Source organism: Desulfobotulus alkaliphilus, from assembly GCF_007830435.1.
Taxonomy (GTDB): Bacteria; Desulfobacterota; Desulfobacteria; order Desulfobacterales; family ASO4-4; genus Desulfobotulus; species Desulfobotulus alkaliphilus.
Genome location: NZ_VLLC01000009.1, coordinates 46,437 through 138,201, shown reverse-complemented (window position 1 = coordinate 138,201; position 91,765 = coordinate 46,437). Strand labels below are relative to the sequence as shown.

The following is a 91,765-nucleotide window of genomic DNA, read 5'->3' as shown; positions in this document are numbered from 1 at the left end:
AGGGGCTCGCCAATGGCACCGGGTTCCTTGGTGCGGTCAAGGACGGTGATGCGCTCCACCGTGGAGGGCAGGGCAGCAAGGAAGGCCTCGTTCACAAAGGGACGGTAGAGACGGACCTTGATGAGACCCACGCGCTCGCCCTTTTCCACAAGGTATTCAATGGTTTCTTCAATGGTTTCACAGGCAGAACCCATGGCGACAATGACACGGTCTGCTTCGGGATGTCCCACGTAATCAAAGAGATTGTACTGTCTTCCCGTCAGTGCGGACACCTTTTTCATGTAGTCCGTCACGATATGGGGCAGCTCTTCATAGAAGAGGTTGCAGGCTTCACGGCCCTGGAAATAGATATCCGGATTCTGGGCGGTGCCGCGGATTTCGGGGTGCTCTGGATTCATGGCATTGTGTTTGAATTCTGCCACGGCCTCCCTGTTTACGAGCTTTGCCATGTCTTCATAGTTGATGGCTTCTATTTTCTGAACCTCATGGGAGGTGCGGAAGCCGTCAAAGAAGTGGAGGAAGGGGATGCGTCCTTCAATGGCTGCCAGGTGGGCAACCAGCGCCATGTCCATGGCTTCCTGCACGGAGTTGGAGCAGAGCAGGGCAAAGCCGGTCTGGCGGCAGGCCATGACATCCTGATGGTCCCCGAAGATGGAAAGGGCATGGGCGGCCACGGCACGGGCTGTTACATGGAAGACGGTGGGCAGGAGTTCGCCTGCCATTTTGTACATGTTGGGGATCATGAGCAGAAGCCCCTGGGATGCCGTGAAGGTGGAAGTGTATGTTCCTGCGGCAAGGGCTCCGTGTACGGCACCGGCAGCACCGGCTTCGGACTGCATCTGACGTACGGTAACAGCCTGACCAAAGATGTTTTTACGTCCGTCCGCCGCCCAGGCATCGGCAATTTCTCCGATGGGGGAAGAGGGGGTAATGGGATAAATAGCGGCCATGTCACTGAAGGCATAGGCCACATGGGCCGCTGCGGTGTTGCCGTCGATGGTCATCATTTTTTTAGACATTAAAATTCTTCCCTTTGTTTAATGTTTCCCGTTCTGGTTTTTTTGTGTTCCACAGCGTCAGGAAGGGGCCGGAATAACAGGAAAACAAGAATGCCTGTACGAAACTGAAGGCGGGTCTGCGCCCCTGGAATCCGGTCTGGCGGAGGATTGCTCCTTGGCGTCATATGGACCGGATTTTTTGTACAGCACTTATTTTCTTTGTTTTTCCGACTTTGCCTTCCTTCGGATACGCCTGCTGACCGGGGGGCCACCCGGACATGCAGCAGGCGGTACTGTCCATGCTGAAGAGGAGAGGATGAAACAAGCTGAAAACCATTGTGAGAAAATCTTATAATATTACCGTATTTCCCGGTTAAAATTTCTGAAAATTCTTTATGTCATGTTCGTAATCAGGAAACATAGTATGAAGGGGCCGAACTTGTAAAGAATAATTTTATAAAGGCATTTTTTTTAGCATGAGATCTGTAATTATTGGAGTAAACAGGGTTTTTTTTGTGTGTCCGGATGGGGACAGGCGGGGTGCCGACCCCATCAGCCTGTGTTCATGGGCAGGAGTCCTGTATTCTGGGCAATCAGGTAGCGGAAGTCTTCGGGCAGAAGGGGCTTTGAGAACAGATATCCCTGAATCATGTCACAGTTTTTGCACCGCAGGAAGGCAAGCTGTTCTTCGGTTTCCACGCCCTCGGCCACAACCTTGAGTCCGAGGTTGTGGGCCAGAGAAAGGATGGAAAGAACGATGGAGGCATCATCCTGATTGGCGGGGATTTCCTGTATGAAGGATTTATCAATTTTAAGCACCTGTATGGGGAAGCGTTTCAGGTAGCTTAGGGAAGAATATCCCGTACCGAAGTCATCAATGGCAAAACGGATACCCATGCGGTTGAATCTGGAAAGGGTAGCAATGGCGGCTTCGGCATCCTGCATGATGATACTTTCCGTGAGTTCCAGTTCCAGCTGTTCTGGCCGCAGGCCTGTTTTTTTCAGCAGGGCATCAATTTCAGCGGTCAGGCCCTGCTGCTGAAACTGAGATGGGGATATATTGATGGCAATGGAAAGATCATGGAAGCCCCTTTCTTTCCATATCACGGCTTCCTGCATGGCTTTTTCCAGCACCCATGAGCCGATGGGAAGAATGAGGCCGGTTTCTTCGGCAATGGGGATGAAGGTCATGGGAGAAACCGGAGGGCCACTGGCGGGCTGCCAGCGCAGGAGGGCCTCAGCACCGATGATTTTTCCGGAATAAAGATCCACCTTGGGCTGGTACACCAGATGAAATTCATTGTTTTCAAGGGCTTTTCTGAGCTGGCTTTCCATATCCATCCGGTAGATGGCAAAGGCGTTCATTTCCGGAGAAAAGAGGGTAAAGGTGTTTTTTCCTGTCTGCTTGGCCCGGTACATGGCAGTTTCTGCATTTTTAATGAGGATTTCTTCGTTTTTTCCGTCATCGGGAAAAATGGCAATGCCCATGCTGAGGGAGGCATAATACTCCCGTTCTTCCAGATCAAAGGGTTTTTCAAGGGTTTCACGTATTCTGCGGGCAATGGTAATGGCGGCCTGGGAATTCTGAATACGGGGACTTGCAAGGATAAATTTGTCGCCTGCAAAGCGGGCCAGAATTTCATCTTCCTGCAGGATGAAGGTGAGGCGTCTGGCCACCTCTTTGAGGATGCGGTCTCCTGTCAGATGGCCAAGGGAATCGTTCACATTTTTAAAATTATCAATATCCAGAAAGAAAACAGCCAGCTTTTCTTTATGATATTTTGCATGGGAAAGGCTTCTTTCCAGCTGTTCCGTGAGCAGGCGGCGGTTGGCAAGGCCGGTCAGGGCATCATAGAAGGTCTGAAAGTGAAGGGCTTCTTTGCTGGTTTTCAGCTCGCTGATGTCATGGAAAACCGCCATGTAACGGATGATTTTACCTTTTTCATCGGGAATGCCTGTGATGGCCAGCCACTGGGGATAGGTCTCACCGTTTTTTCTGCGGTTCCATATTTCTCCGCTCCACTCTCCCCTTTCCAGAAGGGAGGTCCAGACATTCTTATAAAAACCGGGAGGATGGACATCGGATTTAAGAATTCTCGGGTTCTGCCCCATGACCTCTTCGGGACCATATCCTGTGATGGCTGTGAAGGCGGGATTGATCCTTTCGATTTTCATGTCCGCATCCGTGATGCAGATGCCCTCTATGGTATTTTCAAACACCGTATCCGAAAGGAGCAGCAGGCGTTCATAGGCTTTTTTTTCTGTGATTTCATGGCCGTAAAGATACCATGCATTGCCATCGGAAAGGGGGCTTGCGGTAAAAAGAAAAATCCGGTCTGCCACTTCCGCCTCAACGGAGCCGCATTCCCTTGTCCGCATACATGTCGAGACAATGTTCTGCCAGGGCGCAGGAATGATTTTTCCTATGGAAAGATTTTCTCCCCTGAGCTGTTCCATGGCGGCCCTGTTCATGTAATCCAGGGTAAAATTTTTTCTGATGCGCATGACAGGGTTGGGGTTTTCATCGGGGAACCTTGCAAGGGCCCTGGCCTTTTCTTCGGATTCCCTGCGCTGGGCAATTTCCCTTTGCAGGGTATTTGTTCCCCTTTGAATATAGTCCATGAAGTGATTGAAACAGCGGGCCAGTTCACCGGATTCTTCACCTGCAAGGATGGGAGCACGTATGGAAAAATCGCCTTTTTCTGCTTCCTGCATGGTCCGCACAAGGCTTTCAATGGGCTTAGTGATGGATCTGCCCAGCCACACCGTCAGGGGAATCAGGGCAAGGATACAGATAAAAATGCCTGCGGCAAGGGTCTGGCCAAGGTTTTTCAGGGGCCTGTTGAATTCTTCCATATAGCCTGTGGCAGCCACCACAAGGTCCAGCTCCGGTATATGGGCGGAAAGGACGACCTTTTCCCGTGGAGCTGGTTCACCGGGGTGCTGCCAGGAGTAGTAATGGGTGGTCTGGCGGGTGTTGAGAATTTTCCGGATAATGGGTATTCCTTCACTGTCCAGCCATTCTTCGATATTCTGGGGCTCATAGATGGGGTGGATCAGCAGCTCTCCCTCTGTGTCCAGCAGCATGGCATAGCCGGTTTCTCCGAACTTTAAATCTTCAATGGTTTTTCTGAAATCTTCCACCCGCAAAAGATCCCGGAATTCTTCCCTGTAGGACGACGCAGAAACAATCCAGTCCCAGGGTTCAAAATACCCCATGTGCAGGGCTTTGGGCCTTGTCTCGTTTTCTCCGGGATTTTTCCAGTCGTATTCAATATATCCGTCCTTATTTTTTTTCTGAAACCCAACAAATTCAAAGTGGGACATGTCTTCTCCCACAAGGCTTTCATCCATGTGGTGCTGAAGAATTCCCTCACTGTTCAGTACATAGACATAGCCCGTATGTCCGATGGGCTGATTGTGGAAAAAGGATCTGGCCTGTTTTTTTGCATCTTCAGAAGAAAGTTTTCCCTCCATGACTTCTGTATGCAGGGTATGGAGAAAGTGGGTATTGGTTTCCACCACCGTGCGCAGGTGGTTTCTGATGGAAACATCCGCAGCGGTGCGAACCAGATTGTGGATGGTTCCCGTGGTACTCTGAAAGGTATCCCGTATGTGGTTTTCTATGGTGATGCGCAGAAGGATGTGGGCACCGAGCCCCGCCAGACTGAGGGCAAGGATGAAGAGGGTCAGGTAGCTGACCAGCATACGGTTGCGGATGGGAAGATTCTGAAAGTGGCGGATAAAGGACATGGGCAAGCCTGTCTGGTAAGGGGGTAAAACAGATGGCCGATCACATGGGAAAGACTTGTTTCTCTCATTCATTTTCGGTTTCAAAGAATGGAAGGAATCATAAATTGATGCTTGTGATTTGTCAATTTGGAAGATGATCGTTGTTTATTTTTTAAAAAAAAGAAGCAATTAAAAAAATTATGTTTGTCCGCAGGAACCTGCCCCACCCTTGCACGGAACAGGGGTTTGGTGATAGTCATGGAACTGGTATGTTGTTTCTTCAGACTGCTTCTGTGTCTATGCCGGATAACTCCGCACCCTAAAACAACCTGCCCTTATATTTTTTGCTTCTTTTTTTCTGCTTGAAGACTTTCCAAAGACCCTTATTTTAACTATCAGCATATTACGGCAGGGACAGTAAAACTCAGGGAAATTTATTCCCTTTTTATCGCATGTTCCATAAGGAGGTTGTATCCCGATGCATACAAATGATTCCTGGGTACTCGGTGTGGATGTGGGTTCTGTGACCATCGGCATGGCCCTTGTGGCTAAGGATGGCAGGGTTGGACGCACGGCCTGCCGTTTTCACCACGGCGAAATTGTTGCAGGCCTTGAGGCCCTTTTCAAAGAATTCGGAGAAGATCGGCCCCTTGCCGTTGTGACAACGGGACGGGCGCAGGGGTATTTTGATGCTCAGGGACATTTTGATGAAAGGGTGGCACTCATCGCCGCAGTTCGTCAGCGGCACCCGGAAGCCAGAACGGTTCTGGTGGTGGGCGGTGAGACCTTTGGCCGGGTTCTTTTTGACGGAGAGGGCGAGTATCAGAGTTACAGGGGAAATACCTCCTGTGCTGCGGGTACGGGTAGTTTTCTGGATCAGCAGGCGGGGCGTCTGGGTTTTAGTGGTGCGGCGCAGCTTGCGGAAATGGCCGACTCCCATAAAGGTGAAACGCCTAAAATTGCTTCCAGATGTGCGGTGTTTGCAAAAACGGACCTGATCCATGCCCAGCAGGAGGGCTATTCCCAGGCGGGTATCTGTGATGGCCTTTGTGAAGGGCTTGCCCGCAATGTGGTGGATACGGTGCTTTCAGACGGTGCATGGAAAGGGCCCGTGGTCATGGCTGGGGGCGTTGCGGCCAATGCTGCGGTGAGGCGGCACATGGAGACCCTTGCGGGTGAAAAATTTATCCTTGATCCCATGGCCCATCTTCTGGGAGCCATTGGTGCGGCCCTGCATTATCACAGCATCAGGCCCTCCGATGCCCTGCCAGCAGGGGCATGGCCGCCTGCCCTGCATGCCCGCAGGGAAAAGAAAGGGGCCGTCACCCACTATGATCCCCTCACCCTTGAGTTTTCTCCGTGGCCGGAATTCGGCGGGCTGCGTTCCTATATTTTTCATCCGGTACAAAGCAAAGGACCGGACGTGGAAGTGGAACTTTACGAGCTTCCTGAGTCCTTTGGGGAAAAGGCCCATATCATGGGCGTGGATATCGGGTCCACAAGTACCAAGGCTGTGCTGATCACAGGGGAAGGGGAGGTTTCCGCCGGTTTTTATACCAGAACACAAGGCAGACCTGTGGCGGCCATATGTGCCATTCTGGAAGCCCTCGACGGTCTTCGCAGCGAATCCGGTGTTTCCCTTCCTGTTACGGCCTGTGCCACCACGGGGTCGGGAAGAAAATTTGTGGGGGGGATTCTTGGGGCCGATCTGATTCTTGATGAGATCACAGCCCATGCAAAGGCCGCATGCAGCCTGAATCCTTCGGTGGATACCATCATTGAAATCGGTGGTCAGGATGCCAAGTTCACCACCCTGAAGGATGGTCGGGTCACCAGTTCCATCATGAACAATGTCTGTGCCGCAGGAACCGGGAGTTTCATTGAGGAGCAGGCCCAGAAACTGGGGGTTTCCATCCGGGATTACGCCCGTCTGACAGAGGGTGTGGCAGCGCCCCTTTCCAGTGACCGGTGCACGGTATTCATGGAAAGGGATCTCAACCACTATCTGGCGGAAGGTTTTTCCGTGGAAGAGGTGCTGGCCAGTGCCCTGCATTCGGTGAGGGAAAATTATCTCCTCAAGGTGGCTACGGAAAGCCGTATTGGTGAGGTGGTTTTTTTTCAGGGAGCCACAGCCAGAAACCGTTCTCTGGTTGCAGCCTTTGAGCAGCGTCTGAAAAAGCCCATTTTTGTGTCCCCCTACTGTCATCTTACGGGAGCCCTTGGTGCGGCCCTTTCCCTGGGTGAGGCGCTGCCTGAGGTCTCGGCCTTCAGGGGGGTGGAAATTTATAAAAATCCCATTCCCATAGAAACGGAAGTCTGCACCCTGTGCACCAACCATTGCAAGCTCACCGTTGCACAGGTGGCCGGAGCGAAGGTTGCCTATGGTTTTCTCTGTGGCAGGGATTATGAAACAGAAAACTATGTAAACAGCAACCGCACTGGTTTTTCCCTTAAAAAGGTCCGGCAGAAAGTGCTTCGCTTTACGCCTTCCGTCACGGCAGAAGATGAGGTGTCCATAGGCCTTCCTGCGGCCCTGCATCTTTATGAAGATCAGGGATTCTGGAAGGTCTTTTTTGATCGTCTCGGTTTTCCCGTCAAAAGCAGCGAGGACTATACAGAGGGGGTTCGCAGCGGCAAGGTGCTGGCCGGTGCGGAATTCTGTGCCCCCATGAGTGCCATGCATGGTCATGTGGCATGGCTGCTGGAAAAAACGGACTATGTCTTTCTTCCCTTTTATTTTGAGGAACGCAGGTCCGATAAGGCCATGCGCCGCCAGTACTGTTACTATACCCAGTTTGCACCTTCGCTGGCTTCCCTCATGGACCCTGAGCGGGTGCTGCGTCCCACGGTGCGTTATCTGTATCCGGATTTCCATACCAAGATGGAGCTTTACCGCATGCTGCGCCGTATCAGCCGGAGGGACATCGGTTTTCTTGAGGTATCAAGGGCCTGGGATGCGGCCACCCGCCATAAGGAGGAATGCAGAAAAGGTCTCCATGAAATCGGAGAAAAAGCAAGGGAGGGGGAGGATATCCGGGTCATGCTTCTGGGCCGGCCCTACAATGTGCTGCCTGCATGGTCCAATAAAGGCATTCCTGAAATTTTTGAATCTCTGGGTGTCCGGCCCTTTTTTCAGGACATGCTGGGGCACAGGGAGAAAAAGGACACGGCCATCCAGTCGCTGCTGGAAACCGTGCACTGGCGTTATGCGGCCCGCATTCTTGCCGCTGTGGAAGAAACAGCCCGGACACCGGGCCTGTATCCTGTCTTTGTGACGGCATTCAAGTGCGCTCCGGACAGTTTTATTCTCGATTATGCCAAAGCCATTCTGGAAGCATGGGACAAGCCTTATCTGGTGCTGGAACTGGATGAACATGATTCCAGTGTGGGCTATGAAACCCGCATTGAAGCCGCCATCCGTGCCTTCCGCAATCACCATGAAGGCCACAGACCTCCTGCTGCCCTTCCTGTGCTGAAAGGCGTGAATCCGGATATTGCCACAGATATTGAGGGAAAAACGCTGGTGTTGCCCAACTGGGATCCCGTCACCTGCCGTCTTCTGGCAGCCAACCTGAGACGGGAAGGCCTGCGTGTGGTGGTACTGGAAGAGAGTGATGCCGCCATCCGGCGCAGCTTACGTTTCAATACGGGCCAGTGCATCCCCGTGAATGCCATTGCCGAAGAATATGTGGAAGCCATTGACAGGTATGATCTGAATCCGGAAGATACCGTACTCTGGATGATGAACTCGGACATTGCCTGCAATATCAAGCTTTATCCCCATCATATAAAAACCCTGCTGGCCCGTTATGGTGAGAAATACGGCAGGGCAGGGGTGTTTGTGGGGGAGCTTTCCTTTCTGGAGGTTTCCATGCGCACGGCCTTCAATACCTATTTTGCCTGTCTCTTCGGAGGGCTTTTACGTAAACTGGCCTGCAAAATCCGTCCAAGGGAAAAGCTGAAGGGAATGACCGATGCCGTACTTGAAAAGGCACTTACGGTCATGGAATCCGCATTTATGGGAGAAAAGGACAAGGAGGATGCGGCAAGGGAAGTGGCTGCCATGTTTTCATCCATTCCCCAGGAAGAGGGAGAACGGGTGAAGGTGGCGGTGTTCGGGGATCTTTATGTTCGGGATAATGATGTCATGAACCAGAATCTGGTGCGTTTCATTGAATCCCACGGCGGTGAAGTACTGCCCACAGCCTACAGTGACTATGCCCGTATGACTGCGGAGGTTTATTTCAGGAAATGGTTCAATGAAGGTAAGTACCGTAACCTTATTTCCTACAAGCCCTTGCTGGCAACCCTTTCCCGTCTGGAATGGCGGTATTACCGCCATTTTGAGTCTCTCATCGGTGAACCCCGGCCGGAATATGATATGCCGCCGGAGGAAATTCTCAAGGAGTACGGCGTGTCCATTGAGAATACCGGGGAATCCCTGGACAACCTGCTCAAGGTCTTTTATCTTCACAGGCACCATCCGGATCTGGGTCTTTTTGTGCAGGCGAGTCCGGCTTTCTGCTGCGCTTCCCTTGTGACCGAGGCCATGGCCGGAAAGATAGAAGAAAAAACCGGTGTTCCTGTGGTATCCATTACCTATGATGGTACAGGCGGTTTCAGGAATCAGGATCTGGTTCCCTATCTGACCTTTCCCAGAAAAGCGGTGATGGGTAAAAAAATATTGAAAAAGGCCCTGTAGCCGGGGCTTTAAGGTGGTCCCTGAGGCACCATGGCTGTTTGCAAGTGACGTTGCAATCGTTTCGGATCAGAGCTTCGCAGGCCTGTGCGTAAAGAATCGGCAACTGTCTGAAGTCGGCACAAAAGGCAGCAAACCAAACTCCCTATGGTAATATAAAAAGTTTAACCTGCCTGTGCCGACAAGTTTTGCCGATTCAGCACAGGGCAAGAAGCTCCCGAATAAGATTGCGTCACGGGCAAACAGACTTGCTGCCTCTGTACTCGCCTGCCATATCAAGATCTTCAGTCTGATCATTGTCTGATAACAACCGGGCCAGCAAACAGTGGTCTGAGCTAAGGGAGAATCAGAGAATATTTTGTGGGTGCTGCCCCGGAAAACCCGCATACAATCCCCAGACTGGCCGGGGTCAGCGCAGGAGGCGCATTTCACCGTGGAGGAAAGGGTTGAGATTTCAGGGGATATCGCCGCCTACCTTGAGGCGCTGAAACGCTATGGCCCCATCAAAGACAGGGTGGTGACGCACAGAAAGATTCCCGGCACAAAGGCATCCTTCACTCCCCTGTATCCCCCCCTTGCCCCCCCTCTCCGTCGTATGCTGGATAAAATGGGAATCAGGGACCTCTACTCCCATCAGGCGGAAGCCATCACCCGGATTCGTCAGAAAAAACATACGGTGGTGGCAACGCCTACGGCCAGTGGTAAAAGCCTTACCTATAATATTCCAGTACTTGAACGCTTCCTTGCCAACCCTAATGCAAAGGCCCTTTATCTTTTTCCCTTAAAAGCCCTGGCAAGGGATCAGAAAGAATCTTTAGAGGCCATGGCCCTGAACATGGGGGTGCTTTCTCCACCCGCAGTGGCCGTTTACGACGGGGATACTTCCTCCTACGAACGCAGTAAAATCCGCAGAAATCCACCCGCCGTTGTGATTACTAATCCGGAAATGCTGCATCTGGCCCTTCTGCCCTTCCATGAAAAATGGGCTGCTTTTTTTTCAGGCCTTGAAACCGTTGTCATTGATGAGGTGCATACCCTGCGGGGGGTGATGGGCTCCCACATGGCCTGGGTTTTCCGGAGACTTCTGCGCATCTGCCGTCATTACGGGGCCAGCCCCACCTTTATTTTCTGTTCTGCCACCATAGACAGCCCGGAAGACCTGGCCGCAAGGCTGACGGGGCTGTCCGTGGGGGCCGTTCTGGGGTCCGGTGCTGCTGCACCCGACAAGCATTTTCTTATGCTGGACGGCATGGATGCGGGCAGCCGTATGGTTCTGGATCTCATCCATGCGGCTCTGCACAGGGGGTTTCGTACCCTGGTTTACTGCCAGAGCCGGAAAATGACGGAGCTGGTGGCACTCTGGGCCAACGGGCTTTCAGGAACATTCAGGGGAAAAATTGCCGCCTACCGGGCAGGCTTTCTTCCGGAAGACAGACGGGATATTGAAAAAAAGATGGGCTCCGGAGAGCTTTTGGCCGTTGTGTCCACATCCGCCCTTGAAATGGGTATTGATATCGGAGATCTGGATCTCTGCATCCTTGTGGGCTATCCCGGTACGGTCATGGCCACATGGCAGCGGGCGGGAAGGGTGGGCCGCAGGGACAGGGAAGCGGCGATTCTGCTCATTGGCGGTGAAGATGCCTTAGACCGTTTCATGCTGGGTCATCCGGATATCTTTTTTTCCATGCCGCCGGAAAAGGCCATTGTGCATCCGGCCAATCCGGTGATTGCCGGACGCCACCTTTCCTGTGCTGCCGCAGAACTGCCCCTGAACCGGGACGATCCTCTGCTGCTTGAGTTTGCAGGCCTCATGGACCGTATCCTGAGGGAGGGCTTTGTTCTGGAAGAAGCCTGCGGGAGACGTCTGCTTTCTCCCTTAAAATATCCCCACAGGGGGGTGAATCTGCGGGGCGGGGGCCAGCCTTTAGACATTGTGGATCTGGCAGGTGGCCACACCATTGGTGGCAGCGATGCTTTCCGGGCCATGCGGGAAGCCCATCCCGGTGCCGTCTATATTCACAATGGAGAACATTACCTTGTGGAGACACTGGATCTGGACAGGGCAAGGGTGGGGGTGCGCAGGGAAAGGGTGCATTATTTTACCCGTTCCAGAGGATTCAAGGAAACCCGGATACTGGAAATCTTTGAGACAAGAAGGGTGCTGGGAACAAGGGTGGGACTGTGCCGCCTTGAGGTGACGGATCAGATCACAGGCTTTGAAAAACGCCATATCAAGGGTCAGCGTTTTTTAGGGGTGACGCCTCTGGATCTGCCGCCCCAGCTTTTTGAAACCGAAGGCATCTGGATTGAAATACCCGAAAGGGTGGAGCAGGAGCTTATCGAAAGGCAGATGCATTTCATGGGCGGTATCCATGCCTTGGAACATGCGGCCATCGGTATGCTGCCTCTTGTGGTTATGTGTGACCGCAATGATCTTGGCGGCATTTCCCAGCCTTTCCATCCCCAGGTTCAGAGGGGCTGTGTCTTTATCTATGACGGGGTGGCAGGGGGTATCGGGCTTTGCAGGGAGGCCTTTTTAAAGGCGGAAAATCTCCTTGAACGCACACGGACTCTGGTGAAAAACTGTTTATGTGAAAGCGGATGCCCAGCCTGTGTCCATTCTCCCAAATGCGGTTCCGGCAACCGGCCCATTGATAAGGCTGCGGCGGCTTTGCTTCTGGAGCTTCTGCTCTCACCTTCAAAGGAAGCTTTGCCCGATCTGCCGGAGCTGACCCTGATGCCGGAGGTCCGGGAGCCTTCCGCAGCCTTTGGCAGGCGTTATCTGGTGCTGGACCTTGAAACCCGCAGATCCGCCGCAGAAGTGGGCGGCTGGCACAGGGCAGATCGTATGGAGGTCAGTTGTGTGGTGGTCTATGATTCTTTTGTGGATGACTGCATCACCTTTCTGGCCGAGGACATGGATGAGCTGATTCTTCTTCTGAAGGAGGCCGACCTTGTGGTGGGCTTTAATATCCTGCGCTTTGATTACAGGGTGTTGGCCGGATACACGGATTTTGATTTTTCTTCCCTGCCCACCCTCGACCTTCTGGTGAAGGTCCATGAACGCCTTGGCTACAGGCTTTCTCTGGATCATCTGTGCAGGGAAACTCTGGGGGCAGAGAAAAGTGCCGACGGCCTTCTGGCCCTTCAGTGGTGGAAGGAGGGGAGGCTAAAGGAAATTATTGATTATTGCCGTCAGGATGTGCTTTTGACCAGAGACCTTTATCTTTATGGCCTGACAAAGGGGTTTCTGCTCTTCCGTAACAAGGCAGGCCAGGGGGTGCGCCTGCCTGTGGATTTTATGGGCACATAGGATGGGCAGCTCCTCTATAGATTTTTTGCTTTTTTGTTTTTTACCCTTTTTTTTGTATCAAAGGCTTCCTGGGCCGCAATGAGTTCTTCAAGGGACTGCTCCTGGGAAAACATCAGGGTTTCGGCATAGCTTGCCTTGTCCATGAAAAGCTGGGGAACGGGTTTTCCGATGAGTTTTTCAATGGATGCCAGCATTTCCTTTTCTTCTTCACTGCAAAAGGAAATGGCCAGCCCCTTGTTTACCCCTCTGCCCGTACGGCCCACCCGGTGCACGTAGTTTTCCGCCACATCCGGAAGATCGTAATTGATGACCACCTGTACATCCGGAATATCAATACCCCTTGCGGAGACATCCGTTGCGATGAGCATGCGGCAGCGGCCTGTTCTGAAGGACTGCATGGCATCCAGACGTTCCCTCTGGTCTTTATCTCCATGGATAAAAAGGGCGGGGATATCCACCCTGTCCATGGCCTTTGCCACCCTTTCTGCCCGGACCTTTGTGCGGACAAATACGATGATTTTTTCTTCGGGGTGTTCTTTGACATAGCGTTCCAGAAAAAAGCGCTTGTCGTCCATTTCAACAAACATCACATGGTGGGAGACATTTTTGGAAACGGGATCGTCCGGGGAAATCTGTATGCGGATGGCAGAGCTTTTTACCTGTGAAAAGGCAAGTTTCTTGATTTCCGGACTGATGGTGGCAGAAAAGAAAAGGGTCTGGTGCTTATGGGTAAGTTTTTTCTTGATGGCTTCAATGTCGCCGATGAAACCCAGATCCAGCATCCGATCCGCCTCGTCCAGTACCAGGGTACGGATACGTTCCAGATGCAGAAAACCCTGCTTGATCAGGTCAAACATCCGGCCCGGAGTGGCCACCAGAATGTCGATGCCGTCTGTAAGTTTTTTTATCTGAAGATCCTGTTCCACACCACCGTAAAGGGCAAAGGTTTTTACTTTGGTGTGGCTGGAAAGTTTTGCAAAAACATCACCGATCTGGGCGGCCAGCTCCCTTGTGGGAACCAGAACAAGGCAGCTGATGCCATAGCTGCGTTTGCTGGATTTTTTTCTGTGGATGGCGTCAATGAGGGGGATGGCAAAGGCTGCGGTTTTACCGGTTCCGGTCTGGGCAATGGCCAGCACATCCTCACCCTTCTGTATGGAGGGAATGGCCTTGTACTGGATGTCCGTGGGGCGTTTGAATCCAAGGGACTCCAGGTTGGCTTTGATTTCATCGGAGATATAATACTGTTCAAATTTCATGCTTTTTCCTTGGGATGTATAGCAAAATGCCCTTAAGGGGCCGGATACAGAGATGGAAGGGATGCCATTTTCAGGCCATGATGACAAGGTTTTTATGCATATCCAGTGCTGTGCCCTTTAAACGGGAGCATGTGCGGAATAATTACATCTGGTAACTGTTCAGCACGGTTTTCTAAGTATCATACCTGCAAGACAGATGCACAGGCCCCAGGCTATTTACCCGTGACGCAATCTTATTCGGAAGCTTCTTGCCCTGTGCGGAAGCGGCAAAAACTCCCCGCCACAGGCAGGATACGCTTTTTGATTACCATGGCAGGCTTTAAGCACGCTGCCTTTGTGGCGGCTCAGACAGTTTGCCGCTTCTTTCGCACAGGCCTGCAAAGCTTTGATCCGAAACGATTGCAATGTCACTTGCAAATAGCCACGGAGCCTTGCAATAGTACGATGCTGCTGTAATTACAGCATTGGCAGTTTGGAATAAGCTGTGCTGAATAATTACTACATCTGCTTTTTTAAAAGTTTTTCAAAGGCTTCTGCGGCCACTGGGCGGGAAAAAAGATAGCCCTGACCTTCGGTACATCCCATCTCAAGGAGGGCTTTGCGCTGGCTTTCTTCTTCTATTCCTTCCCCTATGGTCTGGAGGGAGAGTTTTTCCGCCAGTTGAAGAACCGTTGCCGCAATGCCCTGACTGTCCAGACGGCATCCGGGACCGCTGACAAAGGCCCGGTCTATTTTCAGGCGGTTGATGTGGAGCTGGTGCAGAACACTTAAGGAGGAATAGCCGGTACCGAAATCATCCATGGCGATGGAAACACCGGCCTGACACACGGCCCCGAGGGTGGGCTTGATGCGCTCTAAGCTGTCTATGGCAACGGATTCCGTGAGCTCAATTTCCACACGGCTAGGCTCAACCCCGCAGTCTTCCATGGCCTGAAAAAGTTTCGGGGCAAAATCCGGTTCCCTGAACTGGGTCTGGGAAACATTGATGGCAATTCTGAAGTCCTGGGATGCAATGGCTGAAAGGCTTTTCAGGAAACGGAAGGCGGTACGCATGACCCATTCTCCTATGGCAACCATGAGGCCCGATTGCTCCGCAAGGGGAATGAAGCGGTCCGGCGGGATGAAGTCTCCGTTGTCGTTGCGCCAGCGGAGCAGGGCTTCTGCTGCGGTAATTCTGCCGGTTTTCAGGTTCACAATGGGCTGGTACATGAGAAAAAGCCTCTCCGATGTGAAGGCCTGACGCAGCTGACTGAGCATCTGCATGCGGTCCCTTGCCGCAGTCACATGCTTAGGGTCATAAAAAACCACCTTTCCCCGGTTGAACCTTTTGGCCTGCTTCAGGGAAACCCCTGCATTTTTAAGGATGGTGGCCGCAGAAAGGCTGTTGTCCGGCAGGGGAATCAGGCTGGATGTTGCCGAAAGCCTCAGGGATTCTTCTCCGATGAGAAAGGGAGGAAGAAAGACCTCCCGGATGCGGTCTGAGTGGACTTCTTTTTCCGGTCCCAGAAGACCAAAAACATCGCTGCTGATGCGGGCAATGAATACTTTTTCTGAAAAATTTTTCTTCAGCCTCTGGCTGACCGCCTGAAGCACCGTATCCCCGAAGTTCTGATCCAGTATGCTGTTGATGTCCGCAAAACCGTCAATGTCCAGCAATGCCAGCATTCCTGATTCCGTATGGCCTTTATCGATTTCCATAAGAAAACGGGCGCGGTTGGGTATACCCAGCAGGGGATCTTCAAAGGCTGTCTGGCGGATTTTCTGGTACAGGCGGGCTTTTTCAAATCCCGTCAGAATGTGCTGGCAGAGAATGTCAATGAGTTGCAGCTGGAGTTTTTCCGTGGGCAGGGTTTTGTCCACAAATACGGCCATGGCCCTTGTCTGTGGATCATGGAGATAGAGACAGAGTCCGTTGGTGAGCTGATGCTGGCGGAGACGTAAGGTTTCTTCTATGCTGTCACGGATGCGCCTGTCATCAATGTGGCTGAGTTTTTTTCCGGTAAAGGCTGCATGGGGTCCTGCTCCTGCCAGAATGACGGGCGTTTCCCCTTCCATGGTACAGACCAGTCCGCTGACGGGTATGGAGAGCATGGCACAGATTTCTGTGATGACATCCTGAGCAAAATGGGTAAGGCCCTGGGCTGGTTCCCACCTTGTGGTGGCATCCAGAATCATGCCCAGACAATGGCGGCTGATTTCCAGCTGCTGAATCTGGTGAAAGGCCCGGATGGCTGAGGTCATGGATGTGAAAAGCCGGGTCCGGGTCAGTTCTGCCTTGGTTTTGTAGTCATTGATGTCATAGCGGAGGATGGTGTCAATTTCAGGGGCGTATCCCGGCTGGCCGGTCCGCAGAATGATTCTCAGGCAGGTGTTTTTCAGCTCTTTTCGTATGGCATGGACAAGGCGCAGGCCCGCATCTTCCGTTTCCATCACCACGTCCAGCAGGATGACGGCAATATCTTTCTCCTGCATAAGGAGGGTTCTGGCCTCTTCCCCGGAATAGGCATGGAAAAATTTCAGGCGGCGGCCTTCTACTTCCATATCCTTTAATGCCAGCAGGGTTACCTGATGAACATCGGGCTCATCGTCTGCAATGAGAACAGACCAGTATGAGAGGGAAGCCTGCTTTTCAGGATCTGATTCATCGAGAAATGTGAGGGGGTCATGATCCGATGGAGAGGCATCTGACATGGCATATCCTTATGATTGCATGGGTTCCGTAGAAGGAGAAGATTGTTGAACGGGTGCCGTAAGGGGAAGGCGGATGACAAAAGCACTTCCCCTTTGCCGGTGTGCATCAAGAAAAATATGACCACCGAGCAGTTCCTGAACCAGATTGAAAACAATGTGCAGCCCAAGGCCAGAGCCGCCCTGTCCCAGCCGCGTGGTAAAGAAGGGATCGAAAATTCTGGCCCTGTTTTCTTCGGGAATACCGGAGCCGTTATCCTCTATAGATACAAGAACTTCTTTTTCCCCATCCCTTTGTGCATGGATGACAATCTCTCCGCAAATGCCTTCACCGAAAGCGTGGGTCAGGGCATTGGTGATGAGGTTCATCAGTATCTGGCCCAGAGGACCGGGATAGCTGTCCATGGTAATTCCTTCTGCCACAGAAACTTTCAGCCTGTGGGAGGTTTTCCTGATGGCCGGTCCCATGGTTAGGATGATTTCATCAATGACTTCATTAAGTTCAAAGGTGCGTCTCTGATAACTGGACTGGTCCACAGCCACCTGTTTGAAGCTGCTCACAAGATCTGCGGCCCTTTCAAGGTTGCGGTCCAGAAGTGTACTGGCCTCTTCCACGGTTTCGAGAAAGTCTTTCAGATCGGAGCGGGTGAGGCCGCTCTCAAGTTTTTGTGTAAAGCGCCGCTGTGCATCCATGAGGGTGCTGGATACGGTGATGGCATTGCCTAAGGGGGTGTTGAGTTCATGGGATACCCCTGCCACAAGGGCACCCAGAGCAGACATTTTTTCTGATCTGAGAAGCTCTTCCTGGGTTTTCTGAAGATTTTCCAGTGCTGCATGGAGGTCTCGGGTTCTTTCTGCCACACGGGTTTCCAGAGAAAGGTTGAGCTGGGCAAGGCGGCTGCGTTCTTCCGCAAGGGCCATTTCCGTTCTTTTTCTGTCGCTGATGTCCACACCAGAGACCAGAACCTGTCGTTTTCCACGGATCTGTATGGGGCTCGCATTGACCAGTACGGTGAGGGTCTGTCCCCTTACTGTCTGCTGTTTGGCTTCAAAACGGTCTTCTATGCCGGAAGTGGCAAGGTTCATGGCCAGCATGAGGCGATTCCGGTCTTCGGATCGTTTCCACCATGGGGTGTCCACCAATGGGGTCCCTTCCACATCGGAGGCCGTCATACCCATGGCATCCAGTGCCCGCTGATTGACAATTTCCACAATACCTTCGGAGGTGACCAGACCTGCCTGAAAATAACCATGGTCAAAGATGATGCGGAAGCGGGCCTCGCTTCTCCTCATTTCCAAAAGCAGCGCATTAAAGGAGGCAACCAGACTTTCCAGTTCACTATAACCCTGTCCTTCGGGGATTTCAAGGAGTCCTTCCTTCCGGTCAGGGAGATTTCCTGCCTGAGCAGAAAGGGCCTTCAGCGGAGCTGCCACCTGACGGAGAAGCAGCACAAGGAGCAGAATCAGGGCAAAGGCTGTGCTTCCTGCAAAGGTGGCGAGGATACGGGGGGTATCCCTGTCCACCATGTCATGGGAGGCGATGGCAAGGATCAGGGATATTTCTGCCCTGCTGTCCGCAAGGGGGCGCATGGCATAATAGAGCCTGCCCTCCCTTTTTTCCTCTCTGGAAGGAAGGGCCATGGAAGGCCATGGCAGTTTATCCTCCCGGTTCGAAAGCAGTATTCTGTTCTGCCATACCAGTGCAAGCCCCTGCAGTCCGGCTTCCTTCCGCCACTGCTGTATCAGTACGGGGTTTTCCGTAATACGGATGCCTCCCCGGAGCATGGCCATGACCCTGCCTGTAACGGGATCTGTGAGATGGACGCTGTAAATCAGGTAATGGATGCCGGAATTGTCACCCGTTAAAAGGAGTCGCCATTCTCTGTGGGAGAGATTGTCTTTATGGGACAGGGCAATATCTGCGGCCTCACCGAAAAGATCAAGGCTGACATCGGCCCAGTGGGCCCTGCCGGGCTTTGATATGAAAAGGATTTCCAGTAACCCCGTGGTATCCAGCCGCCTTGATGCCAGAAGGGTGGACTCTGCCTTTTCCTTTTCCGAATCTCTGACGGCCCGGAGAAGGCCGGGATTGAGGCTGAGTTCTGCAATTCTGTCTTCCAGTATGCGGCGCTGCAGGGTCATCAGGTGGTTGACCATCTGGGCACTCTGGTCAAAGGTACGCTCCCTTTCCCTTCTCTGGCCTTTTTTCCCTGCCTCCATGGCAAGGTAAATGTTGAGGGCACCGGTGATGATAAAGATGAGACCCAGCAGAAAAATGATTTTAAAGGAGATGCCGGAAAAAAATGCAGACCATGGGGAAGGGTTTGGGGCGTTCATGGCAGTTCTCCCGGCAGACCGGAATAGCGGAATGCCTGACGGCTTATTTCGTTAAGGGTTTCCTGGGCCATGGCCGTGTCCACAAGCTGCATCCTTCCGGAATAAATTAGGGGGACATAATGACCCTGTCCCTGTATGTCCATGGCAATGGCTTCTGCCATGGCTACACCACTGTCATCATTGATCCGCATGACCGTTACATCCAGAAGGCCTTTTTTCAGGGCATCCAGCTCGGCCTGGCCGCCGCCCCAGCCATTGAGAAGAATCTGGTCTTTAATGCCCTTTTCCCCGAGGGCATCCGCAGCACCCAGAGCAATGTCCGTTGTGGTGGCATAGATTTTTTTCAGATCCGGGTGGCGGTTGATGGCTTCGAGGCTTGCAAGGCGTGCTTTTTTTCTGCTGATACCCGTAAAAAAAATTTCCACCGGTTCCAGGCCGTGACGGAGATGGAAGTGGATGTAGGTATCTCCCCGGAGTGCACTCAGGTATCCTTCATCGGGATTCAGCACCACATAGGAGCCGTGGGTGTGTCGGCCATATTCTGCAAGCATGCGGGTGCCTTCCACATGGTCAAACCCCACATACAAAAAAGGGCGGGAGGTGTCCCAGCGATGCAGGGGCGTTGTGATGTTTTGCAGAATGATTTTTGGTTTGCTGCGGGCAAGGAGACGATCCAGAATTTTCTGGTGCTCGGGTGAGGACAGGGTGAGGATGAGATAATCCGGCTCGGTCTGCAACATGTCCCGGATCAGATGCATGTCTTCCTGGGAGACAAAGGCCCTGTTGCCGTATCGGAGGCGTACATGCACGATGTAGGGAACCTTCAGTTCCTGCAGGCGCAGGGTAAAGGCCCTGATGTTCCTTTTCCAGTAGTCGGAGGCTTCAAAACCGGGATAGATGATACCGATGCGTACCGGTTCAGGGATGTGGAAGGATTGTGGCAGCGGGATGGCCGTACTTTCTACCCGTTTGGAAAAAAAGATATTTTTATCCTTTTGTTCCGGATGTTTTTCCATGAAGGCTTCCATGGTCCAGTATCCGGATACATGGTCCGCAGAGGCAGGCAGGGCCAGGAGAAGAAGGGGGAGGAGCATGGACAGAATCCAGACCGCAGAAAGGAGAGGACGGAAACAGCAGTCTTTGTCCCTATGGTATCCGGCCATTTCTTTTCCTTTCAGGTCTGTGTGGGTATCCGTCGGGAACGGAAAGATCAGGTATTATTTTGCAGGGGAAAGTAAAGGGTAAAGGTGCTGCCCTGTCCGGGTGTGCTTTCCATACGGATGAAACCCCTGTGGGCCCGGACCATGCCCAGTACGGCAGAAAGCCCTATGCCCCTTCCCATCGTATGGGTTGAAAAGAAGGGGTCAAAAATATTTTCAAGGTTTTTTTCTGAAATGCCCTTGCCCGTGTCACGGATTTCCATACGGGCATAATCCTTTTTTTCCGGTATATAATCAAGGGGGAAACGGTTTTTTTCGGGAATATCCGGCCCGGAGTTCATGGCTGTGGAGATAGATAAAGTACCCTTGTTATCCATGGCTTCACAGGCGTTGATGAAAAGTTCGTTGAGTATCTGCTGAATCCCGTTGCAGTCGCCGGCTATGGTAAGGGGGTGTGGGAGAAGGCTGGTTTCCATGCGGATATTTTCTGCCATGGTGCTTTTGAATTCTGTGATAAAACGTCTGCAGCATTTATTCAGCTCCATTTTCAGGTGATTGTTCTGGGTTTTTCCCGTGTAGGTCAGAATCATCCGGCTGAAGTGGGAGGCTTTTTCCACGGAAGTCATGGCCGACTCAATGGTGTGCAGTGCCTTGGGATTGCCTTTGGAATAAACCGCTGCCAGCTCAAGGTTACCCAGAACCGAATGGAGATGGTTGTTGAACTTATGGGCTATGGCTCCGGCCATGCGTACCAGCCCTTCGGCTTTAAAAAGCTGGCGGTTCAGGGCTTCATTTTTTTTGAGTTTTTTTCTGGCACGGGCCAGACTCAGGTGGGTATGGATACGGGCCAGTACCTCTGCCTCATGAAAGGGCTTTGTAATGTAATCCACAGCCCCGGCACCAAAGGCTTTAAGCTTGTCTTCCAGAGCATCCAGTGCGGTGATGAAAATCAGGGGGATCTCCTGATTGGCAGGATCGGAACGGATACGTCTGCAGGCCTCAAAACCATCCATTTCCGGCATCATGATATCCATAAGAATCAGGCAGGGGGGTCTGGCTGCAATGGCCTTGAGGGCCATGGGACCGCTGCTTACGGGTCTGGCCTCATAGCCCTTTGTTTTCAGAATGGCCGTGAGCACGCGGAGGTTGTCCGTATTGTCATCCACAATGAGAATGTCGCCGGGTTGTGTCATTGAATCCTCTCATGAAGGCATTCTGGATTTCAGAAGAAAAAGCATGGGTTCATAATCAAAGTTTTCTGCCATTTTATCAAGCTCTGCGGCAAGATTTCTGTCATGTTGCTCCAGATGAAAGATCAGGTGCTGAATATGGTCAAATTCTGCCTTTTCTATGGCACTGGCAAGGGTGTGAAGAAGCCCTTCCGGTATGGTGGTGGTCTGTGCATCATTTCCCAGTATATCCCCTGCGGTCAGCGGGGGCAGGGGGGGGCGGGAAGGGGATGCTGTCCTGTGGCCTGTTCCATGGCAGGTGACCAGCGGCAGGTGGAAGCAGAAGGTACTGCCTTTTCCAATGGTGCTGCGTGCCTCAAGCCGCCCATCCATCATCAGGATGAGGTTATGGCAGATGGAAAGGCCAAGGCCTGCTCCGCCTGCACTCCTGCCCTTGTTTTTCAGACGGTTGAAGGGTTTAAATAGGGAAGGAATTTCTTCTGCCGGAATGCCGCAGCCTGTATCTTCAACGCAAAAGAGAATGTGGCGGGGGGCCTCCTCCTTACCCGGCTTGATGGATAGGGAGACATGTCCGTTTTTTGTGCACTTGATGGCATTGTCTAAAAGGTTGATCAGCACCTGACGGAGCCGCAGACCGTCCATGGTGATATGGCGGGGGAGGGCAGGACTGCGGCAGACTTCCAGTTTCACTCCCTTTTCCCGGGCCTTTGGGAGAAACATGACTTCCATATCTGCGATGAGGAAATCAAGGTCCGTTTGACCTTTACTGAGCTCTACCCGGCCTGTTTCAAGGCCTACGGTGGTGAGCACCTGATTGATGAGGTTCAGCAGGTGTTCTCCGTTTCGCAGAATGGATGCGAGCTGCTGGTGTTCATGGATGGAACGGCTTTGTCTGAGGGCAAGGCGGGAAAAACCTATGATGGCATTTAAGGGTGTTCTGAACTCATGGCTCATATTGGCAAGGAAAAGCCCCTTGGCCCTGCTGGCGCTTTCTGCTTCTTCCTTGGCTGTGGAAAGCTCTTCGACCTTTTGTTTAAGGGCTTCATGCATGGATTTAAGATTGCACGAAGTCCGGTTGATGGCGGCGCTGATCTCATTGAGTTCATCTTTTCCTGTAAGGGGGATTTCTGCGGGAAAATGGCCTCGGCCAACATCAAACATGGCATTCTTCCAGATGTTGAGGTAGCGGCTTAACTGGTTGAGGAAAAGGGTGAGGATGATACATGCGATCAGGGAGATGGAAAAACTGAGCAGTACAATATTCTGCATGGTGCTGCGGGTCTGGTTTCGGATTTCCACCTCAACCATGGAAATGAGGTCGGCGAGTTTGGTTTCAAATTCCGCTGCCAGATACAATGCCGCAGCATCCACACTTTTTTTGGCTGCGAGAACAGCAAAATCTTTGGATTCCAGAACCTGATAGATGAGGCCGTCTCTGGAATAATCTCTTCTTGCCAGAAGTTCTCCAAGATCCTCATCTGCCCGGTCCAGCCACTGACGGGTACTCTGCCAGAAGACCATGAGGGTTTCCGGTGTGGCCTGAAGATTTTCGGTTTTAAGGAGGCTGCGCAGATGGGATGACTGATGAAGATCCCTGAGTTTTCTTTCCAGTTTTTGTCCTGCTCCCTGCCACGCGGTAAAGCTGATGTCCAGGGTTTCTGTAACCAGCAGCTCTGTGGTGAGCCGCCTGAAATCCATGAGTGCTTCCATGGTTTCCCTGCATACGATTTCTGCTTTTCTGAGGTGCTGGGTTTTGAAAAGAAAATAGGATGAAAGTCCGGAAATTCCCATGAATCCGGATATGACAATACCAAGGATAAGAAAAAGGCGGGTTTTAAGTTTCATGGTACAGCCTTACTCCCTGACGGGACCTTCCTGTAAAAGGCGAAGCTCTTCTAGGGTTTCTTCCAGAAGATCCGGGTTCATCATGAAACGGGAGAGAATATCCGTAAGGGGTTGCAGGAGCTCACCGGAAGCGGCCTCCCAGAAGCGTGGAAGAATCATGGGTTCCTGATGGTAAAGTTTCTGGATAAGCACCTGTCTGAAATCATCCAGATGGCTTGTATCCACCTGAGTGTTTGCGGAAAAGGTGTTCAGGGAGCGTGAAAAGGCAAGGCTGCCCTCGGGCCCCATCCACCAGTCCGCAAGGATGGTGGCTTTTTGTCTCTGCGGACTGTGGGCGGCAACAAACAGGGCACCGGATTCCATCATGAGGGAGGCTCTGGCATCCGGGTTGTGGGGCGGCAGAATAAATACGCCGATATCTTTTTCAGGAACGCCCTGATCCATGAGGATGGCAGAAGGATACCAGGAACCGCAGAGTACCATGGCAAAGGCTTCTTCCTTCCAGAGGTGACCACCATTGGTGAACATCCGGGTGGAAGTAGGGGTGAAATATTCTTTTTTGATCATGTCCTGCCAGAGGCTCAAGACGTTTATAACCCTTTGATCCCTGAAACAGTTTCTGCAGAATGCCAGATAGGCATCCGGATCTTCGCCCATGAGAAGCTGGGAAAACCAGATGGTGGCGTACCAGGAGTGCTGGAGGGAGGAAAGGATGGGAGGGATACCGTTTTTTTTCAGAGTTTCACAGATTTTGATAAAGTCTTCCCATGTTTCGGGTATGTCAAGTTCAAGCCGTTCAAAAATTTTTTTATTGTACCATATGGGCCAGTACTCAATGCTGTAGGGAAAGCCATAAACCCGGTTTTCCCGGGTATAGCTTTGGCGTATGGACGGCGGATAATACGCTGCATGGCGGTCCCATAATTCCGTGAGGTCAGCCACCAGATTTTTTTCCACAAGATCCCTGACCCTGTCTCCCTGCCACCATGTAAAAAGGGCTGGTGCTTCCTTTGTGGGCAGATTGGCTTCCATGCGGCTGATGAAAAGATCTGTGGTATGGGAGGATACGGGTTTAAATCGGATTCCCGTTTTTTTTTCTGCCGCTGCCGCCTGAGTCTCAAAGGCCGAGTGAAATCTTGGCAGTGTACCCTTGTCGTGGGTCAGCACAAGGGGTGGGGAATCTTCCTGTTCAGGAGATTTCAGAAGAAGAGCAAAGGAGAAGACGAGGAAGACAAGGGTGATAAATGTGCTGATCCGTATGATTTTATACACCATAAGCTCCTTAGGCGATTGAATGATTCTTTATGTTTAGGGCAGTTTGCCCTTGTCTTGCAAGTTTTTTGTCTTTTCTGAAGGACAGATGGTGTTAAAAATGTTTTACTGTTTTCTCCTGTACGGAAGCTTTGACCCGGCTATACCTGTACGTTAAACTGTTTTTTAAATATTCTGCCTTGCTGTGTGCCTGAAGGGGCCAAAGGTTTTTGCAGTGTATATTTAAGGTGGTGGAGAAGCCATGGAAGACCCGATGGAAGATCTGTGCAGTGAACCCTGCTCCTACGGAAAAGATATCCGGTATATAGCCTCACAGATGCTTCCGGACGAAACACGGATGCGCATGGCGGAACTGTTCAAGGCCATGGGAGACCCGGGTCGGGTGCGCATTCTCGAAGCACTGCGCCTGTCCGAATTCTGCGTGATGCACCTTGCGGAGCTTCTGGATATGAGTTCCTCCGCAGTTTCCCATCAGTTGAGGGTGCTGCGTACAGCCCGCATCGTCAAGTTCCGTAAAGAAGGTAAAAATGTGGTTTACAGCCTTGATGATGCCCACATTGCTGCTCTGCTGGATCAGGCGGAAAAACATGTGAAAGAGGTATTGTAAATTTTGCCCGTTTGCAGTTGTTCGGTGTCCTCTTCTCTGAAATTTTATGATTTAATAAGAAATATGGTGAATAATTACAATTGTTAAAACCTTCCCACAGAATAAGGAGTAAGGGCCTTGAAAGCATCTGAAAGCCTGCGTCAGGAAACTGAAAACAGTGGCCCTGAGTCTTCCTCTCTGTTTCGGCTGCAGCCTCTGGATCATCACCTTGCGGCACTTTTTCAGCGCATGGATCCTGAAATGCCAGCAGTCCTGCATCTTGCCGTAAGAATTTTATCCGCACGAACCCGTGAAGGCCATGTCTGTCTGGATCTTGCGGGGCGGGATGGTTTCTGGCCAAGGGTGAGCCGCATGGTGGATCTGGAAGGAGGGCTTGACGCCTGGCGTAGGGACATTGTGGCTTCATCCCTTGTGGGAGAAAGGCCGGAGGATCTCCGGCCCCTTATGCTCATGGGAAACCGCCTCTATCTGCGGCGCTATTTCCGGGCAGAGGCAAAGGTGGCCGAAGGGCTCCTGAAAAGGGCAGGGGAAACGTTTTGTATTCAGGATACGGCTGCTTTAAAGAAAGTGCTGGATTTTTATTTTCCTGAGCAGGAAGACGGTAATATAAACATGCAGAAGGCGGCTGCCTTTGCTGCAGCGGGAAAACCCCTCTCCGTGATTGTGGGCGGGCCGGGAACGGGTAAAACCACCACCGTCTGTCGTCTGCTGGCAAGCCTCTGTACACTGGCAGAGACCTTGCCACAGGTTGTGCTGGCAGCCCCCACGGGCAAGGCCGCAGGCCGTCTGGGGGAATCCATGATGGCTGGAAAAGCGGCTCTGGGTGCCACGGAAAGCAGGGTTTTTGATGCCATCCCCGAATTCGCATCCACCCTGCACAGGCTTTTAGGTCTTGCCCATGGCAGAAAGCCCCGGCACCATAAAGACAATCCCCTGCCTGCGGATATTGTGGTGGTGGATGAGGTCTCCATGGTGGATCTCTTTCTCATGTCAAAACTGATGGATGCCTTAAAACCCGGCGCCCGGCTGATTCTCCTTGGAGACCGCTTTCAGCTTGCCAGCGTCATGCCCGGTTCCGTGCTGGGAGAAATCTGTAAAGGGGCTTCGTCTGAAAAGTCCGAAGATTTTATTCGTTATTTTGAAGAAATATTTGGAAAACAGAAGGTTTTTTCTGCCCGCAGCGGGCTTTCTCCCATGGCGGACTGTGTGGTGGCACTTTCCCGAAGCTGGCGTTTTGACAGTGCCGGGGGCATTGGCAGGCTTGCCCGGAGTCTGAATGAAGGACAGGGGGCAGATGTGGCAGCCATGCTGGAGCAGGGAGAAGAAAATCATGTTCTCTGGTCTCCTGTCATGGCGGCACCGGATCTGGCCCACAAACTGCGGGATTTTATACTTGGGGGCTTTTCGAAGCTGATGGAAGCCCTGACCCCGGAAGATGCCTTTGCAGTTCTTGATTGTTTCCGCATTCTCTGTGTACTGAAGGAAGGGCCATTTGGCGTTGGGGGCATCAACGGCCTTGTGGAAAGTATCCTTGAAAAAGAGGGATTGCTTCGGCTTTCAGGACCGTGGTACAGAGGCAGGCCCGTGATTGTTCTGCGCAATGACCCGGCAAGTGGCCTTTACAATGGCGATGTGGGCGTGACACTGGAAGATGGGCAAAGCGGGGAGATGGCCGTATACTTTCCCTCGGAAGACGGCGGCTACAGATCCTTTCATCCCCTGAGACTGCCTGAAGTGGAAACGGTTTTTGCCATGACCGTGCATAAAAGTCAGGGCTCGGAATCCGACAGGGTGCTCCTTGTGCTGCCGGATCGGGATGTGCAGGTAATGACCCGGGAAATTCTGTATACTGCCGTTACAAGGGCAAGGAAGGAAGTGATCCTTGCGGGCAGAATGGAAATTCTCATGCAGGGAACGGAACGCCGGGTGCGCCGGTCTTCGGGCCTTGGGGATGTTCTGTGGAAATGATCTGAAATGACAGGAGCCTGTTTGAATCTTTTACTCCGGGATGCGGACCGACTCGCCCGCGAAATTTCCCACCTTCTTATCCTTCATAAAAAGACCCTTGCCCTCGGAGAGAGCTGCACGGGTGGGCTGATGGCTTTTCTTTTCACCTCCCTTGCCGGAAGTTCTATTTTTTTTAAACTCTCTGCCGTCACCTATGCCAACGAAGCCAAGGTGAGTCTTCTGTCTGTCCGGCCAGAAACCCTTGAAAAGCATGGTGCCGTGAGCGAGGCCGTGGCCGGTGAAATGGCTGTGGGCGCAAGGCTTGCGGGAATGGCGGATTACGGGCTTTCCACAACGGGTATTGCAGGGCCTTCCGGCGGCAGTGATGAAAAACCCGTGGGTACGGTCTGCGTGGGCCTTGCATCGGCATCGGGTACAGATACCTGGATTTTCAGAGAGGATACGGGAGACAGGCATGCCAATCAGCGTCTTTTTGCAGCCTTTGCACTTTACCGGCTCCACTGTCTGATGCTGGAGGAAAACCCATGACTACTCCCGTGCTTGAGGTGCGCAGTCTGGTCAAGAATTTTGGTGCTGTGGAGGCTGTCCGGGGTATTGATTTTACCATTCCTGCGGGGATCTGTTTTGGTCTGCTGGGCCCGAACGGTGCCGGAAAAACCACCACCATAGAAATGATAGAGGGCATTTTAACCCCCACATCCGGAGAAATTCTCTATAAGGGCAGGCCCAGGGGCAGGGCTTTCCGGGAAGAGGTGGGGATTCAGCTCCAGAGTACGGAGCTGCTTTTGCTCCAGACGGTTCTGGAAACCCTTGAAGTTTTCAGAAACCTTTATCACCGCAGAGCCCCGCTGGATGCGTTGATCCGGATCTGCCAGCTTCAGGATATTCTGGATAAGGATAATGCTAAAATTTCCGGGGGGCAGAAACAAAGGCTGCTTCTGGCCATGGCCCTTGCCAATGATCCGGATCTGATCTTTCTCGATGAACCCACCACAGGGCTGGATCCCCAGGCCAGACGGCACCTGTGGGATATCGTGGGGGGTATCAAGCGGTCTGGAAAAACCCTTGTTCTTACCACCCATTATATGGAAGAGGCGGAAATTCTATGTGATATCATTGCCATTGTGGATGCCGGTCGTATCATTGCCATGGGAACCCCGCAGGAGCTGCTTGAAATATATGGGGAAGGTACGGTGATTACACTGGCCGCAGATGCCCTGAAAGACCGCATTCCCGATGATTTTCCATGGACCTTTCGCAGGAGCGAGGCCGGAATTGCCATCCGCACGAGATATCCCGGAGAAACCCTGAAGGCACTGGTTGCCATGGGTGCGGATATGAACAGACTGCTGGTCCGTGCCTATAATCTGGAAGATCTTTTTATAGAACTGACGGGCAGGGAGCTGCGGCCCTAAGGAAAGACGATGATCCGACGTATTTTTATCATAGCAAGGGCGAGAATCCGTGAATTTTACAGGGATAAAACCGGGCTTGGCTGGAATTTTCTTTTTCCCCTTCTGATTATTCTGGGCTTCAGTTTTCTTTTTTCAGAAGACGGGAAGAATTTTGCCAAGGTAGGAATGGTTGAAAGTCCTGCCCTGCTTGAAATTCAAGGCAGCCTTGACAGGTTCAGGGAAAGCCGTCATCTGGATCTGATTTATTTTGAAACACTGGAGGAGGGCCTTTCTTCTCTGGAAAGACAGAGGATTGATCTTCTGGTGCATCCCGGTGATGGCCGATACTGGGTTGCGGAAGGCTCTCCCGGCGGCTATGCGGCGGAACGCTTTCTCATAGCAGCGGACCACCTCCATGCACAGGGTTTTTCAAGGAGCACGGTTACGGGGGAAAGCCTTGCCTATGTGGAATGGCTGTTTCCCGGAATTTTAGGCATGAATGTCATGTTTGGTTCCCTTTTTGGGGTCGGCTATGTTATTGTGAGATATCGAAAAACGGGTGTTCTAAAGCGCATGAGTGTCACGCCTCTGCGGCCCTGGGAATTTCTTACGGCCCAGGTGATTTCAAGGCTTTTTCTGATCCTTGTCAATGCGGCCATTGTCCTTGGTATATGTCATTTACTTTACGGTTTTCAGATCCGGGGCTCCCTTCCGGCCCTTTTTCTGATTTTTGCCTTAGGCGGCTTTGCCATGGTCAGCCTTGCGGTGATTGTGGCCTCCCGCACGGAAAGCGAAGAGTTTGCAGAAGGGGTCCTGAACCTCATGGCCTGGCCCATGATGTTCCTTTCCGAGGTCTGGTTTTCCCTTGAAGGTGCCGAAGGCTGGGTCAAACAGCTTTCTGAATTTCTGCCCATGACCCATCTGATCACCGGAGCCCGTAAAATCATGAATGAAGGTGCCGGTTTTCCGGAAGTGTATCCCCATATGCTGGCCCTGCTGCTGATGTCTTTTATTCTAATGATGACCGGTTCTGCCTTGTTCCGCTGGCACAGGGGTAACTGATCTTCCCCGTGGTTGCATAATAAAGGAGCTTTGCCATGAGTGAGAATACTTCCGGAGATAAAATGGACTTTTTTCAACCGGAATGCCCGGATCATGGGTCAGATTCTGAAAAAAGAAGGCAGCAGCCCCCATGGAAAATACTGGTTGCAGATGATGACCCTGAGGTACACCGGCTGACACGGATGGTATTGGGGGGGCAGGTCTATGGGGGAAGGCGTCTGCAGATTCTTGAGGCTTCTTCTTCGGGGCAGGCCCTGGAACTCCTCGACAGCCATGGAGATGTGGCGGTTCTGGTGCTGGATGTGGTCATGGAGAGCGAAACCGCCGGGCTGGATCTGGTATCTGTCATTCGTAATCAGAGGAAAAATACCTGCCTGCAAATCCTTCTGAGGACCGGGCAGCCGGGAATGGCTCCTGAGTCTGTGGTGGTTTCCGATTATGGTATCAATGATTATCAGTCCAAAAGCGAGCTGACTTCCCAGCGTTTTATAAGTTCTGTGGTAATGGCCCTAAGGGCTTACAGGGATTGCCATGCCCTGCAGGAACTGAACCGGAAACTGCAGGCGGCCCTGCAGGAAAACATGGAGATTCACCGCAGGCTGGAAAAAAGCAACGAGGAGCTGGAAGCCAGGGTTGCCAGCCGGACAAAGGAGCTGGAAAAAATTAACGCAGAGCTGAAGGAAACCATGGAAGCCACCCGGGAGCTGGCCTGCCGTGCGGAAGAGGCCAGCCGGGCAAAAAGTGTTTTTCTGGCCAACATGAGCCATGAAATCCGTACACCCATGAATGGCATCCTTGGCATGACCGAGCTGCTTAAGGATACCGGCCTTGGCCGGGAGCAGAAAGAAATGCTGGAAATTATCCGTAACAGCGGAGACCACCTTCTGGGGATGATTGATGACCTTCTGGATTACACCATTCTTGAATCCGGCGGGGTCCGCATGGATGCCCGTCCCTTTGATCCGGAAGGTCTTTGTGTATCCGTACTGAATGATTTTATTCCCACTGCCCGTAAAAAAAATATACATCTGAAGTTTTTTCCGGTAAGGCATCTCCCTGCCCGCCTGCTGGGAGATGGCGACCGTATCTGTCAGGTTCTTAAAATCCTTTTAGGCAATGCCGTTAAATTTACGGAAGCTGGAGAGGTTCGTGTCCGGGCCGATGGTTTTCAGTCTTCCCCGGATATTTTTACCCTGAAGGTGACAATAGAAGACAGGGGACAGGGCATACCGGATTGCCAGAAGCAAATGATTTTTAAGCCTTTTTTTCAGGCTGACAGTGCCAGTACCAGAAAACACGGTGGCACGGGGCTTGGGCTTGCCATCTGTGGAAAACTGGTCATGCAGATGAAAGGCCGCATCCATGTGGAGGACCGTCCCGGTGGCGGCAGTTCTTTTACCATTGAAATCCCTTTTCCTGTGGCGGCACTGGCGGAAGATTTTCTTTCGGACGAGAAGGCAGTGCTGGATGGAAAAGGAATTGGTATCTCTCTGAATGACCCGGAAGAGGCGGCCCTTGTGGCAGACTGGGTGACCCTTGCAGGTGGAAGGGTTGTGTCTGATTCCAGGGATCTGAGTCTGCCTGTGGCATTCTGGATTGCGGATTCTCCCCAGAAAACATTATGTGGTGTTCCCTGCATCCATGTTGACGGAGGCGGAGAAGGGCCATGGGTATGGCAGCGTCCTCTGCTGCGGGCCGCGTTTATGGAAATGTCTAAGAATATATTGTCAGAGTTTGCTTCCGGAAGTCAGGATGCTTTCAGAGAATCAGGAAAGCCCCGCATTCTTGTGGTTGAAGATCAGGCCGTCAATCGCATTGTTGTAATGAAAATCCTTGAGCGCAAAGGCTTTATTGTGGATCTTGCGGAAGATGGCCGCCAGGGGCTGGAGCAGCTTCGGGAAAAGGCCTATGATGCGGTATTGATGGATATGCGCATGCCCGTTATGGATGGATTGGAGGCAACCCGTGCTTTGCGTTCCGGGGAGGCGGGTATTCTTAACATGCATGTGCCTGTGATTGCCCTTACCGCCAATGCTGCGGTGGAAGACCGGAAAAATTGTCTGGAATCTGGAATGGATGATTATCTGGCCAAGCCGGTTATGCCCGATATTCTGGTGGCGGCGCTGGAAAAGTGGATCAGCCCTTCATGCACAGCAGCGTTTTCCGGACAGTAAAAGGCATATGGACTTTAAGGCTGGTTTTTCACATGCAGATACCTTTTGTCCCCTTCTCCCTCTGCTTGCTGGCTGAGGCTCTTGAAGCGGGGATCGGGTGAGGCTTGCATTGCCGGGGGGATTCATTCCCGTAAGGCATCAAAAATATGATTTTGAGATTTTGCGTTTGACTGGGGCCAATTCTCTGTTAAGTATCGTGGAGAGGCTTACAAACTCTGGAAGAAAAAGTTTTTTTATAAAAACGAACATGGTTTTGTAAAAACACTGGAAAGAAAATTTTCATTCCTGTATATTCATAAAGCTTGGAGGTTTCGGGGTGGAAGAAGATAAGAATTTCTGGCAGTCACATTCTGAGCAATACCTTGAAATGGCATTTAACAATGAAAGGCAGGAGCGAATTTCCCATCCCGATGGATACGGGAAAAAAACAGGGGATTGCGGAGATACCATAGAATTCTTTCTTACTCTGGAAGAAGACCGTCTTCAGTTTGTTTCCTATCAGATCGATGGCTGCATCAATACCAATGCCTGTGCAGCAACAATTTCCAGAATGACGGAAGGGAAATCTCTGGATACGGCATGGCAGATTCTTCCTGAAACCGTTGTCACTTACCTTGGTACACTTCCAGAGCATGAACTGCATTGCGCAGAGCTTGCTGTGGGTGCTTTTTATATGGCTCTTGCGGATATTCAGAAGAAACATCCGGAAAAAGAAAAAGAAGACTGAACATCCTGTTTTAAAAAGGATGGGGTCTGCTTTAATTGCATCAGACACGCTGCTGTAAGCGAAGCATAAAAAGTTCCATGCAGCAGAACGCAGATTATGAGGAGGTTAGAGGGAATGTCGGATCGATCCACATTCATGAAGCTGAGGGAAGATGAGCGTGAAGTTCGCAAAAGCCTGATTATCAATGCTGCGATGAAGCTCTTTGAGGAAAAATCCTTTCATGATATCGGAATGAGGGATATTGCTGCGGAAGCAGGTGTTTCTGCGGCCTCCATATATCGTTATTTTCCAAGCCGGGATGACCTTTTTGTAGAGGCTCTCATACAGGATATCAATTCCATTGAAGGGCTTTTGGAACAGCGACTGACCAATGGCGGCACCATTGAAGATCTGGCCGTGGCCGTTGTGGATTACCTCATCGACAATGAAGCAACCTTTCAGATGATGTGCCACTTTATGATCCGGGGTGAGGTGAACACGCGTGCTTTGAAAAAATTCAATGCTGTACAGCGTTATTTCCTCAAGATGTTCGATGAAATGGTCAAGAGGGCCGGGGGAGCTGAAAACATTCGCTTTTTCTCCCATGCTTTTTTTGCATCCCTTGCCGGTGTTGTCATGACCTTCAGAAATTATCCCGGAAGAAATTTTGATGAGAGACGCCGATATATGCATAAACTGGCTCTTCTTATTATGCGGGAGGGCAACAGTCTGGATGAGGATATTTTTGAAAAGGATCTTGCTGAAATCAGAAGTAAAAAAGCCGAATAAGGTTTACTTTTTGTTAGAATAAAATTTTTGATCTGCAAAAGGGTGCCAGCGGCACCCTTTTGCTGTTTGGAGAAAACAGGAATCAGATTTTGAATTTACCCACAAGACTTTGAAGATCAGATGCCAGCCCTGCAAGATTTTCTGAACCTTCCCTGACCTTGGTGCTGTTTTTATGGCAGGGCTGCTGTCCGAAGAACATCCTTGAGATCTGCCTGATCTCCGGCCATGCCGTTGATATGCTCAAACAGAAGCCTGTCTCCGGGACCGATGACAAAAATACCTCCCTGTTGCCAGAGATCTCCGGCACTGCGACCCTGCCGGAATCCCTGTTTCATGGCCCTGAATCCGCGTGCCAGAGGAGAAGGCCCCAGTGTCCTCCAGAAGCCCCGTTTCAGATCAAAGGCCCTGTATGCATCCAGTTCCTGATTCAGATACATTTCTCCTTCATATGAAAATTTTTCAATGAAGTAGCGGGCATCCTCGGGAGTTCCGCTGCCGATGCCGACCAGTGCCACTTCCATTGCATCCAGCTCTTTTTTTATATCCATCAGGGCAGCCACCTGCTGCCGGGCAAAGAGTCAGCCATAGTGGCGGAGGAATACCAGAACGATCCTCCGGTCTTCCCATAAAGAATTCAGTGCTACAGAATGGCTGTCCAGATCAAGGACAGAAATTTCTGAAACATCAGGGACTGCATTTTTTTGCATGTCTTTCTCCTTCATTTGGCTGTGGTTCTGACTGCTGCATCCTGTCAGTACCATAAGCACGATACCTGAAATCCATAAAATTTTGTTTACCATTGCGTCTTTTCCTTTGTTTCCTTTTTCAGGGGGTAATAAGAATTCATCTTCTGCTTTCCTTTTGCCTGATACATCCGGGAAAAGGGTCTGTGACAAAAAAAATGATTTGCGTCACACAAGGGGAGTTTATGCTGTATCAGAAGTCAGAAGATCTGTTTGGCTTTATCATGAAAAGAGGAGAATCTTGAAAATAATGAAAAATCCGTTCAAAGAGGAAAAGGGGGGCGGGGCACCGGATCTGCTGCTGGTTCAGGCCTGTCTGGAAGGGAATGCAGATGCCCTTGAAAAACTTGTCCTTCGCCATCAGGCATGGATTTACAATATTGCTTTTAAAATGGTGATGGATCATGAGGATGCAAAGGATATCACCCAAGAGATCCTTATCCGGATGCTTACCCACCTTGGCGGATACGACCCGTCAAAGGCAGCCTTCCGTACCTGGCTTTACCGCATTGTGGTAAACCATGTGCTGAACATGAAAAAAAAGAAATTTGAAGTGCGCATCCATGATTTTGATACCTATGTGGCACTCATTGAAAAAATGCCCGATGACAGAACCCATTCCCATCCGGAAACGGCCCTGCTGGCGGAGGAAGTAAAAACCGGATGCATGATGGGGATGATACTCTGTCTCAGGCGACCGGAAAGGATGGCCTTTCTCCTTGGTGGTGTCTTCGGGGTGAGGGACAGGCTGGGTGCTGAGCTGATGGACATTTCCCCCGAGGCTTTCCGTAAAAAACTATCCAGGGCCCGGCAGAGGGTGGGCCATTACATGCAGGGTATCTGTGGCCATGTGGATGCCTCCAATCCCTGTCGCTGTACCCACAAGGTGAGGCCTTTTGCGGATATGGGGATGCTGGATGCGAATCATCTGCGCTTTCACAGGCCGGAGGCTGTACGGGTGAGGGCGGTCATGGGGGAGCGCATCATGCGTTTTGAAAAAAGCTACTATGATCCGTTTCTCGCCCGGTTCAGGGAGCAGCCCTTTTATGATTCACCGGACATGGCGGAGTGGCTGAATGGTATTTTAAAAAAAGATGACTTTAAAAATCTGTTCCATCTGAATTGATCAGATATGAAGTTGGAAGATTTGATTTTATTCTGCCTTGTGATGCTTATTGAAATGAGCTAAGAATCTTCATTTTAAGCAGGGAGTATTTGCAAGGCTTCTGTCCTTGATATCAATAATAAAATTAAGTCTTTATGCTGTGTTTTTAAGGAAGGATGTGTGATGGAAGATGGTTACAGATCCATAAGATTTCAGGACGAGCCTGCCAGAATTCAGTCCGTAAGCATAGAAGGTTTTCGGTGCCTTCGCCGTATTCATCATCTTGAATTGCCAATGCTGACAGTGCTGATCGGTGCCAATGGCGCCGGAAAATCTACCCTGATTCGTTTTTTTGAGATGCTGAGCTGGATGCTGCGCTCACAAAATCTGCAGGAGTTTGTGCTGCGTCATGGTGGTGGAGACGATCAGTTTTTCATGGGCTCCCGCATAACCCCTCGTCTCCATGCTGAGATACGAATGCTTACAGCAAAAGGAATCAACGAGTATAGATTTGATCTGGCCCATCTGTCGGCGGGTGATACGGTGATGATCAAGAATGAAGCTTTCCGTTTCATACCGGAATTTCTTGATAACTCTGCCGTATGGACAGAGCTGGATGCTGTGGGAAAAGAATCGGCCCTGGCCTTTCAGTCGGGTAAAACTGCGAAAACAATCTGCGGTCTCCTGCGCCAGTGCGCCACCTATCAGTTCCATGACACCTCTGCCAGTTCTGCTATCCGCCTTCGCTGGGATGTGAGTGATGCATTTCGTCTGCGTTCCGATGGTGGTAATCTTGCGGCCGTTCTGCTGGATCTTTTTAGCCATGATCCCAAGCGTTACAGGCTGATTGTCCGTCAGGTTCAGCGTGTCCTGCCTACTTTCAGGGATTTTGTGCTGGAGCCCGTGGCTGGCAAGGTGGAACTACGCTGGCAGGGGCTTTACAGTGACAAAATTTTCGGTGCACATCTTACATCAGACGGTTCTCTACGCCTCTTTTGTCTTCTGACTCTGCTTAATCTCCCTCCGGAGCGTCTGCCGGATGTGATGTTTTTCGATGAGCCGGAACTGGGCTTGCATCCCCATGCCATTACTCTGGTGTCTGATATGCTTAAGCGCCTGTCCAAAATTCGTCAGATTTTTGTGGCGACCCAGTCTCCCTATATGGTCGATTGCTTTGAACTGGAAAACATTATTGTTGCTGAAAGCAGGCAGGGGGAAACATCCCTGCGCAATCTGCCCCGTGAGCAGTACCAGAAGTGGCTGGATGATGAGTATCAGATTTCGGATATATGGCTGAAAACCCCGGCAGGGGGTGAGATATGAAATCCGTCGGCAGTGTCCCGGTTTCAATGAATGGGTCAGCGCAATGGAATCCTGGGGGTATAGGATTGGCGAGTCTGATTGAGGTCAATAATCTTGAAAATCAACCCATACTCGCATTTTTGAGCTCTTGATCAGGATGGTGAGTATCTGGTTTCAGACCCATGACTGAAAAAACAGATTGGCTCTTCCACCCTGTTTCAAGAATGCCGTTTTTCAAACCTTAAACCGGATATTAAGGATATCCCCGTCTTCCACCCTGTAATCCTTGCCGTTGACAGAGAGTTTTCCTGCTTTTTTGACTTCTGCCTCACTGCCCAGTGCCATGAGTTCATCGTATTTGATGACTTCCGCACGGATAAAACCCCGCTCCAGATCGGAATGGATAACACCGGCGGCCTTGGGTGCAGGGGCATCCCTGCGGACCAGCCACTGCCTTACCTCATCCTTTCCTACGGTGAAAAAACTGATGCGCCCAAGGGCCTCAAGGGCCGTGCGGGTCAAAAGACCAAGGGCTGGCTCTGCAATACCCAGATCCTCAAGAAAAGCTGTTTTTTCTTCGGCATCTTCAAGAAGGGCAATTTCCGCTTCCATGCCGGCGCATATCTGAAGCACAGCCATATGATCCCTCTGGCTTCGCTCCCCTATGGGGGCAGGGATTTTTCCATCTCCTATGGCATCTTCACCGGTATTGAGAACCACCAGCATCTGCTTGCGGGTAATCAGGGGATAGCTGCGGATCAGGGCTTCTTCCTCATCACTGATGTCAAAGAGACGTAAGGGCTTTTCTTCTTCAAGGTGGGCCTGCATGCGCTGGAGCAGGGCAAATTCTTTTTTCTGATCCTCATCCTTTATTTTTTTGAGACTGAGCTCCAGACGTTCGAGACGCTTTTCCACAAAGATCTGATCGTGAATGAGAAGCTCCGAGCAGATCATTTCCGTATCGCGAACGGCATCCACATGGCCATCCACATGGAAAATGGATTCGTCCTCAAAGGCCCTTACCACAAGGCAGATGGCATCCATATCCGCTATGTCCTGAAAAATACTGCCTTTGGAAATGGTTTCCTTTTCCATTTTAGGCAGAAGAACAAAATCAATGCGTGCAGGCTGCTCTTTTTTGGGTTCATACATGGCAACGAGCTTATCAAAGCGGGGGTCGAGAATATCCGCTGTTCCGGGTATGGGCTTGCCGAGCTGGGTGCCTTCTGTAATCTGTGTTCCCGTAAGAATGGTGAATAAGGTTTTTTTGCCGCTCTGGGGCAGACCGATAATGCCGACCTTCATGTGATTATATCCTCTTTATTTTTATATTTACTGCCGGAAATCCCTCTCATTGGGCATGGTGCAGGAGTGGGTGCTTCTGAAGGGATTGATGTCAATGCCGCCCCTTCGGGTGAATCTGGCTGAAACCATGAGGTTTTCTGGCCTGCATCTCTCAAGGATGCAGCAGAAGATGGTTTCCGCACAGGATTCATGGAAGCCCGTATGCTCCCTTAAACTGACAATATAGCGCAAAAGGCTTTCATGGCAGATGGGCTGGCCCCTGTAGGCGATATGCACCGTTGCCCAGTCCGGCTGACCCGTTACTGGGCAGTGGCTTCGCAGAAGTCTTGAAAAAAGTTTTTCTGAGATGATCCCCTTGCTGTCCCCGGTTTCGGGAAAGGCCGGTTTCTCTGCATTAAAGGGCAGGGTGTCGATGCACAGCCCTTCGGGTTCTCCGGGCCTGAGGTGAAAAAAATCTTCCGGCATATGGAGCGTGAGGTCAATTTTTGCCTGCACGATGGCAGTGATATCACGGATGAGGGTTGATTTCAGTTCCTCGGTGCCGGATATGCGGGTCATGTTGAAGCTGTTGAGGTAGAGCTTTAAGGATTTGGATTCCACCAGAAAAGGACTGTCTGCCGGGATACGGATTTCCGCCACAGCCAGCAGGGGTTTTCCGTTTTCATCCAGCCATGAAAGCTCCCAGCAGTTCCATATGTCTTCCCCATAAAAGGGCAGGCCCTTTTCAGCAGAAATACCCAGCGCCTGACGGGCAAGGCTGCGGGGTACGGGGCAAAGCTGGGAAGGATCGTAAAGGGGGCTGAACGCCACGGTGCGGCCCAGGGGCAGGGCAGAGAGGTATTTATCTTCCATTTTTTTCATCCGGATTTTCGTAGCTGGTGGGATCCATTCCTTCTCCATGCCTCAGGGCATGGCTGCGTTCGATGCAGGCGCTGCAACGGCCGCAGTGAAGGGCTCCTCCTTTGTAGCAGGTCCAGGTTCTGCTGAAATCCACACCCAGCGAACGGCCAAGATCCGCAATCTGTCTTTTGTCCAGATCCGCATAGGGAAAGGAGAGCCTTACCTTGTCATCGGTACCCAGACGGACGGCCTGATTAAAGGCAGCATTGAATTCTCTGCGACAGTCCGGGTAGAGGGCATGGTCTCCGCTGTGGGATGCCAGCAGCACTTCCGCAGCACCAATGGATTCGGCATATCCAACGGCAATGCTCATCATGATGGGATTGCGGAAGGGGACAATGGTCTGGGACATGTTTTCGCTTTTATAGGGGCCTTCGGGAACAGGCGGACCCGTATGGAAGAGGGCCGATGAAAAAAGCTCTGCCATGAAGTCAAGGGATACGATTTTATGGGAAATTCCCAGCTTCCGGCATGTGGATGCAGCCAGAGGCAGTTCTTTATGATTGTGGCGGGAACCGTAATCAAAGCTTAAAGCGGCGGTTTTTTTCCCCCTTGAAATCAGATCATAAAGAAGGACGGTGGAATCCATACCACCGGAAAGAACAAGAACACAGTCTGTGCAGCCGGACATGAAAACTCCTTTTTGTATTCAGACACCTTTTTTCCTGTCATGGACAAGAATATGCAGCCGGGGGCAGAAGTGATACCCATACTTCCTGCAGATTTCCCAAAGGGCAGGCATGTGCTGGAGCTGCTCTTCCCGGCTGGCTCCCAGCGCCATCAGCCATACTTTTTCCGGTGGAAAGCCGGTTGCCTGAATGGCCTTCAGCACCGGTTCCGGATTTTTTTCCATGAGAGGTTTCAGGGCAAAGGCCCTCTTGAGAATTTCTGGAGGTGGCCATTGTCCCGGTTTGGGTGAAAGAACAATTTTTCCCAGAACATTTTCAGGAATACCGGCCCTGCCGCTGCTTTCATACTGGACTTCAAGGCCTTCATCCATCAGGCGGGACTCAAGGGCCTGCAGGCCTGTTTCCCACTGAAGGAAGGGTTCTCCTCCGGTGATGACCACAAGGGCGGTTTTGTATGAAAGGATTTCTTCCAGAATTTTTTCTTCGGAAACTTCTTTTCCCTTTTCCAGGGCTTCCTTCGTGTCACAGAAGCTGCAGTAGGGCGTGACACAGCCCGAAAGTCTCAGAAAAACCGCAGGTCTTCCGGAAAAGGGGCCTTCTCCCTGTATGGAATGAAAAAGCTCATGAACAAAGAGCATGGTCTGCCTCCCAGCTGGCCCAGGCATTCTCTGTTTCATGGACACAGATACGCAGCAGACGGTAGTTGGGGCCCTGCAGGTGGGGCTCTAAACGGCGGAAAATGGTTTTTGCCATATTTTCTGCCGTTGGAATGTCGTTTCTGTAGTCATGCAGCTCATTCAGGCAGGCATGGTCGTATTCCGAAAGGACATGCTGGTAAACGATTTTTTTCAGCTCAGAAAAATTTAAAATCCAGCCGAAGGCATTTGTTGTGCCAGAAAGCGTCACCCGCAACCGGTAACTGTGACCATGGATGCGGGCGCAGGGGCCAAAAATTTCTGTGTTTTCTTCATCCGTCAGGTGGGCAAGGGCCAGACGGTGCGCCGCTTCAAAGCGGAACTCTCGGGTAATGGAAAGCATGGGCCACCTCTTTATTCAACAGTCAGGGGAGGGAGAATTTGTATAGCGGGCTGCCACTCGTCCGCAAAACCGAAAATATATATACCAGAATGCAGGCTATGACAAGTCTGGTTTCATGATGAAAAGACAACTCAGCCCGGATGGATTCCCGCATAACGCAGGCAGAGCATGGTAATGTCATCGGAGGGTTCTGCCCTGCCCACATGGGCGGCCACATCCTTTTCAATGAGTTCAATAATCTCTCTGGGGCTTTTCCCATGGGTTCCGCTAAGGGTTCTGACGAGGCGGGGGTCGGAGTAGAGTGCCTGCTCCGTATCCATGGCTTCCGTGACTCCGTCGGTATAAACAAAAAGGGTGTCATCGGGTTCAAGCTGAATTTCAAGGGTCTGATAGGGCATATCCTCCATGGCACCCACCAGGGGGCCGCTGCGGCCTGTCATGAACTCAGGGAGTTTGCCGGAAGATATTTTTACCGGCGGATTATGGCCGCCATTGGCATAGACAAGAAGGCCCGTATCCAGATCCAGAACACCGATAAAAAGGGTGACAAACATGGAGTTGGGATTGCTGGAGGCAAGATCGTTGTTCATGGTGCTCATGATTCTGGCAGGGTCTTTCTCCCTTGCTGCCGCAGACCTGAGCAGCGTTCTGCTGATGGCCATGAACAGGGAGGCCGGAACACCCTTGCCGGAAACATCCCCCACGGCAAAGCAGAAATGCTTTTCATCCATGAAAAAGAAATCATAGAGATCTCCCCCCACTTCCCTTGCCGGTTCCAGACTGGCATAAAGATCAAATTCCGAATGATTGGGAAATGGTGGAAAGGTTTTAGGGAGAAGGCCCAGCTGAATTTCCCTTGCCACACTGAGCTCGCCCTCCATCCGTTCATTGGCAGCCGTTGTTTCCATCAGGCAGCGGATATTGTCACGCAGGGAGGCTTCCATGAAAAGCAGGGCCTTTGCAAGGCGACCCACCTCATCCTGATGGCGGCCCGGCAGGTGTTCAATGGCTCCGCACAGGGCCTTATCTGAAGTGAAATCCGAATCCGGCAGGGCCTTGGCAAAGGCGGCAAGGGTATTGAGGGGGCGGGTCATGCGGTTGGATATTGAAAAACCCAGTGCCATGCTTACCAGAAAAAGACCTGCAATGATCAGGCTTAAGCGCTGTACAAGGGCCTGTGCCGGTGCACGGATTTCATCGGTGTAGGCAATGGCTGCCACATACCACCCAAGGGTTCTGAAGTAGGTGCAGAAAATGACACGCTCCCTCATTTCTCCTTGAAGATCCGGGAGAATCACAGGGATGGCTTCCCGGCTTCCGGTAGCAGCCAGCAGCTGAAGTTCTTCAAAAAGCGGTTTTTCCGTTTCCGGGTACAGGGTGGAGAGCAGATCCGGATCTTCATTCTTTGAAGGAATGAGTATTTCGCCACTTCTGTCAAAAAGAATCAGGGAGCCGGACCTTGCAATGCGGATTGTTTCAAAGTTGGCCTTGAGGTTGTCCAGCATTTCCTTTTTTTTGCGCTCTCCCTCATGCTCCAGTGCTTCAATGTCTGCCACGGCTCCCAGCACCCAGTCCGTGGCAGGATAATGAACAAACCAGCCAAATTTTTTTCTGGCCTTTCCATCACTTCCAAAGGTCCAGAAAAAGGTGGTGCTGGCTGTGCCCAGTCGTCTGGCTTCATCATTGACGGCATCTGCCAGTGGAAATCCTTTGATATCTTCCATCTGGTTCAGGTTGCTGTTGCGGATGCCCGCATCCGGATGGGCGATGAGAATGCCTTCTTTATTGAGAACAAGAAATTCTGTGCCATCCACGGAAGCAAGGCCGCTGATCCAGTCAAGGGCAAGGCCCTCTTTTTTTTTCAGCTCCGCAGGGGAGGCCGTGGAAGAAAAAATCAGATCAAAACCTTTACGGGCCACGGCAACCATGGATTCAAGGTTCTGCCTGTGGGCCCTGACAGCATCCACCCGGCTGTAGAGAAGACTGCGGTATCCGCTGCGTATGTTCAGCTCTGCCAGCTCCAGAACGTTTTGCACACTGCGCTGCTCTGCTTCGGACATGGCCTGTACGCCGTCTTTATGGGTAAAATACAGAACAGGAACAGCCACAAGGGTAAGCACCAGAGCAATAAGGATGCATATTCTGGTTTTCAGGGAATGGAGCATGAACGCACCCCTTTTACGGATTGATTGAATACCGGGCCTCGTGAATGAAGAAGACATTCAGCAAAAAAAGCTGGCCGTGGAGCTGGATCAGTGGATACCAAAATGCATGGTTAAGATATTTCTGTTATTTTCTCTGCCGTATGCCACCTTGTCTGTGAACTGACGGATAAAGTGGATACCAAGACCGCCGATCTCCCTTTCTTCGATACCAAGGGAAGTATCGGGGTCCGGCAGGGAAAGCACATTGAAGGCCTCGCCTTCATCATGGATTTCTACCACAAAACACCTGTCTTCAGTGCCACAGAAAATTTCTGCAAAGCCGGAGCCTTCAGGGTAGGCATAGGAACAGATATTGACAAAGGCTTCTTCCAGAACAAGGGCGAGTTTTATGCATTTTCCGGGGTCAAGGCCTGCAGCTTCGGCCTCTTCTCCAGTGAAAGCCAGCACCCTTTCCAGCGCATCGAGTACAGCCTCAACCCGGAGTTTTTTCATGGTAACCGCCTATTCCATACCCGCAAGGGCAGCCTCAATGGAATCATACATGGTAAAAATAGCTCCAAAACCGGAGATATCAAAAACCTCTCTCACCGTACCGGTAACATTGGCCATGACCATTTTGCCGGACTTGGCCTTCAGGCTTTTGGCCGTTGCAAGAATTACCCGCAGACCGGCACTGCTGATGTACTCCAGTTTTTCAAAATCAAGAATAAAAAGCGTTTCTTTTTCAAGCAGCTCTTTCATACCGCTTTCATAGGCCGGGGCAGTGACGGCATCGATTCTTCCCTGAACGGATACAATCATGGTATTGTTTTCTTTTCTGCTGGTAATTTCCATATTTTTTTCCTTTTATGTTGTTAAAAAGATGACAGGGCTTGATTTCTTTACGGACTATGCCATGACCTCCACAGGCTTACCAGTGTTTTTTAATTATGAAAGCCAGATGTTTTCATGGGGACGGGCATATTTTTGGAGAACAGGATGCAGAGGATCAGATGAAAATACTCTACCTGCTGAGTCAGAAACCGGGTTTTACAGGCAGCGGATATTATGTCCGTTCCCTTATCAGAGAGGCTGCGGCTGCAAATCATGGGGTTTTTCTTTTATCTGCCATGGAAAAGGGGGAGTCTGTCCCCATACCCCATTTGTCGCCTGAGAACAGCCGGGCGATCCGCTTTTCTTCGGAAGAACTGCCTTTTCTCATACCGGGCATGAGTGATGTCATGCCATACCCCAGTGTCTGTTTTAAAAATCTGACACCGGATCAGCTGGATACCTATGAGCTTGTTTTTAAAAACAGGATCAGAGGGGCGGTGGAAAAATTCTGCCCCGATATTATCCACAGCAACCATCTCTGGCTGATGTCTGCCTTTGCAGCAGAGCTGTTCCCGGAGATTCCCCTTGTGATCAGTTGCCATGGAACGGATATCAGGCAGCTGGATCTCTGCTCCCATCTGGGACAAAGGGTTGTGGAAGGCTGCAGGAGGGCCCATGGCATCCTTGCTCTCAGCCGGGTTCAGAAAGAAGAAATTTCCCTCCTTTACGGCATTCCCCATTCAAAAATCATGGTTGCAGGCACAGGATTCAATGAAAAGCTTTTTTTTCCTGCCCAAAAACCAGCGCCTCCTCCTGTCAATATTCTTTATGCGGGCAAACTTTCCTTTTCCAAGGGCGTTTTCTGGCTTCTTAAGGCCGTTGAAGCCATGGCGGTTTCTCCGTCTTCCTTTCACCTTTTCCTTGCAGGATCGGGTTCCGGTACGGAATATGAGACCTGCCTCCGTCTGGCAAAATCCATGGAAGACCGGGTAAGTCTTACGGGTATGCTGAGTCAGGAAGAACTTGCAGAAAGGATGAAAGAGGCCCATATTTTCATCCTTCCGTCTTTTTACGAGGGCCTGCCCCTTGTACTTTTTGAAGCCCTTGCTTCGGGCTGCCGGGTGATGGCCACGGATCTTCCGGGGACTGTGGAAATTACCGGCCATGGAGATTCTGACAGTATTCGTCTGCTCAGACTGCCTCCCCTTGAAACCATCGACAGGCCCTTTGAAAAGGATATGCCGGATATGATTGTAAGGCTTTCCCGTATTCTGGCAGAGGAGATCGGCCGCCTGTCTGAGAATCTCTGTATGGATACTGGAGAAGCCGGAAAGAGGATGCAGGCCTTCACATGGAAAGAAGTTTTCAGAAGGATAGAGACATTTTATGCTGAACTTTCATCCTTCTGATTTTCATGGAGTGTCTGTTTTCAGACCCTGGAGCTGGATACAGGTTTTTTTTTAGTATCCGATCAGCCTTAAGCCTCGCTGCAGTCCCATGACGTGGCAAGATCCGCAGCTAAAACATCAAAACTTTTTTCAAACAGGAAAGAAAGGATGCGGGTGTTCACAAATTCGGCACCACCTATGCACATTGTGTAGTGCTGTAGAAATGAAAATCAAGCGGGAATCGAGGTTATTATGAACGAGATTAAAAAGACGGACAAACCCATGGCCATTACATTTCGTCAGTACCTGATCTTTCGTATGATTTCCAGGCATCCAAAAAAAACAGGCACCACTACCTTACGAGGCGAGATAAACCAGGGAAGGATAAAATACAGCATATTTATGCTGATTATCTGCCTTGCGCTGTCCGCCATGATCCCAGGAGGCCTTTACGCAAAAACAAGCGCCCCCACCATAGGCCTTGCCCTTGGCTCCGGCGGCGCTACGGGACTTTCCCACATTGCCATGCTGGAAGTGCTGGATGAAGCAGGCCTGAGGCCGGAAAAAATCGCAGGAAGCAGTATTGGAGCAATTATCGGAAGCCTCTACGCCTCAGGACTCTCCGGCAAGGAAATCAGAAGCCTTTTTCAGACATTTTCCGGCAGCAACACAAAGATTTTCCTGAACCTCATTCAGGGAAAATCCGGGCTGTCCCTTAGCGATCTCATGCAGCTGGATCTGGAAAACGGCGGACTGTTCAGCAGTGAGGGGTTGATCCATTTTCTGGGTGAAAAAACAGGTGTTCATCGCTTTGAAGAACTGAAAATTCCCCTGATGGTCATCGCCACAGACTACAGGACAGGCGAAGAAATGGTTTTTGAAAGCGGCAATCTGCTCACGGCTCTGCAGGCCAGCATGGCCGTTCCGGGGCTCTTTCCTCCCCAGCCTGTGGGCAAAAGCCTTTACATAGACGGCGGGACAAGCAATCCTCTGCCCTATGACCACCTGCTTGAATCCTGCGACATCGTTATTGCCATTGACGTGGCTGGCAAGGGGAGCCACACCAATGGCAAAGAAATCCGCGCAACGGATGTTCTGTTTGATACCTTTAAAATCATGCAGCACTCCATCACCTCATCCAAAATGAAGTACCAGCAGCCCCATATCTATATACGGCCGGAAGTGCAGGACATCCGTCTGCTTCATTTCAACCGCATGGAAAGCATCCTTGAGCAGGCGAAACCTGCCGCAGAAAATTTACGGGAAAGCATCCTGAAGCTCATCCCCGAAACAGCATTCGCAGTAGAAGAAAAGGATCAGGCCGCCTCCCCTTCAGGGGAGGCCGGATACTGACAAAGTTCCATGAGAATGCCATCCGGCCCCAGAAAATACACCAGTTTTTTGCCTGTCTTCTCCCATGTCTGCACAGGACTCAGGAAAACCGCACCCAAAGCCTTCAGGCTTTCAACGGTTTTTTCCATATCCTCAACCTGAAAGGCCAGATGCCTGAATCCCACCTGATTTGCCATGGATATCCGCCCGTCCGGAGCCTTTGCTGGCTGATATTCCAGAAGCTCAAGGCGCATGAAAGACCCTGAGTGTTCCATGGCAATAAAACGGCCCTTCACCCCGGAAAGACCCGTGGCCTTTTCAAGAAAAGCACTGTCCAGCTCTGATTCCATCACTGGCCTGAATCCCATGGCCTCAAAAAAGCCTGTTGCTTTTTTAAGGTCTGTCACAACAATATTTAAATGGTCCATGCACAGAATCATCATTCACCTCAGCAGATATCAAAAAATATTCTTATTACTACCCTGACTCAGCCACAGCTTGCTGGTCAGGTTGTTGCTATGCCTATGGTGCGGGCTTTAATACGGGCAGGCGCAAGGCCTGCCCCTGCGAATGTTTTTTACAACCCCTGTTTAGTGTAGGGGCACCCTTTACAGGTGCCCGCTGACATGCGTAAAATCTGGTCATATAATTTCCATGATTAAGGTTTGTAAGGCTGAAAGACAGTGGTAATCAGAAAAAAATTCAAAAAAACGGCTGAAAGGCAAAGGCCATTGGAATTAAAAAAATCTCGCGAGAAATAAGATTGCCTCCCATGACCAAATGGTTCAGAATAACCGGCTGCAGGATATCATCCTGCCCGATCCTTATCCTCTGCCTTACAAAGTGTACATATTTTGTAACTATTCAACATGGGCTTTTTGACTTAGGCAGATTTTTAATATCTTAAGAAAAAGTCAATGGGCAAGGTGCTTTTTACAGTTTTCTTTCCTCCCCCCGGCACTCAGGCCAACAGCCTTCAGTCCATTGGGCAAGTCCAGTTTTTGGCCTGTATGCCGGGTAAGGCCCAGGCCCTTCTGGCTTCGAGAACCTCAGCCACCGACCAGGGGGAGAGGGGAAACTTACTGAATAATTACCATATTTTTTATAAAGCCGGAGCCACGCAGATGTCAGATGTCATAACAGATCCGAAAACCAAACATCAGGCCAGTATGCTGGCCAACCGCATCAAGAAACGTTTTAAGCATTTGCATAAACGCTTTATGCGTGAGGGCCTTGAGGTGTTCCGGCTCTATGACTGGGATATTCCGGAGATCCGTGCGGTAGTGGACTGGTACGGCGGGCATCTGGTGATAGCGGAATACATGCGGGAGCAGTCTAAACCCCACTGGCTGCCGGCCATGGCAGAAGCTGCAGCAGTTGCCCTTGGCGTGCCCATGGAAAAGGTGCATCTGAAAAAAAGACATGCGGGCATACGGGACGGAAAACGCTATGGCCGCCTTGACCGGACAGACGAAAAAATCATCATGGGAGAAAGGGATCTGAAATTCTGGATCAACCCCTGTGATTTTGTGGATACGGGACTTTTTTCCGACCACAGAAATACCAGAGCCATGGTCAGGGAGCTGGCTGAAGGAAAAAGATTTCTCAACCTTTACTGCTATACGGCAAGCTTTACCTGCTACGCCGCCGCAGGGGGTGCCCTGCAAAGCCTTTCCATTGACCGCTCACAGGGCAATCTTGACTGGGCCGGGGAGAATTTCAGGCTCAACGGTGTAGATGAAAAAACACACAGGCTGCTTCAGGCCGATGCTATGGATCATCTGAAGATACTCAAGAAAAACGGCGAGACCTTCTCCCTTGCCATGGTGGACCCCCCTTCCTACTCATCGGCGAGGGATAAGGGAAAAACCTTTGATATCGCAGAAGATCATCCTGAACTGCTGCACAGGGTTCTGGATGTCATCGAAAAGGGCGGGACCGTATTTTTTTCCACCAATCATCAGGGCTTTGAACCCCTAATGGACAGCCTGAGGGTTCGGGAAATCGAAGAGATCACCCAAAAAACCATTCCCGAAGATTATCAGAGCAAAAGAAAAAAGATACACCGCTGCTGGCGTATCCTTGTCTGACTCACCTTCTACAGTTGGAAGGCCTTTTTTGTCCAAAATGCCTGTAATTACTATGTCGTATTTTGGAAAAACCCCAAAAGGTGGTGCCAGGGGAGAATCTGGCATAGGCCTGTTCAGATCTTATACGCCACCTGTGGAAAGAATCCGGGAAATGGCAGGGTGGATGCTGGCGGAAGGACTGCTGAACAGTGCTGGTTGAAAATCTTGCCAGGAAGCAGGGCAGAAAAATATTCGGTAGCAACCCTTGCAAAATCAGGCTTTTGAATAGACATTCACCGTGCAGCTGCCAACGGGAAAAAAGGGGGGCAGCACTTTTGCCATGGCTTTGGGCATGTTTTCAAAATTGGCTGGAATGACATCAATAACCGTATCTTCTGGCTTGATGCCCTTTTCTTTCAGGCTTTCCACGGCACTGGTTTTGGCTAAATGCCGTACCCTGCTGAGGGGTTGGGGGACGACGAGGTTCAGTTGAAAGGACAGGAGCAGCTCATTTTCTCTGGCCATGGTTTTTTCCTTTCTCAAGAGGATGTAAGCCGGTACATGGCTTCCATTTTAGCACTTTTTTGCCGGAACTCATCCCTCAGATTTTCAGGTAGCCTTACCTCAACAGATTCACCAAAACCCAGCAGCCACCAGCGAAGCTGGGCTGTGTCCAGCACTGTCGCCCGGATGAGAACACGGGTTTCATTATATTCCGTGATAATCTGATCCGAAGAGAGGGGGCTTTCATACAGGTGGGCGGCAACGGGCTTTTCCAGCAGGATTTCCAGTTCTATGGGTTCTTCGCCCTTGAGATAACTGAATGCGCCGCCGTCTATGTAGGTCTGCAGATCAAAACCCTCCGGCACAAGGCCAGCTTCTTCCATTTTTTCCGTAGAAACAAAACGGTGCAGGGCAAGCTGGCGGATATCCTTCATCTGATTGTAATCCCGCATGGTGCAGACCAGATAAATGATGCGATCCAGCAGGACAATGCCCAGGGGGTTGATGGTGTAGTTCACCGCTTCTTTCTGGCCCCTGCGTCTGTAGGATGCAGAAAATTTTCTGCCTTCCATGAGGCATTCGTACACCGTATCCAGAACGGCGTTGTCGATGCCGGGGGGTGTCAGGGGCTGGGAGCGGCTCAGGATTTTCACCTTGTCCGGCCAGGATTTCAGTTGATCTGCATGGATACTTTCCAAAACTTTGGAGGCATGGCGGAAATGGGGTTTTAAGGCCTTAAGGGATGCGGGCGGCATGGCAGACAGAAGAAATTCTTCCATCATGCGGAAGGAAAAGGCCGTCAGGGGGTCCATTTGCGGAATATCAAAAAGTTCAGCTTCCGCAGACCATGACCAGCCGTAGGGTTTTTCCCTGTCATCGCATACCAGAGGAAAAATGGTGGAAAGATGTTCTAAATCCCGCTGTATGGTTCGCCTGTGAATATGCACATCATTGTCTTTTAAACGGTATTCAATGGTGGCGGTGTCTATTTTTTTCGGATGCCATGGAATCATGCGAAGCATCAGGCATTGGCGCATTGTACTGCTCATGGGTATCTCTGCCTTTTTTTAGAATGATGAACCTTCATCAATGTTCTTTATGGGTTTCCTGACTTTTGCAGGCATTTAAAATCTTTAGAAAGAGTCAATGGAGAAGGTGTTTTTTAAAGTTTTCTTCCCTCACTCCGGCACTCAGGCCAACAGTCTTCAGTGCATTGGACAAGTCCAGTTTTTGGCCTGTATGCCGTGCAGGTCCGTCTTCAAGGGCCTCAGCCACCGGCCAGAGGGAGAGACGCAAAACACAGGCCTGCATCTTCCAAATCATATACCCATTGCAGAGCAGAATTATTCAAGATCAAAAACCTTAAAGCCCCCATTGCCGAAGCAATAAATGACATGCTGTGTCACCTTTGCCTCCGGATACTCCTTTTTAAGTCCTTCCACATAGCCTGCAATCTGCTCCGTATCTTCCGGCATCAGGGAGAAATCTTCAATTTTCGTATTTAATTTCTTAAAAGCTGCATTGGAAAAGTATTTGAATTCTATGACCATGCGGATGCCTGCAAAACATTCATTGAATTTGCCCACAAACTCAAGATCCGTTCTGCCCTTGGGGTAGGATCTTTCCACATTCCAGGTGAACCATGACGAGAGGTAGCGGGAGCACAATTCATAAAAGGTGGTGCGGTAGAAGTTTTCGTTCACTTGAGAAAAAACCGCTTCCGGAAGCTGGGATACGTATTCCTGCCAGTAGCCCGCAAAGAGGGCTTTGAGATCCAGATCATTGACAAAGCCCTGCATCATGTCCGCATATCGGGTGGAAACATCAATGCGGTGCAGCTCATTGAAATACTCCACGAAGATTCTTTTCATGTTGAGGTTGGGCAGGGTGAGGAAGAAGTCATTTTTTCGGGTGAGCATACCCAAGTGTAAAAAAAGAATAGGGAAATAACTTTTTTCCAGAAAATAAAACATATTTATTTTTGGAGTAAAGGAGCGGTCAAAGGAAACATTTTCCCGCAAAAGCAGTTCTTCCACAAATTTTTTTATACTTTCCGGGTTGGAGGCCCCAAGTCTTTGGAGCCACTGGATACTGGCTTCAGGATTGATACCCATGGGATGCTGAGGCATGGTACTGTTTTTTGTTAAGCCGTCCAGAAAATACTGTAGAATGGTGGAATTATAGACAACCTCGCCTTGCGGGTCGATAAAATGATAGCCATTATACTGATTTTTAATGACATCCTGAATCTCGTTCCGGGTATCCGGGTTAATCTCATAGTCTTTGTAAATTTCATCCAGCAGGGTATCCACTTCAGACTGGGTAAAGCCGATCATGTTTTCAAACTCAGGCTCAAGGGTGATGAACGAAGCAATATTAAAGCCCGAAGCCAGCTCATCCATGGTGACGGGCAGAACACCTGTGATGAAAACATTGTGGATGGCTCCGGTTTTTCGGCCTTCTTTCAAAAGCTTGAAAAAGGTTTTCAAAAAACCGTCATCGGCCATGAGCTGCTTATAATGAAGGTCTTTGTGTCCTGTTATGAGCTGGTTGGCAAAGTTGTCGTACTCATCAATGATAACATAAAGGGGATGAATCAGGTTAGGTGTGAAATGGTTGACAAGACTTTGCAGATTGGCTGTGGCGCTTGCCATGGGGTCAAATGAAGGACTGTTTTCAAGCCATGCATGACAGTTTTGTATGAGGGCTTTGATTTTTGAATTAACAACATGGTTAAAGCTTTTTTCCATCACCTCCAGCTCGCCGGTCTCAATAGTGGAAAAATCCAGATGCAGCACAAGCATAGTGTTGTGCAGGGGCGTTGGGTTTTTGCCAATCCATGTGTGGCCGAAAAGCTCTTCAAAGTTTTCTTTGTATAAAACCGAATAGTAGGACTCCAGCATGGTGCAGAGAAGGGATTTTCCAAAGCGCCGTGGCCGAAGGAATACGGTATTTTTAACCAATTCCAGCTTTTGGATATAGGCTGTTTTGTCAACAAAGTAGCCGTTTTCACGGACAATGGCCGGATAATTGGCTTCGCCGTAGAGGATGCGTTTTCTCATGGTTTTTACCTGTCTGGAATAAGGTTTCTTTTCTTTCCGGGCAAGGCCTTGGGCCAGCATCAAGATATATGAAAAAGGGCCTGGCATCCATGGGAAGAATCCCCTTTCTAATACCGCAGAAAGAAGAATACCCATGGAAGGCAGCAAGCTCCTTTAAAACCGGGTCAGATTTTCCATGCGGCTCAGGCGGGCCGCCATTGGCCCTTCGGCTTCTGGACGGGTGATGGCATCGCATACCAGCCCATAGCGTTTTTCAAGGGAAAGATCGTTCATGCTGCGGCCCCTTCAAGGCGGGTCATGATTTCCCGGAGTGTGCTTCTGTCCTGCGTGATTGCGGCCTGATTGGCCCTGAAGGCTTCTTCGCTCTGCTGCAGCTCCCGGCTGAGATCATCAAGGGCGGCCTTCATGTTGGCTTCCTGTTCATCAATGCTTTTTTTAATATCCCCTTCCACCTTTTCCGTGATTTGTTCCAGTATTTGAATCAGGGAGGTGTGCAGTTTTTGCAAAACACCGGGGATGAGGCTGTGCAGTACCTGCTGCCTTGCTTCTTCCCTTTTGATGGCTAATTTTTCTTCACTGGAAGTTTTGCCGAAAAGAAAAGAGACCAGCCCCACAAGAAGTGGAGCAATAATGTTTACAATGGGCATCGTTCTAAAAAATAAAAGTGCTGCGGACAAAGAACCCTGAATGCCTGTCTGCATGGAGTCCATGCTCCTGTCCTCTTCCAGATCACTGAAATTTACCCTGAAGGAGGTTGATATGGTTGCGGCGAGGGTGTCTCCAAGGCTTTTGATGTATTTTTTCAGCTTGGGATGAAATTCGGATTCCATGCCCTTTATTGTGGCATTCCTTACAATCTGTCCCACAATGCCTTCCATGTCTCCGTTGTGAAGGCTGGCATCCGTCAGGCTTTCCAGACTGGCATGAAGATCCGCCTTTACCAGATCAAGAATGCGGCGGGCCGAAGGATCTATCTGATTTTTCAGCTCTCTTGTTTCCCTTTCCATGTCTTTTCTAAAGCTTTCCATCTCCTGTTTTATTTTATCCTGCTTCATGGCAATGTCTTCTGCCGTCATGTTTTCTTCATTGAGGAGGGTGCTGAGGTAATCATCCATCATTTGAAGCTTTTTACCAAAAAGCCTGTGGCAGTTGATGTTGAAAATGGATTCAGAACGCTTTTCCAGTTGATGGAGGCTTTGTACAAAAGGCTCTATGTTTTTTTTGCGGGAAGAGATTGTGGCGACACTGAAGAGCGCATTTTTCATGATACCAGCAATTTCAATACGGATCTGTTCTGTGATGGCAACGATGTCTTCCGGAAGGCTTTTTTCGGATTTGGTAATGAAAACAAAAACCGGAATGGAATAAAGATCCAGCTCCGCAAGGAGGGCGCGGATACTGTTTCTCAGCGTACCGTCTCCCGCAGGAATGACAACGGCATAGGCAAGGCTGCGGTTGATGTAATTGTCTATGGCCGTTGAATGGGCCTTGATGCCGGAATCCCAGCCCGGCATATCCACAAGGCAGAGATGGGGAAAGGCCTGTAGTTTTTCGCTGGCAAGTTCTGCTTTGACATAAAGGGGTTTTTTATGGAGATGCTCTGTTTGCGGGGCTTTTAAGTCGGATTCTGTAATGTCAATAAGGCTTTCATCCTCAAGGCAGAGGCTGAAACGGTTTTGCTCTGCATAATGGATTTCTGCGGGTAGGGCGGTGGTGGGGTCTATTTCAATAGCAAGGAGATCCTGATCTAAAAGGGTGTTGATGAGGGTGCTTTTTCCTGCGCTGAAGGGGCCGATCAGGGGCAGCCTTACCTTGAAGTTTTCAACCTCTTTTTTTAGTTCATCCAGTTTTTCTGCGGGGCGGCCATGCTTTTCAAATATGTTTTTGATTTCGGGGAGCTTGCTTAAAATCCATTCCTGTTGTGTAAACATGGGGTCTCCTTTTTTTAAATTTTCATCTGTCCTATCGTGGAGATGGAAGGTGTTTGTTTTGTGGTGGCTTCGAGGGCCTCAGCCACCGTGCAGTCCTCATCCCCTTATTTTTTTTCCTCCTCCAGCCTTGCAAGGAGTTTTTTGTAAGAATCCATTTCCGCAGCCTTGTCTGCAAAGGCTTTTTCCAGCTCTGCCAGTTCCTTGTGCAGGTTTTCCGTCAGAACTGCGGCAAGGGTTTCTCTGGCTTTTTCAAGCTGATCGCATACCTCTGCCACGGCAGGGATAAAAAGTTTCTGTATGCGTTCAAAGATTTTATGCAGGGCCTTGCTCAGCATGAGATTCAGGCTGTCCATTTTATCGGAACGGATTTCCCCCTGAAATTCCTGCACAATGGCATCGGCCTCATTGCCGTAGTTCATTGTAAAAACAGGAATCTGAAGCTCACGAATGCCCTGCTCAATCACACTGCGGAACCAGCCGGGGTTAAAATCTGCACTGCCGGTTTCCATTTCCTTTAAAAGGGCCTTGCGAAGCTCAAGTTTGATTGTTTGGGGATCAAAATTCTCACTGAATTTGCGGTTGATGGATGCGGCACTTTCATTGCCGTAGCCAGTCACCTTTTCCACGGCATCGGAAGCCAGAACATACTGGTAAGAGCGGGTATGGGTTGTAGCAACATCCGTTGAGCTTCCCCATGAAAAGGGATTATACCATTTGGAAGTGCTGACGGTTCTGTAGGAGGTGTAGGTTTCCGTTCCCGTGCGGGTGCTGAGATTGGAAAATTCTTTCAAAGACCCTTGAATATCCGCAAGGATTTCTGCCCTTGTCTTTTGTATATGGTTCAGGTTTTTGCTTATCACCTCGCTTAAAACCACGGCAATGGTCTGAATGCGGCTTTCGGAGGCCTGCCTTTGCTCATTGATGACGGAGATTTCATTTTTATTGAGAAAATCCAGCCGCTGATTCACGCTGTCTTCAAGCTCTTCCACACGCAGGGCCACCTGCTGTTTTGATTCGGGAATCAGGCCATTGATCTGCTGCTGAAGAATTTCTTTCTTTTCATTTCTGGCCTTCTGGTAATGCTCCTGCAAGAGATCAAAGCCGGAAATGCGCTGCCAGTCTTTGCTGCTGAAACGGCTGTTCCATTCTTCCTCTGCCATCTCCTGAAGCAGCTTGTGCATGTGCTTCATGGTTTTTCCCCAATTATCTTCGGGCCATGAGGCAAAGCCATGGGCAAAGGTGCTGGATAAAACAGGGGTTTTCATGCTGCGCATCAGGGAAGCAAGGGCTGGCCTCTCCCTCATTTCAAAGTCTCTCGCCATTTTTTCCATTTCATCCTCTGCCCTTCGGGTCAGGCGGGTGCAGAGGTTTTTTTCACAGTCTTCAAGGCTGTTTCTTTGTGGGCCATCTTCATAAATGACATTATCAAACTGGCCTGCCACCAGAACCATGCGCTTGACACCCCTGCCGGGAAGCTGTCTGGCCAGAAGATCCGTATCCGAGGCATCCAGAAACTGCCCCGCACGGCTGAGGAAAAAAACCACATCGCAGCGGGCCATGTACTCTCTGGTTTTTTCCGTGCGGCTCAGGATGGGATCATTCATGCCCGGTGTATCCACAATTTCAAAGCCCTTCAGCTCATCCATGGGCAGATAAATGTGTATCATTTTGATGACAGGGGTGAAGCGACCATTTTCTCCGGCATAGTCATTGAGAACGGAAACAAGGTCTTTGGGGCTGTTAAATGAAATGCTTTCCCTTTGTTTGTGGATCTTTTCCATGGGATCAAGGCCGCTTTTTTCCACCATGGCCATAAGCTCCCTTGCCATTTTAGCCTCTGTAAGCTCGCTTTTGGATGCGGCCTGATCCTTTAGGGCCTGCCACTCGGTTTTAGTGTAATATTCCAGCTCCAGAAGGGGGCTTTCGCCCCAGGTGATGGCCGTGAGGTTGGCGGTTTTGGGGGTGGCTGCTTCCGGCAGAACGGGCAGACCACCAAAGAGCAGGGCGTTGACAAAGCTGCTTTTGCCAGCCTTCACCTGCCCCATGATGCCGATGCTTAAACGCTGCTCTTCCGCCTGAAAGCGCTCAAGCCTTGTGTGAAACTCTTGCCTGAGGGATTGAATATTGCGGATGCCTTCCGGGAAGACTGCAGACCATGGCGAAAGGTCTGAGGCAAGGGTTTCAAGGTGCTGGAGATGGGGGTGGCTCATGGGTTGCTCCTTTTTTTGAAGAATTGTGGGGGCGTTTGGTGTACCTTTAATATATGCTTGATACTGGCTATGGGCTTAAATGGACTGAAATGCCTTTTTTCGATGTTTATTGAAAAAGGAAAAAATCACTGTCCGGCACGCACAAGGCGGAGCTGGCAGATGCCGCCGTTCTCTTTGCCGGGGACGACATAGCCGCAGTCAAAAGAGAGGGCCCACCCACTGCCACCGTAGTTGGCGTAGGGCGAAGAAGACCAAAACCAGCTTGACGGCGTATTGGGAAAGGCCACAAGGTTAATGGTTGGTTTTTGATATTCCCCTTTACATGAACCACCATAAATTTCTCCATAGCCTGTTTTTTTAAACGGTTCTCGTTTTCCTGAGCTGCAATAAACAAGGGTGTTCAGCTCTTCTATGGTGGGTAACCGCCAGTCTTTATGACCGCAGTAGCCTCCTTTTTTATTGAGTTCTTCTACAGCAGCCATGGCTTCATCCAAGTTATAGATTTTGGCATCTCCTACACAGGTGCTGCCATCCCAGGTCTGGCCCATGGAGCAGCGCATCCATTCAAGGCCTGTTTTTTCATCTACTACCGTAGCCGTGAGGTTTGGAAAGTTTTTCAGTGGTGATGATGAGGCTAAATCTATATTTTTCAGAGTCAGTTTTTCTTTTCCTCCCAGAAGTACAGGGTGCCAGTGCCTGTAAAAGTCAGTATTCCATTTAAAGGGAATCAGGGTATCATTTTCTATACCCAGCACATGGCAGGACAGCCCCACCAAAACCTTCAAATCCTCTTCCCCCAAAGCCATCAGCTCCGTCAGATGCCCCAGCACTTCTGCTGCTTCCGGATTCAAAGGGCCATCTAACCTGCAAAGAATCAGGGCATCGAGGATAAAGCTTTTGGCAATGTCCGCCTCTTTGATGGCCCTGAAAAAATCCTTCAGTCCTTCTTCATCAAGGTTCCCGGCCTGCTCATAGAGGGCGGAGTTTCTTACTTCCAGCCCCATGGATGCCCGAAGCAGGGAAATGAGACGGGATTCAGCTTCGCTAATGGCATTATCTGCCATGGCAAGGGAAGCCAGAAGGGTGAGGTAGCGTTCCTTGGTGTGGGTGTCGCAGGCGCTGGCAGCATGTTCCGGCAGGGGCAAAAATTCCGTTTTCAGATTGTTAATCTGCTGGAGAAGGGTGGAAAGCTTAGGGTTGGATGTTGTATTCATCAAGAAGGCTCCTTGTTTGCTTTTGGAATTATATGAAAAAGTTTATTTTTTTGTAACTGTTCAGCATGGCTTTTTTCTGAACTGCCAATGCTGTCATTGCAGCAGCTTCGTACTTTTGCAAGGCTCCGAGGCTATTTGAAAGTGACATTGCAATCGTTTCGGATCAGAGCTTTGTCCGGCACTCAAGCCATAAATCCAAAGCCTGCGAAAAAACAATGGACTTTTGCAAGCTTGAGTGCCGGAGTGCTAATAAGAAGCGGCAAACTGTCTGAGCCGCCACAAAGGCAGCGTACTTAAGCCTGCCATGGTAATCAAAAAGCTTATCCTGCCTGTGGCGGGGGGTTTTTTCCGCTTCCGCACAGGGCAAGAAGCTCCCGAATAAGATTGCGTCACGGGCAAATAGCCTGGAGCCTGTGCATCTGTCTTGCAGGTATGGTACCTGGAAAACTGTGCTGAACAGTTAAATTTTTTTTAAAATGGCCCTATGCACAGGCTTTCAGGAGAAAATCCTTAAATTTTTCGCCTTCCTGCCTCGTAATAAACGCATAATTCCCGCACTCTCCCGCCTGCATCAGGGGTATTAAGAATTTTTCCATAGCCTTTGGCCTGATTTTTTCTTTTTCCATGTAAGCGCGCAGCAGCTCCAGAATATTGGTCCCATCCGGTGCCAGAAGATCCATCTCGGAGGGTTCCGGCATTTCTATGCCAACCTTGTCTCCCACCTTTTTCAGCTCCCGGAAAAAGGTGTTGGATAGCCCCATGAGAATCTCCCTTTCCCCGTCTAATTGCCGGATCTCAAGGAGGGTTTTCTGCTGAAGATCTTCTATGTCCTGACGGATATCTTCATCATCGGCAAGGCCCAGCACCCGGTTCAGGCGGTTGAGGCTTCGTTCAGCATTCAGCTTGCAGGCATCTAAATAACGGATAAAGTGAATGAACAGCACCTTGAAGTTTCTGGCAAAAAGCACCTCCCTTGGTTTGGTGTTCCACTGATCCAGAACAGCGGTAATGGCTTCTGCGGGGTAGAGCTTCTTTTTCCTTGCGGAAAAGGGAAGTACATCCAGAAAGGCAATGCCCCGATTTTCAAGGGTGCTGCGGATAAGGGAAATGATGTCCCGGATATCCTCTTCTTCCCGCTTGTCTGACTGGGAGAGGATGAAGAGCTTGGGAATTTCCGGCCTCAGGCTGGAAAGGAATTTCAGATCCTTTTCCGGAATGGTTCCTGCCTCTGCCCGGATCAGCCACACAAGAAACTGGGCCGTATTGAGCTGGGTGCGGGCTGTTCTGGCATCGGCGGATTCCGTTTCTGAGTTATCATCGGCATTGGAGTAGCCCGGCGTATCCAGAAGGGCCAGATTTTCCCAGCGGAACTCCGGCAGGGCAAGGTGGGCCGATTTCAGGATATGGCCCATGGGCGTGCCGTGTTCCTTTTCATAGTCGTGGGTTAAGGCCACAAATTCATCGGCACTGAGGCTGATCTTTTTTCCAAAAAGATTGAAGGCACTGATGGCATCCTCACTGCCTTTAATGATAAAGGCGGGAACCGTTGTGGTGGGGTCCACCTCCGCAGGCAGGATTTTGCGGCCAAGGATGGCATTGAGCAGGGAAGACTTGCCTGCGGAAAATCCGCCGCCAAAACCCACAATGACCTTGCGGGCCAGCTCCGGAAATTCAGAAAATTCCCGGAACCGTTCAAACTCCTTTTTGAACTCAAAGAAATAATGCACAAGATCCGGCGGGCTGTGGTAGCGGCTCACCTTATGCATTTCTTCGTTGATGGTATTTTCCATGCGGCTAAGGATGGCCGCCATGGGGCCTTCTTCCCCCTTCCTTGAAACAGCTCTGCAGATAAGGCTGTGGCTTTGTTCCGGAGTCAGTGTGTTCATGGTTTTTCCCTTCTGGTATCTGTGGTTGCAGCTGGGTTTTTATTTTTTGGGTGCTGCCGGGCAAGCCTGAATTATATGCCTGAAACAGGGTAAAAGGCAAAGCGGCTTTCACTCTGTGCCTGAAACCCTTTGTAGCACATGAGTGCGACAGTTCAGGTCGCATAAAAACAGGGATGATAAAAAAAATGGGAGGGGAGGGGGTATGGTGGGGGGATGGGGCTGACAAGAAATGGGTTTTTTTAGGGGCACTCCCCTGTGGGTGCCCAAAATCGTTGGCCAAAAATAAAGGGCATTAGGCCCTCACCCCCCCGCACACAGGCAAAAGAAACCATGGCATTATAAAAAGCTATGCAGAAGGCCTGTGTGCCGGGCAGGCAACCCTCAGCCCAGAGGGAGAGGGGCCGGGGGTGAGGGGAAAAGGGCAGGCACAGGGGCCTGCCCCTACTCAAAAATAATCGTGTATAGGCTTCTATTATTCCGGCAAAGGCGGTGCTTCTCCAACCTTTTCAAAACACACCCTGTCAAACCCAAGGGCTGTCACCACAAACTTCTGAAGCCTTAAATTTTTATATTTTTCTTCAAGCCTTGCACCATAATCCGTCACCTGCTCTGTTCCTTCTTTCATCTTTTCCCGAATGGAAGAAAGGGCTTTAAGTTCATCCACGCTTAAGGCCAGCGCTTCTTTGCCGGATAAGCCTGCCTCTTTAAGGCTGACAAACTTGAATTCAATCAAAACATCATACACTCTGCCGTATCTCTTATCCGGACGAATGATCATGGTGAGATCGGAGTATCTTCTGGAAATTTCTGATTCCGAATCCATCAGGAAAATGATGTCATTGTATAAAAGGGTGAGAAAGGCGGTTTTCAGGGTCAGCTCATTGGCAAGAATGTAATCCCTGTTGCTGAAGACTTTAAAATATTTTTTCTCCACAAAATCACAAAGGGGCTGCATGTCCCCCTTTTGAAATACCTTTTTTGCCGCAAACCTGCCCGCATCCCTTTTCTCTGAATCGGGCAGCAAGAGATTACAAAGCTTATCAGCATACAGGCCCTTCACCGCCATGTTGGGAATTTTAAGCCTTGTTTCAAGATCCGGCGTTTCTTCGGCAATGGTTAGAATCCCGAAATAGTAAAGGAATGATGTTAGAAACTGCCTGTCCCTTGAGCTGTCAAAAAGAATTTCTTCAATGCCAAAGGATTTCTGCACACTTTTAATGACAACGCTGTCTTCCTTTTCCATGAGATTTAAAAGCAGCTGCTGCCCCCCGTTGAGGCTGGCAATGTAGCTGAGCTTGGCCTGATCTGTGGAAAGATTGGAATCCAGCATTTCTTTGGGATATTTTCCATTGCCTGCAAACTCTTCAAAAAAATAAATGCACATGGTTGGATTATAAATAAATTCATGGGCCTCTGTGGAAAAAAGATAGCCGTTGTAAAATGTCCTCATGGTATTGAGGGCATCTTCAATGACGGAGTCTCCAATAGCCAAATTTTCAATGACATAATTTTCAGAATTTCTGGTTTTAACAATTGTTTCAATCTCAGCCCTTACCTCCTTCTCACTGAAACCACAGAGGTCGTTCAGGGCCGGTTTGTGATACACACTTTTTGCAACATTGTAGCCACTGGTAATATCGCTCAAAACAACAGGCGAAACACCTGTGATAAAAACCTTGTCAATCATGGTGCCGGAGGTCAGGGCCTTCACAGCCTTGAAAATCGTTCTTAAAATACCTTCTTCTTTCACAAGCTTTTCATAATCTTCTTTTTTGTCGGCAGAAGACATGAGAATGGTGTTGGCGAAGTTGTCGTATTCGTCGATCAGAAGATAAACAGTGTGACCATGGGCCTGTACGGAACCAATAAGAGATTCCATGGAATAAATGGCATTTTCATTGTTGATACGGACTCCCTGAATGTCAAAACCATGCAAACTATAATATTTTAAAAAATTCTCAATCCTTACATTAATATGATCAAATAATGACTGCCTTATATTATTGATGCCTCCAGTTGCATCAACACAGGAAAAATCCCACCTTAAAATGAAATAGGCGTTTCTTAATGGGGTCGGGTTTTGACCAATCTTTAAACGGCCGAATAATTTTTTGAAATCATCTTTTTTGGCAACATCATAATAATTTTCCAGCATAGACAGAAGAAGGCTTTTGCCAAAGCGCCTTGGCCTGATAAAAAGCTGGGACGCTGCATTTTCAAGCAAAGGAATTTTGTCTGTCCGATCACAGTAAAAATAATTATTTTCAATGATTTTCTCAAAATCAGATATTCCATAGGGGTATTTCATTTTTTCCTCCCGGATGGTCTGCCCTCAGACACCCGCCAGTCTTTATGGCCAAAATAACCGCCATCTTCATTGAGTTTTTTTGCAGCAGCCATGGTTGCCAATACAGCAGGCACAGCAGAGAAGATGGAGAGTTAAGGTCTTCGGTACAGAACAAGGACTAATGCTTGGTGGCATTTTTGCCTATGAGCAGATCCAGGCCCTTATACCCTGCAGCAAGGACTTCTCTGACTTTTTCAGGGGTAAGCCTCGTAGCATTGGCAATATCTTTTGGTTTCATATTGCACTCACGGAGACTCATGATTGTCTGAAATTTCTCGTTGTACATACCTTCATCATGCCCCATGCTCTTAATGCGTTCTGATAACAACATATCATCTGATAACAGCATACCATTTTCTTAAAAGGCTTCTATTATTCCGGCAAAGGAGGTGCTTCTCCAACCTTTTCAAAACACACCCTGTCAAACCCAAGGGCTGTCACCACAAATTTCTGAAGCCTTAAATTTTTATATTTTTCTTCAAGCCTTGCCCCGTAATCCGTCACCTGCTCTGTTCCTTCTTTCATCTTTTCCCGAATGGAAGAAAGGGCTTTAAGTTCATCCACGCTTAAAGCCAGTGCCTCTTTACCGGATAAGCCCGCCTCTTTAAGACTGACAAACTTGAATTCAATCAAAACATCATACACCCTGCCGTATCTCTTATCCGGACGGATGATCATGGTGAGATCGGAGTATCTTCTGGAAATTTCTGATTCCGAATCCATCAGAAAAATGATGTCATTGTATAAAAGGGTGAGAAAGGCGGTTTTAAGGGTCAGCTCATTGGCAAGGATGTAATCCCTGTTGCTGAAGATCTTAAAATATTTTTTCTCCACAAAGTCACAAAGGGGCTGCATATCCCCCTTCTGGAAAACCTTTTCTGCCGCAAGTCTGCCCGCATCCCTTACCTCTGTATCGGGCAGCAAGAGATTACAAAGTTTATCCGCATACAGGCCCTTGACCGCCATGTTGGGGATTTTCAGCCTTGTTTTCAGATCCTTCGTTTCTTCAGCAATGGTTAAAATTCCGAAATAATAAAGAAAAGATGTTAAAAACTGCCTGTCCTGTGAGCTGTCAAAAAGAATATCCTCAATCCCAAAGGATAGCTCTATACTTTCAATGACAGCACTGTCTTCCTTTTCCATGAGATTGATTATCAGTTCCTGGCCCCCATTAAGGCTGGCAATATAGCTGAGCTTGGCCTGATCCGTGGAAAGATTGGCATCCAGCATCCGTCTTGGATATTTGCCCTTGTCTGCAAGTTGCTTGAAAAAATAAAGGCACATGGTTGGATTATAAATAAATTCATGGGCATCTATCGAAAAAAGATAGCCATTGTAAAAGCTTCTCATGGTATTGACAGCATCTTCTATGGCTGCTTCACCTTCAGAAATTAAATCCTTGGATTTTTGGGTTTTAACAATGTTCTCAATCTCAGTCCGTATCTCCTTTTCACTGAAACCACAGAGATCATTAAGTGCGGCTTCAGAATAAACAGCCTCAGCAAGATTATAACCGCTGGTAATATCACTCAAAACAACGGGAGAGACACCTGTAATAAAAACCCTGTCAATCATGGTGCCGGAGGTCAGGGCCTTTACGGCCTTAAAAATCGTTCTTAAAATACCTTCTTCTTTAACAAGCTTTTCATAATCTTCTTTTTTATCTACAGAAGACATGAGAATGGTGTTGGCGAAGTTGTCGTATTCATCGATCAGGAGGTAGAGAGGGTATCCAGAAACCTCTACCGCTGAAAGAAGACGTTCCATTGTATAGATGGCATCATCGGGATTGATTTTAATTTCAGGCAGAGAAAAACCCTTAAAATTATAATAGGTGATAAAACGCTCTATTCTGGCATTGATATGATTGTATAAGGATTTTTTTATTCCATGATAATCACCTGCTGCATCCACACAGGAAAAATCCCACCTTAAAATGAAATAGGAGTTTCTCAATGGTGTCGGGTTTTGACCAATTTTTAAATGCCCGAATAGTTTTTGAAAATCATCTTTTCTGGCAATATCATAATAATTTTCCAGCATGGACAGAAGAAGGCTTTTGCCAAAGCGCCTTGGCCTGATAAAAAGCTGGGACGCTGCATTTTCAAGCAAAGGAATTTTGTCTGTCCTATCACAGTAAAAATAATTATTTTCAATGATTTTCTCAAAATCAGATATTCCATAGGGGTATTTCATTTTTTCCTCCCGGATGGTCTGCCCTCAGATACCCGCCAGTCTTTATGGCTACAATACCGCCATCTTCATTGAGTTTTTTTTGCAGCAGCCATGGTTGCCAATACAGCAGGCACAGCAGAGAAGATGGAGAGTTAAGGTCTTCAGGTACAGAACAAGGACTAATGCTTGGTGGCATTTTTGCCTATGAGCAGATTCAGGCCCTTATCCCCTGAAGCAAGGACTTCTCTTACTTTTTCAGGGGTAAGCCTCGTAGCATTGGCAATATCTTTTGGTTTCATATTGCACTCACGGAGACTCATGATTGTCTGGAACTTCTCTTCATAACGCCCTCTTTCCTGAATGCGTTCTGATAACAGCATACCGTTCTCCTTTTCTGTGAGCAAACTGAGCAACTCTTCCTGCTCATTATCCTGAATATCTGCATAAATGTAAATAAAATCGAAGTATTTGCTAAACAGGGCCGCACCCACCAGATGAAACAGTCCGGTCATGGCCCTCATGGTGTCATCCACCTTCTCCCCTGGCTCATAGTTCATTTTGGGAAGGAGGATCTGGGTTACAGGGTTTGTGGAATCAAAATAATCCCTTGCCTGTTTATAAATGAAATCAGGATATGCAAAAAACGGTAGTCGTCCCTGCATCCATCCGGTCTTTTTTTAAAACTATGGAGCAGATACGGCCTCGTGTCGATATAATATAATTTAGCTTTAAACCCTTGCACCCCATGATCGGGCCAGTTCCGGAAATTCGGAAAATTCCCGGAACCGTTCAAACTCCTTTTTGAACTCAAAGAAATAATGCACAAAATCCGGCGGGCTGTGGTAACGCCTCACCTTATGCATTTCTTATCCAACTGTGATATAAGAGCCATAAGAGAAAGCCACATGCAAAGACAGGTCCGTTCTTCTTATTTTCATTTACCTGATTTTGGAAGTTTATTTGTTCCAGAAAGGATTGTTATGGCCATAAATGACATCCAGGTTGCCATATCCGATGATTTTTTTTCCGCCTTTGCCCGTATTCCCCAGAAGCAGCAGACCAAGGTGCAGCACTTTTTAACCAAATTCCAGCAGGACCCTACGGCAAGCGGCATCAATTATGAAAAACTTCATCAGTGCAGAGATCCCCGCATCCGATCCGTGCGCATCGACCAGACCTACCGGGGAATTGTGCTGCAGCCCAAATCCGGCAATGTCTATATGCTTTTATGGGTAGATCACCACGACAGGGCCTATGAATGGGCAAAAAACCGCATTTGCGATATCAATCCGCAACTGGGGGCTGTTCAGATTTATCGGGTAACGGAAAAAGAAGAACCTCAGGCACCTGAAGACAAAAAAGACGCTGCTATGTTTTCAAGCTTAAGGGACAAAGACCTTTTGCGGCTGGGGCTGCCTGAAAAACTCCTTGGTGATGTGCGAAGCATTGAAACGGAACCGGACCTTAAGGATTTTGCCCAAAGCTGCCCTGAGCATGTGTATGAAGCCCTTGTCTGGCTCAGTCAGGGTGAAAGCTATGATGATGTGCTTTCCATCATCGCAGAGCAGGGGGTTCAGGAAAAGGAAGGTGTGGATACGGAAGATTTTACCAGCGCCTTAGATCATCCAGTTTCCCGCCACAAATTTTATATTGCACCTACGGAAAAAGCCCTCCTTGATATGCTCCATGCTCCCCTTGAAAACTGGCGCACCTTTCTTCATCCCAGCCAGCGCAGGCTTGTGGAAAAAAGCTGGAGCGGCCCGGTGCGGGTTCTGGGCGGAGCCGGAACAGGTAAAACCGTTGTGGCCATGCACAGGGCCAAATGGCTTGCAGAACATATGGAAAGAAAAAGCAGCAAGAAGATCCTTTTCACCACATTTACCAAAAACCTTGCGGCAGACATTCAGGCAAACCTTGAAAAAATCATGGATAAAGAAGATTTTGACCGGATTAAAGTCATCAATCTGGACAGATGGGTGATGGAATTTCTTTCGGATCAGGGCCATGGCTTTACCGTAGATTATGGCGAAAAATCTAAAGAACTCTGGCAGCAGTCGCTGGAGATGCTGCCATCTGAAATGGAGCTTTCCCTTGGTTTTTTAAAGGAAGAATGGGACGAGGTGATTCAACCATTAGAAATATCTGACCTTGATTCCTATATCCGGACGGAACGCCGTGGCCGTGGCCTTGCCCTGAGCAGGCAGGAGAGGGAAGGGATCTGGCCTGTGTTTGAACGCTACATGGGGCTGATGGATCAGGAGAAACTGAGGGAACCCGCAGATATGATGCGGGATGCAAGGCTGTATCTGGAAAAGGGCAATCCTTCCGGTTTCGGGCACATTATTGTGGATGAAGCCCAGGACATGGGCGTACAGGCCTTCAGGCTCTTGCGGGCAATGGTTAGTGAAGGCCCGGATGATCTTTTCATTGTGGGCGATGCCCACCAGAGAATTTACAGCGTTCAGGCGGCCCTGAGCCAGTGCGGTATCCGCATTGTGGGGCGAAGTACCAGGCTGCGCATCAACTACAGAACAAGCGAAGAAACCAGACGCTGGGCCATGGCCTTGATGAAGGATGTTTTTGTGGATGATCTGGACGGTGGTGAAGATCAGCAGGAAGGCTATATTTCTCTGATCCACGGAACAGAGCCGCAGATACTGGCTGCGGACAATCCTGAAGCGGAGTGCGATGCCATTGCAGATCACCTCAGGCTCATTGAAAGAAATGAGGGTGCCCTCAATGCCTGTTGCGTGGTGCTGAGAACACACAAACTGTTGCAGCAGTATTCCGGCGAGCTTGAAAAGCGGGGGCTGGTACTTTATCCCTTGCTTCCATCCAAGCCCGATGACAGGGAGGAGCCGGGCGTTCGCATCGGCACCATGCACAGGGTCAAGGGCCTTGAATTTGACCATATGCTGATCTGTGGCATGAACGAAGATGCCATGCCCCTGATGAGCCATGCCATGAAATCCGAAGATCCGGAAATCCGGAAAAAAGCTGAAATGAGGGACAGGGCACTACTTTTCATGGCCGTCACACGGGCCAAAAAATCCGTTTTTCTTTCCGGCAGCGGAAAAATCAGCCCATGGCTTGGGGAGAATCTGGCATAGGCCTGTTCAGATCTTATACGCCACCTGTGGAAAGAATCCGGGAAATGGCAGGGTGGATGATGGCAGAAGGACTGCTGGGTAGCAGTCCGGTTTGAGAAACTTACTTTCAGGCAGGCTCTGGAGTTCTGTCCTGATTTGAAGGGCGATTTGCTGAAGCTGGCTATTTTTCCCTTGTGTGTTATGACATCCATGCGGGGGGTTAGAGAAAGAAAAGGAGAAGGACTGCCATGAAAAAGCTGCCCATAGGTATCAGTACCTTCAGGGAGATTATTGAGGACGGGCATGCCTATGCGGATAAGACCATGTTCGTCCACAGCCTTGCGGATACGGGCAAGTATTATTTTCTCTCTCGGCCCAGGCGTTTTGGCAAGTCCTTGATGGTGGATACCCTTAAAGAAGCCTTTGAGGGAAATAGAAAGCTTTTTAAGGGTTTATGGCTGGAAAATCATTGGGACTGGGACAATGCCTGTCCTGTCATCCGTTTTTCCTTTGGACAGGGTGTACTTGAAAATCGGGTAGATCTGGATGAAAAAATCCGGGAAATACTGCATTATTATGAGCAGAAATTTGGTGTTGTTTCTGATTATGAAAGTATTTCAGGACGTTTTGCCCAGCTGCTTGATTGTGCAGTTCAAAAATATAAAAAACGGGTTGTGCTGCTTGTGGATGAATACGACAAGCCCATCCTCGACAATATTCAGCATCCGGAACGGGCCGGGGAAATCCGTGACGGGCTGAAAAATTTTTATTCCGTGATAAAAGACAGTGATGCCCATCTGCAGTTTGTCTTTATTACCGGTGTATCAAAATTTTCCAAGGTCAGCCTTTTTTCCGGGCTGAACAACCTTGTGGATATCACCCTGTCCCCCATGTTCGGAAGCATCTGCGGAATTACGGAAAGGGAGCTTGTTCAGGTTTTTGAAGAACATTTGAAGGGCAGAAATCCTGACCTGATCCGGCACTGGTACAATGGTTATGCCTGGCTGGGTGAGAAGGTTTATAACCCCTTCAGCATCCTGAATTATTTCCGGGAAGGGCTTTTCAGAAATTACTGGTTTGAAAGCGGCACGCCGACCTTTCTCATCGAACTTTTGAGAAAAAAGAACTATGCCATACCGGAGATGGAACGAATTGAGGCTTCCGAAGCTTTGATCGGGGCCTTTGATGTGGATTACATAGAACCGGAAACCCTCCTGTTTCAAACGGGATATCTGACCATCTTAAGTTCTGAGATGATGGGTGCCAAGGTTTTTTACAGGCTGAGTTATCCGAACATGGAAGTGAAAGCCAGTCTGTCGGATTATATTCTTAAGCATTATCTGCCCGATTCCCCGTCAAGGGAGCGGGGGCAGCAGGGTATTTTCCGGGCACTTAAGGACAGAAACCCGGATGCCTTGAAAGGGGTGCTGCACAGCCTTTTTGCAGGCATACCCCATGACTGGTACCGGAAAAACAGGATGGCTGACTATGAGGGCTATTATGCTTCTGTGTTTTACTGCTGCTTTGTGGCCCTTGGGCTGGATGTAAGGGCAGAAGATGTGAGCAACCACGGTAATATGGATATGAGCCTGTTTTTTGAAGGATGGGTGTATATCTTTGAATTCAAGATGCTGGATAAAAAGCTTTCTTCCGGAAATGCCCTTGCCCAGATAAAAGCAAAGGGCTATGGGGAAAAGTATATGGAAGAAGCTGAAATGCTTTGTTTTGTGGGGGTGGATTTTTGCAGAAAAGATCGAAATATAAAAAGCTTTCTCTGGGAACTGCAGGAAAAGAATACGGATTGACACCTTCCTTCATTGGTCAGAGAACGGACTGTCTTAGGAATTCGCCTGCCCACGGCTGAAGTCAGGGGCTTTACGGCGACATTCGGTAAAAAAGGGATGGGGTAATGAAAAAGCTGGAAGACGCAGACAGGCTTTATGTGATGGAATTTCAGGGAGAGTGGTATCTTTACACACAATTCGGAGATGACAAGTCTGACGTTGATATTGTCCGATCCTTTAAATCCCTTGACGGTTTGGCCAGATATGTCAAGGAAGAAATTGGTACATGGCCACAATTTGAAATGGTCCTTTAAAGCCGGAAATTTTGGAAATCGAACCCCTGTGTTTTAACGCATTGCAGTTTTCGGAATGGGGGGAGGAATGACAGAAAATATATTAGGTTCTCTCTGGGTATAAGGGTAGAAGGAGGAAGATTTTTGAGTGAATATCAGTATTATGAATTTCTTTCCATGGATCAGCCCCTCACTTCCCGTCAAATGGAAGAACTGCGGCAAATTTCTACCCGTGCCCAAATTACCTCCGTGAGCTTTGTCAATGAATACAACTGGAGTGATCTGAAAGCCGATCCAAAAAAGCTGATGAAAAACTACTTTGATGCCCATGTGTATTTTGCCAACTGGGGAACGGTGTTTTTTATGCTTAAACTCCCCGTCGAAAGCCTCAAAGCTGAAGACCTTGAGGCCTTTGCCGTCCACGACTGTCTTGAGGTGGAAAAATTTCAAAAACACTGGCTGATTACATGGTCTTTTTCTGACGATGAAAATTTTGAATATTCAGATCATATTTTCGAAGAAAACTGGATGGCACTGCTGGCTCCCATTCGTGAGGAACTATTACGCGGCGATCTGCGCTCCCTTTATCTTGGCTGGCTGCGGGGCATATATCTGGAGGATGCAGAGGATGGGCAAGCGGAACCCATGGCTTTGCGGGGTCTGGGGCAACTGACTTCGGCACAGCAGGCCCTTGGTGATTTTCTGGGGCTGGACGATGATCTTGTTACGGCAGCAGGCATGGGTCTCCCGACCCTGGAAAGGGAGGACGAAGATGAAGCTTCTCTTCAAAACTGGGTAGAAACCTTGTCTGAAAAGCAAATGCGGCAACATATCCTTCTTATGGCTGGTGGAGAGGGTGCAAAGGCGGAAAGGATGTTGAAACAGGCCTACAGAAGCTGGCTGGTACAATCCCAACCCAAAGAAAAAGCCTTGCGTCCTCGTCCCCTTACGGCAATCTTAAAACAGCTTGAAGAGGCAAAACAGGCCCGCTTGAAAAAAGAAGCACAAATTAAAAAGAAAAAAGCTGATGAAGAGAAGAGAAAAAGGGATACCTTCCTTGAAAAAGTTGCCGGAGATTTTTCCAAGGTCTGGGATTCTGCCCATAAAGAAGCGAAGAAAGGATACGCCAGCGCCTATGATCAGGCCTGTCAGCACCTCTGTAATCTGAAGGATGCCTATGCCCGACAGAACAAATCCGGAGAATTTGAAAAAAAGCTGGCCTTCTTCCGCAAAGAGCATGGCAGACGAAGGGCCCTTATGGAAAGACTGATACGGGAAAGAATCATCTCTTCCTGAAAGAGCCGTTTCCATGATAATTTTCAGGCCAGCAGGAAGAGGATTTTTTTACCCAAACGGATCTTAAATTATAAAGGTTTTCTATTCCAATGGATGATTCTGAAAAGCTTATCGAAAAACTGAAACTGATTGAAGCCCTGTATTCAGGGGCCACAACCCCCGGAGAAAAGCAGGCGGCAGAAAATGCCCTGCAGAAAATTAAAGACAGACTTGATCAGATCAAAAAGGTGGACCCGCCCGTTGAATATAAATTTTCCATGCAGAATATATGGTCCAGAAGAATATTTCTGGCCCTGCTGAGGCGTTATGACCTGAAACCCTACAGGTATTTCAGGCAGAGATATACAACGGTTATGGTGAAGGTTTCAAAAACCTTTGTCAATGAAACCCTCTGGCCCCAGTTTCTGGCTCTGGATAAGGAGCTGACGGCCCACCTCAATGAAACTGCCGATAAAATAATCCGCAGGGCTGTTTATGATGACAGTTCCGAAGCGGAAGAGATCCAGAGCATTGCTTATGTCAGATAGCAGCGCACAGCGGCGTCTTGTCCCGGAGTCGCTTGTCGTCACTCAGAAGTCTGCTATTTTCCGTGCCTTGCTGTCCACAAACAAAAATCTGATTACTACCCTGACTCAGCCAGAGCCTGCTGGTCAGATTGTTGTCAAACCCATGGTGAGAGCTTTCATACGGGCAGGCGCAAGGCCTGTTCTGCAGCTCTATTTTTTATGGAATGATTATGCGCTTGTGTGAAAAGTTTGATGTCTTTCTTTTTGATCTGGATGGCACCCTCACCGATCCCAAAGAGGGAATTACCAAGTCCGTGCAGTATGCCCTGAATAAAATGGGCATCATCGAAGAGAATCTGGAAAACCTGATCCATTTTATAGGTCCTCCCCTGAAGCATTCCTTTATGACACACTATGGTTTCAGTGAAGGCCAGGCCATGGAAGCCATTGCCTGCTACAGGGAGTATTTTACGGACAGGGGAATGTTTGAAAATTTCTGTTTTAAGGGTATAGACCGCATTTTGAATGGTCTGGTTCAGGAGAAAAAAAAGCTCTTTGTGGCCACATCCAAGCCCACGGTTTTTGCAAAGACCATTACGGATACCTTTGGGCTTTCTTCCTATTTTGAAGAAGTTGTGGGCAGCGAGCTGGATGGCAGCCGATGTGAAAAAGCCTCGGTGATCCGGTATATTTTTGATCACCATGGTATAGAAAAGGCCAAAACCCTTATGATTGGTGACAGGGAGCACGATGTGATCGGGGCCCGTGAAAACGGTATTGCTTCTCTGGGTGTGGGTTTTGGATACGGCAGCCGGGAAGAGCTGGAAAAGGCCGGTGCTGATTTTTTTGCAGCCAGCCTGCCGGATCTGGAAAAGATGTTTTTTTAAATTGTTTGTATGATTACAGCTAAAAATTCTGGGCTGGGGGGAACTTTTAACTTGAACATGTGAACAGTTTGACATATGTTCACTTTGTCAGTTAGTCCTGAATTTCAGAATTTTTATGTGGAGGAAGTAATGCACTGGATGGGAGAAGTCATCATGGCGAGCTGGGGTGTTCTTGTGGCATCGGCTCCGTATATGCTTCTGGGTTTTTTTGTGGCAGGTCTGCTCAAGGCCTTTTTGCCGGACAGTCTCGTGTCCCGTCACCTCGGAGGCCGTTCCTTTGGCAGTGTTTTTAAAGCTTCGGCACTGGGTGTGCCCATGCCGCTTTGCAGTTGCGGTGTACTGCCCACAGCCGCAGGGCTCCGTCAGCAGGGGGCGGGTAAGGGGCCTACGGCAGCCTTTCTCATCTCAACACCGGAGACCGGGGTGGACTCCATCGCCGTGACATGGGCACTGCTTGATCCTTTTATGGCAGTGATCCGGCCAGTATCCGCCTTCTTTACGGCCATGGTCACGGGCGGTATTGTGCAGGCTCTGGACCGGAGGCAGATCTTGTCAGAAAAGGCCGTGCAGGCCGGGCCGGTTCCCACAGATGCCCTTCCTGCAACCCGCCTTCAGACACTGCCCATGGCAGGACAGATGGCAGCTTCTGAGGTATCCTGCCACGAAAGCTGCTGCTGTCCAGCCCCAGGGGGTCCCTCCTTTTTTCAGCGTTTTCAGACAGGGATGGCCTTTGCCTTTGGGGATCTTTTCAAGGACATTGCCCTGTGGTTCATGGTGGGGGTGCTCATTGCAGGTGCTATTGCCGTTTTCATCACACCGGAGATGATCACCTTCTGGCTTGGAAATCCGCTTGTTGCCATGCTGGTCATGGTGGCCATCGCCGTTCCCCTTTACGTCTGTGCCACGGCATCGACACCCATTGCCGCGGCTCTGGTACTGAAGGGGCTGAATCCGGGGGCTGCTCTGGTTTTTCTTCTGGCAGGACCTGCGGTGAATGCGGCTTCCCTTACGGTAATTAGCCGGATTCTGGGAAAGGGTATGACGGCGGTCTATGTGTCAGGCATTATTGTATGCGCCCTTGCCATGGGCTTTGCCGCAGACGGGTTTTATGCCCTCATGGGCGGACTGGAAAGGTGGCAGACCGGTACTGCCGGTGAGGAAAGTTCTCTCATTTCCATCGTTTCTGCCCTTATTCTTCTGGGGCTTTTTGCATGGAAGGGGATTGAGAGCCTCTGGCACCGCTGGCACGGGAGTGGAGAATGTGCCTGCGGTCACTGCCATTGAGCAGGCCTTACGAACCTTTTAGAAAAGATACAGAATGAAACCGGAAAGTACAGGGGCGACAAGGTTGTCATTGGTTTTACTGCCTCCGGGCAGGGGGATGGGAATGAGTTCCAGCAGGGTGATGGCAAGGGCTGTCATGAGAGCGGCTCCTAAAGGCAGCCTGCCTCCCCAGAAGTCCAGAACATGGGGAAAAAAGGGAAAAATAAGAAGCATGAGGACCATGGCTGTTGCAAAACAGGCCATGGTGCCTTCCAGGGATTTACCGAGGATACGGGTTTTTCCCATGGAAATCCCCACCAGTGCAGCGGCGGCATCGCTCAGGATAAAAACAAAGAGGACAACAAAGGAAATGTCCGGTCTTTCCGCAAAAAAAAGAGAACAGAAAAAGGCGCCGCCAATGATGTAGGTGGAGCCTGTAATACTTCTGGATTCTCCGGCCCGCATAAGGGGACCGAAACATAAGGAAAAAAGCCTGTTGAGCTTCCGGTGTCTGAAACGAAGGGTTTCCACAAGGAGGCTGCCCCCGAAAAGGCTCCCCAGCACAAGGCTCACATGCAGGGCCGTGAGGGGAAAAAAACGGGGAAGATAAAAGATGCCAAGGGGCATGAGCAGGGCCATGAGGTGGAGAAGCTTGCGGTTGATTTCTTCACGTGTGAGGGGCATGGGGATTTTTCCTGGTAAACGGTTCCCTTAGGGTAAGGTATAAAAGAAAGACGGCTCCCTTAAGGCTTCCTTGAGGATCAGATACGGGTGGCTCTGATCATGATTTCCGTGACAAACTGTGCACTGTTCCGGGTGGTCCAGTAATCCGCCACATACCTTTCGTAGGATTCATCCCCCAGCAGATAACCGTGTCTTCGTGCCCAGTGACACATTTTTTCATAGGTTCCGCAGATGCTTTCATGGGGACCGATGTGATAGCATGCAACCATCATATACCCGCCGAAGGTCATTTTTTCATCTTTTTTGCACTCCATCAGGGTTCTTTGCAGAATTCTTATCTGCTGGCCCTTATCCTCCATCCGGTCTCTGAAGGATGAAAAATTCAGCATCACCGGGCCTGTTATTTCATTGTTTACCGCTTCCACATAGTTTGTAAACTCGATATTGATAATGGATGCCTCTATGTCATTGTCAAAGAACTGCTCCTGATAGAGACAGTCTGTGGCTTCCACATATTTTATGGATACCTCGTGAATGTTGTTGTCAAGAACCATTTCTGCTTCTATAATCAGATCGTACCAGTCTTTAACAGAAGCAAATTTTCTCCGGATCTCTTCCTGTTCCCTCTGCAGTTCATCAATTTTTGACCTGAATGATGTCTGTATGGCCTTATATACGTTGTAGTGATTGCCTTCAATGAATTCCCGCATCTCATCCAGCTTGAAACCCATCTGTTTGTAGTATTTGATGACAGGCACAGCCAGTAAGGATTCTTTGGTGTAATACCGGTAATTGTTGGTGTCGTCCCTTTCCGAGTTGATCAGACCGATTTTGTCATAATAACGGAGCGTTTTTTTGGAAACGTTACAGATGGTGCTGACTTCTCCTATGGAATACCTGCTCTTGTAGCTCATGGAATGACCTTTCATTCAGCATCCTGTTTTTTTTATGTCTTTTCATATTTAGCAGACAGAGGGGCATATGGGTAGATAAAATACCGTACGGGCCCTGCATGGCAGGGCATGAAAGTCCTTTGAAATGCCAGAACGCATGCATACTTAGGTTTCTGATATTGTGAAAAAAAACAGTGTTAAAAAAGTGTTGACCTTCCCCTTGGGGGCAAGGTTATGGTCTGTCATGAATCATATATAAATTGGGCCATCTGGTGGCCACAATGCAACATAATGATTTTTTAAATAATTGCAGTTTAAAAATGGAGGGAGACTACCTATGATGCAGGCGTCAGTTTCAGGAAACCCGGCTGCTGTGGCAGCCAAAAGAAAACTATCATCGGACTTTTTTAAAAAAGGCATAGTCATTGCCCTCCTGTCGGGCTTTCTTTACGGCCTTTATGCGGCATTCATGACCCTTGGCATGTCTGTGGGAATATGGGAACACTGGTACGGAGAGGACTCAGGACTCTCCGTTTTTGCTGTGTTCTATCTGCTGGCAGCCATTGGAGCGGCCACCACGGATACCTGCAGTGCTGCATGGGCCTTGAGCATTGCAGCCATCCGTGGCCGTATCGGAGATTTTGTCAGAACCATTAAAACCAAGCCCGGCCTTGTCATGGTATGCGGTGCGCTGATTGGTGGACCCCTTGCAAGTACAGCTTTTGTTGTCGGTCTTCAGCAGGCCGGGGGGATAGTCGTTCCCATCAGTGCACTCTGCCCCGCAGTGGGTGCCATTCTGGCAAGATTTCTTTTTAAACAGCAGCTAAATGCCCGCATGATGCTGGGTATAGCCATCTGTATAACCGCAAGCTTTATGATCGGTCTGACAGGCCTTGAGGAAGAAGCCCCTCCCGGCCTCATGATCGGGATCTTCTTTGGTTTCATTGCAGCGGTGTGCTGGGGTATTGAAGGCTGTGTATGTGGTTACGGAACCTCCCTCATTGATCCTGAGGTGGGTATCACCATCCGTCAGGTAACCGCAGGAATGTCCAACCTGATTATCCTTGTACCCCTTTTTGGTATGATCTCCGGTGCCGATACCTTCGGCATGCTCGGCCAGTCCTTCACCGACGGTTACGCCATGATCTGGTTTGCCCTTGCCGGTCTCAGCGCCTACCTCACCTTCATGTTCTGGTACAAGGGCAATGCCATGTGTGGTGCCGCTCTGGGTATGTCCTGCAACGGTACCTTCTCCTTCTGGGGTCCTTTCTGTGTCTGGATTCTTCTGGGAGTGATCATGGGCTTTGAAGGCTGGGGTATGCCGCCCATCGCCTGGCTTGCCGCCATCATCATGGTTGTCGGTATCTTTACCATTTCAATGAACCCGCTGGATCTGTTCAAAAAAAAGGAGCATGTATAATATGAAGCCATTGAATTATGCCATTTTGAAATATTTTACCACCGTCAAGGAAGCCTGTGCCAATGATGTCATGGATGCTCTGAAAGGTCAGTATGGCGACTTCAAGGCGTTTAATAAAAAAGCCGTGGTCTCTGCCATCATGACTGCGGAAGCCAACGCCCTTCTGGAAGAAACCCGCTTTGACATGGACGGAAACAATGAACTGCGGGTTTACTACCGTGCCCATGCAGAAGGTGCCTCAACCATCAATAAATATATTAAGGATTGATGGCTCCTCTGAAGGCGTTTGTTCATTTGATCTGATTCCTTAAGTATAAAAGACTTTTTTCACCCGCACCGGTCATTTTCATGCCAGCCCGTGAAGGTATCGGCCGGGTGAAGAAAGTCAGAAGCCTGTTGAATTATGATAAGGAGATTTGAAAATGCAGAAAAAAAGATCAGGCATGCTCTTGTCCATGCTCTCTTTTACCTTTGCTGCCCTTTTTCTCATGGCCGCCTGTGGTAAAATGTATTCTTCTCCGGCCTATGCGCCGGGAGAAGGGGTCCGCATTGTCAAGGGGCCTTCGCCCATAGAAGGTGATGTTTTGAATCATCCCGATGATATTACCATTTATAATGAGCATCTGGCTCTGACCATTGCCGTGGGCAGCCCAAACTTCTGGGGGATGACCAATGGCAGTATCTCCAACCTTGCCGTCATGGAAGGTCCCGGTCAGTTTGGTGTGAACATTGTCAATGATGTTGAGTTTCTTGTGAATTCATGGACAGCCAGTGGCGGTTCCCTGAAGGCGGATGCAAAAATTCTTCAGAATACACCGGAAAGGGCCGTGGTGCAGACCACCAGCACCTGGCTGGGGGATGGCAAGGCCAATGCCCTGGATGTGGTTACCACCTATACCCTTGAGAAAAACAGTCCTGTTGTGAAAATGCACACCCGCGTATCCAACCCCGGTCCGGATACCTATACGGATATGAAAAGCGGGTATTCCATGAGTGGTCTGGCGGCCTATATGTTCGGACCCTTTGGTTACCATACGCCGGATGTCCGTGCCCGGAACATCCATGTGGGTAAAAATGTGGATGAGCCTTTCGGTGATTTTGTGGTGAGCTATACAAAGGATTACGCCATCACCCTGCAGATGGATGATACGGAAATTTACCGTGGCACCACGGGATATAAAGACCTGCACCATAATTATGATCTGGCTCCCGGTCAGTTCAGGGAGTTTACGGGAGAGCTGCAGGTCATCCCACAGGGTCACACCACGCCTTTCATGGTTCGTATGATTGAAAAGAAGGGGCTGCCATCGGCAGAGGTTTCCGGTACTGTCAGATCCGATGACGGCAGACTGTACCCCAATCCCGTTCTGGTGGTGGAAAGGACAGGCCGTTTTAAGGGAAGCTTTGACGGCTCCCAGAATCTGCCCACGGATGAGCTGCACGAAGAAATGCAGACATTTATATGGCATGTAGGAGAGGCGGATGGCTCCTTCGCCTTTACCCTGCCTGAGGGCAATTATAACATTTACGCCATTGCAGCAGGTTACACGGCATCAAAGCCCATGGCCGTCACCGTGAAGGCGGGCAGGAATCTTTCTTTGCACTTTGTGGATGACTATACCATCGTGCAGGGTGGCGAAGTGATCATGCACGTGACGGACAGGGCCACAGGCAATCCCGTGGATGCAAGAATAGCCGTGGACGGTCCTGTACCTGCGGTAAAATATCTTGGTGCCCGCACCTATTTTACGGATCTTGAAAGCATTGGCCGGGTTACCATGCCCCTTGCCGTGGGTGATTTTACCTTTAAGGTGATGTCCGGCGCAGACTTTATCAGTCTGCCCGAAGAGGTGAAGGCAAGTGTAGGCTCAGGTGAAACCCTCCAGCGCTCCGCAGCCATTGAAACCCATATATATCCGAATCTTGAAAACTGGTACAGTGTGGACCTCCATCACCACACCGATATCGGAGACGGTAACACTTCCCCCGAAGATCTGGTAAAATCCCAGCTGGCTGCCCGTCTGGATCTTACCTTTGTCAGTGACCATGATTCCGTGGACAACCACCTTCCTGTCAAAAAGTTTTCCGATGCCAGAATGGTGGGGATGATTCCAAGCCTTGAAGTATCTCCCGGCTGGGGGCACCTCAATATTCTTCCCATGCCCCTTAATGGCAAGATCATAGAGCCCTCCCTGAATGTGGGGGAAATCATTGCACAGGCCCACGCAAAAAATGCCCTTGTAATCGTAGCTCACCCTTATACAGATTATGGCTATTTCAATAATCGTGAAATTGCCCCCGGCGGATATGATCCCAATTTTGATCTCATCGAGCTGCAGCCCACCATTGATCTTTCCCGGGCCAACAATCCCGATACCCGGACACTGGCAAAAACCATGGAACTGTGGACGGATCATCTGGCAGGGAAAAACAAGGCCTATTATCTGACGGGTGGTTCCGACACCCATGATGTGGCTTCTCCCACCCTTTATTCGGGTATGATCCGGACCTATGCGAAGGTGGATGGGGATCTGACACCGGCAAGCTTTATTGAAGCCGTTGCAAAGGGCAACTCCTATGCCTCCATGGGGCCGCTCTTTTTCCCCTCAAACATGGACTTCGGTGGAAAGCTTTCCGTTAAAGCCGGAAATTCTCTGAAACTGACTCTCGATGCCTTTGCTGTCAATGGTCTTCAGAGTATTGAGATCTATACGGCAGGCAGTGAAATCGGCAGTCCTGTGGAAACAAAAACCTTCAATGGCAGTGTGAAGCGGGAATCCCTTACCTTTACGGTAAAGCCCGCAGCAGCTACCTGGTATAACTTCATTGCAAGGGATATGAAGGGAAGAATTGCTGTTTCCAACCCTGTGTGGGTGGATGTTACTCCCTAGGCTCTTGTCAAATCAGATTTTTATGTATATTTTTCAAAATGATATAAAGCATTTTTCAGGGTAATCCCTGTTCATCGGTTCCGCCCCGAATCAAAGGGGCGGAACCTGCCACCCCAACCCCCCAAAGATTCCCCCGGGGGTATTTTTCCAGTTTTTTCTCCATTCAGATATTCTTCAAAAAACGCAAGCCCGTATCAGATTTTACTCTTTCATTTCAGAAATTTGTTTTCATGCTTTTATTCAGGTGCCTGTTTTTTTGCAGGTGGTTTTGCTTCAGAGAGCGCAAGGCTGTTTGTAGCTGCCGGATATGTCAGGAACAAATGGCATTTTTGACAACAGGCCTGACAGCTATGTCTTCTGGTCATGGAATCTGACGGTAAACTGTTCAGTCTTAAGAAAAAGGTCATTACATCTTTAAAAACAGGCTTTTATTTTTTCATGCCTGTTGTTTCATGGGAATGGAATTTTCTGCTGAACTTTGTTTAAAAAAAGGCTTGACTTTCCCCTATAGGGAAAGGGTTAGGGTTCATGTAAGGATTGTTTTTTAACAAATAACGGGTGCGGCAGTGGGGAAAGGAAAAAATTCTCATGCGGTATTACGGAGAAGAGGCCTTAGGGCTTATTGAAACATTGGGAATGGTTCCGGCTATCAACGGTGCGGACAGGATGCTGAAGGCTGCCAATGTTGAGCTGATAGCCTATGAAAACATTGGCTCCACCCTTGTGGCCATCATGGTGAAGGGGGATGTGGCCGCCGTGAGGGCGTCGGTGGATGCAGGAGCCGCAGCAGCAGCGGAAATCGGGAAGCTGACGGCCAGCAATGTCATGCCCCGACCCATCCGGGCTGTGGGGGACATTGTATCTGTCCATGACATCGATGCGGGTGCGGGCGGGGAAGAAGAGGTTCCTGCACCCAGACACAGGGCACTGGGCCTCATTGAAACCTTTGGCATCGTTTTTGTGCTGGAGGCGGCCGATGCCATGGTTAAAGCGGCCGATGTGGAGCTGATAGGCTATGAAAACGTAGCTTCCGGCTATATTTCCGTTCTGGTTCAGGGAGATGTGGCAGCATGCAAGTCTGCCGTGGAAGCCGGAGTCAAGGCCGTGGCTGACATGGGAACACAGGTGTACAGTTCGGTGGTGATTCCCACCCCCCACCCGGACCTTTCCAAGATTATATCCCGTTATGCCATTGAAAAACTGCTTCCCTGAACAGGTCGTGATGGCAGATGGGGCAGGGAAGAGGAACAAAGGAAAAAGAGGGGAGATGCATAAATGACCATAATTGATAATGATCTGCTCTCCATTCAAAAAGCCAGAATTCTTGCGGAAAATGCCCTTGAGGGGCAGAAAAGGTTAGCCACTTTTCCCCAGGAACAACTGGATGAGATTGTGGAATCCGTGGCCCGGGCCGTTGTACCCCATGTCCAGACCCTTGCTGCCATGTCCTGCGAAGAAACGGAATATGGCAGATGGGAGGACAAATGCCTAAAAAACAGCTTTGTCTGTGAAGATCTTCCCATGCGTATGCGGGGAATGCGCTGTGTTGGGATCATCGGCCATGACAGGGCCAGCGGTCTTGCCGAAATTGGTGTTCCCGTAGGTGTCATTGCTGCCCTCTGTCCTGCAACCAGCCCTGTTTCCACCACTATTTATAAGACCCTCATCGCCATTAAATCCGGTAATGCCATTGTTTTCTCCCCTCACCCAAGGGCCATCCGGTCCATGGGCAGGGTTCTTGATATCATGATGGATGCCGCCGCATCCGCAGGGCTTCCGGAAGGATGTCTCTCCTGGCTGGATACGGTGACCCACAGTGGAACCCTTGAGCTGATGGGACACAGGGCCACATCTCTCATCCTTAATACCGGTGTGTCCAGCCTTCTTTCCGCAGCCTATGCCGCCAGAAAGCCCGTTATTTATGGCGGTATGGGCAACGGACCGGCATTCATCGAGCGTACGGCGGATATTGAGCAGGCCGTCAGAGATATCATTGCCAGCAAAACCTTTGACAACGGCATTGTTTCTTCGGCTGAACAGTCCATTGTGGTGGACGGCTGCATAGACAGGGAGGTCCGGCAGGCACTGGTAAACAATGGTGCCTGGTTCATGACTGAAGAACAGTCCCGCCAGTTTACTTCCATGTTTTTCTGCCCCAACGGAAAGCCCAACCAGAGGATGATTGGCCTTGATGCCCAGACCCTTGCCCTAAGGGCAGGCTTTTCCGTGCCCGATCATGTGAAGGTGCTGGTGGCCGGGCGCAGCCATGTTTCAGAGACCGACCCCTATGCAGGGGAGCTGCTCTGTCCTGTGCTGGCCTACTATGTGGAAGATGACTGGATGCATGCCTGTGAAAAGTGCATTGAACTGCTTATTGATGAAGGTACCGGCCATACCCTTGTCATCCATTCAAGGGATGAAAATGTCATCTGTCAGTTTGCCTTAAAAAAACCCGTAGGCAGAGTTCTTGTCAATACTCCGGGCAGCTTTGGAGGCATGGGGTTTACCACCAGCCTCTTTCCTTCCATGACCCTTGGCAGCGGATCTGCCGGAGAGGGGATCACCTCGGATAACGTTTCCCCCATGAACCTGATTTATATCCGTAAGGTGGGGTATGGCGTGAGAAGGATGGATGCCATGGAAAACTACAGATCAAAAGTGAAATATCCTTCCACAGGGGAGCTACCCCGGAAGGAAGACGAGAGTTCAAAAAGCTTGCAGACACTGCACCGTATCTTGAAAGAGGCCATTCGGGTGATGGACCGTCCTTAAAAGATATCCGAGTGAAAGTTTATCCGTAAAAAGGGAGGTAACCGCTGTGGATTTACAAGAATTTTCAAATAAACTCGCAGAAGCGACAAAAGGCCTGAGTCCGGAAGAACGTGCCTCATTGAGAAAGCTTTTTGAGGGCGTTTCCGCAGAGATTGTCAAGGGAGCGCCCGGCGTGGAGGCCCCCGCCGCATCCTTCACAACAGGTATTCCCAACGGTCCCACAGAGCGTCATGTGAAGCTGAAGGAGAATTTTTTAAAGCAGGTTCCCAGCATTACCATTCACCGCGCCCGGGCCATTACAAAAATAGCCAAAGAAAATCCCGGAATGCCCAAGATTGTTTTGAGGGGCAAGTGCTTTAAGTACTGCTGTGAAACGGCCCCCCTTGTGATTCAGGACCATGAGCTGATTGTGGGCTCGCCCAACGGCGCACCCCGTGCGGGATCTTTTTCTCCGGATATTGCATGGCGCTGGGTGGAAGAAGAGATTGACACCATCGGCACACGGGCACAGGATCCCTTTTATATTTCTGAAGCAGATAAAAAGATCATGCGCGAAGAGCTCTTTCCCTTCTGGAAAGGCAAATCCGTGGATGAATACTGCGAAGGCCAGTACCGGGAAGCGGGTCTCTGGGAACTTTCGGCAGAATCCTATGTTTCTGACTGCTCCTACCATGCGGTGAACGGTGGCGGGGACTCCAATCCCGGCTATGACGTTATTCTGATGAAAAAGGGTATGCTGGATATCCAGAATGAGGCCAGAGCCCACCTTGAAAAGCTGGATTACGAAAACCCCGATGATATTGATAGGATTTATTTTTATAAATCCGTCATCGATACCACCGAAGGGGTTATGATTTATGCAAAAAGGCTATCTGCCTACGCTGCGGAACTGGCTGCAAAGGAAAATGATCCGAAACGCAAAGCAGAGCTTCTTAAAATCTCCGAGGTGAACGCCCGTGTTCCCGCCCATGCCCCCAGCACCTTCTGGGAAGCCATTCAGGCTGTCTGGACCATAGAATCCCTTCTTGTGGTGGAGGAAAACCAGACCGGCATGTCCATTGGCCGTGTGGATCAGTATATGTATCCCTTTTTCCGCGCGGACATTGATTCCGGCCGTATGACAGAATACGAGGCCTTTGATCTGGCCGGGTGCATGCTGGTGAAGATGTCTGAGATGATGTGGATTACCAGTGAAGCAGCTTCCAAATTTTTTGCGGGTTACCAGCCCTTTGTCAATATGTGCGTGGGCGGTGTTACCCGTGATGGCCGGGATGCCACCAATGATCTGACCTACCTGCTCATGGATGCGGTACGCCATGTACGGGTCTATCAGCCTTCCCTGTCCACCCGTGTACACAACAAATCTCCCCAGCAGTATCTGAAAAAGATTGTGGATGTCATCCGTTCCGGCATGGGCTTCCCCGCCGTGCACTTTGATGATGCCCACATCAAGATGATGCTGTCCAAGGGCGTTTCCTTTGAAGATGCAAGGGATTACTGCCTCATGGGCTGTGTGGAGCCCCAGAAGGCCGGCCGTCTCTATCAGTGGACTTCCACGGCCTACACCCAGTGGCCCATCTGCATTGAGCTGGTGCTGAACCGGGGTGTGCCCCTTTCCTATGGCAGGCAGGTCTGCCCGGATATGGGGGATCTTGCAGGCTTTGATACCTATGAGAAGTTTGAGGCGGCGGTCAAGGAGCAGATTAAATACATCACCAAGTGGTCCAGCGTGGCCACGGTGATTTCCCAGAGAGTGCACCGGGATCATGCGCCCAAGCCCCTCATGTCCATTATGTACGAAGGGTGCATGGAATCCGGCAAGGATGTTGCCGCAGGCGGTGCCATGTACAATTTCGGACCCGGAGTGGTCTGGAGCGGCCTTGCCACCTATGGGGATTCCATGGCGGCCATTAAAAAGCTGGTTTATGACGATAAAAAGTACACGCTGGCACAGATGAATGAAGCTTTGAAGGCCGATTTTGTGGGCTATGACCAGATTCTGGCGGATTGCCTCGCAGCGCCCAAGTTCGGCAATGACGATGATTATGCCGACCTCATTGTGGCCGACCTTGTGCATTTTACGGAAACGGAACACCGTAAGTTCAAGACCCTGTATTCCGTTCTGAGCCACGGCACCCTGTCCATTTCCAACAATACACCCTTTGGCCAGCTTCTCGGAGCCTCTGCCAATGGCCGCAGGGCATGGCAGCCCCTTTCCGATGGCATCAGCCCTTCCCAGGGGGCGGATTTCAAAGGACCTACCGCCATCATCAAGTCCGTTTCCAAGATGGCCAATGATCATATGAACATCGGTATGGTACATAACTTCAAGCTGATGTCCGGTCTTCTGGAAACACCCGAAGGCGAAAACGGCATCATTACCCTGCTGCGCACGGCATGTATGCTGGGTAACGGGGAGATGCAGTTCAATTATCTGGACAATGACGTACTTCGGGAAGCCCAGAAGCATCCGGAAAAATACAGGGATCTTGTGGTCCGGGTGGCGGGATACAGCGCCTTCTTTGTGGAGCTTTGCAAGGACGTGCAGGATGAGATCATCAGCAGAACCATGCTGAAGGAAATCTGATTGTATAAAATATTGTAAATATTCAGCAGCTTTTACCCTCTCCCTCTGGGCGGTGGCTGAGGTTCTCAAAGCCAGAGGGCCGGGGGGGAGGGAAGAAAGCCGTCAAAGGCAGTAATCGGTTTTTTCCAGTGATTTTAAAAATCTGTCAAAGTCAGCAGGGGCCTTAAGAAGTTACAAATGATTTAAGGGGCAGATTTCCTGATGACGACAGGAACCGTGAACAGCACAGGTGGGGCCATGATTGAAAGAAAAGCTCTGATTTTCAACATACAGAAATACAATATGTATGATGGTCCGGGTGTGAGAACGATCATTTTTTTCAAGGGCTGCCCCCTGCGCTGTAAATGGTGTTCCAATCCGGAAAGCCAGAGCCGGGGATACCAGCTCCTTTATAAAAAGGATGTCTGTGTTCACTGCGGTGCCTGTGTTCCCGTATGTCCTGTGGGTATTCACAGCATTTCGGCCCTGAAGCGCCATGAGCTGTCACGGGACATTGCATGCATCGGCTGCGGCCGGTGTGAGGAAGCCTGTACAGTGGCGGCCCTGTCTGTAGTGGGAGAGCAGAAAACCATCTCGGAGCTCATGGATATCATTGAAGAGGACAGGCCCTTTTATGAGGTTTCCGGCGGAGGTGTCACCCTTGGTGGAGGCGAGGCGCTGATGCAGCCGGAAGCTGCGGCCAACCTCCTTATGGTCTGCAGGCAGAGGGGAATCCATACGGCCATTGAAACCTGCGGATACGCAAAGTCTGAGAATCTGATGAAGGTGGCTGAATTTACGGATCTCTTTCTCTTTGACCTCAAGCATATGGATTCTGCCAGGCACTATGAGCTGACCGGAGTGCGCAATGAGACCATTCTCAGCAATCTGATCATGCTCCTTGAAAACAGGCACAATGTCATGATCCGGGTGCCGCTTCTGAAAAATGTCAACGACAGTGAGGCGGAAATCGATGCGCTGCTGGCCTTTCTTGAACCCTTTCGTGATTACAAAAATTTCAAGGGCATTGATCTTCTTCCCTACCATAAGCTGGGGGTTCACAAATACAGCCAGCTTGGCAGGGAATATCCCCTTCAGGGGAATCCGGATCTTTCGGATGAGGATCTGGACCGCATTGAAAAATGGATAAAGGAAAAGGACTTTCCGGTTTCAGTGATCCGGCACTGAGGGGGAAAATAAAGGGGGCCTTTGGGCAGCCTGCGGGGCATGGCAGCAGATCCCCGGCAAAAAGAAGGATGAGGATATGACAGCACTTGGATTCATTGAAACAAAGGGACTGACAGGAGCCATAGAGGCTGCCGACGCCATGCTGAAGGCTGCGGATGTAGAGCTTCTGGAAAAAAGCCTTGCGGGAGGGGGGCTTGTGACCATCAGTGTGGCCGGTGAGGTGGCTGCCGTGAAGGCATCCATTGATGCGGCGGTGGCAGCGGTGGCCCGCATTAAGGGTGCCATCCTTGTTTCCGACCATGTCATTGCCCGTCCGGATGCTGAGCTTGAACGCATTATCCTTACAAAGGTGGCCCTTTCCTCAGGAGAGTCTCCGGAGCAAAACAAAGGGCCGGATGTTCTGCCAGAAGAGCTTTCGGTTGAAGGGGGTGAGTCCACTGAAGCTGCGGATACAGGGGAAGTGGGGGAGGAAGCAGGGCCTGTTTCCGCAGCACCAGAAGCTGAAACCCTTTCCTTTACCGCCAGCCCTGCAAAGCAAAGGACTGTGCGCCATGATCCTTCCCAGATGAAAAAAATGAATGTGGGCAGACTGCGGCAGATTGCCGCAGGTTTGAAGGGTATTGCCATGAAACCGGAAGATATTCAGTCCGCCCGTAAAAAAGAGCTGATAGAAGCAATCGTAAATGCTTACGGCCAGGAAAAGGAGTAACGCCATGGTTGATAGAGATTTGTTATCCATACAGGAAGCCCGTGCCCTTGTGCGCTGTGCCAGAAAGGCGCAGGAACATTATGCGCTGCTGGGGCAGGAGCGGGTGGACGCCATTGTAAAAGCCATTGCCGAAGCGGCTGCAGGCCATGCGGAATCTCTGGCAGCACTGGCTGTGGAAGAGACAGGTTTTGGCCGGGTTCAGGACAAGAAAGCCAAGAACCTTCTTGCCAGTGAAAGACTTTTTGATGCCATCAAAGATATGAAGACCGTTGGTGTTCTCAATGATGACAGGGTCAGAAAGGTTGTTGAGATTGCCACACCCATGGGTGTGATTGCGGGGATTGTTCCTTCCACCAACCCCACATCCACCACCATTTATAAAGCCATAATTGCCCTTAAGTCCGGGAATGCCATTGTCTTTACACCCCATCCCAGTGCGAAAAAGTGCATCGGCAAAACCGTGGAGATTATCCGCAGTGTACTGAAGGGCTGCGATGTGTCCGAAGATCTTGTCAGTGTCATGAATGTTCCTTCCATGGAGGGCAGTGCCGAGCTGATGAAGATTGTGGATCTGATTCTTGCGACAGGCGGTCCCGGTATGGTGAAGGCTGCCTACAGTTCCGGAACCCCCGCCCTTGGTGTCGGTGCCGGTAACGTGCCTGCCTTTATCGAAAGAAGCGCCAATGTTGAAGAGGCTGTGGCAAAAATATTTGCCAGCAAAACCTTTGATAACGGTACGGTCTGTGCTTCGGAACAGGCCATTGTTACCGAGTCTGTGATAGCGGATCAGGTAAAGGCTGCACTCATTGCCCAGGGAGCCTATTTCCTTGAAGGAGAAAAACTGGAAAAGGTGAAAAGGGTCATGGAGAGGGCCGATGGCAGCATGAACCCGGATATCGTGGGCAGGGATGCTGGCTATATTGCAGGTATTGCAGGCATTGAGGTACCTTACGGCACACGGCTTCTGGTTTCCGATGAGAAGGGTATCGGTCCTAAATATCCATTCTCCAAGGAAAAACTTACGGCTCTTCTGGGTTTCTATGTGGTGAATGACTGGAAAGAAGCCTGCGAAGTCTGCCACGCCCTTCTCAAAAACGGTGGTATCGGCCACTCCCTGGCCATTCACTCCCGCAATGAGGATGTGATCCGGGAATTTGGAATAAAAAAACCCGTATCCCGTATGCTGGTGAACACGCCTTCCACCCAGGGTGCCGTGGGAATTTCCACCAGCCTTTTCCCCTCCTTTACTCTGGGGTGCGGCACCGTGGGCGGCAGCGCCACTTCCGATAATGTGACGCCGCTGAACCTGATGAATATCCGTCGGGTGGCCTATGATCTGGGGAATATGAACTGCTGTCCGGCATCATCCGCACAAGCGGTTTCTGCCCCATCCTCCATTGATATCAATGCCGTAACGGCACTGATTATAGAGCAGTTGAAGAAAATGGCCTGAAAACTTCCCGTGAAGGGAAAATCCCTCCCGCCAGAGAAATCTGTGGGGGGTGCCGGATGGTTTAAAACGCAATTTGTAATCACTTAAAGAGACATTTTAAAAAAAGAAAAAATAAAAAGGAGAAAGACATGTCCTCACAGAATGCATTGGGAATGATTGAGACCAAGGGCCTTGTTGGTGCAGTAGAAGCCGCTGATGCCATGGTAAAGGCTGCAAACGTAACCCTTATCGGACGCACCCAGGTGGGTGGCGGCCTTGTAACGGTCATGGTTCGTGGTGATGTGGGTGCGGTAAAGGCTGCAACGGATGCCGGTGCTGCCGCAGCTGATCGTGTGGGTGAGCTGGTAAGTGTACACGTGATCCCCCGTCCCCACAGTGAAGTTGAAATGATTCTTCCCAAAATTGAGGGGTAAAAAATCATGAAAGTCATCACGGAATCCTTTCTGAGAGAAAGTTTCAGAAAAGAGATCCCAGAGACTTTCAAGGTGGAGGCGGGTCAGATTCTGACCCCCTCCGCTGCCCAGCTCCTTTCCGAAAAAGGAGTGAAGATCGTCAGGGATGGGGCTGAAGTGCCGGGAGAAATCCCGGAACCCCCTGAATCACCTGTATCTGCACCGGTTCCGAAATATGTGCTGGCAGGAGGTGGCGGCATGTTTGACACCAAGCCTGAACATATGACCCGGCTTTATGGCAACCGTCTGGTGCCCAAAGATCACCCGAGAATTTTTTTCCGGGGAAGGCTGGACAGTCTCCAGTCCATGATTCTTCTGGCCCAGAGCCGGATTCACGAAAAGGGGTTAAAAAAGCTGGTGCAGGATCTGGGGGAAGTGCTGGATCTGGCAAGGGCCATCATGCGGGCGGAAGTGCTGGATGAGGTGCTTTGCGAACGGCCCCTTATGGGGCTGAGGGAAGGGGAACTGCGGGAGCAGTCCCATCATCCTGAAAAGTATTTTGGCACGGAACATCTTCTTGTCAGTTTTGATATGGGCTGGGTACTGCTGACCCTCAATGAGCTGAGGAGCAGCATACGTGAAGTGGAAGTGCTGGCGGTAAAGGCCTTCCGAAATGAATATGAGCTTGAAAAACCGGAGATTATTCAGGCGCTGAATCGAATGAGCAGTGCGGTGTATATTATGATGCTCAAGGAAAAATCCGGAAAATACAGATAATATGGAGTGGGGCATGAACGAGAAGGCCATGAACACAATCCTGGAAGAAATCATCCGAAAAGTGCTGGAAGAGCTGGGCGGTCAGGCATCGGCGATGCCTGCAGCATCTGCTGCATCTGACTCCCCGGATACAGGAGACGGCATTCCTGTGGAGCTTTCGGCCCGCCATGCCCATCTGAGCGAAAAGGATGCCATCACCCTGTTTGGTGCTCCCCTTACGAGGGTCAGGGATCTTTCCCAGCCGGGACAGTTTCTCTGCAAGGAGCGGGTGCGCCTCATTGGTCCCAGGGGCGTGATTGACAATGTGGCGGTTCTCGGACCTTCAAGGGACAGCTCACAGGTGGAAGTTTCCATCACGGATGCCCGCACCCTTGGGGTTGAAACCCCTGTGCGTCAGTCCGGTGATGTGGCCGGAACGCCCGGCATTATTCTGGCTTCCCAGAACGGGGTTGTGGGGCTGGAAGAAGGGCTTATTGTGGCAGGCCGTCATATCCATATGGCTCCGGCGGATGCCGCACGTTTCGGTGTTTCCGATAAAGACCGGGTATGTGTGCGGCTGAACAGCCAGCGTCCTGTTATTTTTGAGGATGTTCTTGTCCGTGTGAATGAGAATTTCAGCCTTGCCATGCACATTGATCTGGATGAGGGCAATGGCTGTGGCTGGACGAAGGGTGTCACCGCAAAAATTGTCAGAGGAAAAGGGGAGTGATCGTGGACTTTACGGCCATAGATCAGAAAATCAACGCCCTTGAGAACTGCATATCCACAACGGTTTCCGTTACAGCGGATGAACCTCTCCTTGTGGGGGTGGATCTGGGTACGGCCTATATTGTTGTGGTGGTGCTCAATGGGAGCATGGAACCCGTTGCCTGTGCCATGGAGTTTGCTCAGGTCATTAAAGACGGCCTTGTGGTGGACTATATCGGAGCCACTCAGATTGTCCGGAGGCTTGTGGGACAGCTGGAAGAAAGGCTGGGCCGTTCCCTTGAGAAGGCGGCCATTGCCGTACCTCCGGGAACCGGAGAAAAGGACTGCAAAACCCATGGCTATGTTGTGGAAGGCGCAGGTCTGGAAGTGGTGACGGTGCTGGATGAACCCACGGCGGCCAATGCCGTTCTCGGTGTCCGTAATGGGGTGATTGTGGATATCGGCGGTGGTACCACAGGTCTTTCGGTCATTGAGGACGGGCAGGTGGTGTATGTGGCCGATGAGGCCACGGGCGGGACCCATCTTTCTCTGGTGCTGGCGGGTAATTACAGGATTTCCTTTGAAGAGGCCGAGGCGCTGAAAAAAAACAGGGAGCGTCAGGGAGAAATTCTTTCCGTGGTGCGTCCGGTGATCCAGAAAATGGCTTCCATTGTGAAAAGACATATCGAAGGAAGGGATATTTCCGCCATCTACCTTGTGGGCGGAACCTGCTGTCTCAAAGATATGGAAAAGGTGATGGAAAAGGAAACGGGCAGACCCGTATACAAACCGGCCAACCCCTTTCTGGTCACGCCCATGGGCATTGCCATGAACTGCGGCGTTTAAGGAGATTTCCATGGATGTCAATGAGCTGGTACGGACCATTGCAAAGGAGGTTCTCAGGCAGCTTCAGCAGAAGACGGAAAAGCCCTGCGTTCTGGTACTGGCACCAAGGGAATCTTCCCTTGCTGAAAATCTGAAGAATATCCTTGAAGGGGATACGGATCTTGTTTTTTCAGGGGAAGATTATCAAGGCAGAGAACCTGTTCGCTGCATCCTGCCCTTTCTTTCCTGTGCATCTATGGCGGATCTGGCGGCGGGCCGGGCTTCTTCCGGGACTGAAGCCGGGGTGCTGCGACTGCTGCTGCAGGGGCAGGAGATTGAGGTTCTGGATTTTGAGTACAGGGCCTATGGGCAAAGTGCTCCTGCACCCCTCTATGATCTTTATCAGGCCTATGAAAAGACACTGGCCTCCTACGGACTCAGGGAATTTGTCCGGAAACAGCCGGATACCGTCAATTTTAAAAAAAGGCTTATTACGGAAAAGGATGTGATTCAGGCAAAGGATCAGGGGGCAGGGACAATCCGGATTCCCATGGATGCCAAGGTAACACCCCTTGCCGGGCAGTCTGCCATTGATCTGGATATAAAGATTCTGAAACGCTAACGAGGCGGTGGTCGGATGATAATAGGCGAAGTGATCGGCAATGTGTGGGCCACACGCAAAGAGGATACCTTAAACGGTCTGAAACTGATGGTGGTCCGGAGGGTGGATGCGGGAGTTCCGGGGCCTCAGGAGAGTTTTGTGGCCGTGGACTGTGTGGGGGCTGGCATTGGTGAGCGGGTGCTGGTGGTAACGGGCAGTTCCGCAAGAAAGGCCCTGCACAATCAGGAGTCTCCCGTGGATGCCACCATTGTGGGCATTATTGATGAAGTGGAAGTCCGTTAGGAGGTTTCGGTGGATACACTGGGCATCGTGGAAGCAAAAAGCATTGCCGCAGGCGTTGAGCTGGCAGACACCATGATGAAGGCCGCGGATGTGGAGCTGATCCGTGCAGGCACCATCTGTTCAGGCCGGTACACCATCTATGTGGCGGGCGAGCGCGATGCCGTGGCAACCTCCGTAAAACGGGCCGAAGGTTCGGGCCGGGCTCTGGTGGGGAGTTTTATCCTTTCCAATGTATCTGATCAGGTTCTTGCTGTGCTGAAGAGAAGCGGTATGGCAGAAAAAGGTTCTGCCCTTGCTGTCATTGAGTGCCGGAATGTGTCTTCCGGCGTGGCTGCTGCGGACATCTCCGTTAAACGATCTGCTGTCCGGCTGGTACGTCTGGTCACAGGGCAGGGGATTAACGGAAAATCCTATTTTGTGCTGAGCGGAGATCTGGCTTCCGTGGAGGAAGCCACAGAGGCTGCAAAGTCCGCACTGGAAAAAAACCTTGTCGAGGCCGTTGTCATCCCCAATCCGGACGCCTCGGTGCTGAAGGCGCTGACCAGCGTAATGAGGTAAAAAAATGGGAAAAACACTGGTAGGATTAAAAAATCTTGAAGAACACATCTGTAAGGATTCCTGCAAAATCTATATGGATGGCAGCATCATACTGACCCCCGGTGCAAAGGATGAACTGAGAAGCCGTGGGATTGCCATCGTTTATGGGCCAAAGCCCGAAGCTGCGGCATCCTGCCCTCCGGGGTGCACCTGTGAGGCCTGCTGTGCAAAGGCTAAAGGGGGATGTCCTGCGGGATGCACCTGCCCGGCCTGCATGGAAGCAGCCCTCAGATCCGGTGCTGCGGGTCTTGAGACTCTTATTCTGGGTATCGCAGGAATGGTGAAAACCCAGTATGGGATCAGTGATCCTGCCCAGCTTATGGCCATCAGCAGTCAGGTTGTGAAAACTATCAGGGACAATCTTCAGGACTGAAAAACTTTTTATCCTGAATGTGAAAACAAAGGTAATTATTCAGCACAATTTATTTCGAACTGCCAATGCTGTCATTGCAGCAACTTCGTACTGTTGCAAGGCTCCGTGGCTATTTGCAAGTGACATTGCAATCGTTTCGGATCAGAGCTTTGCAGGCCTGTGCGAAAGAAGCGGCAAACTGTCTGAGCCGCCACAAAGGCAGCGT

72 protein-coding genes and 1 pseudogene are annotated in these 91,765 nt (G+C 50.1%); 40 read left to right on the top strand and 33 right to left on the bottom strand.

Annotation, left to right across the window (positions count from 1 at the left end):
• Together LZ24_RS07370 and LZ24_RS07365 are read right to left on the bottom strand one after the other, a co-directional pair.
• Window positions 1-1,019: pseudogene (locus LZ24_RS07370) on the bottom strand (pyruvate:ferredoxin (flavodoxin) oxidoreductase); the annotation flags it as partial.
• Window positions 1,020-1,550: 531 nt separating this feature from the next.
• A complete protein-coding gene (locus LZ24_RS07365) occupies window positions 1,551-4,751 on the bottom strand; it encodes an EAL domain-containing protein (protein ID WP_186442987.1) in 3,201 nt (1,066 codons plus the stop codon).
• A gap of 457 nt (window positions 4,752-5,208) precedes the next feature.
• Here LZ24_RS07365 and LZ24_RS07360 point away from each other — a divergent pair, with 457 nt between their 5' ends.
• Both LZ24_RS07360 and LZ24_RS07355 read left to right on the top strand, forming a co-directional pair.
• Complete coding sequence (locus LZ24_RS07360; protein WP_144684093.1) at window positions 5,209-9,432, top strand: acyl-CoA dehydratase activase; 4,224 nt, start codon at window positions 5,209-5,211, stop codon at window positions 9,430-9,432.
• 430 nt (window positions 9,433-9,862) lie between these two features.
• Window positions 9,863-12,742: a DEAD/DEAH box helicase gene (locus LZ24_RS07355; protein ID WP_144684091.1), complete on the top strand. Its 2,880-nt coding sequence runs from the start codon at window positions 9,863-9,865 to the stop codon at window positions 12,740-12,742.
• A 14-nt stretch (window positions 12,743-12,756) separates the two neighbouring features.
• On the opposite strand, the gene LZ24_RS07350 is transcribed toward LZ24_RS07355, so the two are convergent.
• The 7 genes from LZ24_RS07350 to LZ24_RS07320 all read right to left on the bottom strand — a co-directional run bounded on the left by LZ24_RS07350 (window position 12,757) and on the right by LZ24_RS07320 (window position 24,496).
• Window positions 12,757-14,001: a DEAD/DEAH box helicase gene (locus tag LZ24_RS07350; RefSeq protein WP_144684090.1), complete on the bottom strand. Its 1,245-nt coding sequence runs from the start codon at window positions 13,999-14,001 to the stop codon at window positions 12,757-12,759.
• A 498-nt stretch (window positions 14,002-14,499) separates the two neighbouring features.
• Window positions 14,500-16,692: a two-component system response regulator gene (locus tag LZ24_RS07345; RefSeq protein ID WP_144684088.1), complete on the bottom strand. Its 2,193-nt coding sequence runs from the start codon at window positions 16,690-16,692 to the stop codon at window positions 14,500-14,502.
• A 9-nt stretch (window positions 16,693-16,701) separates the two neighbouring features.
• Window positions 16,702-19,026 carry an ATP-binding protein gene (locus LZ24_RS07340; RefSeq protein WP_144684086.1) on the bottom strand — a complete coding sequence of 775 codons (2,325 nt, stop codon included), beginning with the start codon at window positions 19,024-19,026 and terminating at the stop codon, window positions 16,702-16,704.
• Window positions 19,023-20,189: a substrate-binding domain-containing protein gene (locus LZ24_RS07335; RefSeq protein WP_144684084.1), complete on the bottom strand. Its 1,167-nt coding sequence runs from the start codon at window positions 20,187-20,189 to the stop codon at window positions 19,023-19,025. Before LZ24_RS07335 ends, LZ24_RS07340 begins: the two co-directional genes overlap by 4 nt.
• A 47-nt stretch (window positions 20,190-20,236) precedes the next feature.
• Complete coding sequence (locus tag LZ24_RS07330; RefSeq protein ID WP_144684082.1) at window positions 20,237-21,379, bottom strand: ATP-binding response regulator; 1,143 nt, start codon at window positions 21,377-21,379, stop codon at window positions 20,237-20,239.
• Window positions 21,380-21,388: 9 nt separating this feature from the next.
• Window positions 21,389-23,221: a sensor histidine kinase gene (locus LZ24_RS07325; protein WP_144684080.1), complete on the bottom strand. Its 1,833-nt coding sequence runs from the start codon at window positions 23,219-23,221 to the stop codon at window positions 21,389-21,391.
• Window positions 23,222-23,230: 9 nt separating this feature from the next.
• Window positions 23,231-24,496, bottom strand: coding sequence for an ABC transporter substrate-binding protein (locus tag LZ24_RS07320; protein ID WP_144684078.1), 1,266 nt, complete (start codon window positions 24,494-24,496; stop codon window positions 23,231-23,233).
• A gap of 238 nt (window positions 24,497-24,734) precedes the next feature.
• On the opposite strand from LZ24_RS07320, the gene LZ24_RS07315 reads away from it, so the two are divergent.
• The 8 genes from LZ24_RS07315 (at window position 24,735) to LZ24_RS07280 (ending at window position 33,193) form a co-directional block, all read left to right on the top strand.
• The gene (locus LZ24_RS07315) at window positions 24,735-25,100 is read left to right on the top strand and encodes an ArsR/SmtB family transcription factor (RefSeq protein WP_246118546.1); all 366 of its coding nucleotides are present in this window, start codon (window positions 24,735-24,737) and stop codon (window positions 25,098-25,100) included.
• A gap of 117 nt (window positions 25,101-25,217) precedes the next feature.
• Entirely contained in the window at window positions 25,218-27,068 is a 1,851-nt protein-coding gene (gene recD, locus LZ24_RS07310) for an exodeoxyribonuclease V subunit alpha (protein WP_144684076.1), read from the top strand.
• Window positions 27,069-27,089: 21 nt separating this feature from the next.
• On the top strand, window positions 27,090-27,596 hold the full coding sequence (locus tag LZ24_RS07305) for a CinA family protein (RefSeq protein ID WP_246118545.1): 507 nt from the start codon (window positions 27,090-27,092) through the stop codon (window positions 27,594-27,596).
• Entirely contained in the window at window positions 27,593-28,483 is an 891-nt protein-coding gene (locus LZ24_RS07300; RefSeq protein WP_144684071.1) for an ABC transporter ATP-binding protein, read from the top strand. Before LZ24_RS07305 ends, LZ24_RS07300 begins: the two co-directional genes overlap by 4 nt.
• Before the next feature lie 9 nt (window positions 28,484-28,492).
• A complete protein-coding gene (locus LZ24_RS07295) occupies window positions 28,493-29,524 on the top strand; it encodes an ABC transporter permease (RefSeq protein ID WP_144684070.1) in 1,032 nt (343 codons plus the stop codon).
• Window positions 29,525-29,559: 35 nt separating this feature from the next.
• The gene (locus LZ24_RS07290; RefSeq protein ID WP_144684068.1) at window positions 29,560-31,698 is read left to right on the top strand and encodes a response regulator; all 2,139 of its coding nucleotides are present in this window, start codon (window positions 29,560-29,562) and stop codon (window positions 31,696-31,698) included.
• 316 nt (window positions 31,699-32,014) lie between these two features.
• Window positions 32,015-32,425: an iron-sulfur cluster assembly scaffold protein gene (locus tag LZ24_RS07285; RefSeq protein WP_246118544.1), complete on the top strand. Its 411-nt coding sequence runs from the start codon at window positions 32,015-32,017 to the stop codon at window positions 32,423-32,425.
• A 114-nt stretch (window positions 32,426-32,539) separates the two neighbouring features.
• Window positions 32,540-33,193: a TetR/AcrR family transcriptional regulator gene (locus tag LZ24_RS07280; RefSeq protein ID WP_144684066.1), complete on the top strand. Its 654-nt coding sequence runs from the start codon at window positions 32,540-32,542 to the stop codon at window positions 33,191-33,193.
• 170 nt (window positions 33,194-33,363) lie between these two features.
• Here LZ24_RS07280 and LZ24_RS17945 read toward each other — a convergent pair whose 3' ends face one another.
• Window positions 33,364-33,993: a peroxiredoxin-like family protein gene (locus tag LZ24_RS17945; RefSeq protein ID WP_272502271.1), complete on the bottom strand. Its 630-nt coding sequence runs from the start codon at window positions 33,991-33,993 to the stop codon at window positions 33,364-33,366.
• A gap of 193 nt (window positions 33,994-34,186) precedes the next feature.
• Between LZ24_RS17945 and LZ24_RS07270 the strand changes: the two genes are divergently transcribed.
• Both LZ24_RS07270 and LZ24_RS07265 read left to right on the top strand, forming a co-directional pair.
• On the top strand, window positions 34,187-35,062 hold the full coding sequence (locus tag LZ24_RS07270; protein WP_144684062.1) for an RNA polymerase sigma factor: 876 nt from the start codon (window positions 34,187-34,189) through the stop codon (window positions 35,060-35,062).
• Window positions 35,063-35,224: 162 nt separating this feature from the next.
• Window positions 35,225-36,364, top strand: a complete 1,140-nt coding sequence (locus LZ24_RS07265) for an AAA family ATPase (RefSeq protein WP_144684108.1) — start codon at window positions 35,225-35,227, stop codon at window positions 36,362-36,364.
• 213 nt (window positions 36,365-36,577) lie between these two features.
• On the opposite strand, the gene LZ24_RS07260 is transcribed toward LZ24_RS07265, so the two are convergent.
• The 8 genes from LZ24_RS07260 to LZ24_RS07225 all read right to left on the bottom strand — a co-directional run bounded on the left by LZ24_RS07260 (window position 36,578) and on the right by LZ24_RS07225 (window position 43,214).
• Entirely contained in the window at window positions 36,578-37,648 is a 1,071-nt protein-coding gene (locus LZ24_RS07260; protein WP_144684060.1) for a DUF933 domain-containing protein, read from the bottom strand.
• Window positions 37,649-37,675: 27 nt separating this feature from the next.
• The gene (queF, locus tag LZ24_RS07255; protein ID WP_144684059.1) at window positions 37,676-38,500 is read right to left on the bottom strand and encodes an NADPH-dependent 7-cyano-7-deazaguanine reductase QueF; all 825 of its coding nucleotides are present in this window, start codon (window positions 38,498-38,500) and stop codon (window positions 37,676-37,678) included.
• A complete protein-coding gene (queC, locus tag LZ24_RS07250; protein ID WP_144684056.1) occupies window positions 38,490-39,179 on the bottom strand; it encodes a 7-cyano-7-deazaguanine synthase QueC in 690 nt (229 codons plus the stop codon). Before queC ends, queF begins: the two co-directional genes overlap by 11 nt.
• 18 nt (window positions 39,180-39,197) lie before the next feature.
• Window positions 39,198-39,815 carry a 7-carboxy-7-deazaguanine synthase QueE gene (locus tag LZ24_RS07245; protein WP_186442986.1) on the bottom strand — a complete coding sequence of 206 codons (618 nt, stop codon included), beginning with the start codon at window positions 39,813-39,815 and terminating at the stop codon, window positions 39,198-39,200.
• Window positions 39,799-40,215, bottom strand: a complete 417-nt coding sequence (locus LZ24_RS07240) for a 6-pyruvoyl trahydropterin synthase family protein (RefSeq protein ID WP_144684054.1) — start codon at window positions 40,213-40,215, stop codon at window positions 39,799-39,801. Before LZ24_RS07240 ends, LZ24_RS07245 begins: the two co-directional genes overlap by 17 nt.
• A 131-nt stretch (window positions 40,216-40,346) precedes the next feature.
• On the bottom strand, window positions 40,347-42,380 hold the full coding sequence (locus LZ24_RS07235; protein ID WP_186442985.1) for a SpoIIE family protein phosphatase: 2,034 nt from the start codon (window positions 42,378-42,380) through the stop codon (window positions 40,347-40,349).
• Between the two features lie 87 nt (window positions 42,381-42,467).
• Complete coding sequence (locus tag LZ24_RS07230) at window positions 42,468-42,872, bottom strand: ATP-binding protein (RefSeq protein ID WP_144684051.1); 405 nt, start codon at window positions 42,870-42,872, stop codon at window positions 42,468-42,470.
• A 9-nt stretch (window positions 42,873-42,881) separates the two neighbouring features.
• Window positions 42,882-43,214 carry an STAS domain-containing protein gene (locus LZ24_RS07225; protein ID WP_144684049.1) on the bottom strand — a complete coding sequence of 111 codons (333 nt, stop codon included), beginning with the start codon at window positions 43,212-43,214 and terminating at the stop codon, window positions 42,882-42,884.
• 158 nt (window positions 43,215-43,372) lie between these two features.
• Between LZ24_RS07225 and LZ24_RS07220 the strand changes: the two genes are divergently transcribed.
• Both LZ24_RS07220 and LZ24_RS07215 read left to right on the top strand, forming a co-directional pair.
• Entirely contained in the window at window positions 43,373-44,602 is a 1,230-nt protein-coding gene (locus LZ24_RS07220) for a glycosyltransferase family 4 protein (RefSeq protein WP_186442984.1), read from the top strand.
• 231 nt (window positions 44,603-44,833) lie between these two features.
• On the top strand, window positions 44,834-45,934 hold the full coding sequence (locus tag LZ24_RS07215; protein ID WP_222427569.1) for a patatin-like phospholipase family protein: 1,101 nt from the start codon (window positions 44,834-44,836) through the stop codon (window positions 45,932-45,934).
• On the opposite strand, the gene LZ24_RS07210 is transcribed toward LZ24_RS07215, so the two are convergent.
• Complete coding sequence (locus tag LZ24_RS07210; protein ID WP_144684045.1) at window positions 45,898-46,356, bottom strand: VOC family protein; 459 nt, start codon at window positions 46,354-46,356, stop codon at window positions 45,898-45,900. The genes LZ24_RS07215 and LZ24_RS07210 overlap by 37 nt on opposite strands.
• A gap of 681 nt (window positions 46,357-47,037) precedes the next feature.
• Between LZ24_RS07210 and LZ24_RS07205 the strand changes: the two genes are divergently transcribed.
• The gene (locus LZ24_RS07205) at window positions 47,038-48,003 is read left to right on the top strand and encodes a class I SAM-dependent methyltransferase (protein ID WP_144684043.1); all 966 of its coding nucleotides are present in this window, start codon (window positions 47,038-47,040) and stop codon (window positions 48,001-48,003) included.
• Window positions 48,004-48,255: 252 nt separating this feature from the next.
• Here the strand turns inward: LZ24_RS07205 and LZ24_RS07200 are convergent, their stop codons facing one another.
• The 12 genes from LZ24_RS07200 to LZ24_RS07145 form a co-directional block, all read right to left on the bottom strand.
• A complete protein-coding gene (locus tag LZ24_RS07200; RefSeq protein WP_144684041.1) occupies window positions 48,256-48,507 on the bottom strand; it encodes a hypothetical protein in 252 nt (83 codons plus the stop codon).
• Between the two features lie 14 nt (window positions 48,508-48,521).
• The gene (locus LZ24_RS07195) at window positions 48,522-49,535 is read right to left on the bottom strand and encodes a helix-turn-helix transcriptional regulator (RefSeq protein ID WP_144684039.1); all 1,014 of its coding nucleotides are present in this window, start codon (window positions 49,533-49,535) and stop codon (window positions 48,522-48,524) included.
• Between the two features lie 94 nt (window positions 49,536-49,629).
• Window positions 49,630-49,809 (bottom strand): hypothetical protein, encoded by a 180-nt coding sequence (locus tag LZ24_RS17570; RefSeq protein ID WP_144684038.1) that lies wholly within the window; start codon window positions 49,807-49,809, stop codon window positions 49,630-49,632.
• Between the two features lie 20 nt (window positions 49,810-49,829).
• The gene (locus LZ24_RS07185; protein ID WP_222427568.1) at window positions 49,830-51,683 is read right to left on the bottom strand and encodes an AAA family ATPase; all 1,854 of its coding nucleotides are present in this window, start codon (window positions 51,681-51,683) and stop codon (window positions 49,830-49,832) included.
• Window positions 51,684-51,817: 134 nt separating this feature from the next.
• Complete coding sequence (locus LZ24_RS07180) at window positions 51,818-53,479, bottom strand: dynamin family protein (RefSeq protein ID WP_144684034.1); 1,662 nt, start codon at window positions 53,477-53,479, stop codon at window positions 51,818-51,820.
• 104 nt (window positions 53,480-53,583) lie between these two features.
• A complete protein-coding gene (locus LZ24_RS07175; protein WP_144684032.1) occupies window positions 53,584-55,689 on the bottom strand; it encodes a dynamin family protein in 2,106 nt (701 codons plus the stop codon).
• Window positions 55,690-55,814: 125 nt separating this feature from the next.
• Window positions 55,815-56,903, bottom strand: a complete 1,089-nt coding sequence (locus LZ24_RS07170; RefSeq protein ID WP_144684030.1) for an Lcl domain-containing protein — start codon at window positions 56,901-56,903, stop codon at window positions 55,815-55,817.
• Between the two features lie 482 nt (window positions 56,904-57,385).
• Window positions 57,386-58,789 (bottom strand): dynamin family protein, encoded by a 1,404-nt coding sequence (locus LZ24_RS07165; RefSeq protein WP_144684028.1) that lies wholly within the window; start codon window positions 58,787-58,789, stop codon window positions 57,386-57,388.
• A 472-nt stretch (window positions 58,790-59,261) separates the two neighbouring features.
• Window positions 59,262-61,097 carry an AAA family ATPase gene (locus tag LZ24_RS07160; protein WP_144684026.1) on the bottom strand — a complete coding sequence of 612 codons (1,836 nt, stop codon included), beginning with the start codon at window positions 61,095-61,097 and terminating at the stop codon, window positions 59,262-59,264.
• Between the two features lie 157 nt (window positions 61,098-61,254).
• Complete coding sequence (locus LZ24_RS17565) at window positions 61,255-61,485, bottom strand: hypothetical protein (protein WP_144684024.1); 231 nt, start codon at window positions 61,483-61,485, stop codon at window positions 61,255-61,257.
• 23 nt (window positions 61,486-61,508) lie between these two features.
• Window positions 61,509-63,332, bottom strand: coding sequence for an AAA family ATPase (locus tag LZ24_RS07150; protein ID WP_144684022.1), 1,824 nt, complete (start codon window positions 63,330-63,332; stop codon window positions 61,509-61,511).
• 158 nt (window positions 63,333-63,490) lie between these two features.
• Window positions 63,491-63,844 (bottom strand): hypothetical protein, encoded by a 354-nt coding sequence (locus LZ24_RS07145; protein ID WP_144684020.1) that lies wholly within the window; start codon window positions 63,842-63,844, stop codon window positions 63,491-63,493.
• A 447-nt stretch (window positions 63,845-64,291) separates the two neighbouring features.
• On the opposite strand from LZ24_RS07145, the gene LZ24_RS07140 reads away from it, so the two are divergent.
• The 8 genes from LZ24_RS07140 to LZ24_RS07105 all read left to right on the top strand — a co-directional run bounded on the left by LZ24_RS07140 (window position 64,292) and on the right by LZ24_RS07105 (window position 72,450).
• Window positions 64,292-66,421: a UvrD-helicase domain-containing protein gene (locus LZ24_RS07140; protein WP_186442983.1), complete on the top strand. Its 2,130-nt coding sequence runs from the start codon at window positions 64,292-64,294 to the stop codon at window positions 66,419-66,421.
• A 227-nt stretch (window positions 66,422-66,648) separates the two neighbouring features.
• Window positions 66,649-68,205 (top strand): ATP-binding protein, encoded by a 1,557-nt coding sequence (locus LZ24_RS07135; RefSeq protein WP_144684016.1) that lies wholly within the window; start codon window positions 66,649-66,651, stop codon window positions 68,203-68,205.
• Between the two features lie 104 nt (window positions 68,206-68,309).
• A complete protein-coding gene (locus LZ24_RS07130; protein WP_144684014.1) occupies window positions 68,310-68,498 on the top strand; it encodes a hypothetical protein in 189 nt (62 codons plus the stop codon).
• Between the two features lie 123 nt (window positions 68,499-68,621).
• A complete protein-coding gene (locus tag LZ24_RS07125; protein ID WP_144684012.1) occupies window positions 68,622-69,773 on the top strand; it encodes a hypothetical protein in 1,152 nt (383 codons plus the stop codon).
• 89 nt (window positions 69,774-69,862) lie between these two features.
• Window positions 69,863-70,300: a hypothetical protein gene (locus LZ24_RS07120; RefSeq protein WP_144684010.1), complete on the top strand. Its 438-nt coding sequence runs from the start codon at window positions 69,863-69,865 to the stop codon at window positions 70,298-70,300.
• The gene (locus LZ24_RS07115; protein ID WP_144684008.1) at window positions 70,290-70,523 is read left to right on the top strand and encodes a hypothetical protein; all 234 of its coding nucleotides are present in this window, start codon (window positions 70,290-70,292) and stop codon (window positions 70,521-70,523) included. The genes LZ24_RS07120 and LZ24_RS07115 overlap by 11 nt, the downstream gene beginning before the upstream one ends.
• Window positions 70,510-71,166 (top strand): HAD family hydrolase, encoded by a 657-nt coding sequence (locus LZ24_RS07110; protein ID WP_144684006.1) that lies wholly within the window; start codon window positions 70,510-70,512, stop codon window positions 71,164-71,166. The genes LZ24_RS07115 and LZ24_RS07110 overlap by 14 nt, the downstream gene beginning before the upstream one ends.
• 129 nt (window positions 71,167-71,295) lie before the next feature.
• Window positions 71,296-72,450 (top strand): SO_0444 family Cu/Zn efflux transporter, encoded by a 1,155-nt coding sequence (locus LZ24_RS07105; protein ID WP_144684005.1) that lies wholly within the window; start codon window positions 71,296-71,298, stop codon window positions 72,448-72,450.
• An 18-nt stretch (window positions 72,451-72,468) separates the two neighbouring features.
• Here LZ24_RS07105 and LZ24_RS07100 read toward each other — a convergent pair whose 3' ends face one another.
• Complete coding sequence (locus LZ24_RS07100; RefSeq protein WP_144684003.1) at window positions 72,469-73,113, bottom strand: diacylglycerol/polyprenol kinase family protein; 645 nt, start codon at window positions 73,111-73,113, stop codon at window positions 72,469-72,471.
• A gap of 77 nt (window positions 73,114-73,190) precedes the next feature.
• Complete coding sequence (locus LZ24_RS07095) at window positions 73,191-74,042, bottom strand: MerR family transcriptional regulator (RefSeq protein WP_246118543.1); 852 nt, start codon at window positions 74,040-74,042, stop codon at window positions 73,191-73,193.
• A gap of 301 nt (window positions 74,043-74,343) precedes the next feature.
• Between LZ24_RS07095 and LZ24_RS07090 the strand changes: the two genes are divergently transcribed.
• From LZ24_RS07090 to LZ24_RS07010, 17 genes are all read left to right on the top strand, one after another.
• Entirely contained in the window at window positions 74,344-75,426 is a 1,083-nt protein-coding gene (locus LZ24_RS07090; protein WP_144684001.1) for a hypothetical protein, read from the top strand.
• A gap of 1 nt (window position 75,427) precedes the next feature.
• Window positions 75,428-75,694 carry a hypothetical protein gene (locus tag LZ24_RS07085; RefSeq protein WP_144683999.1) on the top strand — a complete coding sequence of 89 codons (267 nt, stop codon included), beginning with the start codon at window positions 75,428-75,430 and terminating at the stop codon, window positions 75,692-75,694.
• 154 nt (window positions 75,695-75,848) lie between these two features.
• Entirely contained in the window at window positions 75,849-78,317 is a 2,469-nt protein-coding gene (locus LZ24_RS07080; RefSeq protein ID WP_144683998.1) for a CehA/McbA family metallohydrolase, read from the top strand.
• A gap of 588 nt (window positions 78,318-78,905) precedes the next feature.
• Window positions 78,906-79,529 carry a BMC domain-containing protein gene (locus LZ24_RS18150; protein WP_144683996.1) on the top strand — a complete coding sequence of 208 codons (624 nt, stop codon included), beginning with the start codon at window positions 78,906-78,908 and terminating at the stop codon, window positions 79,527-79,529.
• 63 nt (window positions 79,530-79,592) lie between these two features.
• Complete coding sequence (locus LZ24_RS07070; RefSeq protein WP_144683994.1) at window positions 79,593-81,089, top strand: aldehyde dehydrogenase family protein; 1,497 nt, start codon at window positions 79,593-79,595, stop codon at window positions 81,087-81,089.
• A gap of 46 nt (window positions 81,090-81,135) precedes the next feature.
• Entirely contained in the window at window positions 81,136-83,676 is a 2,541-nt protein-coding gene (cutC, locus tag LZ24_RS07065) for a choline trimethylamine-lyase (protein WP_144683992.1), read from the top strand.
• Between the two features lie 201 nt (window positions 83,677-83,877).
• Complete coding sequence (cutD, locus tag LZ24_RS07060; protein WP_246118542.1) at window positions 83,878-84,843, top strand: choline TMA-lyase-activating enzyme; 966 nt, start codon at window positions 83,878-83,880, stop codon at window positions 84,841-84,843.
• 76 nt (window positions 84,844-84,919) lie between these two features.
• Window positions 84,920-85,552, top strand: a complete 633-nt coding sequence (locus LZ24_RS18145) for a BMC domain-containing protein (RefSeq protein ID WP_144683988.1) — start codon at window positions 84,920-84,922, stop codon at window positions 85,550-85,552.
• A 4-nt stretch (window positions 85,553-85,556) separates the two neighbouring features.
• Window positions 85,557-87,005, top strand: a complete 1,449-nt coding sequence (locus tag LZ24_RS07050) for an acetaldehyde dehydrogenase (acetylating) (protein WP_144683986.1) — start codon at window positions 85,557-85,559, stop codon at window positions 87,003-87,005.
• Window positions 87,006-87,133: 128 nt separating this feature from the next.
• Window positions 87,134-87,418: an ethanolamine utilization microcompartment protein EutM gene (gene eutM / locus LZ24_RS07045; protein WP_139449226.1), complete on the top strand. Its 285-nt coding sequence runs from the start codon at window positions 87,134-87,136 to the stop codon at window positions 87,416-87,418.
• A 6-nt stretch (window positions 87,419-87,424) separates the two neighbouring features.
• Window positions 87,425-88,174, top strand: coding sequence for a hypothetical protein (locus LZ24_RS07040; RefSeq protein ID WP_144683984.1), 750 nt, complete (start codon window positions 87,425-87,427; stop codon window positions 88,172-88,174).
• Between the two features lie 13 nt (window positions 88,175-88,187).
• Window positions 88,188-88,883, top strand: coding sequence for a phosphate propanoyltransferase (locus tag LZ24_RS07035; protein ID WP_144683982.1), 696 nt, complete (start codon window positions 88,188-88,190; stop codon window positions 88,881-88,883).
• Window positions 88,880-89,707 carry an ethanolamine utilization protein EutJ gene (gene eutJ / locus LZ24_RS07030; RefSeq protein ID WP_222427567.1) on the top strand — a complete coding sequence of 276 codons (828 nt, stop codon included), beginning with the start codon at window positions 88,880-88,882 and terminating at the stop codon, window positions 89,705-89,707. Before LZ24_RS07035 ends, eutJ begins: the two co-directional genes overlap by 4 nt.
• 10 nt (window positions 89,708-89,717) lie before the next feature.
• Complete coding sequence (locus LZ24_RS07025) at window positions 89,718-90,308, top strand: hypothetical protein (RefSeq protein ID WP_144683980.1); 591 nt, start codon at window positions 89,718-89,720, stop codon at window positions 90,306-90,308.
• 15 nt (window positions 90,309-90,323) lie between these two features.
• The gene (locus LZ24_RS07020; RefSeq protein WP_144683978.1) at window positions 90,324-90,590 is read left to right on the top strand and encodes a EutN/CcmL family microcompartment protein; all 267 of its coding nucleotides are present in this window, start codon (window positions 90,324-90,326) and stop codon (window positions 90,588-90,590) included.
• Between the two features lie 9 nt (window positions 90,591-90,599).
• The gene (locus LZ24_RS07015; protein WP_144683977.1) at window positions 90,600-91,148 is read left to right on the top strand and encodes a BMC domain-containing protein; all 549 of its coding nucleotides are present in this window, start codon (window positions 90,600-90,602) and stop codon (window positions 91,146-91,148) included.
• Between the two features lie 4 nt (window positions 91,149-91,152).
• The gene (locus LZ24_RS07010; protein WP_144683975.1) at window positions 91,153-91,560 is read left to right on the top strand and encodes a hypothetical protein; all 408 of its coding nucleotides are present in this window, start codon (window positions 91,153-91,155) and stop codon (window positions 91,558-91,560) included.
• The last annotated feature ends 205 nt before the right edge of the window (window positions 91,561-91,765 follow it).

Coding starts and splice junctions, on each gene's coding strand:
- LZ24_RS07365 (WP_186442987.1), bottom strand. CDS start 4,751: ATGTCCTTTATCCGCCACTTTCAGAATCTTCCCATCCGCAACCGTATG.
- LZ24_RS07360 (WP_144684093.1), top strand. CDS start 5,209: ATGCATACAAATGATTCCTGGGTACTCGGTGTGGATGTGGGTTCTGTG.
- LZ24_RS07350 (WP_144684090.1), bottom strand. CDS start 14,001: ATGAAATTTGAACAGTATTATATCTCCGATGAAATCAAAGCCAACCTG.
- LZ24_RS07345 (WP_144684088.1), bottom strand. CDS start 16,692: ATGTCAGATGCCTCTCCATCGGATCATGACCCCCTCACATTTCTCGAT.
- LZ24_RS07340 (WP_144684086.1), bottom strand. CDS start 19,026: ATGAACGCCCCAAACCCTTCCCCATGGTCTGCATTTTTTTCCGGCATC.
- LZ24_RS07335 (WP_144684084.1), bottom strand. CDS start 20,189: ATGGCCGGATACCATAGGGACAAAGACTGCTGTTTCCGTCCTCTCCTT.
- LZ24_RS07330 (WP_144684082.1), bottom strand. CDS start 21,379: ATGACACAACCCGGCGACATTCTCATTGTGGATGACAATACGGACAAC.
- LZ24_RS07325 (WP_144684080.1), bottom strand. CDS start 23,221: ATGAAACTTAAAACCCGCCTTTTTCTTATCCTTGGTATTGTCATATCC.
- LZ24_RS07320 (WP_144684078.1), bottom strand. CDS start 24,496: ATGGTGTATAAAATCATACGGATCAGCACATTTATCACCCTTGTCTTC.
- LZ24_RS07315 (WP_246118546.1), top strand. CDS start 24,735: ATGGAAGACCCGATGGAAGATCTGTGCAGTGAACCCTGCTCCTACGGA.
- LZ24_RS07300 (WP_144684071.1), top strand. CDS start 27,593: ATGACTACTCCCGTGCTTGAGGTGCGCAGTCTGGTCAAGAATTTTGGT.
- LZ24_RS07295 (WP_144684070.1), top strand. CDS start 28,493: ATGATCCGACGTATTTTTATCATAGCAAGGGCGAGAATCCGTGAATTT.
- LZ24_RS07290 (WP_144684068.1), top strand. CDS start 29,560: ATGAGTGAGAATACTTCCGGAGATAAAATGGACTTTTTTCAACCGGAA.
- LZ24_RS07280 (WP_144684066.1), top strand. CDS start 32,540: ATGTCGGATCGATCCACATTCATGAAGCTGAGGGAAGATGAGCGTGAA.
- LZ24_RS07270 (WP_144684062.1), top strand. CDS start 34,187: ATGAAAAATCCGTTCAAAGAGGAAAAGGGGGGCGGGGCACCGGATCTG.
- LZ24_RS07265 (WP_144684108.1), top strand. CDS start 35,225: ATGGAAGATGGTTACAGATCCATAAGATTTCAGGACGAGCCTGCCAGA.
- LZ24_RS07260 (WP_144684060.1), bottom strand. CDS start 37,648: ATGAAGGTCGGCATTATCGGTCTGCCCCAGAGCGGCAAAAAAACCTTA.
- queF (WP_144684059.1), bottom strand. CDS start 38,500: ATGGAAGATAAATACCTCTCTGCCCTGCCCCTGGGCCGCACCGTGGCG.
- queC (WP_144684056.1), bottom strand. CDS start 39,179: ATGTCCGGCTGCACAGACTGTGTTCTTGTTCTTTCCGGTGGTATGGAT.
- LZ24_RS07245 (WP_186442986.1), bottom strand. CDS start 39,815: ATGCTCTTTGTTCATGAGCTTTTTCATTCCATACAGGGAGAAGGCCCC.
- LZ24_RS07240 (WP_144684054.1), bottom strand. CDS start 40,215: ATGCTTTCCATTACCCGAGAGTTCCGCTTTGAAGCGGCGCACCGTCTG.
- LZ24_RS07235 (WP_186442985.1), bottom strand. CDS start 42,380: ATGCTCCATTCCCTGAAAACCAGAATATGCATCCTTATTGCTCTGGTG.
- LZ24_RS07230 (WP_144684051.1), bottom strand. CDS start 42,872: ATGAAAAAACTCCGGGTTGAGGCTGTACTCGATGCGCTGGAAAGGGTG.
- LZ24_RS07225 (WP_144684049.1), bottom strand. CDS start 43,214: ATGGAAATTACCAGCAGAAAAGAAAACAATACCATGATTGTATCCGTT.
- LZ24_RS07220 (WP_186442984.1), top strand. CDS start 43,373: ATGAAAATACTCTACCTGCTGAGTCAGAAACCGGGTTTTACAGGCAGC.
- LZ24_RS07215 (WP_222427569.1), top strand. CDS start 44,834: ATGAACGAGATTAAAAAGACGGACAAACCCATGGCCATTACATTTCGT.
- LZ24_RS07210 (WP_144684045.1), bottom strand. CDS start 46,356: ATGATGATTCTGTGCATGGACCATTTAAATATTGTTGTGACAGACCTT.
- LZ24_RS07205 (WP_144684043.1), top strand. CDS start 47,038: ATGTCAGATGTCATAACAGATCCGAAAACCAAACATCAGGCCAGTATG.
- LZ24_RS07200 (WP_144684041.1), bottom strand. CDS start 48,507: ATGGCCAGAGAAAATGAGCTGCTCCTGTCCTTTCAACTGAACCTCGTC.
- LZ24_RS07195 (WP_144684039.1), bottom strand. CDS start 49,535: ATGAGCAGTACAATGCGCCAATGCCTGATGCTTCGCATGATTCCATGG.
- LZ24_RS17570 (WP_144684038.1), bottom strand. CDS start 49,809: ATGATTTGGAAGATGCAGGCCTGTGTTTTGCGTCTCTCCCTCTGGCCG.
- LZ24_RS07185 (WP_222427568.1), bottom strand. CDS start 51,683: ATGGGTATTCTTCTTTCTGCGGTATTAGAAAGGGGATTCTTCCCATGG.
- LZ24_RS07180 (WP_144684034.1), bottom strand. CDS start 53,479: ATGTTTACACAACAGGAATGGATTTTAAGCAAGCTCCCCGAAATCAAA.
- LZ24_RS07175 (WP_144684032.1), bottom strand. CDS start 55,689: ATGAGCCACCCCCATCTCCAGCACCTTGAAACCCTTGCCTCAGACCTT.
- LZ24_RS07170 (WP_144684030.1), bottom strand. CDS start 56,903: ATGAATACAACATCCAACCCTAAGCTTTCCACCCTTCTCCAGCAGATT.
- LZ24_RS07165 (WP_144684028.1), bottom strand. CDS start 58,789: ATGAACACACTGACTCCGGAACAAAGCCACAGCCTTATCTGCAGAGCT.
- LZ24_RS07160 (WP_144684026.1), bottom strand. CDS start 61,097: ATGAAATACCCCTATGGAATATCTGATTTTGAGAAAATCATTGAAAAT.
- LZ24_RS17565 (WP_144684024.1), bottom strand. CDS start 61,485: ATGCTGTTATCAGATGATATGTTGTTATCAGAACGCATTAAGAGCATG.
- LZ24_RS07150 (WP_144684022.1), bottom strand. CDS start 63,332: ATGAAATACCCCTATGGAATATCTGATTTTGAGAAAATCATTGAAAAT.
- LZ24_RS07140 (WP_186442983.1), top strand. CDS start 64,292: ATGGCCATAAATGACATCCAGGTTGCCATATCCGATGATTTTTTTTCC.
- LZ24_RS07135 (WP_144684016.1), top strand. CDS start 66,649: ATGAAAAAGCTGCCCATAGGTATCAGTACCTTCAGGGAGATTATTGAG.
- LZ24_RS07130 (WP_144684014.1), top strand. CDS start 68,310: ATGAAAAAGCTGGAAGACGCAGACAGGCTTTATGTGATGGAATTTCAG.
- LZ24_RS07120 (WP_144684010.1), top strand. CDS start 69,863: ATGGATGATTCTGAAAAGCTTATCGAAAAACTGAAACTGATTGAAGCC.
- LZ24_RS07115 (WP_144684008.1), top strand. CDS start 70,290: ATGTCAGATAGCAGCGCACAGCGGCGTCTTGTCCCGGAGTCGCTTGTC.
- LZ24_RS07110 (WP_144684006.1), top strand. CDS start 70,510: ATGCGCTTGTGTGAAAAGTTTGATGTCTTTCTTTTTGATCTGGATGGC.
- LZ24_RS07105 (WP_144684005.1), top strand. CDS start 71,296: ATGCACTGGATGGGAGAAGTCATCATGGCGAGCTGGGGTGTTCTTGTG.
- LZ24_RS07100 (WP_144684003.1), bottom strand. CDS start 73,113: ATGCCCCTCACACGTGAAGAAATCAACCGCAAGCTTCTCCACCTCATG.
- LZ24_RS07095 (WP_246118543.1), bottom strand. CDS start 74,042: ATGAAAGGTCATTCCATGAGCTACAAGAGCAGGTATTCCATAGGAGAA.
- LZ24_RS07090 (WP_144684001.1), top strand. CDS start 74,344: ATGATGCAGGCGTCAGTTTCAGGAAACCCGGCTGCTGTGGCAGCCAAA.
- LZ24_RS07085 (WP_144683999.1), top strand. CDS start 75,428: ATGAAGCCATTGAATTATGCCATTTTGAAATATTTTACCACCGTCAAG.
- LZ24_RS07080 (WP_144683998.1), top strand. CDS start 75,849: ATGCAGAAAAAAAGATCAGGCATGCTCTTGTCCATGCTCTCTTTTACC.
- LZ24_RS18150 (WP_144683996.1), top strand. CDS start 78,906: ATGCGGTATTACGGAGAAGAGGCCTTAGGGCTTATTGAAACATTGGGA.
- LZ24_RS07070 (WP_144683994.1), top strand. CDS start 79,593: ATGACCATAATTGATAATGATCTGCTCTCCATTCAAAAAGCCAGAATT.
- cutD (WP_246118542.1), top strand. CDS start 83,878: ATGACGACAGGAACCGTGAACAGCACAGGTGGGGCCATGATTGAAAGA.
- LZ24_RS18145 (WP_144683988.1), top strand. CDS start 84,920: ATGACAGCACTTGGATTCATTGAAACAAAGGGACTGACAGGAGCCATA.
- LZ24_RS07050 (WP_144683986.1), top strand. CDS start 85,557: ATGGTTGATAGAGATTTGTTATCCATACAGGAAGCCCGTGCCCTTGTG.
- eutM (WP_139449226.1), top strand. CDS start 87,134: ATGTCCTCACAGAATGCATTGGGAATGATTGAGACCAAGGGCCTTGTT.
- LZ24_RS07040 (WP_144683984.1), top strand. CDS start 87,425: ATGAAAGTCATCACGGAATCCTTTCTGAGAGAAAGTTTCAGAAAAGAG.
- LZ24_RS07035 (WP_144683982.1), top strand. CDS start 88,188: ATGAACGAGAAGGCCATGAACACAATCCTGGAAGAAATCATCCGAAAA.
- LZ24_RS07025 (WP_144683980.1), top strand. CDS start 89,718: ATGGATGTCAATGAGCTGGTACGGACCATTGCAAAGGAGGTTCTCAGG.
- LZ24_RS07020 (WP_144683978.1), top strand. CDS start 90,324: ATGATAATAGGCGAAGTGATCGGCAATGTGTGGGCCACACGCAAAGAG.
- LZ24_RS07010 (WP_144683975.1), top strand. CDS start 91,153: ATGGGAAAAACACTGGTAGGATTAAAAAATCTTGAAGAACACATCTGT.